The organism is Rhizobium sp. BR 315 (assembly GCF_050577975.1).
In the GTDB taxonomy this organism is placed as follows: Bacteria; Pseudomonadota; Alphaproteobacteria; order Rhizobiales; family Rhizobiaceae; genus Rhizobium; species Rhizobium miluonense.
The window spans coordinates 458,115-539,487 of record NZ_JARWKZ010000001.1 but is presented as its reverse complement, the minus strand read 5'-3'; the positions used below and the strand labels follow the sequence as shown (position 1 = coordinate 539,487).

Annotated in this window: 76 protein-coding genes and 3 pseudogenes (1 of these 79 running past the window's edge); 33 read left to right on the top strand and 46 right to left on the bottom strand. The window is 58.7% G+C overall.

All coding sequences use genetic code 11. From position 1 onward, the window contains the following. Positions 1-271: 271 nt before the first annotated feature. Both QD409_RS02560 and QD409_RS02555 read right to left on the bottom strand, forming a co-directional pair. The gene (locus QD409_RS02560; protein WP_430761861.1) at positions 272-640 is read right to left on the bottom strand and encodes a hypothetical protein; all 369 of its coding nucleotides are present in this window, start codon (positions 638-640) and stop codon (positions 272-274) included. Positions 641-688: 48 nt separating this feature from the next. Further along, entirely contained in the window at positions 689-1,036 is a 348-nt protein-coding gene (locus QD409_RS02555; RefSeq protein WP_430761860.1) for a hypothetical protein, read from the bottom strand. Positions 1,037-1,234: 198 nt separating this feature from the next. Between QD409_RS02555 and QD409_RS02550 the strand changes: the two genes are divergently transcribed. After that, entirely contained in the window at positions 1,235-1,465 is a 231-nt protein-coding gene (locus tag QD409_RS02550; protein WP_430761859.1) for a hypothetical protein, read from the top strand. A gap of 142 nt (positions 1,466-1,607) precedes the next feature. On the opposite strand, the gene QD409_RS02545 is transcribed toward QD409_RS02550, so the two are convergent. The 11 genes and pseudogenes from QD409_RS02545 to QD409_RS02495 form a co-directional block, all read right to left on the bottom strand. Further along, positions 1,608-2,360, bottom strand: a complete 753-nt coding sequence (locus tag QD409_RS02545; RefSeq protein WP_430761858.1) for a 2OG-Fe(II) oxygenase — start codon at positions 2,358-2,360, stop codon at positions 1,608-1,610. Continuing rightward, a complete protein-coding gene (locus QD409_RS02540; protein ID WP_430761857.1) occupies positions 2,357-2,923 on the bottom strand; it encodes a methylated-DNA--[protein]-cysteine S-methyltransferase in 567 nt (188 codons plus the stop codon). Before QD409_RS02540 ends, QD409_RS02545 begins: the two co-directional genes overlap by 4 nt. Before the next feature lie 179 nt (positions 2,924-3,102). Continuing rightward, positions 3,103-3,186 (bottom strand): annotated as a pseudogene (locus QD409_RS02535) (2OG-Fe(II) oxygenase); the annotation flags it as partial. Positions 3,187-3,333: 147 nt separating this feature from the next. Beyond that, on the bottom strand, positions 3,334-3,585 hold the full coding sequence (locus QD409_RS02530) for a hypothetical protein (RefSeq protein ID WP_430761856.1): 252 nt from the start codon (positions 3,583-3,585) through the stop codon (positions 3,334-3,336). Positions 3,586-3,725: 140 nt separating this feature from the next. Then, positions 3,726-4,376, bottom strand: a complete 651-nt coding sequence (alkB, locus tag QD409_RS02525) for a DNA oxidative demethylase AlkB (protein ID WP_430761855.1) — start codon at positions 4,374-4,376, stop codon at positions 3,726-3,728. After that, entirely contained in the window at positions 4,360-5,010 is a 651-nt protein-coding gene (locus tag QD409_RS02520; protein ID WP_430761854.1) for a hypothetical protein, read from the bottom strand. Before QD409_RS02520 ends, alkB begins: the two co-directional genes overlap by 17 nt. A 120-nt stretch (positions 5,011-5,130) precedes the next feature. Next, the gene (locus QD409_RS02515; RefSeq protein WP_430761853.1) at positions 5,131-5,772 is read right to left on the bottom strand and encodes a DNA-3-methyladenine glycosylase family protein; all 642 of its coding nucleotides are present in this window, start codon (positions 5,770-5,772) and stop codon (positions 5,131-5,133) included. A gap of 136 nt (positions 5,773-5,908) precedes the next feature. Beyond that, entirely contained in the window at positions 5,909-6,991 is a 1,083-nt protein-coding gene (ada, locus tag QD409_RS02510; protein ID WP_430761852.1) for a bifunctional DNA-binding transcriptional regulator/O6-methylguanine-DNA methyltransferase Ada, read from the bottom strand. 80 nt (positions 6,992-7,071) lie between these two features. Further along, positions 7,072-7,569, bottom strand: a complete 498-nt coding sequence (locus QD409_RS02505; RefSeq protein ID WP_430761851.1) for an adenylyltransferase/cytidyltransferase family protein — start codon at positions 7,567-7,569, stop codon at positions 7,072-7,074. Positions 7,570-7,780: 211 nt separating this feature from the next. After that, on the bottom strand, positions 7,781-8,230 hold the full coding sequence (locus QD409_RS02500; protein WP_430761850.1) for an ester cyclase: 450 nt from the start codon (positions 8,228-8,230) through the stop codon (positions 7,781-7,783). Between the two features lie 275 nt (positions 8,231-8,505). After that, positions 8,506-8,742 (bottom strand): annotated as a pseudogene (locus QD409_RS02495) (DUF6428 family protein); the annotation flags it as partial. A 42-nt stretch (positions 8,743-8,784) separates the two neighbouring features. On the opposite strand from QD409_RS02495, the gene QD409_RS02490 reads away from it, so the two are divergent. The 6 genes from QD409_RS02490 (at position 8,785) to QD409_RS02465 (ending at position 14,804) form a co-directional block, all read left to right on the top strand. Next, complete coding sequence (locus QD409_RS02490; RefSeq protein WP_430761849.1) at positions 8,785-9,141, top strand: ArsR/SmtB family transcription factor; 357 nt, start codon at positions 8,785-8,787, stop codon at positions 9,139-9,141. Beyond that, complete coding sequence (locus QD409_RS02485) at positions 9,138-9,668, top strand: arsenate reductase ArsC (RefSeq protein ID WP_430761848.1); 531 nt, start codon at positions 9,138-9,140, stop codon at positions 9,666-9,668. Before QD409_RS02490 ends, QD409_RS02485 begins: the two co-directional genes overlap by 4 nt. A gap of 2 nt (positions 9,669-9,670) precedes the next feature. Then, a complete protein-coding gene (arsB, locus tag QD409_RS02480) occupies positions 9,671-10,744 on the top strand; it encodes an ACR3 family arsenite efflux transporter (RefSeq protein ID WP_430761847.1) in 1,074 nt (357 codons plus the stop codon). A 2-nt stretch (positions 10,745-10,746) separates the two neighbouring features. After that, positions 10,747-11,169, top strand: coding sequence for an arsenate reductase (glutaredoxin) (arsC, locus tag QD409_RS02475; protein ID WP_430761846.1), 423 nt, complete (start codon positions 10,747-10,749; stop codon positions 11,167-11,169). Beyond that, positions 11,144-11,869 carry an arsenical resistance protein ArsH gene (gene arsH / locus QD409_RS02470; protein ID WP_430761845.1) on the top strand — a complete coding sequence of 242 codons (726 nt, stop codon included), beginning with the start codon at positions 11,144-11,146 and terminating at the stop codon, positions 11,867-11,869. The genes arsC and arsH overlap by 26 nt, the downstream gene beginning before the upstream one ends. Positions 11,870-12,560: 691 nt before the next feature. Beyond that, on the top strand, positions 12,561-14,804 hold the full coding sequence (locus QD409_RS02465; RefSeq protein ID WP_430761844.1) for a hypothetical protein: 2,244 nt from the start codon (positions 12,561-12,563) through the stop codon (positions 14,802-14,804). 308 nt (positions 14,805-15,112) lie between these two features. Here the strand turns inward: QD409_RS02465 and QD409_RS02460 are convergent, their stop codons facing one another. Then, entirely contained in the window at positions 15,113-15,880 is a 768-nt protein-coding gene (locus tag QD409_RS02460; RefSeq protein WP_430761880.1) for a LuxR C-terminal-related transcriptional regulator, read from the bottom strand. A gap of 684 nt (positions 15,881-16,564) precedes the next feature. Between QD409_RS02460 and QD409_RS02455 the strand changes: the two genes are divergently transcribed. The 13 genes from QD409_RS02455 (at position 16,565) to QD409_RS02395 (ending at position 32,743) form a co-directional block, all read left to right on the top strand. Next, the gene (locus tag QD409_RS02455) at positions 16,565-17,998 is read left to right on the top strand and encodes a DUF5939 domain-containing protein (RefSeq protein WP_430761843.1); all 1,434 of its coding nucleotides are present in this window, start codon (positions 16,565-16,567) and stop codon (positions 17,996-17,998) included. Between the two features lie 399 nt (positions 17,999-18,397). Then, positions 18,398-19,360 carry a TIM barrel protein gene (locus tag QD409_RS02450; protein WP_430761842.1) on the top strand — a complete coding sequence of 321 codons (963 nt, stop codon included), beginning with the start codon at positions 18,398-18,400 and terminating at the stop codon, positions 19,358-19,360. A 1-nt stretch (position 19,361) separates the two neighbouring features. Continuing rightward, positions 19,362-20,420: a sugar phosphate isomerase/epimerase family protein gene (locus QD409_RS02445; protein WP_430761841.1), complete on the top strand. Its 1,059-nt coding sequence runs from the start codon at positions 19,362-19,364 to the stop codon at positions 20,418-20,420. Positions 20,421-20,593: 173 nt separating this feature from the next. Further along, entirely contained in the window at positions 20,594-21,418 is an 825-nt protein-coding gene (locus QD409_RS02440; RefSeq protein ID WP_430761840.1) for an MBL fold metallo-hydrolase, read from the top strand. A gap of 39 nt (positions 21,419-21,457) precedes the next feature. Beyond that, complete coding sequence (locus QD409_RS02435) at positions 21,458-23,113, top strand: alpha-keto acid decarboxylase family protein (RefSeq protein ID WP_430761839.1); 1,656 nt, start codon at positions 21,458-21,460, stop codon at positions 23,111-23,113. Positions 23,114-23,222: 109 nt separating this feature from the next. Further along, complete coding sequence (locus tag QD409_RS02430; RefSeq protein ID WP_430761838.1) at positions 23,223-25,691, top strand: glycoside hydrolase family 15 protein; 2,469 nt, start codon at positions 23,223-23,225, stop codon at positions 25,689-25,691. 16 nt (positions 25,692-25,707) lie between these two features. Beyond that, positions 25,708-27,609 carry a GMC family oxidoreductase gene (locus QD409_RS02425; RefSeq protein ID WP_430761837.1) on the top strand — a complete coding sequence of 634 codons (1,902 nt, stop codon included), beginning with the start codon at positions 25,708-25,710 and terminating at the stop codon, positions 27,607-27,609. A gap of 26 nt (positions 27,610-27,635) precedes the next feature. Beyond that, the gene (locus QD409_RS02420; protein ID WP_430761836.1) at positions 27,636-28,976 is read left to right on the top strand and encodes a ferritin-like domain-containing protein; all 1,341 of its coding nucleotides are present in this window, start codon (positions 27,636-27,638) and stop codon (positions 28,974-28,976) included. Next, a complete protein-coding gene (locus tag QD409_RS02415; protein ID WP_430761835.1) occupies positions 28,969-29,436 on the top strand; it encodes a hypothetical protein in 468 nt (155 codons plus the stop codon). Before QD409_RS02420 ends, QD409_RS02415 begins: the two co-directional genes overlap by 8 nt. A gap of 339 nt (positions 29,437-29,775) precedes the next feature. Next, on the top strand, positions 29,776-30,006 hold the full coding sequence (locus QD409_RS02410; protein ID WP_430761834.1) for a DUF2934 domain-containing protein: 231 nt from the start codon (positions 29,776-29,778) through the stop codon (positions 30,004-30,006). 672 nt (positions 30,007-30,678) lie between these two features. Next, positions 30,679-31,680, top strand: a complete 1,002-nt coding sequence (gene nuoH / locus QD409_RS02405; protein ID WP_430761833.1) for an NADH-quinone oxidoreductase subunit NuoH — start codon at positions 30,679-30,681, stop codon at positions 31,678-31,680. A gap of 10 nt (positions 31,681-31,690) precedes the next feature. Then, positions 31,691-32,257, top strand: coding sequence for an NADH-quinone oxidoreductase subunit I (locus QD409_RS02400; RefSeq protein ID WP_430761832.1), 567 nt, complete (start codon positions 31,691-31,693; stop codon positions 32,255-32,257). Positions 32,258-32,302: 45 nt separating this feature from the next. Then, on the top strand, positions 32,303-32,743 hold the full coding sequence (locus QD409_RS02395; RefSeq protein ID WP_430761831.1) for a CBS domain-containing protein: 441 nt from the start codon (positions 32,303-32,305) through the stop codon (positions 32,741-32,743). A 118-nt stretch (positions 32,744-32,861) separates the two neighbouring features. Here QD409_RS02395 and nuoG read toward each other — a convergent pair whose 3' ends face one another. The 15 genes and pseudogenes from nuoG to QD409_RS02320 form a co-directional block, all read right to left on the bottom strand. Next, positions 32,862-35,468: an NADH-quinone oxidoreductase subunit NuoG gene (nuoG, locus tag QD409_RS02390; RefSeq protein WP_430761830.1), complete on the bottom strand. Its 2,607-nt coding sequence runs from the start codon at positions 35,466-35,468 to the stop codon at positions 32,862-32,864. A gap of 32 nt (positions 35,469-35,500) precedes the next feature. After that, positions 35,501-36,766 carry an NADH-quinone oxidoreductase subunit NuoF gene (gene nuoF / locus QD409_RS02385; protein ID WP_430761879.1) on the bottom strand — a complete coding sequence of 422 codons (1,266 nt, stop codon included), beginning with the start codon at positions 36,764-36,766 and terminating at the stop codon, positions 35,501-35,503. Positions 36,767-36,770: 4 nt separating this feature from the next. Next, on the bottom strand, positions 36,771-37,283 hold the full coding sequence (gene nuoE / locus QD409_RS02380) for an NADH-quinone oxidoreductase subunit NuoE (RefSeq protein WP_430761829.1): 513 nt from the start codon (positions 37,281-37,283) through the stop codon (positions 36,771-36,773). 16 nt (positions 37,284-37,299) lie between these two features. Then, the gene (nuoD, locus tag QD409_RS02375; protein WP_092843839.1) at positions 37,300-38,514 is read right to left on the bottom strand and encodes an NADH dehydrogenase (quinone) subunit D; all 1,215 of its coding nucleotides are present in this window, start codon (positions 38,512-38,514) and stop codon (positions 37,300-37,302) included. A gap of 29 nt (positions 38,515-38,543) precedes the next feature. Further along, positions 38,544-39,080, bottom strand: coding sequence for an NADH-quinone oxidoreductase subunit C (locus QD409_RS02370; protein WP_430761828.1), 537 nt, complete (start codon positions 39,078-39,080; stop codon positions 38,544-38,546). After that, a complete protein-coding gene (locus QD409_RS02365) occupies positions 39,077-39,580 on the bottom strand; it encodes a NuoB/complex I 20 kDa subunit family protein (protein ID WP_133707465.1) in 504 nt (167 codons plus the stop codon). Before QD409_RS02365 ends, QD409_RS02370 begins: the two co-directional genes overlap by 4 nt. Next, on the bottom strand, positions 39,568-39,933 hold the full coding sequence (locus QD409_RS02360) for an NADH-quinone oxidoreductase subunit A (RefSeq protein ID WP_092843845.1): 366 nt from the start codon (positions 39,931-39,933) through the stop codon (positions 39,568-39,570). Before QD409_RS02360 ends, QD409_RS02365 begins: the two co-directional genes overlap by 13 nt. Before the next feature lie 154 nt (positions 39,934-40,087). Further along, positions 40,088-41,527, bottom strand: coding sequence for an NADH-quinone oxidoreductase subunit N (locus QD409_RS02355; protein ID WP_430761827.1), 1,440 nt, complete (start codon positions 41,525-41,527; stop codon positions 40,088-40,090). Beyond that, positions 41,524-42,999 carry an NADH-quinone oxidoreductase subunit M gene (locus QD409_RS02350; RefSeq protein WP_430761826.1) on the bottom strand — a complete coding sequence of 492 codons (1,476 nt, stop codon included), beginning with the start codon at positions 42,997-42,999 and terminating at the stop codon, positions 41,524-41,526. Before QD409_RS02350 ends, QD409_RS02355 begins: the two co-directional genes overlap by 4 nt. Before the next feature lie 9 nt (positions 43,000-43,008). Continuing rightward, positions 43,009-44,784 carry a Na(+)/H(+) antiporter subunit D gene (locus QD409_RS02345; protein ID WP_430761825.1) on the bottom strand — a complete coding sequence of 592 codons (1,776 nt, stop codon included), beginning with the start codon at positions 44,782-44,784 and terminating at the stop codon, positions 43,009-43,011. Continuing rightward, complete coding sequence (locus QD409_RS02340; RefSeq protein ID WP_430761824.1) at positions 44,777-45,031, bottom strand: hypothetical protein; 255 nt, start codon at positions 45,029-45,031, stop codon at positions 44,777-44,779. The genes QD409_RS02345 and QD409_RS02340 overlap by 8 nt, the downstream gene beginning before the upstream one ends. After that, positions 45,028-46,491, bottom strand: a complete 1,464-nt coding sequence (locus tag QD409_RS02335) for a monovalent cation/H+ antiporter subunit D family protein (RefSeq protein WP_430761823.1) — start codon at positions 46,489-46,491, stop codon at positions 45,028-45,030. The genes QD409_RS02340 and QD409_RS02335 overlap by 4 nt, the downstream gene beginning before the upstream one ends. 4 nt (positions 46,492-46,495) lie before the next feature. Then, a complete protein-coding gene (gene nuoK, locus QD409_RS02330) occupies positions 46,496-46,798 on the bottom strand; it encodes an NADH-quinone oxidoreductase subunit NuoK (protein ID WP_092843857.1) in 303 nt (100 codons plus the stop codon). Beyond that, on the bottom strand, positions 46,798-47,298 hold the full coding sequence (locus QD409_RS02325; protein ID WP_092843859.1) for an NADH-quinone oxidoreductase subunit J: 501 nt from the start codon (positions 47,296-47,298) through the stop codon (positions 46,798-46,800). The genes nuoK and QD409_RS02325 overlap by 1 nt, the downstream gene beginning before the upstream one ends. A gap of 262 nt (positions 47,299-47,560) precedes the next feature. Then, positions 47,561-47,888 (bottom strand): annotated as a pseudogene (locus QD409_RS02320) (IS6 family transposase); the annotation flags it as partial. A gap of 494 nt (positions 47,889-48,382) precedes the next feature. Between QD409_RS02320 and QD409_RS02315 the strand changes: the two are divergent. The 3 genes from QD409_RS02315 (at position 48,383) to QD409_RS02305 (ending at position 53,011) form a co-directional block, all read left to right on the top strand. Then, entirely contained in the window at positions 48,383-50,689 is a 2,307-nt protein-coding gene (locus tag QD409_RS02315) for a methyl-accepting chemotaxis protein (protein WP_430761822.1), read from the top strand. 361 nt (positions 50,690-51,050) lie between these two features. Further along, on the top strand, positions 51,051-51,938 hold the full coding sequence (locus tag QD409_RS02310) for an alpha/beta hydrolase (protein WP_430761821.1): 888 nt from the start codon (positions 51,051-51,053) through the stop codon (positions 51,936-51,938). Between the two features lie 125 nt (positions 51,939-52,063). Then, on the top strand, positions 52,064-53,011 hold the full coding sequence (locus QD409_RS02305) for a sigma-70 family RNA polymerase sigma factor (protein WP_430761820.1): 948 nt from the start codon (positions 52,064-52,066) through the stop codon (positions 53,009-53,011). 577 nt (positions 53,012-53,588) lie between these two features. Here the strand turns inward: QD409_RS02305 and QD409_RS02300 are convergent. From QD409_RS02300 to QD409_RS02285, 4 genes are all read right to left on the bottom strand, one after another. Beyond that, a complete protein-coding gene (locus tag QD409_RS02300) occupies positions 53,589-53,798 on the bottom strand; it encodes a hypothetical protein (RefSeq protein WP_092843867.1) in 210 nt (69 codons plus the stop codon). Positions 53,799-53,843: 45 nt separating this feature from the next. Next, positions 53,844-54,086 carry a 30S ribosomal protein S21 gene (gene rpsU / locus QD409_RS02295; RefSeq protein WP_075852593.1) on the bottom strand — a complete coding sequence of 81 codons (243 nt, stop codon included), beginning with the start codon at positions 54,084-54,086 and terminating at the stop codon, positions 53,844-53,846. Between the two features lie 28 nt (positions 54,087-54,114). Further along, on the bottom strand, positions 54,115-54,402 hold the full coding sequence (locus QD409_RS02290) for a cold-shock protein (protein WP_092843869.1): 288 nt from the start codon (positions 54,400-54,402) through the stop codon (positions 54,115-54,117). 110 nt (positions 54,403-54,512) lie between these two features. Then, positions 54,513-54,722, bottom strand: coding sequence for a cold-shock protein (locus QD409_RS02285; RefSeq protein ID WP_075852595.1), 210 nt, complete (start codon positions 54,720-54,722; stop codon positions 54,513-54,515). Positions 54,723-54,960: 238 nt separating this feature from the next. Between QD409_RS02285 and QD409_RS02280 the strand changes: the two genes are divergently transcribed. Further along, complete coding sequence (locus QD409_RS02280) at positions 54,961-56,172, top strand: class I SAM-dependent methyltransferase (RefSeq protein ID WP_430761819.1); 1,212 nt, start codon at positions 54,961-54,963, stop codon at positions 56,170-56,172. A 528-nt stretch (positions 56,173-56,700) separates the two neighbouring features. Here QD409_RS02280 and QD409_RS02275 read toward each other — a convergent pair. From QD409_RS02275 to urtA, 9 genes are all read right to left on the bottom strand, one after another. Then, complete coding sequence (locus QD409_RS02275; RefSeq protein ID WP_430761818.1) at positions 56,701-57,600, bottom strand: shikimate dehydrogenase; 900 nt, start codon at positions 57,598-57,600, stop codon at positions 56,701-56,703. A gap of 110 nt (positions 57,601-57,710) precedes the next feature. Beyond that, positions 57,711-58,382: a TetR/AcrR family transcriptional regulator gene (locus tag QD409_RS02270; protein WP_430761817.1), complete on the bottom strand. Its 672-nt coding sequence runs from the start codon at positions 58,380-58,382 to the stop codon at positions 57,711-57,713. A gap of 83 nt (positions 58,383-58,465) precedes the next feature. Further along, positions 58,466-60,352, bottom strand: a complete 1,887-nt coding sequence (locus tag QD409_RS02265; RefSeq protein ID WP_430761816.1) for a bifunctional sugar phosphate isomerase/epimerase/4-hydroxyphenylpyruvate dioxygenase family protein — start codon at positions 60,350-60,352, stop codon at positions 58,466-58,468. A 108-nt stretch (positions 60,353-60,460) separates the two neighbouring features. Further along, positions 60,461-61,804, bottom strand: a complete 1,344-nt coding sequence (locus QD409_RS02260; protein ID WP_430761815.1) for an MFS transporter — start codon at positions 61,802-61,804, stop codon at positions 60,461-60,463. Between the two features lie 532 nt (positions 61,805-62,336). Further along, positions 62,337-63,032: an urea ABC transporter ATP-binding subunit UrtE gene (gene urtE / locus QD409_RS02255; protein WP_430761814.1), complete on the bottom strand. Its 696-nt coding sequence runs from the start codon at positions 63,030-63,032 to the stop codon at positions 62,337-62,339. Between the two features lies 1 nt (position 63,033). After that, positions 63,034-63,789 carry an urea ABC transporter ATP-binding protein UrtD gene (gene urtD, locus QD409_RS02250; protein WP_430761813.1) on the bottom strand — a complete coding sequence of 252 codons (756 nt, stop codon included), beginning with the start codon at positions 63,787-63,789 and terminating at the stop codon, positions 63,034-63,036. A 4-nt stretch (positions 63,790-63,793) separates the two neighbouring features. Then, the gene (gene urtC / locus QD409_RS02245) at positions 63,794-64,954 is read right to left on the bottom strand and encodes an urea ABC transporter permease subunit UrtC (protein ID WP_430761812.1); all 1,161 of its coding nucleotides are present in this window, start codon (positions 64,952-64,954) and stop codon (positions 63,794-63,796) included. Beyond that, complete coding sequence (gene urtB / locus QD409_RS02240) at positions 64,951-66,576, bottom strand: urea ABC transporter permease subunit UrtB (protein WP_430761811.1); 1,626 nt, start codon at positions 66,574-66,576, stop codon at positions 64,951-64,953. Before urtB ends, urtC begins: the two co-directional genes overlap by 4 nt. Before the next feature lie 70 nt (positions 66,577-66,646). Further along, entirely contained in the window at positions 66,647-67,936 is a 1,290-nt protein-coding gene (urtA, locus tag QD409_RS02235; protein ID WP_092843886.1) for an urea ABC transporter substrate-binding protein, read from the bottom strand. Between the two features lie 230 nt (positions 67,937-68,166). Between urtA and QD409_RS02230 the strand changes: the two genes are divergently transcribed. Further along, positions 68,167-71,556 carry a hybrid sensor histidine kinase/response regulator gene (locus tag QD409_RS02230; protein WP_430761810.1) on the top strand — a complete coding sequence of 1,130 codons (3,390 nt, stop codon included), beginning with the start codon at positions 68,167-68,169 and terminating at the stop codon, positions 71,554-71,556. After that, positions 71,549-72,472 (top strand): response regulator transcription factor, encoded by a 924-nt coding sequence (locus QD409_RS02225; protein WP_092843890.1) that lies wholly within the window; start codon positions 71,549-71,551, stop codon positions 72,470-72,472. The genes QD409_RS02230 and QD409_RS02225 overlap by 8 nt, the downstream gene beginning before the upstream one ends. A gap of 299 nt (positions 72,473-72,771) precedes the next feature. Here the strand turns inward: QD409_RS02225 and QD409_RS02220 are convergent, their stop codons facing one another. Then, positions 72,772-73,203, bottom strand: coding sequence for an ArsR/SmtB family transcription factor (locus QD409_RS02220; RefSeq protein WP_430761809.1), 432 nt, complete (start codon positions 73,201-73,203; stop codon positions 72,772-72,774). Continuing rightward, complete coding sequence (locus QD409_RS02215) at positions 73,200-73,847, bottom strand: peroxiredoxin (RefSeq protein WP_430761808.1); 648 nt, start codon at positions 73,845-73,847, stop codon at positions 73,200-73,202. The genes QD409_RS02220 and QD409_RS02215 overlap by 4 nt, the downstream gene beginning before the upstream one ends. Before the next feature lie 127 nt (positions 73,848-73,974). On the opposite strand from QD409_RS02215, the gene QD409_RS02210 reads away from it, so the two are divergent. The 5 genes from QD409_RS02210 to QD409_RS02190 all read left to right on the top strand — a co-directional run bounded on the left by QD409_RS02210 (position 73,975) and on the right by QD409_RS02190 (position 78,539). Next, positions 73,975-74,913: an MBL fold metallo-hydrolase gene (locus QD409_RS02210; protein ID WP_430761807.1), complete on the top strand. Its 939-nt coding sequence runs from the start codon at positions 73,975-73,977 to the stop codon at positions 74,911-74,913. Positions 74,914-74,918: 5 nt separating this feature from the next. Further along, positions 74,919-75,350: a YeeE/YedE family protein gene (locus QD409_RS02205; protein WP_430761806.1), complete on the top strand. Its 432-nt coding sequence runs from the start codon at positions 74,919-74,921 to the stop codon at positions 75,348-75,350. Then, positions 75,347-75,787, top strand: coding sequence for a DUF6691 family protein (locus tag QD409_RS02200; protein WP_430761805.1), 441 nt, complete (start codon positions 75,347-75,349; stop codon positions 75,785-75,787). The genes QD409_RS02205 and QD409_RS02200 overlap by 4 nt, the downstream gene beginning before the upstream one ends. 486 nt (positions 75,788-76,273) lie before the next feature. After that, on the top strand, positions 76,274-77,485 hold the full coding sequence (locus QD409_RS02195; protein ID WP_430761804.1) for a glycosyltransferase family 4 protein: 1,212 nt from the start codon (positions 76,274-76,276) through the stop codon (positions 77,483-77,485). 13 nt (positions 77,486-77,498) lie between these two features. Next, entirely contained in the window at positions 77,499-78,539 is a 1,041-nt protein-coding gene (locus tag QD409_RS02190; RefSeq protein WP_430761803.1) for an NAD-dependent epimerase/dehydratase family protein, read from the top strand. A 182-nt stretch (positions 78,540-78,721) separates the two neighbouring features. Here the strand turns inward: QD409_RS02190 and QD409_RS02185 are convergent, their stop codons facing one another. Together QD409_RS02185 and QD409_RS02180 are read right to left on the bottom strand one after the other, a co-directional pair. After that, a complete protein-coding gene (locus QD409_RS02185; RefSeq protein ID WP_430761802.1) occupies positions 78,722-79,192 on the bottom strand; it encodes a chromate resistance protein ChrB domain-containing protein in 471 nt (156 codons plus the stop codon). 14 nt (positions 79,193-79,206) lie between these two features. Then, a complete protein-coding gene (locus QD409_RS02180) occupies positions 79,207-80,169 on the bottom strand; it encodes a Fe-Mn family superoxide dismutase (protein ID WP_430761801.1) in 963 nt (320 codons plus the stop codon). A gap of 99 nt (positions 80,170-80,268) precedes the next feature. Between QD409_RS02180 and QD409_RS02175 the strand changes: the two genes are divergently transcribed. Then, the gene (locus QD409_RS02175; RefSeq protein WP_430761800.1) at positions 80,269-81,258 is read left to right on the top strand and encodes a chromate resistance protein ChrB domain-containing protein; all 990 of its coding nucleotides are present in this window, start codon (positions 80,269-80,271) and stop codon (positions 81,256-81,258) included. Between the two features lie 18 nt (positions 81,259-81,276). Beyond that, positions 81,277-81,373, top strand: the 5' end (the start) of a protein-coding gene (chrA, locus tag QD409_RS02170) for a chromate efflux transporter (RefSeq protein ID WP_430761799.1). The gene runs 1,319 nt beyond the window's last position; only the first 97 of its 1,416 coding nucleotides appear in the window; the start codon lies at positions 81,277-81,279; its stop codon lies beyond the right edge, outside the window.

Here is an 81,373-nt window from a genome sequence, read left to right as displayed (position 1 = left end):
ACAAATTTGCGCACTGCATCGGCACGGTTGGCGATTTCGCCGTAATAGCGAACCTCGCCTTTGCGGCCTGCTTCCGCCAGACCGATCGCGATTTTTTCCTTACTCACATCCAAACCAACGTAAAGTGCGATATCATCGACCACGGCTCGTCTCCTATGTTTGAGGCTCTGGCTCTGCAGCTAACCCTCGTTCTGAACATAATGCGAGACGAGCCACCCTGCCGGCCAAGGACATGGGGTCTCATTTGGTCTTTTCCGCGGTCGAAGCGCTTTCACGGTTTAAGCCGAAACACTTCCGTCAGAAAGGCACGAACGAAAGTACAAGCCTGACTATTCGCGCATTCATTGTAGGCAATCGCTGGGTCTTTTTCGACACACGCGTCGTCATATGTGAAAGGTTTTTGCGCATCTACTGAGATTAAGGAATCCAGGCTGGCTCTTACCCCCGGGGTTGGGTATTTCAACGATTTGTTTTCGTGGTGACAGCCAGCGAGTATCATCACATTGTCGGTGAGCTTCCTGGCAGAAAATGCGGTCACGTCGGAGGCCCAGCGAGCCGGCAGCTCCATGATGTGCGCCAAAGTCGAAAAATCACCGGCACCAAGCCTGCCATCATCGCCGCCACTGAGCTTCAGTGCCACACGGTCATTTTCCAATCCGGGAAATGCGCGCGTATGCGCCTTGGTGCTTCAACCCAGCATCTGCATCGATCCGAGTCCCAGAATATCGTTCAGCAGCGCAATCCCTATCCCTACCGCCACGATGACGACGCCGATCAGAAATAGCCGTCGCGAGCGGTCGTACTTTGCAGCTATTAAGGAATCGCGCGCAAGCAGGTCAGCGAGCACTTTCACCTGGATGGCGATACCGATGGTCAGTACTATCATCGGGATGATGTCGATGCGGCTCCAATCGTTGGGGTTCGAGAGCCAGCGGCCGATGAAGTTCAGCGAGAAACCGAGAATGATCCCCGCGGCGGTCAGCGAGCCGTTACGGAACGTCGCATCGATTTTCTCCTCTGGATCTGGCTCGGACATCACGTTTCTCCGGATGACATTTCTCCAAAGAAAGGCAGAAGTAACCGCGACAGGCAAGGCCTCTGCATTCTGGCTCTTTGCGAGACACAACAAAGAACCGTCCAGACGTGGTCGCGAAGGACGGTTTACCGACCACAATAAGGCGCATCCGATACCCAGAAGCAATTGCTCGCGATGACGCTTCCGCGGTTATTGAAGATGGTCATGCATCTCAAATTTGCGGATGCAACGTTGAGAAACGTCTACCACGTCGGCACCTACAGCGTTGAATGCGCCTCCGACAATAAGCATCTCCTTCTCACCTTAGCTTCAGGCAACGGCTTCGATATCGTCTTCGACTTTGATGCTCAGATAGTGCCTGCCCTCATACGTGACCTGGAAGCTGGCGCGACGCTTCTCAAGGCGCCGCGGACGACTTTCCCGAATTGACGATTGAGCGCAATCCCATGGGAAGCGTGACTTCTCTTGTGAGGTTCAGGGAGCACAAGAGAGGAAGAAGCCCCGGCGGATGATCCGTCGGGGCTTCTTGTTCATTGCGGTCGCTTAAGTCTTAGGCACCGATCCACGGCCATCAACGCGCGTCGTGAAAGATAATTCCGACTGTATGGCGCATACCCGATCGCACACGGCTTACACCGTGGCGGAGATTGACGCGATAATTTCCCTTCGTGCCCTGTACCGGACGATTATGCACCGCGAAGGCCACCGCGTCGCCCTGGCGAAGCGGTACGACTTCAACGCGGCTCTGCATGCGCGGCCGCTGTTCGGTCAGCGCGAATTCGCCACCCGTGAAGTCGCGCCCAGGCTCGGAAAGCAGGATCGCTACTTGAATCGGGAAGGCGATATCACCGTAGAGATCCTGGTGCAGACAATTGAAGTCGCCCGGGACGTATTGCAGCAGCAGAGGCGTCGGCCGGGTCTGCCCGGCATCATGACACCGCTGCAGGAAGGAAGCATGATCGCCAGGAAAGCGTTCATCGAGCCCCATGCGCTCGTTCCATTCATTGGCAACTGCCGCCAGACGTGGATAAAGCGCGGTACGAAGTCCGGCAAGCGGATCGGGGAGTGGATATTTGAAGTAGCGATACTCGCCTTTGCCGAAACCATGTCGGGCCATGATGATATGGCTGCGGAAGCGGGTCTCGTCCGTATAGAGACCAGCGATCGCCCGGCATTCGTCTGCAGTCAGCAATTTCGGCAGGATCGCGCAACCGAAACTGTCAAGGTCTGTGTTGAGGGCAGCCCAATCATAGGTGGCTACCCTGTCCTCCGCCGACACTGCCATGGAGGCGGGATCAATGATATTGGTGCGTGGCTGGTTCATACCGCCGCCTCCTTCCGAAGCAGTTCAAGTTTGCGCTCGAGGCCCCAGCGATAGCCGGCCATATCGCCATTGCTGCGCACGACACGATGACAAGGCACCGCCAGCGCGATGGGATTTGCGGCACAGGCGCGCGCAATTGCGCGGGGATGGGTAATCGGGCTGATCCAACGGCCGAACTCGGCGTAACTCACCGTCCTGCCGACAGAAATCGCCTTCAGCTTCTCCCATACCCGCCGCTGGAAAGGTGTGCCGCGCATATCCAATGTCAGATGAAGACCATCGGATGGATTCTTGATGTAGCGAAGTACTTTCGCCATATCATCGTTGACCAGGTTTTCATCCTCAATGATCGTCGATTGGGGAAAGCGGCTCGCGAGATCGGCTGACAGTTCACTGGCGCTGTCGCCGAGCAGGATCGAGCAGACACCCTTGCTGCTCCGTGCCACGAGCACCTTGCCCAGTTCACATTGTGCGACGGCATAGGATAAAATGTCGGCGGCTGCCGGGATTGGTATTGCCTGCGGTACAAACCGCATCGCGTTCTTGTTGATCATGAGATCCATGGTCGTAGCTCCTTGCTATGTCTTCATGATCAAACCTACATTTCCGACGGGAACCCCAAACTCCGATCCTTGCTATCAAATCGATAAATCATTCCTGGGACTAACGGGCGCCGGAGAAGCCGAGGCCCCGCTCCCCGACGCTCCTCTGATGGCGGGTCGGCCGAAGCAGTGCCGACATGCTATGTCGCGTCGTGAAAAATAATGCCGAGTGTGTGGCGATGTCCCGACTGCAGGCGGCTGACCCCGTGACGAATATATGCCCGTGCTCAGATCGACTAATCCGGTTCAGCTCCGCTGACACTGCGAATCCTGCCTTCAAAGTCGAGCGAACATCTGGTCGTTCGCTGCGGCGAAACTTCGTCACGCCCCTTGCCTATTGCCTCGCGCGGTAGGGGACGCTGTTCCATCAATCAGACAAGGCGCAGGATTGTTGTTTCAGCGAGAACAAACATCTCCCCGGAGTTAAAACGTACCTCGATCTCTCCATTTTCGAGGATGTCCCAGACCGCGAAGCCATCGGCGACCAACTGGCCCACATAGGATAGCACCAGCGCCTTATCCGGGTTGCCGGCGGTAAGCGCGACGACGGCGTCGATGCTCGCTTTCGTTTCCGGTAGCGCGCGCCGACTTTTCTTTGCGCCGATGTCGCCACGAAAAAGCATGATGTGGGCGTCCTTGTCGCCGCGGTCGTCTGGCAGGCCGGGAATTTGCCTGGCAACAGGCTTGATACGATCACAGTTGGCCGAAAGATCTGTCCGTCGTCACTCCGGTTATTGTCATCAAACCGAAAGAATTCCGGCCGTTATAGCGCACAGCGGAACGTCAGATTAATGCGCCTGCGCCCGACCGCCTCGTGCATGCCTTCCTTCAGTTCCGGCACGCCGTGATAACACAGCCTGGAGGGGCCGCCCCAGACGGCGACATCGCCGTGGCGTAGCGCGAACTTCTTCACCGGATCGTTGCGCTTGAGTCCGCCGAACTGGAAGGTCGCCGGCAAGCCCAGCGACACCGATACGATCGGGTTGGTGAAGTCACGCTCATTCTTGTCCTGATGAAGCGAGAGACGAGCTCCCGGCTCATAGCGATTGATGAGGCAGGCATCGGGGCGAAATCCGGGATAGCCCGCAAGGGATGCGGAACGGACCGCCAGCTCAAGAAAACATTCCGGCATCGCGGGCCAGGGACGCCCCGTCTCAGGGTCGCAGCGGTCGTAGCGATAACCGGTGCGATCCGTGACCCAGCCAGCCGTCCCGCAATTCGTCATGGCAACCGACATCGTGAAGCCGCCTGGCGTCACCATGTGTCGAAACGGCGCCTGCCCGGTGATCTCGTCAAGTGCAGCCAGAACATCCTTCTCAAACAGGAGAGCCGCACCGCGCAAAAGCACGGCTCCTTCCGCCATGCGTTCGAATGGAGGGTCAAGAGGGACAATGTTGTCAAACAGATCGGACATGGCGTTGCCCATAGGAGTTGGCTTGGATCACCGGGTGAAAGACCGGCACGTAGCCTGCGCGGAGCGCCATGACGGTGGAAGGCGGCGTCAGAAGCCAATCGGCGCCGTTGAGGATTTGTGGTGGCGCATATCCTTCGTTCGTCCAGCGATATGCGTAGCCTCCTCGCAGAGTGAATGCCCCACCACCCCGCGCCACCACCGTGCCGTCGGGCAGGTCGTCCAGCAACCGTGCCAAATGATGGAGGCGCTTGGCGCTGCGTTCGATGCGCTCGGCGTGCAGCACAGTGTCCATTCTCCGGGCAGATGGGGGTGTTTCGCTGTTACCCTTTGCCCAGCATGCCCGATAGCGCTCGGCAGCTTGACGCCTGCAAAGAAAGCAAGGTCGATGGCCGGCGGCCAACGCAACCGCCTCGTCGAGGAAGAACAGTTCGGTCCAACTCCGCGCCGCCATGACCTCGCGATGCTGTCCCTTGTAGCTGCAGTTGCAGACCAGCCACGTCTTCGAAGCCCAGCGTTTTCTAAGCAATGTCTTGGTCGACGGGTCATGTATGATGCCGCGATTGCCGGTGAACATGCCGCGCTGCGAGATCGCAACGATGTCGCCGAACGGAGTGACGCGGTTTTGCAGGTGCATGGCTTTCTTCCTATGCCGGATATCGTCCACGGCGCAATCAAAGGTTCACGACACCATGCAGCGCGCACAGGCCGGCCGCACTCCGACTCTTGCAATCAAATCCGCAAGCGCTCGGGCGGCCTATTTCAGCACGTTTCCGCGCTCACGCGGCATGCGCCAAAGATACCATGCGGCGACCGTGCGGTGCGGCGACCAGGCTTCGGAAATCTTGCGCAATTCCTTAGGCTTGGGTTGCTCGGCGAGCGATTTTAGGGCGCGATACCCCTCGCGCACCCCGAAATCGTCGACGGGCAGGACATCCATCCGCTCCAGCGAATACATCAGAAGCATCTCCACGGTCCAACGTCCGACCCCTTTGATGATAATCATCTGCTTGATGAGCGTCTCGTCGTCCATCACGACGGCGTCTTCACGACTGGGAACAATACCCGTCAGCGCGCCCTCGGCAATCGCCTTGATCGTCGCAATCTTGCTGGCGGAGAAACCGCAGGCCCGCATTGCGTCGAAGTCGGCGGCGATCAGTTCCTCCGGACGGGGGAAATCACGGTCTTCAAACAACGCTTTGAGACGCCCAATGATCGCGTCGCCGGCCTTGGCCGTCAGTTGCTGGTAGGCAATCGCCCGAACCAGCGCCTCGTACGGCTCGCGGGCAGCCTTGGGGTCATGTCGACACGGTCCCACAAGCTCGATGAGCCCGGCCCAGTCATCGTCAACTTTCGCAAGGAATGCCATCGAATTGTCATAGCGCGAGAACGAATTCATAGGGTGTGCAGACCTCCGCATGCATCAGCACTTGTTATTCGTCTGCGACTGAAGCGCACGTCATTCATTCCGGTTCTCGCATCATTGGAAATGGCAGCCGGCCAGGCGTTTGGGATAGGAGGCGCAGATCGCATGTTTATACCGTCTGGGACGCTTCACGCTCGAGGAGCGCGCGTTTTCGAGCCACGCCCCAGGCGTACCCCGAAAGTGCGCCGTCATTGCGCACCACCCGGTGGCAGGGTATCGCCACGGCGAGATTGTTGGCGGCGCAGGCACCCGCAACCGCTCGAACCGCATTCGGCGAGCCGATACGGCGCGCAATCTCCGCATAGGATACATGCTGGCCGACGGGAATTTCCTGCAGTGCCTGCCAGACACGCCGCTGAAAGGCCGTTCCCCTGACGTCGAGCGGTAAATCCAGACCGATATGAGGATTCTCGACAAATCCGACGACACGCGCGATCAATGCCTCATATTCCCGGTCGGCGCCGACAAGGTGCGCCTTCGGGAAGCGATCCTGCAAGTCGCGCACCAATTTATCGGGATCGTCACCGAGCAAGATCGAGGCGACGCCCTTTTTGCTGGAGGCAACCAGGATCGCGCCAAGCGACGTTTGTCCGACCGCAAATTTGATCTCCTCATTGGCGCCGCCGCCACGATATTGTGTCGGCGTCATGCCAAGGATACCTGTCGACTTCTCGTAGAAGCGGCCGCTCGAATTAAAGCCCGCGTCATAGATCGCCTCAGTAACGCTGTTGCCGATTTTGAGGCCCTCACGCACCTTTTTCGCCCGGTCAGCTGCCGCATAGTCCTTCGGTGTCAGACCCGTCGCCGACTTGAACAGACGATGAAAATAGCTGGGGCTGCGATGCACTGCTTCGGCCAGCTCCTCCAGGGAAGGCTCCTCCTCGCGTTCCTCGATCATGCGGCAGGCTCGGGCGACGAGCGCGGCATTTTCGCATTTGAGCGAAAGACCGTCGGGATTGCAGCGCTTGCACGGCCGGAAGCCGGTCGCACGCGCACTCTCCAGCGTATCGTGAAGTGCGACGTTCTTTGGGTTCGCAGCACGCGACGCGCAGGACGGGCGGCAATAAACGCCTGTTGTCGAAACGGAATACCAGAGCTGGCCGTCCGCCGTCCTGTCGCGCGCTACAATTCGCGCCCAGCGCGGATCGTCCGCCACAGAAAGGGCCCGGGAACGCGGAAAAATCTTGGTCATGCTGGTCGTTGCCGTCTTCTCGTATCGTTGCAGGGCGAATTTGGTCCCAAATTGTGCCCACTACACTGCGATCTTTGCTTTCAAAGCGGATTCCCGGCCACCCGATTCTTGCGGCCATGGTGCATGGCCGGCGCGAATTCAACCGGCGAACGAACAGCCATGGCATCGATGTTTTCCAAGGCTTTGCGCAAGGCGCTGCTCGATGTTGACAACGTATAGGGGAAGTAGACGACCTCCACGCCCAAGACAGCGAGGTCCTGTTCGAGTCTGGCACCCTTCTCGACGCCTTGCCAATCGTTTCCCTCGAACAGGACGTTGAACCTGAGGTCTCTCCAGATCTCGACCTTGTCGTTGGTCGTGGCCGCGTGCACAGCGTCGACGAAGCGAACGTTACGCACGATTTCAAGCCGTTCATGGAGCGGCACGACAGGCGAGACGCCTTTATGAGCGATCAGGACCTCGTCGGCCACGACGCCAGCAATCAGGTAGTCGCAATGCTCTCTCGCCCGACGCAATAGATTGAGATGGCCAATATGAAAAAGATCATAGGCGCCGGGGGCGTAGCCGATGCGTGTCATGGCTGGATGTCCTGTTCTCGCCAGTTTAATTGAATAGGCGAAACTAGCCTGGAGAACCCGCTGCAACGCTCCGATTCCTGTTCTTCAATCAACAATTCGGCCGGCGAAACTCGAGGGATTGCGGAAGTGAAAAGGCCCGCATGACAAGCGTGCGGGCCTCGATTTGCCTGAGAGGCGTGCGCCTTCCTTCAGCGGGGCGCCGTGGTCATACTCAGGCGGCCTTGACGAGACCGAGCTGCGTCATTGCGGTGAGACCATCGTCGAGGCCGATCTCTTCGACGATCTTGCCGTCTATGACCTTGAGGATAGTCGTGCCGGTAAAGCGCATCGTGCGGCCGGTTGCAGCCGGCAGGCCGCCAATCAGGAAATCGCCGAATGCGGGACCTGTATGTGTACCACCGCCTTCCCACTGACCAACCACATAGTCGCCTTCGGCGATCAGATCGGCAGTTCCCCAGAAGTTGAGGTTCGGGAACGCGGCCCTGAAGTCGGTCATGAACGCCCTGATATCGTCGCGGCCGCGGCGCGGCTCATGCAGGGAATACTTCAGCAACATGTCGGGTGCGGTGATCTCATCGATGACCGCAAGATTGACATCCTTGCCCCAGAACTCGGTGAACCAACGGCCGACGACGGCCTTGTTATCGTCTTCTTTGCTCATAGTAGCGGGTCCTTCCATCGATTTTGAGGGATCATCGAAAGCGCTCGATGATCTGACGAAAGGGATATGCGACTGCGCAAAGTGCCAAACTCCGATTCTTACCTTCAAACAGAATGTCCGCTTGGCCGGTACAGCCCGCATCTTCATTCTCTCGCAACGATTATCGCGGTCAGTGCGTCATTGCGGAAAGCAATTGGGCGCCCGTTTCCAGCCTTCGGCGCAGGTTTTCGCCGAGCTGAACGCGAACACGTTCTCGTACGTTTAGGACGTTGGACACCCTCCTCGATGTCCCAGAGCTGCACGAAAATCTCTGACCACGCTTCGGGATTCGCCCCGCAATCCAATGCCGAGAGCCGCCCGACCTTTACTTCGGTCACATGGTATCCGGCTTTCAAGGAGTGACCATCGTAGTGAAAGACCAGTGGCAAATCCTTGGCGTGGGCCAGCGTTTCGAGCAGGAGACCGAGGCTGATACCGGCGTTCCGAATTTTTGAGTTGTCGATGGCGTTCACCTGCGCTATTCCTATATTCAATAATTAAAGGACTATTGAAATATGAATCAGCGTCAAGCCCTGACCTCCTTCGCCGCTCTCTCGCAGGAAACCCGCCTGCAAATCATACGCCTGCTCGTCGTCGCCGGCCCCGAGGGCATGGCAGCCGGAGCCCTGGCCGAGAAGCTCGAGGTCTCGCCGTCGAACATCTCCTTTCACCTGAAGGAGCTCGAGCGTTCCGGATTGATCGGTGCCCAACGCCAGTCCCGCTCGATCATCTACACCGCCAACTACGAATCCCTGGGCGGCCTCATCCGCTTCCTGATGGAGGATTGCTGCTCCGGACATCCCGAAATCTGCGCACCTGCCGCAGTGGTCGCGACATGCTGCGAACCCCAAATGGAGGAGAAACTGCAATGAGCGCCGACCACGTCTACAACGTGCTGTTTCTGTGCACGGGCAATTCCGCCCGATCCATCCTGGCGGAATCCATTCTGGAAGCAGAAGGAAAGGGCCGCTTCCGCGCCTTCTCGGCCGGAAGCCAGCCCAAGGGAAAAGTCCATCCCTGGGCCCTGAAGACCCTCGAGGCTCTCGGATACCGCTCGTCGGGCTTCTCTTCCAAGAGCTGGGACGTGTTTGCCAAGCCGGATGCGCCCCAGATGGACTTCATCTTCACAGTCTGCGACAACGCCGCCGGTGAGGCCTGCCCGGTCTGGATCGGCCATCCCGCCACCGCTCATTGGGGGATCGAGGACCCTGCGGCTATAGAGGGTTCGGAGCTCGATCAGGGTCGCGCCTTTGCCCAGGCTGCCCGGTATCTCAAGAACCGCATTTCCCTGTTCGTGAACCTGCCGCTCGCCACGATCGACAAGCTGGCGCTGGAAACCAAGCTGCACGAAATCGGCCGCATCGAGGGTAGCACCCAAGGCAAGGGCGGAGTTGCCTGACGATGTCGGCCTTTGAACGTTATCTCACCGTCTGGGTGTTCCTCTGCATCGTTATCGGCGTGGCGCTCGGGCATCTGATGCCCGGCGTGTTTCATGCAATCGGCTCGGCGGAGATTGCCAAGGTCAATATCCCGGTCGCGGTCCTGATCTGGCTGATGATCATCCCGATGCTGATCAAGATTGATTTTGCGGCTCTGAGCCAAGTCGGTCGGCACTGGCGCGGGATTGGCGTGACCCTCTTTATCAACTGGGCGGTCAAGCCATTCTCGATGGCGCTGCTCGGTTGGCTGTTCATCGGCTATCTGTTTCGATCCTTGCTGCCGGCGGATCAGATCGACAGCTACATCGCCGGCCTGATCATCCTGGCTGCTGCCCCCTGCACCGCCATGGTCTTCGTCTGGTCGAACCTGACAAAGGGAGAGCCGCACTTCACCCTCAGCCAGGTGGCGCTCAACGACGCAATCATGGTCGTCGCCTTTGCACCGATCGTCGGCCTCCTCCTTGGACTTTCCGCGATCACCGTGCCTTGGGACACATTGGTCATATCGGTCGTCCTCTATATCGTTCTACCGGTCATCGCAGCGCAGCTTCTGCGACGCAGCCTGCTGGCTGGCGGATCGACCGCGCCACTCGACCGCCTCTTGAACGCCCTGCAGCCGCTGTCGCTTCTGGCTCTACTCGCAACGCTGATTCTGCTGTTCGGCTTCCAGGGTGAGCAGATTATCGCGCAGCCCGCCATCATTGGGCTCCTGGCCGTGCCGATCCTGATTCAGGTCTACTTCAACTCCGGGCTGGCCTATCTGCTGAACCGGGCAAGCGGCGAGGAACATTGCGTCGCCGGACCATCGGCCCTCATCGGCGCGTCGAACTTCTTCGAACTTGCCGTCGCCGCTGCCATCAGCCTGTTTGGCTTCAATTCCGGCGCGGCGCTCGCCACCGTCGTCGGCGTGCTTATCGAGGTGCCGGTGATGCTGTCAGTGGTCTGGATCGTCAATCGCAGCAGGGGCTGGTACGAGCGCGGTTCCGCCGTGCGATCCGTATCCGCCTCCAGACTTACAAAGCCAAGGGAAGTCTGATCATGGATGTCACGATCTATCATAACCCGGACTGCGGCACGTCGCGCAACACACTGGCGATGATCCGCAATGCGGGTATCGAACCGACGATCATCGAGTATCTCGAGACACCGCCGGCGCGCGAGCAACTGGTGAAGATGATTACCGACGCGGGGCTCACCGTGCGCGAAGCCATCCGCGAAAAGGGCGCGCCCTATGCGGAACTTGGTCTCGACAATCCCGGACTGTCCGATGACCAACTGCTCGACGCGATGCTCAAGGAGCCGATCCTGATCAATCGTCCCTTCGTCATCACGCCGCTCGGCACGCGCCTGTCCCGTCCATCGGAACTGGTGCTGGACATTCTGCCCGATACGCACAAGGGCGCCTTCACCAAGGAAGACGGCGAGAAGGTACTCGATGCGGAGGGCAAGCGCATTGTCTGATATGCCTGCTGCATCGCTGGAGCACCTGCAACTCCCTGATCAAGCTGCGTTGCGGCCGCCCTTCTCGACCCACAAGCCGCGCATCCTCATCCTCTACGGCTCTCTGAGGGCGATCTCCTATAGTCGGCTTCTGGCGCAAGAGGCCGCGCGGCTGCTTGAACACCTCGGCTGCGAAGTGCGAATCTTCAATCCGGAGGGCCTGCCGCTGCCCGACGGCGCGCCCGCGACGCATCCCAAAGTGCACGATCTGCAGAAGCTGTCGGAATGGTCGGAAGGGCAGGTCTGGGTCAGCCCGGAACGCCATGGTGCGATGACAGGCGTCATGAAGGCGCAGATCGACTGGATTCCACTGTCAGTCGGCTCGGTACGCCCAACGCAGGGCAAGACACTGGCTCTGATGCAGGTCTCGGGAGGATCGCAGTCGTTCAACGCGGTTGGCCAGATGCGCATTCTCGGCCGCTGGATGCGGATGATCACCATCCCGAACCAGTCGTCGGTCGCCAGGGCCTTCCAGGAGTTCGACACGGACGGGCGCATGAAACCCTCGTCTTATTATGACCGTGTCGTCGATGTCTGCGAGGAGCTGGTGAAGTTCACGATTCTCACGCGCGACACGTCTGACTACCTCACCGATCGCTATAGCGAGCGAAAGGAAGAAGCCGAAAAACTCGAGCAGCGCGTGAGTCTCAAATCCATATGACCGCGGCCAGCACCGAACGTCCACCTGTCGCGCGCGAGCTAGCGCGAGCACCGATCCGGTAGCCTGCGTCGATGCATGTTCGTTGTGGAGGCAGAGGCCAACTGCCGCGGGCCAGAGTATCCTTTCCGCTTTGCCTGCGGCGGGCGAGATTGTGCTTGTCATCTAAGGCGCAGATGGTCGGTCATGGTGATCACTTCGAACCAAGGCTTGAGCGCCACCGCAGTTGCCGGAACTGACGGGTAGGACGCCGAGCAATTTGGCTTGGCAACGCCCCGGCTCGCCCACTGCGACGAGCCTTGCACACTCCGAGACTATGCGACCGCCCAACATTCGAGCCGATCCTCGCCAAGGGCCTCTCCGACACCGCGCGCAGACCATCACGAAAGCGGTTCATGTTCTTGAGCGAAACGGGATAAGAGGCAGATCGATAAAGATTGGGTTGATAAGGCATGGGTCGCAGAAGAAGGGGCTTAACGTTGAAAGGTATTGGAGGGTTTTTCCACAACGATGACTTGAGAAACAATTCTGCCTCTGGTCGTCACCCAAAGTCGAGTTAAGCCCCAAAATAGTCCTTGACCGCTTTGAAGTGCGTGAGCTAACAGCTTCATAAGTAACGGCACGATTATGTAATTGAGAATATTGCTAATATTCTACTTTCCTTCAGCTACTGATGACAAAATGAGGAGAGAAAATGGTACTCTTTGGTTCGGTTCATCTTGGGATTGCATTTAAGACACATGCAAGGCTGCTTTCCCGCCGTAATCGAAGTGCCATTCTTCTTGTTTCGGTCGCGCTCGCTGGGACCTTTGTAGGGCATTCGGCGTTTGCAGGCGATGTGACGGCCTCCTCTCCGACCTTCCTCGGCACGTTGAGCGGCGGCGGTCCATCCGACGCTTTCTACATCAGCGCAGACGGCTCTGTTGTAGCGGGGGATGCAATCAACGCTAGTGGATATGAGCGTGCATTCCGCTGGACAAGCGCCACAGGTACCATGGCTGACCTTGGCACGCTCGGCGGCAACAACTCTTATACCCGCAGCCTAAGCGTCGATGGCTCCGTTGTCGTGGGCGAATCGACCACAAGTGGCAACCAACTTCGCGCCTTCCGCTGGACAAGCGCCACGGGCATGGTTGACCTCGGCACCCTCGGCGGCGCCCTTTCTTTTGCTCACGCCGTAAGCGCCGACGGCTCCGTAGTCGTGGGGCAAGCAAGCACAAGCGGCATTGGCAATGGTCACGCCTTCCGCTGGACCAGCGCCACGGGCATGACTGACCTCGGCACGCTCGGCGGCGGCGACTCTGTTGGCAACGCCGTAAGCGCCGATGGCTCCGTCGTCGTCGGCCAAGCGACCACAAGCAGCAACTATAATCACGCCTTCCGCTGGACAAGCGCAACAGGCACCATGGCCGACCTCGGCACGTTAGGCGGCAACTTCTCTTACGCCTACGCCGTCAATGCCGACGGCTCTGTCGTCGTGGGGCAGGCTGACACAAACAGCAGCGGCAATGGTCACGCGTTCCGTTGGACCAGCTCTACGAATATGCAGGATCTCGGCGTATTATCTGGCGGGACATTGTCCAGCGCTTATCTCGTCACTGCCGACGGCTCCATCGTGGTGGGTGGCTCCAATACAGTCGTCAATGGCGTGAGCGGTAGTCATGCATTCCGCTGGACCAGCGCCACGAACATGGTCGATCTCGGCACGCTCGGCGGCACCCTTTCCGCCGCCAATGCCATGAACTCCACTGGGGCCGTCGTCGTGGGCTTATCTACCACCAGCGGCAATTCCTGGCACGCCTTCCGCTGGACGAGTGCGACGGGCATGGCGGATCTCAACACCCTGCTGGCGAATGCCGGTGTCAACATGACCGGCATTACCTTGAGAGAGGCCAACGGCATATCCGCCAACGGACAGTACATTGTTGGCGGCGGAACGAACCCGACAAGCAACGGCAACATTCAGGCCTATATCGTGCGCTACGTCGATGCGACGGTTGCGCCTCCGACCAGCGGCGGCACGTCGGACCCAATCGCGGGCCTGACGACGCTGACATCGCTGCAATCCTCCGCCAATGAGCTTGGCAAGGAGCGCCAGACCGCCATGGGGCAGATGCATGGCTTCGCCGACCAGATGCTGCAGGAAGGCACCGCCTTTGGCACGCCGAGCAGCGTTTCGGCTTTCGGCTCGGTCGGCTCTGCTTCCGCCGGCCTATCCGGACATGCCGATCTCGAGCCGTTCGAAGTCATGGCCGGTCTCGGCTATGCATCCGAAGACTATCCCGGCGCCTCGATGGAAGGGGCTTTCATCGCCGCCGCCAAACTGCGCTATACGCATATGTTCGATGCGAGATATGGCATGTTCGGTGAAGTCGGCGGCTTCTATTCGCCCGACAGCGACTACCACTTCTCCCGGACCTATGCGAACGGCGCCGGCACGGCAATGGGAAGCGGCAAGGCCTCCGGTGAGCAGGCCTACGGCTTTGCCCGCATTGGTACGCTGATCAAGCTGACACCGGATGATCAGTTCGCACCGTCGTTCGAACTCGGTCGTCAGACTTTGCATACGAGCTCCTACAATGAAGTCCTGTCGTCGGTGAACCCGTTCGATGCAAGCATGCCGGCGTCCTCCGCGACGATGGACCTGTTCAAGCTGCGCGGCCAGTGGGTCCATGACTTCACGTCGAAGATCGAGGGATCGGTCTGGGGCGCATGGGCGCATGGCTTCAATTACCACGACGGATCGCAATTGAATGTCGGCGGCCTGGGAAGCCTGTCGCCGCAAACCTCCGGCAGTCTCGACTGGGCGGAATATGGTGTTCGCGTAGACTACAAGCTCACGGAGAAGATGAAGGTTGCTGCCTTCGTCAACGGCGTGGCCGGCGGGGATGTCGCCTCGCGCGCCCATGTCGGCCTCGATGTCGCCGTGCGGTTCTGAGGCGCTGCAACGGGCGATCAATCTCCAAGCTTCGGGCAGCAAGGATGCAAAAAACAGTAAAAATTGAGAAATTAAGTTGGGGGCAGCCCCGCGCCGCTCCTAACCCCGCGTTGGCGCGAAATTACCCCAACTAATTTCTGATGCCTTGCCAAATGGTTGTCACGGATATCAACTGAGTGAACATCGAGAGCCGATTCACATTCAGGCCGCTTGCCTGCCCCGGTGTCGGGGTAAGTAATGGCAAAGCATAGTAAAGTGGCTTTTCTCAGTATCGTTCACGCGAGCAGCGGCTACGCGGGAAAGAGTTGTTATCCGACGAGCTCTCGGATTTTGTAGGCGACCTCGGTACGGTTCGTCGCGTTCAGCTTCTTCATGATGTTGCGAATGTGCACTTTGACGGTGCTCTCGCAAAGATCCATCTCATAGGCGATGATCTTGTTTGCCTTGCCTCGCCGCAGCGCTTCGGCGACCACAACTTCTCGTGGTGTAAACAGGCCATCGAGGCAACGGTTTCTGCTGGCCATGGGAGTGATTGCCTCCTTGGCAGCCAGCAGGCTGCTTGCCGGCACAAAGACGCCGCCTGCGCGCGCAAGCGCTACAGCTTCCGCGGCAACCTTTATTCCGACGCTCGTCGGGATGTAGCCGCGYGCGCCGCATTCCAACGCATGCAGGAGTTGTGCAAGTTCATCACCATCGGCACCAACGATTACAGGGCTTGTCTGGAAGCGTTCGACCAAGGCRCAGATCTTGGCACTGACATCGGCGTCAGAAACCTTGCGTCCSCCGATCATGAWGAGAACGGCRGAYGGCAATACTTCCATATTGCGCATTTGCCATTCATCCAGCGAGCCAACCGTAACAATGTTCAGGGCGTTGTCGCATGCGGTCAAACTCTTCGATAGGCATTCGCGATCCAGCGCGCGGGAATCGATGAGCAGAATATAATCTTCCCACTCATCGATGCTGGTCTCGCCGGCCATGATGTCCGGCTTCAATGTGTCGGGTGTCCGAACTGAAGTGATGCGTGTGTCCGGTCCTCGTGCAAATATCTCACTCTTGAACGACTGTCCAATCATGGCCGCTACCTCTAATTTTAAATTTATCCCTCGTATTTTTTGCAACTACTTCAGTATTTTATCGGTCCAAAGAACATTTGACCCGCTTAAGTCGAAGTTTTCTATGGTTTTGCATGTCAGTTCCCGCTTTTTGAATTTATTTTATCGCACTGATTGCTCATTTTTCTCTTCGTCACATTAACATATGTTAACATTAAATTAAAATATTAAATAAAATTGCGCCCTTATTCTCCATTTACAATAGAGCCTTGGTATTTCTCAAATGATAGTTGTATCGAAGCGAGTGCGCGACGCGCACGGTCGAGGAAGGCAACAATACCGTTGCGCAACAACTGAAGACCCGCTTCATGCATGTCGCTAATCCAAATCGTCATACTGAAGGCTTGTTTGAAAACTTAGACGGATCACTCAGAATAGCGATCGTCAATCTCTTCAGTCAGTTGAAAAAGGAACTCGGACTACCGATCATCTACATCCCACGTTTGGATTTGTACCGGCAAAGCTTGTCCATGTCAGCGGCTACCAAGCAGACGGACATCGATCGAAGATAATTCGCAAATGTTTCACGCACGGTCTGCTCATGAGTTCATAAGATCTCGAAGGGCTCGCCCCAAGCGCGTGAATTGTGTATTTAGCTTTAGCGGAACGCCGAAGATGATCGAGGTCTTATCGCGGTGTAATGGGATGATCGACGAAAAAAAACTTGAAGAACGCCTGGTTGTGGTCGAAACGGCCAAATCCTGGAGTCCGCGCGTCCTGTCGCGGCTGGAGATGCTGCTGCGTTCGGGCACGGACGAGGCACTTTATCGCGTCAATCCGATTGAGTTCGCAAAAGAGAAATCAATTTCTGAGGCTGAAGGGATCGATCTTTTCCTCCATGCATGCGTGGCTGGACTGTTCGATATGGACTGGATGCTCGTTTGTCCGATGTGCTCCGACGTTGTCGAGAGCTTCCGGAGCCTGCGCAAACTGCATACGCATTTCCACTGCCACCTCTGTCAAAGCGATTACGACGCTGCGCTGGACGACTACATCACAGTGACATTTACGGTTTCGCCCGCCGTGCGCAGCATCCGCTTCCATAAGCCGGACGCGCTTTCGGCTTGGGACTACGTCTTTCATTACAAATTGACATCGGGCGGGATCATGCCCGATGGGGTGCCGTGGAGCGATGCTGCCAAACAGCTTGTAAGAGTGCTCACTCGTATAGAGCCAGGTTCTACTGCCAATCTTGAGGTTGATGCCGTCGAAGGCGCACTTATGGGTCAGGATTTCGAAAGCGACGCCCAATTTTTTTTCCCGGTCGAAAGTGGGACGGGTGTAACCCTACCCCATGTGCCGGTCGTACTCGACCGCGGCAAATGCGTGGCCGCCGCAGCAAACATCGTGCCCGGTAAAGTCGTGTTCGAAGTTCGCAACGATGGAAAGCTGCCGGTTGTATTCGGCATCCTGCAGCTTCCGACGGCAACGTCTCAGCGCCAGAAGCTCCACTTCGGGCCATCCTTATCCGGCAAGCGTCTGCTGACAACGCAAACTTTTCGCGACGTCTTCCGCTCGGAAGTGATCGGCGCCACCGAGGGCATTGCGGTTCTCGACGTGACCCTTGTGTTCACCGATCTCAAGGGCTCCACGGCGCTCTACGAGCGGATCGGCGACCTCAACGCCTACATTCAGGTACAGCGGCACTTCCAGCATCTGCTCGATGCCACTGTGCGGCACAATGGTGCCGTAACCAAGACGATCGGTGACGCCGTGATGGCGGCGTTTCTGACTTCCGCCGATGCGGTGCAGGCGGCGCTTGATATGCGCGAGGCCGTGGACCAGCTAAATCGGGACCGCCTGCAACGTGATTTCATCCTAAAAATTGGCGTGCATCGAGGTGCCGCGATCGCCGTTACGCTTAACGAGCGGCTCGACTATTTTGGTCAGACGGTGAATATCGCAGCACGGGTGCAAAACCTTGCCGATGGCGACGAGATTTGCATCACGGAAGAAGTTTACCGCGCGCCGGCTGTGGCGGAAATTATTGCGCCGTACCCAGTGGCAAAAAGTGAGGCCGAACTCAAAGGCGTCAGCAAGGCCATGTCGGTCTATCATATAGCCCCGATGAAGCCTTAGTTTGTGAATCGGCATGGAGCCCGACGCGCTAACGAATGCGCATTCACAAAATAGACAGCCGATGGAAATGGCCATCCTTGTGCTGCTCGACCACCAGGGTGGCCGTGAGCGGATATAGCCTAGATTGAGCAGGCGGGATCTGAAAAATTGAATTTGCAATTTATACGCTCATTAATTGTAAAATACGCTATTTCTAAATTAGATCTTGCCATCATAAAAAAACTGTCGCAATCATTGGTTAAGGTCCAGAAATGGCGATAGCCATCCCATGCGCAGCTTAATATATCGATGATATGCCTGACAGGACCGCGGTCTTACCAGGGCCTTTAATACAATCCTACATCGCAAGAATTTGTTAAGCAGCTTGTATCGCAATAGATCACGAGAAGGCGCACACTCATGGATACCTTGCCGGTAAAGATGACGCTTGGAATTCAGCCAACTGGTTGGACAAACGACGATTTTCAAGAAATTGGCAATGACATTCCGTATCAAACCATCCTGGAGCAGACAAAAGAGGCAGGCTTCGACGGCGGCAGTACCGGGCACAATTACCCGACCCATGCTCCGTCACTATCGAAAGCCATGCAGCTATCCAACCTTAAGATCGCCGCGACATGGGATGGAACGACATTCACCACCGGTATCGAAATCGAAGAGGCATTTTCGGCATTCCAAGCTCAAGTAGCGTTTTTGAAGTCGGTTGGCGCGCAGGACGTCGTCGTCGCCGAGCTTGCCAATGCCGTCAATCAGGTCCGAACCAAATCTGTGTTGACGGACCGCCCCATTTTCAATGAACCACAGTGGTATCTGCTGACCAGCCTCCTGGATAGAGCGGGTAAGTATGCCCATGAACAAGGCATGCAACTAAGCTATCACCCGCATGTGGGAACGGGAGTTATGACGATCAAGGAAACCATCCGGCTGATGGAATCAACCAATCCCATCTATGTGGGGCTTTGCTTGGATACAGGTCATCTGCACTATGGCGGCGCAGTCAACTACAAGGACTATGGGGACGCTCAAGACTATCGGAGGGCCAGCCAGAGCGAAATCGAGGATTTAACCGAGAGATATGCGAGCCGTATCAAACACGTTCACCTGAAGAACGTGCGCCGGAATGTCCTTCCGCTTGCCGTGGACAACAAGTTTAGTTTTTACCAGGCGATCATGCAGGGCATCTTTACTGTCCCAGGCGATCCGGACGGGGATTTGGACCTACGTCCCATTCTCAGGATCCTAAAGGGTGCAGGTTATAATCGGTGGATGATCATCGAAGCAGAGCAGGATCCGACAAAGGCTAATCCGCTTCAGTGCGCAAAAACAGCGCGAGCCTTTCTGCGCGAAGAGCTGGGGTGGTAAAATGACCGTGGCATCCAATCGAGAGATCTATTTCAGCTTCTTTATGTTCACGGCCGATTTGCGACCGGACGACACCGATTATACGCAGGTTCTCGTCAAGCATCTCAAGGCCCTTACCGAAATGGGCTACAGAGGCTTTGACCTGCATATCGCCGCCGGGCCTGCGGGCATCAACCATGAGCTTGAGGTCGACAGCTATGTCCGCCTGAAGAAGGCGTTCGATAAGGCCGGTTTGGAGGGCGCGAAGTTCACAACCAATGTTGGGACCACGCGAACCTTCGATCCGACGTCACCTTACGAAGAGCAGCGCAAGCAGGCTCTCTCCTACCTCAAGTCGCGTGTCGACATCACATCGGCGCTAGGTGGAGGGGATTCGATCATGTCCGGGCCGTTCCTCTATCCCTACGGGGTCTTTCCGCTTACCGACGCTGGTGAGCCGATCTGGAGTGATGCCCTTCAGGATTGGATGACGCCGCGATATCTGGCTGCGCGCTCCGTCTTTCAGGACCTGACTGAGTACGCCTCCAGAAAAGGCGTGAAGCTCGCCATCGAGCCGGTCAAGAGTTGGGAAACTCCTCCACCGAATATGGTTTCGGAGGCGCTGGATTTCCTCGAAACTCTTGAGGCGCCACTGTGTGGAGTAACGATCGATACCGCTCAAGTTCTGATGGAAAGCCAGGGTCCTCAAATTTTCAAAGAAAATGTAGCCCGGGCAGTGCGGCAGAACCGGCTATATTATGTCCATGTCTCCGCGCCCGACCGCGGCGCGATAAAGGACAGCTGGATCCCCTGGGATATTATGTTGGGCGAGATTGAGCCGGTTTACCGCGGACCTTACCTGGTCGAAGTATTTAACGCGATTCCACCCTTCGACAGCTCGATGAGGATGGCGCGTCGGCGCTTCTGGCGGCCGGGCGAAGACAAGCCTGAACCGGACCGCGACAGTGCCTATGAGGTTGCCAGCGCTGCACTGGCGACGCTGGAAGAGCAGCTCGCTTCTTCTACCCGTTTTCGATCTCATCCGTCGCATCGACCTGCCACATACGCTGGCGATAGTTGATGGGCACGGAATACTGCATCCTCCCAGAACGACTCATCTGGGATAGCGCGTGAAAAGGCGACGGTCTCGTCCGTAACCTTTGGGATAATTCTACGGCCGAGCGAGTGGGTTCGAACCCACACCAACATGAACGATAAAGCGCCCCAAGTGTCCATTGAATCATGGAGATTCCTATGGTGACTCAACTATCGGCTCCCATAATAATCGCAAAACGGATGGGTGACGTCCGTATCCACACTTTCATTTCGTCTTTTGCGCATGATAATATTGCGAATGCTACTCATATTATTGAAAGTAAAAACAAGCTCGTTCTTGTCGACGGGCAATTTCTGGTTCCCTATGCAAAGCAATTCAGAGCCTATGCGGACAGTCTCGGGAAACCGATAGACAGAGTGTATCTTTCGCACAGGCACCCCGATCATTGGTTTGGATTGGCAGCCGCATTCAGCGATGTTGCCATATATGCACTGCCCGAAACGATTGGCTTTCTTAGGTCGCATGGCGAGGATTCGCTAAACGACCACTGGAAAATGGGAGATCTCGCCCCAAAGAATATAATTATACCAGAGAAGAGCGTTTCACCTGGAGAGGAAATTATAGACGGCGTAAAATATGCCTTCAAAAAGATAACAGATACAGAAATAGATTTCCTTCTTGCCATTGGACTTCCAGACATGCGAATTTATATTGTGCAAGATTTAATTTATAGCGGAACACATCTTTATCTAACGAAATATATGAATAATTGGATTCGAATCCTAGAAGACATGCTGGTCTCGGATTACGAATTTTTCATGCCAGGCCACGGTTTTCCGGCTGATAAAAGCGAGGTGGCCAGAAATATCGAATACCTCTCCGCAGGCATGCAGGCAGTCGGCGATGGATTAGCAAACGACGCCTTTAAAGATTTCATGCTCCAAAGATACCCCGAACGTAAGTGTCCGGGAATATTCGACATATACGTGCCTCGGCTGTTCGACGGCGCGAGCGAGTTTTAATGCCCTTGTCACTTGCAGTTAACAACGGAACTTCAAGCCATGGTCAGCAAATATACCGTAGGACAATATCTGGTCGACAGGCTTCTTGAGCTCGATCTGGGGCATCTGTTCTCTATCGCGGGTGACTATTCGATAGACTGGGTGAACAACTATGTCGAACCAAGTCACATCCAGGTCATAGAAGAAGTCAACGAACTCAATGCAGGCTATGCCGCGGACGGATATGCCAGGCTGAAAGGAATTGGTGCACTCTGTGTCACCTATTCGGCCGGCGCATTGTCTGCGGTGAATGCCATTGCAGGCGCCTATGTAGAGAAAGTGCCGGTCGTCCTGATCAATGGGACACCGAGCATACAAAAAACGCTTACATTCGAGCAGACCGGTTTCAGCTCTCACCACTTCATCAGCGGGCGAGAAACCGATCTTCAGGTTTTCGAATATATAACGACCGCAGCCGTCAGAATTGACAGCCCCGACCTTGCCCCGATGCTCATAGACTATGCATTAACGCAGTGCATAACGGAAATGCGCCCGGTTTATATCGAGCTTCTTGAGGATATAGTCGACCTGGAATGTGACCGTCCGGCAAAGGCTCTAAAGGCGGCTCGGATTTTCTCAAACTCGGAAAGTTTGCGTCAGTCGATCAATCAAATCAACGAAAGATTGGAAAACGCTGCCAAACCCCTCATCTGGATCGGCGTGGAGATTGACCGATTTGGCCTGCGCGAAAAAGCGGAAGACCTGCTTCGGCAACTAAAAATCCCATATGTTACGGAGCTATTGAGCAAAGCTGTCTTGTCCGAAGATGATGCGCTGTTTGCCGGCGTATTTGACGGCCGATCGTCGGCAGCGTCCGTCCAGGAACTGGTGACGGGTTCCGATTTCATATTGGCTTTGGGCGTTTGGCTGACGGACATCAACGCGCTGGGCTGGCCTACCGATTTCGAGCATACCGCATTTGCTTCGCTGGATACCGTTAAATATGGCACATATTTCAGCGCACAGGTTTCTTTGGCGGACTTGATAGACGGTCTGCTCGAGAAAGGGGCTACGCGCGAGACGCGATATTTTTCGCGCAGCCCAGTTCAAGAAGCGCCTGAGGTAAATTTGACAGACGAAATTTCATACCAGGGCTTCTACGAGTTTATTCCCGAATTTATAGGAAAGGATACCATCGTCGGCAGCGATGCGAGCATGAACTATTTCGGAAGCCTGTTGCTTAAAGTTCCGACCCCCAGAAGTTTTATCTCGCAATCATCCTACTCGGCCATAGGCTATATCGGCCCGGCTGCAACGGGAGTCTGCCTGGCGAAGGAAAGCCATCAGCGGGTCATGGTCTTTGCGGGCGACGGCGGATTTCAGATGACCGCCCAATGCCTCTCGACGCAAACCCGCTTCGAACTCAACCCGATAATTTTCGTGATCGACAATGGCATCTACGGTGTGGAGCAATGGCTCGCCGATACCGCGGCTTTCCGTAAGGAGAAGCCGTTTTACAAATCATGCCTCCTGCACCGGTGGAATTACAGCAAGCTGGCAGACGTCTTCGGTTGCCAGGGGTGGAAAGTTCACATCTATGGCGAGCTGAAGGATGCCGTGCTGGGTGCATTATCGAACTCGAACAGTCCATCGATTATTCAGGTTGTCGTGCCCAGCACGTCGATCCCTGACAATGCGACCTGGAAAAAATCATAGCAAGAGATTGCGCAACGGCTTCGAAACGGCCGGCGCTGCCCAATGCCTATTCTTCCGTCACCTAGAATGGCCCACGAATTTGTGGCCGTAAACCGAACGCGAGAAAACCATGGCAACTCTGCTTACCGACAATCCCGCCCCCGGCGGTCCCGGAGCCACCGCCATGTGGACCCGAGCCGACAAAGACGCCGTCGGAACCGCCTATTCTTCAGCTAGCCAAATCTGGTTTACCGTTGTTGGCGGCATCGTCACCGAAATCTACTTTCCCGACGTTGACACGCCTCAGATCCGCGACTTTCAGTTGATGTTCACTGACGGCGTCAGTTTTTTCCACGATGCCCAACGGGACTTCACCCACACCTGCGAGCCCATCGATGCGCGTGCGCCGGCCTATCGGCTGACCAGCACCGCCATAGGGCAGCCGTACACCGTGATTCAGGATATTATAGCGTCTGCGGACTCGTCTTGTCTTCTCGTCCGCACCCGGTTGGTGAGCGACCACCCGGACCTGCTCAGCCGGCTTAAGGTCTATGCACTGCTGGCACCGCACCTCCAAGGCCAGGGCGAGGATAACTCTGGCTATGTTGCCGTCACGACCGACGGCAAGAAGCTCGTTGCCCGGCACGCCGATTACTGGCTCGCACTCAATGCGAATTGCGGCCTCGGTCACACCAGCTGCGGCTTCGTCGGTGTCAACGACGGCTGGACGGATATCATCGGCAACCGGCGCCTGCCGATCTGGGGCTACAACTGCGCTCAGAACGGAAACATTGCCCTGACCGCGGAGATCACGCGGGGTACCAACACGGAATTCGTGCTTGGGCTCGGCTTCTGCCAGAACCGCGAAGGCATGTCTTCGCAGCCGAATCCGGCCATGGTCCTGGTCCGCGAAGCATTGAGCTATCCCTTCGATCAGGAGTCGCCCCGCGGCCAGCTGCAGACCTATATCAACGATTGGGTCGAAGCGCGCTCTGCGGCTCCCGGGTTTCAGCCTGTCCTGAAAACGACCGGCGATAATGATCGCCTGTTCAATATGAGCCATAATATTCTCATCGCTCACGAAGATAAGAATTCGCTCGGCGCGCTGGTTGCTTCCCTCAGCATCCCTTGGGGCTACAGCAATCAAGACGGCAATTCCGGCTATCACCTCGTCTGGCCGCGCGACATGTGCCAAAGCGCCACCGCGCTGCTCGCTGCAGGTGAGAAAGATCTGCCGCTGCGCGCGTTGATGTTCCTCGCCACGAACCAATCACCCGACGGCGGATTCCACCAGAACTTCTACATCAACGGCGTTCCCTATTGGGACGGCACGCAGCTCGATGAGATCTCCTACCCGATTATCCTAGCCTATCACCTGAGCCAGGAGGGCGCTCTTCAGAACTACAATCCAAAGCGCATGGTACTGGCCGCCGCGGGAGCCCTGATCGCCAACGGGCCAATGACGCAGGAAGAACGTTGGGAAGAGAACGAAGGCTATTCACCCTCCACCTTGGCCTCCAACATTGCCGGCCTCATCTGCGCCGCCGATCTCGCGGAACATAGCTGGGGTGATCCCGCAACCGCCCAGTTTCTGCGAGAACACGCCGACTTCCTCGAATCCCACTTGGAAACTTGGTGTGTCACCACTGAGGGCAGTCTCGTCGCCGGGATCACGGAATATTATATCCGCATTCTCCCTACACAGGTGAAATCGGTCGGCAACAACCGCAACCCTTCGCTGCCGGAGGACCCCAACGCGGCCACCGTTTATCTCAAGAACATCCCTCAGGGAGGGGCGTTTCCCGCCCGAGACGTCGTCGATGGTGGCTTCCAGGAGCTCGTCCGCCTCGGCATCCGTTCCGCTGACGACCCCATCATCAAGAATACGATCAACGTCATCGATGCCGTCCTCAAGGATGATCTGCCGAACGGCCCCTGCTACCGCCGCTACAACCACGATGGCTACGGACAAGGTGACCAGGGTCAGGCCTTTGGTCCGCAAGGCGTCGGTCGGCCTTGGCCCTTGCTCACGGGAGAACGCGCCCATTATGAAGTCGCCGCCGGACGGGATGCGAAGCCTTATATTCGCTATCTGGAGGCGTTTGCCGGCACACGCGGCTTGCTCGCGGAACAGCTTTGGAATGCCCCCGACCTGCTCAATATTTATCCTCCGCTCATAAAGGGCGGCCCGACCGGATCCGCCATGCCTCTGGCTTGGGCCCATGCCGAGTATATCAAACTTGTCCGCTCTGTCTCCGACGGCCGGGTCTACGACCGACTCGATATCGTCGCCGACCGCTATCAAAAACCGCACCCCAAGAGTTTGCTCGAGGTGTGGAATTTCGATCGCCAATTCCTGTCGATGAAGGCCGGCAAGACGGTCCGAATTCCCATGACGACACCGTTCCGTCTCCGTTGGACCGATGATGGCTGGAACAGCTGGCAGGATATCACCACCACGGACACCGCCGTCGGCATCCACTATGTCGACCTGCCTACGCAAGTTGCTCAGGCAGGCTCATCGCTCACCTTCACCTTCTTCTGGCTCTCCAGCCAAACCTGGCAGGGGAGCAACTTCTCAATCGATCTTCACCCCTGAAACACGCGGCGAGCCCATGTCCAAGCACATGTCAGATGCAGAACATCACAGTGCGCCCCTGGCGCCCACCATTGCCGCGGAAGAAGCCGCTGCAAAGAGTTACGATGCCGTCATCGTCGGCGCCGGCATTTCCGGCGCCATCCTGGCGCACGAGCTCACAAGCAAGGGATATCGCGTCCTTATCCTGGAGGCAGGGCTCGGGCGCGATCTTTCGCAGGACGGCTATCAACGGTACCTGAAAACGTTCTATTCCAACCCAAACAAGGACAATAACGCACCCTTTCCGCGCAATCCCAATGCCGAAATGCCCCGTGGTCCCGACCTGCGGAAGCTCGCTCCCGGAGAAACAAATACCGAAGCCTATTGGGTGCAATCCGGCCCTTATGTCAGCGATTCGGTTTACACGCGCGTGCTCGGCGGTACCACAGTCCACTGGGAGGCCAAGGCCATTCGCATGCTGCGGGAGGACTTCAGGCTGAAAAGCAATTTTGGCCAAGGCCTCGACTGGCCGATCGGCCTCGACGATTTGATGCCCTTCTACGACAAGGCGGAGTTCGTCCTCGGTGTCTCTGGTGATGCCGCGGCCCAGAGAAAGGTTGGTGTGGAGTATAGCAGCGACGACTACGTCTACCCGATGGTCGAGCTGCAAGCGAGCTATCTGGATCAGATCGTCGCCAATGGCCTCAAGGGCATGCAGGCGCAGATCGACGGCGAAAAGATCAACATCGATTGGATTACCTTTCCTCAGGCGAAAAATGCCGATCCCAATCCCGGCTACGCCAAATGGAACGGCGGCCGCCCTTATCAACCGGTGGGCGCCATCAGCATGCACCAGAACCAGGAAGGGGAACGGTGTCAGGGCAACACCAACTGCGTGCCGCTCTGTCCCGTCCAGGCGCGATTTGATGCGCGCAAGGTCCTGATCAAGGCAATCAAGACCGGGCGGGCCGAGCTCGTCAACCAGGCTGTGGCGAGCCGCGTCTTCATTCATCCGGAAACGGGAGCGGTGACGGAGATCGAAGTCAAGCGCTACGAGGATCGCAAATCCGCCAATTACAAGAGCTATCGAGTACGGGGCAAGATCTTCATCCTTGCAGCGAATGCCGTCGAGAATGCTCGGCTTATGCTCGCCTCCGCGGTTCAGAACGGACAAGCCGTCAACGATCTTATGGGCCGCCATCTCATGGACCATCCATACCTGCTGTGCTGGGGTCTCCTCCCGGTCGACGCCGGTGTCGGGCGCGGCCCCTCCTGCACCTCCGGACTTTGCAATTTCCGCGGCGGCAATTTTCGCCGGAAATTCGCTTCCTTCGCCGCCGATATCCACAATGATGGCTGGGGTTGGGCGACCGGTTCCCCCGGCGCCGATCTCACGGAGTTCGTCGACGCTCGGAACCTTCACGGCCGGGCTCTCCGCAAAGAGCTTACCGAGCGCCTTTCCCGGCAGCTATTGCTCGCCTACATGATCGAAATGCCGGCCGATCCAGAAAGCCGTGTCACGGTCGACGAGCAATACATCGATCGATTGGGCAACATGCGGCCCGTCGTTAGTTTCAAGCTCTCGGACTATAGCATGGCTACCGCCGAGTTCGCGCGTGGGCTTTCGAAGGAGATCTTCCAGAAACTGGGCGCGCAAGATTACACCCAGTACAATAGTTCGGATTACGGCTACGTCACCTACAACGGCAATGGTTACGCCATCCGGGGCGGCAACCATCTCTCGGGCACGCACGTCATGGGCACCTCGAGCAGCAACTCTGTCGTCGATGTCGATCAAAAGTCTTGGGATCACCGAAACCTCTACATCATCGGCCCGGGTAGCATGCCTTCGATCGGATCTTCCAATACCACTCTCACGACGGCGGCGCTGTGTCTCAAAACGTCTGAAGCGGCCCTCAAACACCTGACATATCTGTGATCAATCAATGGGAGCGTAGCGCCATCATGCAAACGCCAAGCACTGTAATCGAGAATGTCGAGCAGCTGAAAGAATACCTTCAGGTCGCCATTCAGCTCGAGCATGCCACGATTCCGCCCTATCTCACCGCCGCCTATAGCGCGAAGATCGAGGTCAACAAGCCTTCCATCGACATCATCAGTGCGGTCGCCAAGGAGGAGATGCTCCATTTGACCCTTGCGGCCAACCTGTTGAACGCCATCGGCGGTCAGCCCAATCTCATCTCGGCCGATTTCGTCCCGCATTACCCCGCGCATCTGCCCACCGGTCAGGACGACTTCGATGTCAGCATCGAAAAACTCTCCGATCACGCCCTTCAAACATTTCTCGCGATCGAACGGCCGACCTCGCTAAAACCCGAACAGGCGGATGCTGTCCAGTACATCGAAAAAACCATTCCTGTTTCAGGCCAGCACATCGATAAATCCATGCTCGAGAACGAAAATCCATTGGTCCCGATCACCGAGGCGGGGGACGGAAACTATGAGTTTCACTACAAGATCGCGGTCGTCCCGCATCATCAGCTGACCGCGCACCGTAGAGAGATCTCGGAGGCAGGCAACTCGCTCGTGCCTCGTGTGTCGACAACGAGCTCGCCGGAACACCATCTTGAACTTCATTATTGGAGCATCGGTGAGTTCTACAAGGCCATTCACCTCGGCTTCGTCGAGCTAGCTCACAAGATGGAAATGAAAGCCCTCTTCGCCGGCGATCCGAAGAGGCAGGTCGATCCTAAATACTACTATTCGGCCGGCGGTGAATTGACGGCCATTACCGACCTCAAGAGCGCTCTCATGGCCATCGACTTCATTGCCGACCAGGGTGAAGGCAGCAATCAGCGCGTCTATGACGCGGAGGGCGAACTTGCCCATTATTACCGGTTCGATCAAATCCTGAAAAAACGGTACTACCGGGATCCGAGTCGGGATGGCGCTCGCGATAGCGCCGGGGATCCTCAAGGCGGGAGGTTTCCAGTCGACATGGAAGCGGTTTTTCCGATCAAGGCCAATGCAAAGATCAGCGACTACGACGGCTATCCGGAGCTGAAGGAAAACGCTCTTCTCTTCAACGGCCAATACAAACGTTTCCTCGGACACCTGAACACAGCCTTCAATGGTCAACCGGAACTCTTGGGCGGTGCGTTTACCGCGGAGATGTTCCGCATCAAGGTCGCCATGGAACGGCTCATTCACTACCCGATTCCCGGTACCGGCGAAAATGCGGCGCCCACCTTCGAGATGGACCAATTCAAAGACCCACCGGCTGTATTGCCGTCGTCGTCCACACCCGCTCCAGCCACTCCTGCTACAAGCGTGTCCCATGTCTGATCATTTTGAGAATTTCCTCCGTCTCTCGGTGCGGCTCTGCGGAATATCGAGCTATGATCTGATGGGAACCGGTTACGCCAGGCGTTACTTCGAAACGATCGAGCGCATCATCGGCCATGATCTGCTTCATCGGCTGCTGGAGACATTCAGCGCCCTGCCCTCTGCCTCGACCGATAAGGCATTGAAGGCGGCCATCCTCAATCATCCGGAATTCGGTCCGATAGCCCGCAATATCATCAAGCTTTGGTACACCGCGACCTGGTTTCAGCTACCACCCACATGGCGGGAGAATTTTGGCGCGCTGCATGAGGACCGGACCTTTGTTCCTTACCCCTATGCCTACGCCGAATCTCTGCTCGGACCTGCCGTCGGCGCCCACCCGGCCGGCGCTAAGCCGACAGGCCATCAATCTTGGACACTCCCTCCGGTGTTTCTGCCAATTCCACCCGAGTGCGAGTAACCCCATCGACGTTGCCATGTTTGGATGACGTCCGTTCGGTAATGCGATTTTGGCCATGCTTACACTTCGTGGGCCGGATGCTGTCATGTCGCCCGGTCTTTTTATACGGCATGTCACGAACACTGGCCCTGATATTGCCTGCTTGATTGCTTGGCCTGCTGCCGGCTTTTCGATGTGCTTGCCCCGACAAATTCCGGGCTTTTCTTCATGTGAGCAAGGCTTGCCAATCTGTTTGTGAAGTTCGGGACACAACCTGTAATCCGTCGGCACCATTATTATGCCGCACCGAGAACATTCATCCTTACCCGCAGTTCGAAACGTCCACGAAGGAGGAGAAAAATGACGGATGAACGGTTCGAATGGATCAGCAAGCGAGCCTATGCCATTTGGGAGGCAGCCGGGCGACCATTGGGACACAGCCAGCATCATTGGGAACAGGCGGTCAGCGAGCGTGAGATCATGGAACGAACGCGAGCGTCGGTCGATGGCGAGGAGATACTTGTAAGGCTTCGACAGAAGACTGCAATGAACCAGCCTGAGCACAATGCACCCTATAGCGCCAGAGGCTAGCGCCCAACGGCCGTCGCTTCGAATAAATCTCGTTCACAGGCAATTCTTGCCGTGCATAATCCTGTTCGCATACTTGAGCACAATCGTTGATCATGCCGCCTCTTAAGGCGATCTCCCAATTCTGCGTTACATCGCGGCTCGACCCGGCCGACGTGCCGTTTTGCATTTAATCAGGGTCTTCCTCAATTTGCCGTTTGCACTGCCGATATGTGCAACGCCAGCGGCTTAGCCGGAGCTTCACCGTCACGGCATGACCTTGGATCGGCAGGTTTCGAAAACTGCAGTACGACCAGCCGTGCCGATTTCTGCTCCGGCATCGGCAATCAGGGCATATGCCGGACGTTGGCCCGCGAGCAAACACAACCCATTTGCCTTCATCGCTAAATGCGATGCTCTGCACTGTGACACCCAGACCGGGCGACCATTTCGATTTCGTTCGTATTCCGGCCCATAGCCGCGTCATCGCCAATGGCCCGTTAACCACACAAAGTGTGGAAGACCCTGGTTAACTGCCAAACCACATAATGGCCAGCGTCAGCATAATTGTAATGGCATTGTCTGGGGGGCATCGCCGTTGTGCCCTGTAGCCTGACGCGTGCGCAAAGTGCTATAATGCATAGCCGGAGCCAAAGTCCGGTCGCGTTTCAACCCGTGAATATGTAGCCGCGGATCATGGAACTCATCGTCGCCCTTGGCTTGATCGTCTTCAAGGTTGCGTTTCTGATTGCGATCCTCCTGCTGCTGCCCTTGCCGCTAACCTGGCTGGAACGAAAGATCGCCGGGCACATGCAGCAGCGGATGGGGCCGATGCGCGTGGGGTGGCACGGGCTGCTGCAGCCGATGGCAGACGGAATCAAGCTCTTAACCAAAGAGGACCACATCCCGGCCGAGGCCGACCGCTTCCTGTTCAAACTGGCGCCAATCCTGGCGCTCGTCCCGCCCTTTGTGGTGTTCGTCACAATCCCCTTTGGCGAAACTGTCTCGGTCCTCGGCGCAGAGATCACGCTTTACGTCTCCAACATGAATGTGGCGCTCCTTTTCGTCTTCGCGGTGATCGGGATCGAGGTCTATGGCGTCATCTTCGGTGGCTGGGCCGCCAACAGCAAATACGCTGTCCTGGGTAGCCTCAGGACCTGCGCGCAGATGATCAGCTACGAAATCCCGATGGGGTTCGCAGTCATCGGCGTGGTCATGTTGGCGCAATCCATGAGCCTGCTCGACATCGTGAGGGCACAAGCCAATCTCTGGAACGTCGTCTACCAACCGGTCGGCTTCTTCGTGTTCTTCGTCGCCGGACTGGCCGAGGCGCAGCGCATTCCCTTCGACCTGGCTGAAGCGGAAGGCGATCTGGGAGCCGGGTTCCATACCGAATACAGCGGTATCCGCTTTGCGTTTTTCATGATCAGCGAATATGCCATCGTGTTGCTGATATCGGTCCTAGTGGTGATCCTGTTCTTCGGCGGCTGGAACGGCGTGCTGGTCCCCTTGCCACCGCTCCTCTGGTTTCTGCTCAAGGTCGCATTCTTCGTCTATTTGTTTATCTGGTTCCGCTTCACTTTCCCCCGCTACCGCTACGACCAACTGATGGCGATCGGATGGAAAGTCTTGCTTCCTCTTTCGATGGCGAACATAATTATAACCGGTGTACTTTTGGGGGCCGTAGCGGCTCCCTAGCGAGGCGGCGATGTCGCGCGCGCAGGACAGAGTTGGAACATGGATTGGCTGGGCGTTCTTCGCCGATTTGGCGAACGCTTTGGTTCTGACTTTCGGCTACATGTTCTCCAGATCCGTGACCATGCAGTATCCGGACAAGGAAAAATGGTTGCCCTATTCGCGCTATCGCGGGCATCACTTCCTTACGCGTGATGAAGAGGGCGAGATCAAGTGCGTGGCCTGCGAACTCTGCGCGCGGATCTGTCCCTGCGACTGCATCGAAGTCGTCCCCTACGAGGACGAGAAGGGTAACCGGCACCCGGCCAAATTCGAGATCGACACGGCCCGGTGCCTGTTCTGCGGACTGTGCGAGGACGCTTGCCCGGCGGACGCAATAGCGCTTGGGCAGCAATATGAATTCTCGAGTTTTTCTTCGCGCGATTTGGTGATCGGGCGCGACGACCTGCTCGGCAAGCCAGGCAAGGCGGCAACCGGCGGCGGCGTAGTCGCTGCTTGCCTGAACACTGAAAAGGCCGTTCTGGTCGAGACCAGCGAGTCGCAGGGGTACAATTGGTGGCGGAATATTCGGCGAACGTAAACGCGCGCAATCCGTCAAGCCGAAGCGCGCAGACAGGAGGCTCAGATGCTTGTCGGCGAAATCATGAAGAACAAGGGTGTCGGTGTCATCGCGGTTACTCCCGATCAAACGATGGTGGAAGTCTTGAAGTTGTTTCGCGACAACAATATCGGCTTCGTCGTCGTCAGCCGATCGAGTGGCAAACACGTGGGTACGCTGTCGGAGCGAGATTGCTGCAATGCGGTGGCGGAATACGGGGCCGAGGCGACGATGATGCGAGCCGCGGATATCATGAACCGCAACGTGGCGACCTGTTCGGTCCGGGATGTGCTGCCCGTCGCTATGGGGATCATGACCCAGCGGCGTACGCGTCATGTGCTGGTCATGGATGGGAACGACGTCGTCGGCGTGGTCAGCATCGGCGATGTGGTAAAACACAGGCTCGACGAAGCGCAGCGCACGGAGCAGGATCTGCAGGATTACATCTGCGGGAACAGGTATCACTAAAGCGCATCGCGATCTTTCAGATTCGCTTCTTGCGCTTTAGGCCTTTGATTTTGCGCATGTCGTTGTCGCAAAACCGCTGCACACTTTTGCGCGACATGCGTTAGTCTAATAGGACGGGTCAGGGCAAGCGACCGGCCATGTCTTGGTCGTGATCCTCAGGGCTCGACGCAGAGCCGGTGGGGCGGGCGGCGGCCGTGGCTGGATGAACCTCCACTGGACACGGGTATTCGCCCCGCCGCATCAATCCGTTGAGACGCAGGGCTCTGTAGTTTTCGGGAACAAACACAACGCCCATGGGAAAACGTTTGTTGACTTTGAGCTTCGCAGTCAATTCGCCCTGAGCGGATCGCACGACCACCTGATCGCGGTCCGAGAGGCCAAGTTGCGCGGCATCCTGTACGCTCATCTCCACGTAGGGATCATCCGCGACCGTATTCAGGATCTCCGAGCGTTCGGAAAGATATCCGTTGTGGAACAAGCAGTCGCCGGTAACCAGCATGAGTCGGTCAACTGCTTTCGGGACAGATGGCGGCGCGAAGAGCTCGCCACCCGGGGGCGTCGGGACCGCTTTGGTGAATGCACCGTCGGCGGCAAGCGCTTCCGGCGTCAACTCATGGTAGGCGGGAACCAGCCGGACAATCTCGTCGAAAATCTCGCCTTGCGTGGACGGTTGCAGCGCTTGGTTGCGGAGCGCCGCGACGAAGTCGAAGATCGCCAAATTGCCTTGCGCCTCGAACGCCGGTTCGCGGAATTTGCGGACCTTCTGGGTTCGGCCTTCGTTGTTGGTGAAGGTGCCGGATTCCTCGCCGTAACCTGCCGTTGGCAGGACGACCTCCGCCAGGCCCGCTGTATCCGTGAGGAAGGCGTCCTGAACAATCAGGAGATCGGCGGCGCCAAGTGCCTGTGTCACGAAATCCCTGTCGGGATAGGCAATCAGGGGGTCGGCTCCGGCGATGTAGAATGCGCCCATCCGCCCACTGACGCAGAGCTCCAGCATGGCGTCGAGACCCGCGCCGGGTTCCGATGGGATTTCGGCGCCCCAGTTCCGTGCAAGAGTTATGCGCACCGCATCATCGCGGACCGCCCGCAGCCCTGGCAGAGCCGCCGGCAGAACCCCCATGTCCCAGGCACCCATCTGGTTGGCTCGGTCGAAGAGGAACTGCATTGCAGGGCCCTTGCCGAGCAGGCGGAGAACCAGCAGCAGGTTGTTGAGCTGCTGCAGCGTCGCGTGCGCTTCCGGTGATCTCAGGAGGCTGATGCTGACAAGCACGGTGACGCTGCGACCTTCCTTGAGTGCCGTGGCCAGACGATCCGGCCCATCACTGCCGTTGCTCGCCGCCGGCCTTGCGATTGTCGCGCCGAACTGCGCTAAAGCATCGCCCGGCAAGGTCGCGCCGGCGGCCGCCACGAGCCCGGCTACCACTGCCGCAAGGCAAGCCGCCTCTCCGCCCGGGGGAACGCGAACGACCGTCCGGGCATCTGCGTCCAGACGGGATGGCCGTGCCGAGAGCATGAGCAATCTAGTCTGCCGCCGTCGTGCGCCGTCCCGCAATAGGTATTCGGTGACCGGGTTCTCCTCTGTGACGTTGCCGCCAACGATGAGGACGCAGTCGTTGCCGATCACCTCGTCGAGCGGCGCGCGGCTGTAGAAGCTTGCCACCAACGGACCGAGTATATCAAAGGGCGTGGACCAGCGTGTCGAGCAGTCGATGTTGTTGGTCCGGAACACCGTCCGCATCAGCTTCTGGAACTGATAAAGCACCTCGTTGGGCAGGCGCGGCGAGGCCAGCCCGCCGGCAACCTTGCTCTCGACAGCCGACAGCCGCCGGCGCAGATAGTCCCCCGCTTCGTCCCAGGACACCGGAACCAGGGCGCCGTCACGACGGATCATCGGCCGCCTGATCCGGTCCCGGCTCACGATGAAATCGAGGCCGAAGCGTCCCCGCACGCAAAGCGTTTCGTGGTTGACCCCTTCGTCCCATTTCGAGCGCACCCGCATGAACTCACCCTTGCGCGTGCCCACCGTCAGCTGGCAACCGGTGCCACAATGCGGGCAGACCGTGTCGGTCTCGACCAGGTCCCAGGGCCGCGCCTTGTAGCGGTAGGGGAAGCTCATCAGCGCACCGACCGGGCAGACCTCAACGCAATTGCCGCATTGGTCGCAACTCGCGAGACTGCCCTCGAAGCCGGTGACGGCGGTATCCATGCCCTTTTCGACGGTACCCAGGGCAACCGCGCCGACGACCTCCTCACACATCCGGACGCAGCGCTGGCACTGGATGCAGCGGTTAACGTTCATGATGATGACCGGGCTGAGACGGATATCCTCGGAGTGGAACACACGTTTGTCATCGCGAAACCGGCTTTCGCGGGGCCCGTAGGCCATCACCATGTTCTGAAGCTCGCATTCGCCGCCCTTGTCGCAGATCGGGCAATCGAGCGGGTGATTGGCGAGCAGCATGTCGAGCATGGAAGAGCGCGTTTCCTCGATCAGCGGCGTGTTGGTCCGCACCACCATACCGTCGATGACCGCAGTGGCGCAGGACGGCTGCAGCCGCCGCTGCCCTTCGATCTCCACCAGACACATACGGCAGGAGGCCAGCGCCGGCAGGCGCTTCAGATAGCAGAAAGTGGGGATGTCAATGCCCAAACGCTGGGCGACCTGCAGCACTGTCGAGCCAGCCTCAACTTCCAACGTCTGTCCATCGATCGTAACGCTAACCATACGTCCTCGCAGTCCTATCCCAGCGCACTCCCTTAGTGAAACGGGCACCTCCGCTCCTCGATATGGGCGACGAACTCCTCGCGGAAATGCGCGAGTGCAGCCCGCAATCCCATCGCTGCGCCGTCCCCCAAGGCACAAAACGTATTGCCGAAAATGCCTTTGCAGAGCATCTCCAACTGCTCCAGATCGCCGGGTGCGCCGTCTCCGGCCTCAATGCGGCGCAGGACCTTCACGACCCAGTTCAATCCTTCCCGGCATGGCGTGCACTTGCCACAGGATTCATGGTGGAAGAACTCGATGATCCGGGTGGCGACCTTGACCATGCAGGTTGAGTCGTCGATCACGACCACGCCAGCCGAACCGAGCATCGAGCCGACGGCAGCCAGCGAGTCGAAATCCATTCCCACCCCCAGCCCATGCTCCGGAATTACTGGCGCTGAGACGCCGCCCGGGATCACTGCCTTGATTCTGCGTCCCGGCAGCGCGCCCCCTGCGTGGGTCTCGACCAGTTCGCGCAGCGGTATCCCCATCGGCAACTCGTAGAGGCCGGGTTTGCGCACCTGCCCGCTGACGCAGTAGAGCTTCGGGCCGGGGCTCTTATCCGGGCCGATGCCGCGAAACCAATCCGGCCCCCGCATAACGATATGCGGCACGCAAGCGAGCGTCTCGACATTGTTGATCACGGTAGGGCTGGCGTAGAGCCCGGCCACCGCCGGAAAGGGCGGCTTCAACCGCGGCTGCGCCCGCTTGCCTTCGAGCGACTCGAGCATTGCAGTCTCCTCGCCGCAGATATAGGCGCCAGCGCCGCAGTGGATGTGGACGGTGAAATTGAAATCCGAGCCCAGAATGCTCGTTCCCAGATAACCTTTTTCGTGAGCCTCTGCGATCGCCTGCTCCAGATGACGGATCGCCGTCACATATTCTCCGCGGATGTAGACATAGGCGGTTTCGGCCCCGATCGCGTAGGCGCTAACCGCCAGCCCCTCTATGAGTTGATGCGGGTCGCGCTCCATGATGATCCGGTCCTTGAAGGTGCCCGGCTCGCCTTCATCGGCGTTGCAGCACAGATATCTCGGCTTGTCGCCCCGCTTCGGCACGAAACTCCATTTCATGCCCGTAGGGAATCCGGCACCGCCGCGACCGCGTAGGTTGGATCGTTTGACAAGGTCGACGACCTCGTCGGGCGTGCACTCGCGCAACACCTTCGCCAGCGCCTGGTAGCCGCCGCCGGTCTCATAGGTCGACAGCAAGTGACTGCCCGACATGCCGACATTCTTGAGAAGAACTGGCTCGAACATGGCGTTACTCTCCCGGCGGTCGCGGAGCGGCGTGCTCAACGCTCGCTACTCGTCCCGCCTTTGCCCGGAGGCCGTCCAAGAGTGTGTTTATCCGCGCGACATCAAGGTCGCCGTAGTAGTCGTCGCCGACTTGCATCACCGGCGCCATCTCGCAGGCGCCGAGGCACTCGACAGTCGAAAGCGTGAACAGCCCGTCCGGGGTGGTGTCGCCCTTCTTGATCCCCAGCGCCGCTTGCAGATGCTTCAGCAGGTCCTCGGATCCACACAACATGCAGGAAACATTGTCACAGAGCTGCAGGTGGAACTTGCCCACCGGCTCGGTATGAAAGAGCGTGTAAAAGGTCGCCAGCTCGTAGACCCAGATCCGCTGGACTCCGAGAATGTCGGCAACCTCCTGCAGCACCGGACCAGGCAGATGGCCATGCTCCTTCTGCGCGATCAGAAGCGCGGGCATGATCGCGGAGCGCTGGTCGGGATACCGCGCCGCCACCTCTTCGATCTTTTCGCGCATGGTCATCGCGTCCAAATCCCTGCTACTTGTCCACCTCCGCCATCACGGGGTCGAGGCTGCCGAGCACGGCGATCATGTCCGCCAGGTAGCGGGCGTTGGTGACCCCGAAGAGTGCCTGAAGGTTGACGAACGACGGTGCCCGCACCTTCATGCGGAACGGTTTTGGCGACCCGTCGCTGATGATGTAGAAGCCAAGCTCGCCCTTCGGCGCCTCGATCGCCGAATAGACCTCGCCCTTCGGCACCTTGAAGCCATAGGCTGACAGGTCGAAATGCTGGATCAGCGCCTCCATCGAGCAGTGCACCCGACGCTTGTCCAGCGGGAAGGCGATTGTCGGCATGTCGATCTGGAACGGCCCCTCGGGCATCTGGTCGATGCATTGTTCGATAATCCGGAGGCTTTCGCGCATCTCGTCGACCCGACACCGCCAGCGTGCATAGCAATCTCCCTCTTTGCGGGTGATGACGTTGAAATCGAGCCGATCATAAATTTCGTAGGGTTCGTCGCGGCGGATGTCCCAGTCGACGCCCGAGGCGCGCAGGTTCGGGCCGCTCAGACCGAGATCGATAGCGTCCTCGGCCGAGATCACACCGACCCCTTTCGTGCGCTTGAGGAACACCCGGTTGTTCTCGAGCAAGAGTTCATAGTCGCGAATCCGGTTCGGGAAGATGTCGCAGAACTCCCTGATCTTGGGCAGGAAACCATCAGGCAGATCCTCGCGCACCCCGCCAACCCTGCAGAAGGACGTGTGCATGCGCGCACCGCTGATCATTTCCAACAGATCCATGATCATTTCACGCTCGCGCATGACGTAGAGCAACGCGGTCATGGCGCCGAGGTCCATCGGCAACGCGCCGGTGATCAGGAGATGGCCGGAGATCCGCGCCAGCTCGGCCATCATCACGCGGATATACTGCGCCCGCAACGGTGCTTCTATGCCGAGGAGTTTCTCCACCGCCAGCGCAAAGGCCAGGTTGTTCGAAGGCGGGCAGAGATAGTCGAGACGATCCGTCAGCGGGAAAATCTGCGTATAGGTGAAGCTCTCTGCCAGTTTTTCGGTGCCGCGGTGGAGGTAGCCGATATGCGGGTCCACGCGCTCGACATACTCGCCGTCCAGTTCGAGGACGAGCCGAAGAACCCCATGAGTGCTGGGGTGCTGCGGGCCGAGGTTGAGAAGCACTTCCCTGGTATTGAGCGCTTCGCCTTCTGGCCTGCTGAGCTCGGTGACTTCGGTCATCTCAACTTTCCGGCGTAGAACGGCCTCCCTTACGGAATGTCCCTGGTGGCGAGGTCGGGTTGTGTTGGCGGCGGACCTTCCGCACCAAAGGGATTCAACTGATCCTTGTAGCCACGCAGGGGGAAATCCTTGCGTTGGGGAAAGCCCTCGAAGCCCTCCCACATGTAGATCCGGCGCAGATCGGGATGCCCCTCGAACCTGATGCCATACATGTCCCAGGCCTCGCGCTCATGCCAGTTGGCCGTGCGCCAAACTCCCGTGACCGAGGGAACCTGCGGGGGATCGCCGAGCCGGCACTTGATGCGAACCCGCCACCTGTTGGGCAGCGAATAGAGGTGGTAAACCGCCTCGAACCGCGGCGTTTCGGGATAATGATCAACCCCGCAGATGTCCGAAAGGAAATTGAACCGCAGCGCGGGATGTTCTTTCAGAAACCGGCAGAACGCGACGATCTCCGCAGGTGGAACGGCAAAGGCATGAATGCCGTGTGCGGCGCCGAGATCCTCGATTGCTCCCCCGAAACGCTCCATGATCAGAGCGCGATTGAGAGGCAGCTCCACACTCATGACGTTGCAACCCGATCGAGAGGCGTCCCGGCCAGCGCGCGGGACCTCTTGATCTTCTCTTGAAGCAGGAGGAAGCCGTGCATCAGCGCCTCGGGCCGGGGCGGACAGCCGGGCACATGCACGTCGACGGGCACGAAGGTTTCCGACCCCTGCACCACGGCGTAGGTGTTGTAGACCCCGCCCGAAATAGCGCAGGTGCCCATTGCGATCACCCAGCGCGGTTCCGGCATCTGGTCATAAAGCCGCCGCACGACGGGCGCGAATTTCCGGGTCACGGTGCCGGCGATGATCATCACATCGGACTGTCGCGGCGAAGGGCGAAACACCACGCCGAACCGGTCGAGATCATAGCGGGCGCACCCCGCCGAGATCATCTCGATGGCACAGCAGGCAATTCCGAAGGTCTCGGGCCACAGCGCCGATCTCCGGCTCCAGCCGATAATGCTATCGGCCGTAGTGAACAGCACGCTATCGCGGATCGCGTTATTTACGCCTCCCATTCCAGCGCTCCCTTCAGCCAGGCGTAGGCAAAGCCCACGAGAAGCAGCAACATAAAGACGAACATCTCGACATAGCCGACCAGCCCGATTTCTTTCAGGACGACAGCCCAGGGAAAGAGGAACATTGCCTCGACATCGAAGACGACCAGCAAGATGGCGAGAATAAAAAACGGCACCCTGAAGCGACCCGCGGCGGCCTCGCCCGCCGCGTCCATGCCGCATTCATAAGGCATGTTCTTCGCGGCATAAGGATTAGACGGTCGCAGCAGCGAGGAGACGAAAAGCGTCGCCCCCGCCACCAGAACAACTCCAGCGACCATGAAAAGAACCGGCAAGAATTCCATTGCAGTCATATCGCACTGCACCGGTCACCCAACTGGGGGCTTTCCTCGGACGGCACCGACCTCGTTTGGGGCCGGTAGCGCGGTCGCCCCGGCAAGCGCTTGGGCAATCCTTTCTTGAAGTGTCAGTTTATTCCGTCGGGCGGATCATTGCAAATCCAATCGATCAGCCGCCAAATACCGAATGTTGGGCAAGCCTCAGAAACCACGACGGAAATAGGCCGATACCGATGGTGCCGGCGGCGGTAAAGGCGAGCGCGGCGCGCACTAAGGGCGTCAGCGCCGGGGCAAAGGCCCTCCCTGGCTCACGCATATAGATCACCATGACGATGCGGATGTAAAAGTAGGCAGCAACGACGCTCAGCAGCACTGCGATCACCGCCAGCACGACGAAACCTCGATCGACGAGCGCGACCAGCACGTAGAACTTGGCGAAGAACCCGGCCGTCGGCGGAATGCCGGCCAGCGAGAACAGAAAGAGCAGCATCAGAAGGGCAAGCCCGGGATGCGACTTGGCCAAACCCGCATAGTCTTCTATGGCCTCGCCCGAAAAATCGGCATTCCGCATCATGATGACGGTACCGAAAATTCCGAGATTCATGAAAGAATAGATCAGCAAGTAGAGCATCACGCTGGCGATGCCGTCCGGGCCGCCGGCCACCACGCCGAAAATGGCGAACCCGGCATGGGCTATGCTGGAATAGGCCAGGAGGCGTTTGATGTTATCCTGTACCAGCGCCACGAAACTGCCGAGCGCCATCGTCGCCACGGCAATGACTGCAACGATGATCCAAACGTCCGAGGCTGCGACCAGAGGGTTGAGGAACACCCGCAGGATTACCGCGAACCCCGCCGCCTTGGGACCTACCGACATGAAAGCGGTGATCGTCGTCGGTGCGCCCTCATAAACGTCTGGCACCCACATATGGAACGGCACCGCACCGACTTTGAAAACCAGCCCCGCGACAATGAAAACCACCGCCAGCAGCAATCCGGGATCGAGTGGATCGCCGGTCACCGCCGCAGCCATCCCGTCCAGTTGCGTCGTACCGGTGAGTCCATAGACCAGAGAAACGCCGTAAAGGAAAATCCCCGTCGAGACCGAGCCGAGGATCACATATTTCAGCGCCGCTTCATTCGACCGACGCTGCTGGCGCAGGAAGCCAGTCAGCACATAGGTGCAGAGCACCATCAGTTCGAGACCCACATAGATCGACAGGAGATCGGTCGCCGACGCCATGATCATCATTCCTGAAAGCGCAAAGAGCAGCAGAACATAGTATTCGCTGCTCCCGATCCCTTCGATATCGGCATATTTTCGTGAAAGGAAGAATGTCAGAATGGTGGCTAGGTAGAACACGAACTTGAAGAAGACGGCAAAGCGGTCGGCGATGAACATACCGGCATAGGCAGGCCGCACCTCGCTTGCCAGCATCAGCGTACCGAGAGCAGCAATCAGCACGACCGCGACGGATGCCCAGACAAGGAAATATTCCTGTTCCCTGCGCACAAACTGTCCGAGAATCAGCAGAATGCAGGCCCCAGAGACCACCACGATCTCGGGCCCACTCGCGAGGATCGACTGGACAAGCGCGGCGGCGGTCATTGGCCGCTCCCCCTACCATGCACCTGCGCCAGCAGATGCTGCACCGAAACATCGATGATGCTGAGAAAGGGTTTCGGATAGAGCCCGACCCAAAGCACGAAGACGGCTAGCGGCAAGATCGCAATCATTTCGCGGGCATTCACGTCGCGTACCTTGACCCGGACGCCGACGCTGGGCGGACCGAGTGCGACTTTCCCATACATGCCAAGCAGATAGGCGGCACCCAGCAATGCACCCGAAACGGCGGCTGTACCGGCCGCCAGGTTGGCCGCAAACCCGCCCGACAGCACCAGCAACTCGCCCACGAATGAATTCGTTCCCGGCAGCGCCATCGACGACAGGGTGAACAACGCAAGGAACGCGGTATAGACCGGCGCCAACTTCATCAGCCCGCCATACTCCGCGATGCTGCGAGTATGCGTCCGCTCGTAGATCAGGCCGACGAAGAGGAACAACGCGCCCGTCGTTACGCCATGATTGAACATTTGCAGGATGCCGCCTTCGAGCCCGCGGAGGTTCAGCGCAAAAATTCCGAGCGTCACGAAGCCCATGTGGCTGATACTGGAATAGGCCACCAGCTTCTTCAGGTCGTCCTGCGCCAGCGCAAGCAACCCGCCATAGACGATCGCAACCGCCGAAAGCACGAGCATCAGCGGCGAATAATGCACCGAGGCCGCCGGCAGCATCGGCAGGGAGAACCGCAGGAATCCGTAGGCGCCCATCTTCAGGAGCACACCGGCGAGAATGATGCTGCCCGCCGTCGGCGCCTGCACATGGGCGTCCGGCAGCCAGGTGTGGACCGGGACCATCGGCACTTTGACCGCGAAGGCGATCAGGAAGGCAAAGAACAGCCAGGACTGGACCTGGAACGGCAAATCCTGCGCCGTCAGGGCGATAATGTCGAAGGTCTTGCCGCCATGGAAATAAAGCACGATGACACCGATCAGGAACAGGAGGCTGCCCGCCAGCGTGTAGAGGAAGAACTTGAATGCGGCATAGACCCGTCCGTCGCCGCCCCAGATGCCGATGATCAGGTACATCGGGATCAGCATCGCCTCCCAGAAGACGTAGAACAAGAACAGGTCGAGCGCGCAGAACACCCCCAGCATCAGCGCCTGCATGACCAGCAGACTGACCATGAACTCCTTTACCTTGCGGTCGATCGCGACCCACGAGGCGAGCACGCAGATCCAGCTCAACAGCGCCGTCAGGAACACGAAGAGTGCGCTGATCCCGTCGATGCCAAGCGCATAAGCGATGCCGAGAGCGGGCACCCAGGGGCGCGTCTCGGTGAATTGCATCGCGTGGGTTGTGGTATCAAAGCTGACGAGCATGACGATGCAGAAAGCGAGGTCGAGGACGGTGACGCAGAGCGCCGTCCACCGCACTGTGTGGTCGCCGCGCAGAAACATCAGAACCGCCGCCCCGGCGGCAGGCGTGAATACGATGAAGCTCAGGAGCGGGAACCCCATGCCACCCCCCTACCGCCATGCCACTGCGAAGACAACGATGGCTGCGGTCACACCGACGATCATGGCGAGCGCGTAATGGGTGACGACGCCGGTCTGGAGCCGCCGTAGCCTCGCACCGCCACGCAGGATCGAGCGGGCAACGCCATTCACGACGGCGTCGACGCCGGTGAGGTCGATCCGCAGTCCCGCCCGCGCCGCGCCATGCAGGAAGGGCAGCGCCACGGTCTCGGACACGTCGCTCACCGCCTTTTCGTAGCGCGCCAGCGGTTTTTCGGCGAGCCACATAAAATATCGCGCGCCCTTGCGATAGAACCAGTCGGTGTCGATGCTGATCGTGTTCTCGGGGTCGAGCGCCTTGAGGAACAGCACGAATCCCAGGGCGGTGAACATCAGCAGACCGAGGCTCTCCGTGACATGGAGGCCTGTATAGGGTTCGAAGTCGACCGGATAGGGCAGAAGCGCATAGAGCGGCTGGGGGAACACTCCGATCGCAATGCAGAGCACTGCCGCCATGGCCATCGCAACCAGCATGTTGCGCGGCGGCTCCCGCGCCTCCAGTTTCCGATCCGTGCCGAAAAACATGTAATACGGGAGCTTGAGTCCTGTGTGCAGGAACGTCCCAGACGACGCCATCGTCAGCGCCAGCACCACCAGCGCCCGATGATCCGCTCCAGCAGCTGATATCACCATCGATTTGGTGACAAAGCCCGAGAAGAACGGAAATGCCGAGATCGCGAAAGCGCCGACCATGTAAAGTGCCACGGTCAGCGGCATGGTCTTGTAGAGCCCGCCAAGCTCGGTGAGCTTGCGCCGCCCGGTGACGTGGATCACCGCCCCGGCCCCCATGAAGAGCAACGCCTTGTAGAGGATATGCGCGAAGGCATGGCTGGTGGCTCCGTTCACCGCCATCTCGGTGCCGATGCCGATGCCCGCCACCATGTAGCCCACCTGGCTGACGATGTGATAGGCCAGGAGGCGCCGGCAGTCGTTCTCCAGCACCGCATAGATAACACCGTAAAGCGCCATCGCCGTGCCGAGCCAAACCAGAAGCTCGGTGCCCGGAAACGCCCGCGCCAGGACGTAGACGGCGGTCTTGGTGGTGAAGGCGCTCATGAACACCGCGCCGGTGACGGTCGCCTCCGGATAGGCATCGGTCAGCCAGGCGTTGAGCGGCGGCACCGCCGCGTTGAGGACGAATCCGGCAAGGATCAGATAGGCGCCCACGCCCATCCCGCCTTCGATCGAGCCTCGCGCCATCGGGCCAAAGAGCAGCGAACCGGTGGCGATCCCGTGGAGAATGATGCCCCCGAGCAGAACGACACCGCCGGTGATATGGACCATGAGATAGCGGAATCCTGCCCGGATCGCCGGTCCGCCGCGCTGCGCGAAGACCAGGTACGCAGAAGCGAATGCCATGGCTTCCCAGAACATGTAGAGGGTCAGGTAGTCGCCGGCGAATACCACGCCGAGTGCGCCGCCGACATAGACGAAGGCTGCCACGTGCTGGCCAGCGTCCGTCAAGTGCAGCGCATAGACCATGCCGATCAGCGCCATGATGGTGAAAACGGCGGCAAAGACGATGCTCAGCTTGTCGACCTTCGCGATCAGGATTTCCTGCCCGATGAACCGCGCTTCGCCATAGCTGCCCGGCTGCATCGTGAGCACGGCGAGGATCGCCAGGGCCGGGATCAGCAGCAGATAGGCCTTGCGGATCGACCCGCTGAGGAAAGGGATCGGCAGAGCGCCCAGAATGAAGAGCAGGGCTGGATGGATGAAGTCAGTCATAATAATCCTCGCGCCGCATCAGCCCGACCCGATGGCCGAGAAACTTGGAAACGAAGATGAGCAGTATGCAGGAGCCGAAGCCGTAGACGGCGGACCAGCCAGGCAGGCGGTCCCACAGGTATTCAGCGTGTTCACGAAAGACCAGAAAGTCAGCCGCGACGATCACAACGAGCACCAGATAGAACAGTCGGCGCCGGCGCCTCGCATAGTCTTCGTCACCAAAGAAATCGATGACACGCCTGATCATCTGACCACTCCGTCCGCCAGGGTGAGGAAATAGCCGGGGAAGATGCCCATCAGCACCGACAGGATGGCGGTCGCGACGAGCGGGATCGTGACCATCGGAATTTCACGGACCGTCGGAGGGCTTTCCTGCGCCTCCGTCCCGAAAAAGGCGGCATAGCTGACCGGCAGGAAATAGGCGGCGTTCAGGATCGAGCTCGCCAGGAGCACGACAAGGAAGGCGATCTGCCCCGCCTCCACGGAGCCCAACGTCAGATACCACTTGCTGACGAAACCCGCGGTCGGCGGCACCCCGATCATGCTCAGCGAGGCGACGAAAAAGGCACCCATCGTCCAGGGCAGCCTGCGGCCGATACCGGCCATGTCGCTGATGTTTCGCTTGCCGGACGCGCAATAGATCGACCCGGCGCAGAAAAAGAGTGTGATCTTGGAGAATGCGTGCGCAGCGATGTGGATAATGCCACCGACCATCGCGACCGGCGACAGCAGAACCGCGCCCAGCACGATATAGGAGAGCTGGCTGACTGTCGAATAGGCGAGCCTCGCCTTCAGGTCATCCCGCGTCAGGGCATAGACCGATGCCATCAGGATTGTGAATGACACCAGATAGGCCGTAGCGATGCCGAGACCCAGCTCCCCGACCAACTTGACGCCGAAGACATGGAAGACAACCCGCAGCAAGCAAAACACGCCCATCTTGACCACTGCCACTGCATGCAAGAGCGCGCTGACCGGCGTCGGCGCCACCATCGCGGCAGGCAGCCAAGCGTGTATCGGCATCACCGCCGCCTTGGCGAAGCCGAAGAGATAGCAGAAATAGACGACCGTCAGCAGCCCCGTCGAGGCATTAACGCCCGCCAAAAGCCCCCCCTGTCTAAAATCGAGCGATCCTGCGATGGAATAGGTCAGTGCCAGCGCAGCGAGCAGCACGCTTTTCGAGGCGCCCATCAAATAGACGAGGTACTTGCGGGCGCCTATCCATCCCTCTTCGTCCTCGTGGTGGTAGACGAGCGGATAGGTAACGAGACTTAGCGCTTCGTAGAATATGACCAACGTGAACAGATTGGCGGCGAAGGCGCCCCCAACGGCGGCCGCGAGGCTGGTGGCGAAGCAGGCAAAGAACCGGGTCTGCGCATGCTCGTTCAGGTGCCGCATGTAGCCGATGGAATAGATCGCCGCCACGATCCACAGCAGCGACGAGACGGTGGCGAAAACCATGCCGAGCGCATCAGCCCGGAAAGCAAAGTCAATCCCCGGCAGGATCTCGAACAGGCGCAAATCGACGGTCCCGCCCGAAAGCACCGTGGGTGCCATCGACGCGACAATGGCGAACAGGACGATTGCGGCCAATGGCGAGACGGCATCGCGGAGTTTCTCGCGGTTGTTAAGAAGCAGAATTGCTAGGGCCGCCAGGCCTGGGACGGCGACGGCTAGTAGTGGCCGGATCGATATCACCGGGTCCAAGCCGCTATCCTTTCATCATGGTCACGTCGTCGACCTTGAGGGTGGATTTATTCCTCACAAGGGCGACCAAGATGCCGAGGGCGACGGCAACCTCCGCCGCGGTGATTGCAATGACGAAGATCGCGAAAATCTGCCCGCGGAAATTGTTGTAGTAATGCCCGAAAGCGATGAAATTGATGTTGACCGAGTTGAGTAGCAGCTCCAGCGACATCAGCACAACCAGAATGTTGCGCCTGAGCAGTACGCCCGCCGCTCCGATTACGAACAGGGCCACGCCGAGCAAAATATACCACCAGAGCGGGACCATCACCCCGGCTCCTTCCGCGCCAGCACGATGGCGCCGACCAGGGCGGCCAGCAGGATCACGGAGGCAGCTTCAAACGGCAGAAGATAGTCGGCAAAAAGTGTCGTGCTGAGCTGCCTAATCTCATCGCCGCCAGGCGTAGCGACGGTCGCTGTGGCCGAAAAGCGGCCGCTCCAGAGCACCAGCGCAAGCATCTCGGCCCCAAGCAGAACGAGCAGCACGAGGGCCGGCAGGTTGCCGCCCGGCAAGAACCGCTGCAACACCGCTTCGCGCACATCGATCATCATGATCACGAATAGGAACAGGACCATGATCGCGCCGACATAGACGAAGATCTGGATGACCGCGAGGAACGGAGCCTCAAGCAAGACGAAGATTGCGGAGATCTGCAGGAAACAAGCCATCAGCGCCAATGCGCTGTGAACCGGATTCCGCGCCAGGACCATAGTCAGTGCCGCGATCACGGACACCGTTGCGAACAGAAGAAAGAACCCCTGATCCATCGACGCAACCCTCCCCCGCGAGCTGCCGCTCGGCGCGAGACGGCCGGATTTGAGGTAGCTCCGCACTTCAGGTGCATTTACAAATTGTGCGCCAGTATTGTCTTTTTCACAAGATTATTGTCGTTGGCGGCGCGAAACTAGGCCGGCCCGGATGTGACGAAAGCCGCGCGCGAACTGCGCTCTTTCGACTGTGCTTCTGTAACGGGCCTTTGCTCGTCAAGTCCCTCAGCACCAAAATCTCGTCACCAGGTCATGCTTCTATCCGTGTTGGCGACAGATAGAAATCAATCGTATTCCCGAATTTGTCGACGGCCCTATAGAGGTATGGCCATTGACCGCGGAGCTTCACACAGGTTTCATCGATGCACAGCTCGTCGATTGTGGACGGCGCCAGTGCCAGCGCAGCCGTTTTTCGATCTCAGGCGGCACTCCTGGACCCTGCGGTCGATCGTGCAATGATCGACCGGTGCGCCTCGTTCACCCATCATCTGTTCAAGATCGCGGTAGCTGACACCATAACGGCAATACCAACGGACCGGCCAAAGGATAATCTCACCCTCAAAATGACGCCACTTGAAATCCGACGTCACCAGCGCCGGCAATCAAATGACGTTTTCGCCAATCAGCCCGATTTTTTTGCAACGGAGCCAGGTAGTGCCCTACTGAGGGTCTTGAACGGAATCGAACCGCCGCCTGGATATCGGTGATGGGATAAGGTCTTATTCTGGAACAGAAATCAGTGATTATCTACCAGCTGAAAGATCAACATCAATTGTGCCCTGTCAACGGCGCTAAATGGACTGTGGGCAAAGTGACAATCCGCACCAATTAAGCCGGAAAATGTGTGTTCTCGATAGTATTATTGCAACGACCGTAAGCAGCGCAACGTGGCGAGAGTGAAAGCCCACTATATCAGTAGGGCTGTTTACGGCTATTTAAGCTCCATGGCTGACTTTTGATCCGCAAGATGCGCATGTGAGTTCCCTTCCAGAGAAGGCAGGGCTCCTGTGTTTTGTTTATAGGTCAGCCGGCTGGACGCCCCGCGCCCCGCCGATATGGGACGTTCCGGAAGGCAACATCGTTCATGATTCAGAGATTTCAATCCCTGTCCTTCAAGGTCATCGCCACCTTCATTCTACTGACCGCACTGTCGATCGCGGTCATCAACGTTCTCGCCTATTTTGCGAGCAACCGCATTTCCAGCGAACAGGCGCTCAAGGCAACGGAGAGTGTCCTGATCTTCCGAGGCGACATGCTGCGGGATCAACTGGACCAACTGGAAAACCAAGCAAACTCGATTGCGCGTATCGAAGCGATACAGATGTCGATAACAAAGCTGAAAAGCGGCTGGAACTCCATCGGGAAGACCGGCGATGCCCGCGCCGAATTGAAGAAGGTGTTCATCACCAACAATCCGAACCCGGCCGACCAGCGCGAGAAGCTGATGAAGCCAGAGGCACCAAGCGGCTTTTATTATTCCAACCATGAGGCGACACAGAGCGAGGTCGCGCGTGACCTTGAAAGCACCGCCTTCAGCGACCTGTTGATTGCAGATCTCGACGGCAACGTCCTCTACTCGTATAAGAAGAATGACGATTTCGCCGAGAACCTGAAGGCCGATGTGTGGAAGTCGACCGGCGCCGGGCTCGCATTCGCAAAGGCTATCGAAAACACCGCCAAAGCGACTGACAATTCCGCGCCGACAGGCTTCTCCGGTCTTCGCATCGATACGAGAAACGGCAAGTCGGCGATCTTCTATGCTGTGCCAATCGTCAGGCTTGGCGCCGCGAAAGGCATCATCCTCTTCAAGGTGCGCGACGATATCATCAGCAGCATCCTCACCAAGGGCATCGTGGCCGGCAGCACAGCGCAGGCCGCTATCATCTCGGAAGATGGCTCGGCTATCGGCGTGAACGCGGACGGTCAGCTCGTGACGCTCGATGCCACGCCTTTCACATTCGCGAAGGACGCGCTTTCGGCAAAAACCATGACGGTCAGCGACTTCGATCGCGCCGATGGTTTGGCGCGGGCCTATGTCCGCGGTATCGACTACCAAAATTCCCGCTTCCTTATTGTGGAAAGCGTGCGTCTTAGCGAACTAAATGCCGGCTCTCTCGAAATCGCAACCTTGTTGACGATGATCGCGTTCGGCGTTCTCGCCGTCATGGCCGCGGCGACCTGGGTCATCACCAAACCGCTGTTCTCGCCGCTTGCCCGCCTTGCCCGCGTCACCCGCGATGTTGCCGATGGCAATCTTGACGTCGAGATCGGCAGCCAGAATCGCGACGACGAGATCGGCACGATGGCGAAAGCACTGGCACGATTCAAACAATCGCTCATCGAAAGCCGCGAGCTGGAAGCTGCCAGCAATGACATGCGTATGCATGCCGAGCGGGATCGCCAAAAGCATATGGCCGAGCGTGAAGCTGAGGCACAGACACTGCAGGAGGTCGTTCAATTGATCGACGATGGTCTGCGCCATCTGGCCAGTGGCAACCTTGCCTATCAGATAGAGACCCGTTTCCCGACCGAACTCGAAGGCCTTCGCATAAATTTCAACGACGCATTGACGGCCCTCAGCGAAACGATGACGGCGATCGGAGGAAACTCCATGGCGATGCGTGCAGGCTCAGAAGAAATGCGCACCGGTGCCGACGAGCTAGCCGAACGCACCGAACGGCAGGCTGCCTCGATCTCCGAGACGGCAAGCGCGATCGATGCGATCACCCAATCGGTTCGCATTCAGATCGAGCGCGCTGAGCAGGCCGAACGTATTGCCCGCGACGCCAAGCGGGAAACCGTGGGGTCCAGCCAGATCATGCGGGAGACGATTGCCGCGATGGAGGCGATCCAGGCTTCGTCGCGCCAGATCAACTCTATCATCGCCGTGATCGACTCGATTGCCTTCCAGACGAACCTTCTGGCGCTCAACGCCGGCGTCGAGGCGGCGCGCGCCGGTGAAGCCGGCAAGGGATTTGCCGTCGTTGCGATGGAAGTTCGCGAACTGGCGCAGCGTTCGTCCGGCGCTGCAAAGGAGATCACGAGCTTGCTGCAAAAGTCCACACATGAGGTTGAAACGGGCGTATCGCTCGTCGAGCGTGCCGGCGCCGCGCTGACCGGTATCGGCAGCCACGTCGAGGCAATCAACGGCCAGATCAGCGAGATAATGGAAACAACCAGCGAGGAAGCTGACACGCTGCGTCAAATCAATGTGGCCGTTTCCGAACTGGATGCGATGACGCAGCAAAATGCCGCCATGGTCGAGGAGACGACCGCAGCGATCCACCGGCTTGCCGCGGAAGCTGCCGAAATGGACCTTCAATTGGCGAACTTCACCCTGACACAGGAGCATCGGGGTGCCGAAGTACACGTCTTGAGACGTCGGGCGTAGGTGTGCTTTGAGGAAGAGCTCATAGACCGGATAGGGCCACTTGGCTTGGTCCAGGTTGCTTGCAGCGGCGCGAAGATTAGCCGCTGCTCGGTCGTCATTGCCGGCCCCGCGGCAATCACCGCAAACGCAACGCTACCGACGAGCGCGGCCTTACCGAAGCGAGGTGCAGAGCTGCTCCATGGCACGTTCATGTCAAGTCGCTGCTCGCCACCGCCATCGGCCCGCGTATCCTTTTTCATCTCGGTCTCGTCTTGAGGATAACGTGCTGCCCAGATTGGTGGCCGGCAATCCGAGGCAGAAGGAGACCCATGAAATGGCAAGTAAGCAAAGCGAAGCGAACAAAAGGCATTACGAGACTCTTATGGCCCATGCACAGAACGGCGAACAACTGTCGCCTAAGGAGGCCGCCGCCTGGAACGACGCCGAATGGACCAAGCTGACGGCGGAACCGGGTGGCGTGGACTTTCTGGAGGTGGAGGTTGCCGACAGGCCGGCGCTTTGGATCGTCCCGAAAGGTGCTACGCATGACCGTGTCATCTTCTATATTCACGGCGGCGGATTTGTAGGCGGCTCAATCTACACCCACCGCAAGATGATCGCCCATCTTGCCAAGGCGACCGGCTGCCGAGCCCTCGCCATCAGCTACGACTATGTTCACCAGGGGCGGCACTATCCCGCCCAGCGCAATCAGGCCGTTGATGCCTTTCGCTGGCTGCTGGATCAGGGCATCGAGCCTCGACATATCGCAGGCGCCGGGGATTCAGCCGGCGTCACAATCCTTTTTGGCGCACTTCTGGTGTCCCGCGATCGGGGGTTACCACTTCCAGCTGCGATCATCAGCATCTCCGGCTGGTACGACCTGGCAGCAAGCGGTGCGAGCTACCAGTCGAACAGCCAGAAGGATCTCTTCTTCCAGAAGGGAACGGTCGAGTGGCTGGCCGGCATGGTGCTCGCCGGGGTAGACCCACGCGACCCCTATGCGAGCCCGCTCTACGCAGATGTCGCCGGCTTCCCGCCGATCTTCCTGCAGGCCGGCGGCAATGAAACACTGCTCGACGACAGCCGCATCTTTGCCGAACGCGCCAGGACTGCCGGCGTCGATGTAAGGATCGATGTGTTTCCGCAGATGCTTCATTCCTTCCAGATGATGGCCGGCCGCGCACCGGAAGCGGACGATGCGATCGGCAGGTTCGCCGCGTGGGTAAGGCCGAAGCTCGGGCTGCCCGGGACGGAAAGCAACGCCTCATGATTGTCGTGAGGCAAAAGGCCGACGAACCGGATTTCCTTTGCTTCGTCGGCTCAGGTACGATGAAGGCGGCTAGGGAGCTTGCGACAAGGGTCGCAGCTCCGTGTGCGATTTTGGATGGATAAAACATGAAGTTTCAGCCGCGCGTCAAACCCACCGGTCTCTTCGATGTCCAATATGCCGCTTTTCTTAAGACGGTCTCGCATCTGCGCGCCCGGCTTCATCGCTATTGCACACGCATGGTCGGCTCGGCCATGGATGGCGAGGATATCATGCAGGAAGCCCTGTTCGAGGCCTATCGCAAGGTCGATCAGCTGGAGGATCCGCGAGCTTTGCAGGGGTGGTTGTTCCGCATTGCGCATAATCGGTGCATCGACTTTCTGCGCAATCGCAAAGCGCGGGAGCGGGCCGAGGCGAGCTATGTGGAGGAGAAGATCATCCTGCCGGTCGAGCCGACCGGGTTCGGCGCTGGCCGGGCGATCGAGCGCCTTGTCATCCATCTGCCGCCGAAAGAACGGGCCTGCGTGCTGCTCAAGGATGTATTCGACTATTCGCTGGAGGAGATTGCCGAACTGGTCGATTCGACTGTCGGCGGCGTCAAATCGGCGCTCAATCGCGGCCGAACGAAGCTCGCTTTCTTGCCTGCACAACCCTCCGCACCTGTCGCGGTTGTCGCGCCCGATCCCCAGCTGTCGCAGTTGCTCGACCGCTATGTCAATCTGTTCAATCAACGCGACTGGGACGGCGTTCGCGCGCTCGCAAGCGCCGACGCAAGACTGCGCGTGTCCGATTGCTTCAATGGCCTGCTGGTCGATTCGCCCTATTTCCTTGAGTTCGACCGGGCGCAGACGCCCTGGCGAATCGACATCGGCGAGGTCGAAGGCGAGACCGTGCTGATCGTTCTATTCGAGAAGCACGATGGCTGGATGCCGACCTATCCCGTGCGCGTGCATTTGCGGGATGGTGTGATCGACGCCATTACCGATTACTATGCCTGCCCATGGTTGTTGCCGGCAGCGGACAACGCTCGCGTCAATGGCCGCCCGATTTTCGATAAGGTGGAGAGAGGCTCATAATGGGCCTCCGCCAGATCGGTTGCCTTAAACGGATTAGAACCTCCGGCCGTTCCGTCGCCAACTACCTGAAATCCTGCGTCTTCACCTTGATCGCGTCGAGATGCAGATAGAGATCAACGATAGACGAGCACTGATATGCCACCCTCGAGATCGAGACGGCAGCCGATGATCAACCGGACGCCGGTAGAGCACGCGAAGACTTATTTTGCCTTCCTCAGGCTCGTGTCGCGGCTCGGAGCCCCTGTTGGCAGACTTGCGAGGGTGTTCCAGCTCTCTCTTGTCGCGATGAAGTGCGGGCCATGCTGTTGTCTGCCGGCTACGGCGGATCGAGCAATGAAGGCCACCGTCGGACGGAGATGCCCACGGTAACGTGCCACAAGCAGTCATTCATTTGAGGACTGGCATATTCGGCCATCTTGCCAGAATAGTGCCTGCGGTTACCCTGAACAGAGGAACGCATAAATCCCCTTGCGGTCGGACTCCGTGGGGACATGGCATGAGGTGAGCGGACCTCGGGCCGCGTTGTCCGCTCACAAAGGGTACGATCGAAGGGGGCGCGGCCGCACTCGGGCAATCGCTATCCCTTCTTGCTCTTCCTTTTTGCCTTCGGCGCTGGCGCTGGCTCCGTCTCCTGCGCCAAACGGAGCGCGCGAAGCCTGTCCGTTTTTTTCTGCCGAGCAGACGCCTCATCGGCCAGAATATCCCTGGCAATCGATGTCGTCTGCTCGGACTTGGCCAGTGCCGACAGCTTTTCAGGCTTGAACAGATTGTCTTTCGTCTTTGTCATGCTTCCTCCATTTCAGCAGGCGCGTTTTCCAAAAGACGGCGGACGTTAGCGAGCTCGCGCTATGACTTTCTTCTTGGGTGCAGGCAGCAGGCCTTCACGCTGAGCCTGCTTACGGGCAAGCTTCCGGGCGCGGCGGATCGCCTCGCCCTTTTCGCGGGCGCGCTTTTCGGACGGCTTTTCATAGGCGCTGCGGGCCTTCATTTCCCGGAACACGCCTTCCCGCTGCAATTTCTTTTTGAGGACGCGGAGCGCTTGATCGACGTTGTTATCTCTGACCAGAACCTGCAAAGTGTCTCCTTCTCAGCTCGCGCTGCGTTTATTTCTTGGTACGGATTGCATTCGAGTTGATCCAACTCGATTTCGATGCTTCCGGTACGTCGGGTTGGGATGGCAAAAGCGAGGATGGTGACGCTTCAACGTCGATATCATCCTGACGGATGCTCCGCTCGTAACTCTCGTTTTGGAAGCGGACGCGGTAGTGAACAACGCCCTGCGAGACCGGCAGGACAGACACAATGCCGCCGGCGCCAGTGGGTTGGGCATTTCCAAAAATTCCAGGCTTCAGGACGATGCTGTCGCCCGGCCGGTAACGACCATGTGCCATGTCGTTCTCCGCTTGAAATGAAAAACAAAAGGCCGGGACGTATCCCGACCTTCCTCGGTCATGGCTTCAGCGCACCAGTACATCCGTGGTCGCGCGTAACCGTGACAAACTTATGCGGCCCGAAGATTATCAGCCGAACTCTTGCCAGATCTACGATCCTGCACGATGTCGTAAGTGATCTTCTGACCATCGTTGAGCGAACGCATACCGGCACGCTCCACCGCTGAGATATGGACGAAAACGTCCGTGCTGCCATCGTCAGGCTGAATGAAGCCGAAGCCCTTGGTGGAGTTGAACCATTTCACAGTACCAGTGTTCATAACGATTTCCTTTCAAAGCAATCGTTGTTTGTTCCGCGATACCTTGCGGAGTTAGATCGATTATTTGAGAGGAAATCCGATAGAGCCCTGCGGCTCTTGAGCGTCATCACAAGCAATGGTCGATAACGGTCACTATAGGTTCTATTCGGAATTTTGGCAACAGTGGCGGTCAGAATGACAGTTCCCTGCGCTCGGCGACGCTTTCGGACAAGGGACGATCACGGATAGGAAGATCGACGTGTCAAAGGATCCGTGCCTTCGCGCTTCCGATATCGACACCAGTGCGCTGGGCGCATGTGCGTCGAAGGGCGTAAAACTACTCGATGATCTTGATACGGCGGTGTCGGCTCCCATGACGCTTCCGGGCGATCTGAACGGACAAGGGATAGAGAAAGCGGTTGCAGCCTGCCGCCAAGTGCACAACACGAGCGGCAGCGAGACTTTTTGCAAGGGCGAGTCTTCCAGACAGTCGCGCACGCTATATGCCGATAGCGACCAGAGTTTGCAGCGCAGCGAGACGACGTGGCGGACCGGGAGCGGAATTCAGCATCGACTCTCCCGAATTCGCCCGTTTCCAAATGCTCGCGAAAGAGATATTTTGGGGGATGTCAGGCTGCTCATCAAACCGTGGAGAGGCGCCATGTCATCGACCGTTGATCCATTCGCAGATCTAAAGACTCGCCAGCGCGAAATGTGGGCGTCGTTTGCGCCGACCGCTACTTTCACCACGCCGGTTGCGGCTCATCTCGTCGAGTTCGCGGAAATCAAACACGGCGAGACCGTGCTCGACGTCGGAACCGGCACAGGTGTCGTTGCGATTACGGCAGCGCGGGCGGGCGCTTTGGCGACGGGACTCGACCTGACGCCAGCTCTGCTCGACGTCGCGCGCGAGAATGCGCGGATAGCTAAGTTAGCTAACACGCAATGGCTTGAAGGGGACGCCGAAAGTCTTCCATTCCCTGATGGCCACTTTGATGTCGTTGTTAGCCAGTTCGGTCACATATTTGCGCCCCGACCTGAAGTGGCCGTCGCGGAAATGCGCCGTGTTTTGAAGCCAGGCGGTCGCATAGCATTTGCGACTTGGCCGCCGGAGCATTTCGTCGGCCGCCTGTTCAGTTTCGTTGCTAAGAACTCGCCGCCACCGCCACCAGGCGCCGCACCACCGCCACAATGGGGCAGCCCGGACATCGTTGCCGAGCGCCTCGGTGACAAGTTTGAGGCACCGTTTTTTTCCCGCGGTGTCATGCAGTTTCCGGCTCTCAGCCTGTCGCATTATCGAGAATTTATGGAGCGCTCGGTAGGCCCAATGCAGAAATTGATCGAGGCCTCCGCCAACGAGCCGGAGCGGCTTGCTGCCTTGCGCGCTGGGTTCGAAACGCTCGCGGCGCCCTACTACTTCGGCAACATGATCCGCCAGGAGTATCTGCTAACTCGAGCCAAGGCACGCTGAACGGTTGGAGCGAAGCAGCAAGATCGTTCCGCCCTCTAACCTATCGCCCGCCATCCCTTGCGCTGTCGCATAAGGGACGCCAACCTTGAATAAGCTCCTGTCGGCACTTATTCGCTCAAGATCAATGGAGAGCCAGTCGAAGGCAGCATAGGCCGCGATGCGTTCGAGTCCATGGCCACCCCACTTTTGCGGCGCTGCGGACACCATTGGAGCGCGCAATTGCGGATGCACGCGTTCCGGTTTCCGAGCTGGACGCTATCATTCTCGTTGGTGGTGCCCGCGTATGCCGATGGTGCATTCGCTTGTGGCTCGCCTATTTAGGCGGCTGCCTCTCGTCAATATCGACCTCGACAAGACGATCGCACTTGAAAACGCGATCCAACCCATCAATTCCCGGGACTAAACAGCTAGCGGTGCTTTGGAGGTAGAGGTGATTAGCGCTGGTATGCCCTTCAGAGCCGCAATCGGTCTGACACTGCCCACGAGCCGCGGCTCGTGAATTCAAGCCCTTCAGTCACCAGCCACCATCTAGGAGCGCAGCGAGTTGAAGTGCTGCATCATGCGCTCGGCCGTCGGATGGATGCCCGTGAACAACTCGAAAGCCTTCACCGCCTGGAATACCGCCATGCCGCCGCCATCGAGAACGCGGCATCCTCTTGCATTTGCAAGCTTCACCAACTCGGTTTCGATTGGAAAATAGACGATTTCCGCGACCCAGAGGCGATCCGATAGGAGTTCCGCGTCGAGCGGCAGCCCTGGATGAGCCACCATGCCGGTCGGCGTTGCGTGAACCAAACCGTCAGCGACGTCCATAGCCGCAGCAAGATCATGACCAACGGAGAAGTAGCAAGTGCCATGTGCCGGCTGAAGTTGATCCACGAGCGCCTTTGCCCGCGCAGGATCCAGATCGAATATCTCTATGGAATTCGCGCCCATCTGGGCCACGGCATGTGCAACCGCAACGCCGGCGCCGCCCGCCCCCAATTGCACGACGTGCCTGAGCGAAGCGCCACTCAGCCCGCGCCTAAAACTTTCGGCAAACCCCCACCAATCGGTATTATGGCCGATCCTTCGCCTTCCCTGAAAGACGATCGTGTTGATGGATCGCAGCGTCTGGGCATCGGGCGACAGCTCATCCACCAGCGCAACTGCCGCCTGCTTGCAAGGGTGGGTAATGTTGAGGCCGGCAAAGCCCTGCGCCTCGGCCTCATTGACAAGGGCCGGGAGATCCGAGACCGAGAGGCCACGAAGGTCCAGGTCAATGAGATCGTAGCGATAGGATAGCCCGCAATGCTCGCCTTCGCGCATGTGCATGGCCGGCGTCAGCGAGCGGCCTATGCCCGCACCGATCAATCCGACGTGAAGCTGGCGCGGAACAATGGCAGTTTGAGTATTCAATGTTTCCTCCCGAGCAGCAAATAAAGCCATGTCGCAGGCTTGCCTTCAAAATGTACGAACTAGTCCGTAAAGTCAAGATTGGGCACGGTTTCGCGCTGCGATAAAAATCGCTGGCCTCAATCAAAGGGCTTAGCTCACCATCAGATCATGTCGGAGGATGGATTCTTCAGAAATGCAAGAATGGCATCGATTATCAAAGACTTATGTCTCTTCTTCAACGCCTCCGAGGAAAGGTCGCGCTCAAAGATCGCCCCAAAGGTATGGCGATTTGAAACGCGAAAGAAGCATTGCGCGCTGATCATCATGTGCAAATCGACTGGATCCACCCGGCGCACGAAACTGCCATCGGCGTAACCCCGTTCGAGGATTTGCGTGACGATATCGATAACTGCGATGTTCATCTGCGACAGCACGACGGAACGCTTCATATGTTCGGCACGATGGATGTTCTCAATGCTGACCAAACGTACGAAATCCGGATTTTGATCGTCATGATCGAAGGTGCTGGCGATCAATTGGGCCATTGCCTGAATGGGCGGCATATTTTCGAGATCAAGCTCGCTCTCAAGGGTGCGGATCTTCGTATAGGCTTGCTCAAGAACGGCGAGATAGAGACCTTCCTTACTGCCGAAATAGTAATAAATCATGCGCTTGGACGTCTTGGTGCGCTCGGCGATCTCATCCACGCGCGCACCGGAAAATCCTGCTGCGACGAATTCTTCGGTTGCGATCTTGAGAATATTTTCTTTGGTCGCGTCTGGATCGTTCTTTCGCGTAAGGCGCTCGATCTTGGCCACTTGCGCTTTGGTCATGCCTTGCTCGTCTTCCTGGGTCTGTCCTTGCCCATCATTGAAGATCAAAGCTTTAACACAGGCTTCACGCCAATGGGGAGAGCCTAAAGTTTCGGCAGACCAATCGGTCGCAGATGCCGCCTTAGCGCAGCTATGCGAAATATGGCATTCGCCGCGCCATATCCGCGATAGCCGCTGCGTTGGACGATTTCGAAGAAGAAACCTTCGCCATAGGTTGGGCTATAGAGTTGGAAATATTCCCCATGGTCGTCGCGATCATAGAGGATATTGTGGGCCTTCAGACGATCCGTGAAAGCCGGATCCAGGCCGAACCTTGCCTCCAGATCGTCGTAGTAGTTGGGCGAGATCGTCAAGGTGGCAAAACCATTGGCCGACAAGGCAGCAGCCGTTGCGAAGATATCATCGGTCGCGAAGGCAAGATGTTGAATACCCGAGCCGAAGGTCTCAGCGATGAAGTGGCCAGCCAAGGTATTGCGATTTTCCGCGCCGTTCAGCGTGATGCGCAACCTGCCCGAGGCATTTTCGACGACCTGACTGCGAACGACGCCGGCCGGATCGATAATGTCGACCATCGGCGTCTTATGCGCATCAAGGATCGCCGTGTAGAAAAGCAACCAAGTCAGCAATTCTTCGTATTTCATGGTCTGTGCAACGTGATCGATACCGGTCAGGCCAACCGGCTGAAGATCGGCATCGTCGTTGACCGGATCGAATTCGATCTCCCATATGCGTGCGAGCGCGCTCCTGCGGTCGAGGAAATATAGGATGCCGCCGCCAACACCCCTTACGGCCGGCATTTCGATCTCGCCCGGATTCAATGGCTGCTCAAAACGTTCGGCGCCAAGGGCCACGGCCCGCGCAATCACGGACTCGGCATCATCCACCCACAATCCCATCGCATAGGCCGACTGCCCATGCAAAGCATAGGAGGCACCGGCAAAACCATCCGGATCGGTATTGACAACAAGATTGATGTCACCTTGCCGGAAGACATCGACACGCTTGGTCTTATGGCATCCAACATGACGAAAGCCCAACGCACCCAGCCGATCGGAGAGAACGGATGTCTCGGCTTCGTCGACGGTAAATTCGACAAAGGCAATGCCGTCCACGGCAGCGCGCGCCGGCATGGGCGGCAAGGTAAGACTATTATTCTTCGCGCGACGAACCTGGTCGCCGAGATAGATGAGTGAACGTCGGCCATCGACGGCGATGGCGGTCGGCGAACCGCCGCGAAACTGGTCGTTGAAGATCTCCAGAGAGAGATAGCCGTCATAGCCGGTCGCCGCCACGGCATTCATGAAATCGAGCACAGGAAGGTCGCCCTCGCCCGGCATATTGCGGAAATGACGGCTCCAATAGAGAAGGTCCATGTCAATCAACGGCGCATCGGCAAGCTGAATGATAAAGATCTTCTCCTTCGGAATCGACCGGATCGAATTGACATCGATCTTGCGCGACAGCGTGTGAAAGCTATCGAGGATAAGGCCGATATTCGGATGATCGGCGCGCCGGACGATTTCCCAGGCATCGCGGTGATCGTGAATATGCCGTCCCCAGGCAAGCGCCTCATATCCGACACGCAGGCCGCGCTTGGCCGCTCTTTCACCGAGTTCGAAGAAATCGGCCGCTGCGCGATCGATACCACCCAGCGCCGCCGAAGACACATTCGAACATACCAGCACGAGATCGGTGCCCATCTCCTGCATCAGGTCGAACTTGCGTTCGGCGCGATCGAAGGTTCGGCTGCGCAATGGTTCGGGCATGCCTTCAAAGTCCCGGAACGGTTGAAAGAGCGTGATCTCCAGCCCATGATCCCTGACCATCTGGCCAACCTGACGCGGCGATTCGTCGAAGGCGAGGAAATCATTTTCGAAAATTTCAACGCCGTCGAAACCCGCCTTGGCGATAGCCTGAAGCTTTTCCTTGAGGTCACCACTGATCGAAACGGTCGCGATCGAGGTTTTCATCGTATCAACTCATCCTTTCGGCGACTTCCGACAATTTCGTCCGCGATCGCGTGACGCGCGTGCCATTTTAAAAGGGTGCCGGCGCAATGCGCTGGCACTGATCCATGCTCAGATCGCGCGATCGGCGTGTCGTCCACCGGCCGCCAAACTACGCCCATCCCGACCAAGCTGATCGATTGGGGTCTTGTAGGTCTCAGTCGCAGTGGCGGCGGAGACGGCAGCGATCAAGGCCGTGATCGAGGTGAACGCGGCAACCGGTATCCATCCCATCGGTCCGGACCCCATCAAGGCGGCGCTGATCGTCGGTGCGAAACCGCCCAGAGCAAAGCCGATCTGGGTGCCGACTGCCATGCCGGACAAGCGTACGCGCGTATTGAACATTTCTGCATAGAGTGCCGGCCAGACACCATTGGAAGCGCTGTAGACCACGCCCGAAAGCAGAATGCCGAGGACGAAGACAAGCGCGATATTGTTGTGGCTGATTGCCCAGATATACGGCCAGATCAGAACAGCACAACCAATGGCGCCGGAGATGAAGACGGGCTTGCGGCCGATGCGGTCGGCCAGGATCGCCCATGCCGGGATTGCGCCGAGCGCCACGACATTGGCGAGCACGAGCACGGTCAGCATCACGGAACGGTCGATGTGCATGGTGTTGACAGCGTAGGACAGGGTGAAGACGCTAAAGATCGTGCTGACGACGGAAATCAATGCGGCAAAGATGATGCGCAGTACATCCGCCCAATAATTCGTGATCAGGGAGACCAGCGGCAGTTTGGCAACCTCGCCCTTCTTTGTTTCCTCGAGGAAGGCGGGCGTTTCGGCCAGCGTACGGCGAACCCAGAATCCGACGATGACCACCACGAAGCTCAGAAAGAAGGGAATGCGCCAGCCCCACGACATCAGGGCAGCTTCGTCGAGCTTCCCCAGCGGTATGAAGACCAGGGTTGCAAGGATCAATCCGGCCTGCGTTCCGCTCAGTGTGAAGCTGGTGAAAAAGGCGCGCCGATTTTCAGGCGCGTGCTCAAGCGTCATCGAACTGGCGCCAGCCTGCTCGCCGGCAGCGGAGATGCCTTGCAGCAATCGCGCCAGAACCAGAAGTATCGGCGCAAGAATGCCGGCCTGACCATAGGTCGGCAGGCAGCCGATGATGAAGGTCGAAAACCCCATGAGCAGAAGCGTGAAAGTCAGCACCTTCTTGCGACCGAACTTGTCGCCGACATGCCCGAGGATCACTGCACCCAACGGACGCATGATGTAGGCAACGCCGAATGTGGCAAACGAGGCAATCGCCGCCGTCTGCGGGTCTTCCGCAGAAAAGAATATCTTCGGGAAGATCAGCGCCGCTGCCGTTCCGTAGACAAAGAAATCATAATATTCGACTGCGCTTCCAAGCCAGCTCGCCAGAGCGGCGCGCTTGGGTGTTTTATGTTCCACTGGTGTTTTCATCATTGTTCCTCCCCGGAGCATTTCGGTTTCGAAGAAATGCCGCACCCTCAAGCGCGCCAGCTTCCGCCCGCGCCCTCCCGCATGACATCCAAGATGTGTCTTGGCGGCCATCGGCGCTGCCTGTCGCAGCGCTCGTCACTCCTCGAGAGAAATAATGTACGAACTAGTTCGTTTTGTAAAGTGTCACCATTTCGCGACAGTTCGAAACATGATCGCGGGCGCGATAGATCACGACGATCCTCGCGATACAGCCATGGGTTCCCGGCCAGGATAGTGATTCTGGGAGACGTTGCTCAGCAGATAGGCGAGCTCTCATTCAATCAGGTAGCAACCGACGCCACTATCTCACCTTTGCAGAGGAGGTCGCCGAGCCCGAACCCGTTTGATAGCGAAGTAGGAAAGCGTGTCGAAGCGCATCGCCACTGACAAACCTCGCTCTTGGAAACGTTGCTATCGAAACAGCATCCTGAGCCGGGGTTACCTTGCCGAAGCCGGCCCTTTCGACCTGCCTTTACATCGCCACTATATTACCCGCTCAGACGGTCAGATGCTTGCGGGCCTCCGGCGTATCCAGCGTCTCGGCCAGCCCCTCATGCACGATCTCGCCGCGATCCATGATGTAGACATAATCGGCAAGCTCGCGGCAGAAATCGAGATATTGCTCGACCAGCAGGATCGCCATGCCGGTGGAATCCCTGAGATAGCGGATCGCCCGGCCGATGTCCTTGATGATCGAGGGCTGGATGCCCTCGGTCGGTTCGTCCAGCACCAGGATCTTCGGCCGCGTCACCATGGCCCGTCCGATCGCCAATTGCTGCTGCTGGCCGCCCGAGAGATCACCACCGCGGCGTGACAGCATGGATTTCAGCACGGGAAACAGACTGTAGATATCATCGGGAATGCTGCGGTCGCGGCGCGAGAGCGGCGCATAGCCGGTCTCGAGATTTTCCTTCACGCTCAACAATGGAAAGATCTCACGGCCCTGCGGCACGTAACCGATACCCTGCTTGGCGCGGGCAAAGGGCGCCATGCCATTCAGCGTCACGCCGTTGAAGGCGACTGTTCCCGCCGACAGCGCATGCTGGCCGGTGACGGCACGCAAGAGCGAGCTCTTGCCGACGCCGTTGCGTCCGAGCACACAGGTGATCCTGCCCATCTCGGCCTTGATCGAGATGCCGCGCAGCGCCTGGGCGGCGCCATAATGCAGATTTGCGTTTTCGACTGTCAGCATCTCATCGCCCCAGATAATTCTCGATCACCTTCGGATCGCTGCTGACGAAATCGATCGAGCCCTCCGCCAGCACCGAGCCTTCGGCCAGGCATGTCACCTTGACCCCAAGATCGCGGATGAAGCCCATGTCATGCTCGACGACGACAACGGAACGCGTCTTGGCGATCTCCTTCAGCAGCACCGCCGTCTCAGCCGTCTCAGCATCCGTCATGCCGGCAACGGGTTCGTCGACCAGCAGCAGCTTCGGCTCCTGCGCGAGCAGCATGCCGATCTCCAGCCATTGCTTCTGGCCGTGGGAAAGATTGGCCGCCAGCTCGTCGCGGCGATGCGCCAGGCGCACCGTCTCGAGGATTTCGTCAATGCGGTCGCGATCGGCAGGTGTCAGGCGATAGAAGAGCGTCGCGAAGACGCCGCGGTTGCGGTTGAGCGCCAGTTCGAGATTGTCCCAGACTGTATGGCTTTCGAAGACGGTCGGCTTCTGGAATTTGCGGCCGATGCCGAGCTGGGCAATATCGGCTTCGTCCCTCTTGGTGAGGTCGATCTGGCCATTGAAGAACACCTCGCCCTCGTCGGGCCGCGTCTTGCCGGTGATGATATCCATCATCGTCGTCTTGCCAGCGCCGTTCGGGCCGATGATGGCGCGAAGCTCTCCCGGTTCAATGACCATGGACAGTGAATTCAAGGCCTTGAAACCATCGAAGGAGACGGAGACATTGTTGAGATAGAGCATACTGTTGGGCTTGATATCCGGGATCATGATCTCACTCCGCCGCCTGTACGGGCTTGCTGGCTTCGTTTTCTGCGGCCTTGGGCGGCGGACTGGCCGGCTTAGGTTTTCTAGCCATATAAGGGCCGATCGTTCCGACAATGCCCTTCGGCAGGAATAGCGTCACCGCGACGAACAGGCCGCCGAGCGCAAACAGCCAGAAGCTGGGAAACAGGCCGGTGAAAACAGTCTTGCCGCCATTGACGAGTATCGCGCCGATGATTGGGCCGATCAACGTTGCCCGACCGCCGACTGCCGTCCAGATGACCACCTCGATGGAGTTGGCCGGAGCGAACTCGCCGGGGTTGATGATGCCAATCTGCGGCACGTAGAGCGCGCCGGCAATGCCCGCCATCATGGCCGACACCACGAAGACGAAGAGCTTCACATGCTCGACGCGATAACCGAGGAAGCGCGTACGGCTTTCCGCATCGCGCACGCCGACCAGCACCTTGCCGAATTTCGACCGCACGATGGCCGAGGACAGCATCAAGGCCAATGCCAGGAATAATGCTGTGATGGCGAAGAGCGCGGCGCGAGTGCCATTGGCCTGGATGTTGAAGCCGAGAATATCCTTGAAGTCGGTCAGGCCGTTGTTGCCGCCGAAGCCCATATCGTTGCGGAAGAAGGCAAGCAGCAGCGCATAGGTCATCGCCTGAGTGATGATCGACAGGTAGACGCCGTTGACGCGTGAGCGGAAGGCGAACCAGCCGAAGATGAAGGCAAGCAAACCGGGTGCGACGAGCACCATGAGCGTGGCGAACCAGAAGTTATCGAAGCCATACCAGAACCAAGGCAGTTCCTTCCAGTTCAGGAACACCATGAAATCAGGCAGGAGCGGATTGCCGTAGGTGCCGCGCGAACCGATCTGCCGCATCAGATACATGCCCATCGCATAGCCACCGAGCGCGAAGAAGGCGCCATGGCCGAGCGAGAGAATGCCGCAATAGCCCCAGACGAGATCAAGCGCCAAGGCGAGCAGCGCGTAGGTCAGATACTTGCCGAACAGCGACATCAGATAGGTCGGCACATGCAGCGCACTGGTTTCGGGCAGGGCCAGGTTCGACAGTGGCACGAGTACAGCGACGGCGAGCAGGATCGCAATGGCAACGCTGATGCGGCGGTCGAGCGAGCGCAGGATGAAGGCGGCGATCATGCTTCCACAGCCCTTCCCTTGAGCGCGAAGAGACCGCGCGGACGCTTCTGAATGAAGAGGATGATGAGAACGAGCACCAGGATCTTGCCGAGCACCGCTCCTGCATAGGGTTCGAGGAACTTGTTGAGGATACCGAGCGAGAAGGCGCCGACCAGCGTCCCCCACAGATTGCCGACGCCGCCGAACACCACGACCATGAAACTGTCGATGATGTAGCTCTGGCCGAGGTTCGGCGAGACGTTGTCGATCTGCGAGAGCGCGACACCCGCCATGCCGGCAATGCCCGACCCAAGAGCGAAAGTGAAGGCATCGACCCAGGGCGTGCGGATGCCCATCGAGGAGGCCATGCGCCTGTTCTGCGTCACCGCCCGCATCTGGAGGCCGAAGGCCGAGCGCTTCAGGAGAAGCAGCAGCGCCACGAACACGCCGAGCGCGAAAACGATGATCCAGAGACGGTTCCAGGTGACGGAGAGGTAGCCGAGATCGAAGGAACCGGACATCCACGAGGGATTGCCGACTTCCTGGTTCGTCGGCCCGAAGATCGATCGCACCGCCTGCTGCAGGATCAGCGAAATGCCCCAGGTGGCAAGCAGCGTCTCCAGCGGCCGGCCATAGAGAAAACGGATGACGCCGCGCTCGATGACGAGGCCGACCGCACCGGTTACGAGGAAGGCGACCGGCAATGCGATCGCCAGCGACCAGTCGAAAAGCTCCGGATAGGAGCTGCGGATGACGCTCTGGACCATGAAAGTGGAATAGGCGCCGAGCATCACCATCTCGCCATGCGCCATGTTGATGATGCCCATGACCCCGAAGGTAATGGCAAGCCCGATGGCGGCCAGAAGCAGCACGGAGCCGAGCGACAGGCCGTACCAGACATTCTGCACCGCATCCCAGAACTTCAATTGTTCCTGAATGCCGGCAATGGCGGCTGCAACATCCGGCTTGAGACTATCGTCGACGGAAACCGAGGAGAGGATACCGATGGCGTCGCGGCCACCTTCGACCTTGATCGTCTCGATCGCAGCCTTCTTGTCTTCCACCGGGCGGTCGGAGCCAAGTATTGCAACAGCCCTTGCCCGTTCGAGCACGCCACGAATTTCTGCATCCTTCTCGCTCTGCAGCGCGGTCTCGACCGCCTCCAGCGAATCCGCGCTCGGCGCCTTCAGAATGGATTGCGCCGCCTCCAGGCGCGTGGCGCGATCCGGGCTCATCAGCGTCAACCCGCCGAGAGCCGCGCGAACCGCACGTCGCAGATTATTGTTGATCTTGATCTTGCCGAGACTGTCCTTGGCTTCCTGTCCGGCAGCCTGACCGGTCACCGGGTCCACCAAGGCCATCATGTCGCCAGAGGACTTGGCGATGAATACCTGGCTGTCAGATTTTCTCACATAGAGATCGCCGTCGGAAAAAGCCTGCAATGCCGGAACGACCTTCGGGTCGCCCGTCTTCGCAAGGTTTTGCACGATCTCGCCGGCCTTCTGGAAGTTGGCCTGGCCGAGCGAATTGATCAGGCCGTGGGCATCCTCCTGGGCGCGCAGGCTCGTGGCCGTCAGCGCCAATGCCAGGCAGAAGCCGGCAACCAGCGCCAAGGCCATGCGGTAAACGAATTTGTCGAACATTGTTGTCCCCTCAGGCTGCCGCGGGCAGAAAAGCCTGCCCGCGGCGGTCTTGTGTCAGGTCCGCCGAAATTCAGGAGCCTTTGCCGCCGCACTTGCCGGTGGTGACATTGAAGTTGCCGCAGTTCATCGGCATGCGCCAATCCGAGATCAGATCCTTGCTGTCAGGCAGGTAGTTGGACCATTCCTTGCCGACCACCGCAGGGGTCTGCGAAACGACGTCAAATTGGCCGTTTTCCTGCACTTCGCCGATCAGAACGGGCTTGGTGATGTAGTGGTTCGGCATCATGGTAGCGGTGCCGCCGGTGAGGTTCGGTACGGAAACGCCGACGAGCGCGTCGATGACCTTGTCCGGATCGGTTGTACCGGCCTTCTCTACGGCCTTCACCCACATGTTGAAGCCGATATAGGCGGCTTCCATTGGGTCGTTGGTCACGCGCTTGTCATTCTTGGTATAGGCGTGCCACTCCTTGATGAAGGCGGCATTGGCAGGTGTGTCGACGGACTGGAAGTAGTTCCAGGCGGCCAGATGTCCCACAAGCGGCTTGGTGTCGACGCCGGCCAGTTCCTCTTCGCCGACCGAGAAGGCGACGACCGGGATATCCTCGGCCTTGACGCCCTGATTGCCCAGTTCCTTGTAGAAGGGAACGTTAGCGTCGCCGTTGATGGTCGAGACGACAGCCGCCTTCTTCCCGGCTGCGCCGAAAGCCTTGATCTTCGAGACTTCCGTCTGCCAGTCGGAAAAGCCGAATGGCGTGTAGTTGATGATGATGTCTTCGTCCTTGACGCCCTTGGACTTCAGATAGGCTTCGAGAATCTTGTTGGTCGTGCGCGGATAGACATAGTCGGTGCCTTCGAGCACCCAGCGCTGCACGCCTTCGTTCTTCATCAGATAGTCAACGGCGGGGATTGCCTGCTGGTTCGGGGCTGCGCCCGTATAGAAGACGTTGCGCTCGGACTCTTCGCCTTCGAACTGGACGGGATAAAACAGGATCGAATCCAGCTCCTTGAAAACGGGCAGCACGGACTTGCGCGAAACAGAGGTCCAGCAGCCGAACACGGCGGAGACCTTGTCCTTCTGGATCAGTTCGCGGGCCTTTTCGGCAAAGAGCGGCCAGTTGGAAGCCGGGTCAACGACAACGGGCTCAAGTTTCTTGCCGAGAACGCCGCCCTTCTTGTTCTGCTCGTCGATGAGCATCAGCATTGCGTCCTTCAGCGTCGTTTCCGAGATCGCCATGGTGCCGGAAAGCGAATGCAGAACACCGACCTTGATGGTGTCATCGGCTGCGAAAGCGCCGTGGAATGCGGTCGTGGACATGATGGCGCCAAGCAGCGCGCCGGAGACGAGAGTCTTGAATTTCATCCGTAGTTCCCCTCTTTTTATCTGCCGCAACGGCCGGTAAACGAAGATTAACCGTTGCCTTCCGCGACTATCCGGCAGCCCTTGGGGAAACCACATACGTAATATGACGTAGGCGCCGGGGCGAAATGTGCAGCTTTGGGCACCTTCATGCCCTTAAGCGCCGTATCGATCCATGTTACGACATCGCTGGACTGCCGGAATTATTGTGGCAGGACGGTTGAAGGGTAAGCATGGCTGCGCGGCAACGCATCATTCCGGTAAGACGCGAGTATAACCGCTGGGTCGCGAACCAGACGCTGGAAGACTACGCCCTGCGTTTCACCGCCAAGAGCGCACGCCAATTCTCCTCGCAACGCATCTCGCAAACCGCGATCGGCGCAATTTCCTTCCTGGCGCTGGAGGCGATCGGTGGCGCAATCACGCTCTCCTATGGAACAACCAACGCCTTCTACGCCATCATCGTCGCCAGCCTCGTCATGCTGGCAATCGGCCTGCCGATCAGCCGCTATGCCATCCGCCATGGCGTCGACATCGACCTTCTGACGCGCGGCGCGAGCTTCGGCTACATCGGCTCGACCATCACCTCGCTGATCTATGCCAGCTTTACCTTCATGCTGTTTGCGATCGAGGCGTCGATCATGTCCGGGGCCCTGGAACTGACACTCGGCATACCCGTTTGGATCGGCTATATCCTCAGCGCCGTCATGGTGATCCCGCTTGTCACCCACGGCGTCCGCCTCATCAGCCGGTTTCAGCTACTGACGCAGCCATTCTGGATCGTTCTCAACGTCCTGCCGTTCGTCTTCATCGCCTTTGCCGACTGGGGGAAGTTCGATCTCTGGCGCGCCTTTGCCGGCATTCATCACGCAGCCGGCGCGCCGGGCGGCGCCGCACCTTTCGATCTGGTGGAATTCGGTGCCGCTTCCGCCGTCATCCTCGCACTGATGTCCCAGATCGGCGAACAGGCCGACTTCCTGCGCTTCCTGCCGCCGGAAGGCCACCGCAAATGGCGCCATCGCCTGGCCGTCTTCCTTGCCGGGCCGGGATGGGTCATCATCGGCGCGCCGAAGCTGCTGGCCGGCTCCTTCCTCGTCGTTCTGACGCTAACCTCCGGCGTGCCGGTCGATCGCGCCGCCGATCCCGCACAGATGTATCTCACGGCCTTCGGCTACATGATCCCCTGGCACAATGCAGCGCTGTTGTTGATGGCTTCCTTCGTGATGATCTCGCAGCTGAAGATCAACGTCATGAACGCCTATGCCGGCTCGCTTGCCTGGTCGAACTTCTTTTCGCGGCTGACGCACAGCCATCCCGGCCGCGTCATCTGGCTCGTCTTCAACGTCGCCATCGCGCTGCTGCTGATGGAGCTCGGCATCTACCGGCTGCTGGAGGAGACGCTTGGCATCTTCTCGATCATCGCCATGGCCTGGCTCTGCACCATCTCCACCGACCTCTTCATCAACAAACCGCTGGGGCTGGCGCCGCCCGGCATCGAGTTCAAGCGCGCGCATCTCTACGATATCAATCCGGTCGGCCTCGGTGCCATGGCGCTTTCGGCAAGCATCGCCCTCATCGCGCATTTCGGCGCTTTCGGCTCGATCGCAGCATCGCTTGCGCCCTATATCACCCTGATCGTCGCACTCATCGCTTCGCCTGCCATCGCCCTGGCAACCAAAGGCAAATACTATCTTGCCCGCAAGCCGCGGCAGAGCTGGAAGAACCTCAGCACCATCACCTGCTCGATCTGCGAGCATCCGTTCGAGCCGGAGGACATGGCCTGGTGCCCGGCCTATGCCGCGCCGATCTGCTCGCTCTGCTGCTCGCTCGACAGCCGCTGCCACGACATGTGCAAGCCGAAAGCTCGGCTCAATACGCAAATCGCTACGGTCGCAAAGACGCTGCTGCCGGAAAGCATCGTCGCGAGGCTCGCCACCCGCCTCGGTCGCTACGGCATTGCCGTTGCCCTGGCAGTGACCGCCATGGGTGCGATCCTGGCGATGATCGCCCATCAGGTCGGCGCCGGCTCGCCCGAGACTGCTTCCGTGGTCAACCGCACCATCCTGATCGTCTTCTTTGTCTTTGCCGTCATCGCCGGCGTGGCCTGCTGGTTCTATGTGCTCGCCCATGACAGCCGCGTTGTCGCCGAGGAAGAATCCTCGCGCCAGAACACGTTGCTGCTGAAGGAAATTGCCGCCCACAAGAAGACGGACGCCGCCCTGCAGAGCGCCAAGGAAGTGGCCGAGGCGGCAAACCGCGCCAAGAGCCGCTATGTCGTCGGCCTAAGCCACGAATTGCGCACGCCGCTCAATGCCGTGCTCGGCTATGCCCAGATCCTGGAGCGCGACGAGACCATTCCGGCGCCGCGCCAATCCTCGCTGAAGGTCATTCGCCGCAGCGCCGAGCATTTGTCCGGCCTGATCGACGGGCTGCTGGACATATCGAAGATCGAGGCTGGCCGTCTGCAGGTCTATTCCAACGAGATCAACATTCACGACTTCCTCGACCAGATCATCGACATGTTCAATCCGCAGGCGCAAGCGAAAGGGCTGGCCTTCATCCACGAACGCGCCGCCGCCTTGCCCGACTATGTCCGCACCGACGAGAAACGGCTGCGGCAGATCCTCGTCAACCTGCTTTCCAATGCCATCAAATTCACCGATGCCGGCAGCGTCCGCTTCGAGATCGGCTATCGTAATCAGGTCGCCACCTTCACCGTTTCTGACACGGGCCGGGGCATTGCCGAGAAGGATCTTACCCGCATCTACGAGCCCTTCCAACGTGGCGAGGCAGACAGCGTAAGACCCATGCCCGGCCTCGGCCTTGGCCTGACCATCACGCGGCTCCTCACGAACACGCTCGGCGGCGAGATTTCCGTCACCAGTGAGAAGGACAAGGGCTCGACCTTCAGGGTGCGCCTGATGCTGTCGGCAGTGCTTCGCCCGATGAAGCCGCCGCCTCAAGAACAGCGGGTTGTCGGTTATGAAGGCCCTCGTCGCACCGTCGTCGTCGTCGACGACAATGAGGATCATCGCGAGCTGATGCGCGAGGTTCTGTCACCACTCGATTTCATCGTGCTGACCGCCGCCGGCGGCCCCGACTGCCTGACGCTGATCGAAGGCATCAAGCCGGATCTCTTCCTGGTCGATATCTCCATGCCCGGCATGAACGGCTGGCAGCTCGTGTCGCGGCTAAGAGAAAGCGGCCAGAAGGCGCCGATCCTGATGCTGTCGGCCAATATCGGCGACGCCGCTGCAGCGACCGACAGCGACGACAGCCATAACGATGCCATCACCAAGCCGGTCGATATCCGCCAGCTTCGCGACAAGCTTGCGCTGCATCTCGGGATGAAATGGATCTATGCCGACGCCTCCGTCATCGTGGCGCCGAAGCCGCCGCCACCATTGAAGAGCCCGGGTATAGAGCATGTCCACGAACTGATGCGGCTCGGCGAAATCGGTTACATCAGGGGCATCGAGGCCAAGCTTGCGGATCTCGCCAAGCTTGATCAGAACAAACCCTTCACCGACGCTTTGCGTACCCATGTCCAGACCTTCGATCTCGATGGCTTTATGAATGCGCTGCGCATCTTCGACACCGAAAAGGCAGATCAGATTGGCTGAGCCCACCCTTCCCCGCGACATAGTCTTGCTGGTGGACGATTCGCCCGAGGCGCTCGGCTTCCTGACTGATGCGCTCGAGCAATCCGGCTTCTCCGTGCTGATCGCCACGTCGGGAGCGGCCGCGCTGAACATCGTCGAGCGCATCACGCCCGATCTCATCCTGCTCGATGCCGTCATGCCGTCGATGGATGGTTTCGAAACCTGCCGCCGGTTAAAAGCCAATGCGGGCATCGCCCAGATTCCCGTCGTCTTCATGACCGGGCTGACAGAAACCGAGCATGTGGTGCATGCGCTGGAGTCCGGCGGCGTCGACTACCTCACCAAGCCGATCAATGTCGATGAACTGCGCGCCCGCATTCGCGTTCACCTGCGCAATGCCCGCTCCGCCCAGAGCGCGCGAGTGGCGCTCGACGCCGCGGGTCGTCATCTCCTGGCGGTCAAGGGCAATGGCGCGATCCATTGGTCGACGCCGCAGGCAACGCGCCTCATCAACGCCGCCACCGGCAGCGACGACGGCCTGGACCTTGCCTCGAAGCACATCGCGGCCTTCATGTTGGAACGCGAGCGGCTCGGCCCGGCGCGCGACAACATCGTCTCCATCAGCAATGGCGGTCAAGCCGCCCTGCAATTCGCCTTCCTCGGCACCATCGGCCCCGACGAATATCTGTTTCGCCTGACGGCCACCAATCAACGCGCCGACGACGAAATCCTTCGCCAGCATTTCTCGCTGACGCAGCGCGAATCCGAAGTGCTGCTATGGCTCGCGAAGGGCAAGTCGAACCGCGACATCGGCGAAATCCTCGGTCTTTCCGCTCGCACGGTGAACAAGCATCTGGAACAGATCTACGTGAAGCTTGGCGTGGAGAACCGGGCATCGGCAGCCGTGAGGGCCGCACATGTCCTGCATGAAGCTTAGGGGGGAAGTCATGGCCGGGGGCGCTCGTTCGCTGGTTCATACCGATTTTCTTTGAACCACTATGGGATCGTCAGGGTTCGACTCATCCAGTAAGCGCTCCGACGAAGCCCGCGTTCGCGTCCTTGATAGGATGGGAACCGGCGTCCCCAATTTATCATCACAGACAAATGCAATTATCATGATAGGATTTTGAGTGCAGATCGAGACTCATCTGCTCAGGCTCCATCTGCGAGCGGGACCGATCCTCGCTGACGCGGCCGGGATGCGGGGCCCTATGGAGATCGCATCCTGAATGACCGTCAATCGATCTTTTCCAGTCGTGCCCAATGCGCCATCTCGCCCGGAAAGCCCGCGTCGGCGTTACGGCTTGACGGCGCGAATGCCGGCCTGGCGGCAATTGCTTGTGCTGCGACAGCCGGAACGGCACCGCAAAACATCTGCATCAGCATCTGCATGACGACAGCGACGCGATCGTCGGCGATCGAATAGTAGATCTGCCGGGATTCGCGGCGGGTTTGGACGACGCCCGCCTGACGCAGCTCGCCCAGTTGCTGCGATAGCCCCGGTTGCTTCAGCCCCAGATTATCCTGAATCTCGCCGACAGAGCGCTCCTTTTGCGCAATATGGCAAAGCAGTATCAAGCGGCTCGGCGTGCCGAAGAGGCGCATGAAGTCGGCAGCTTCCACGGCCTTGTCCTGCATCGCTTCAAGGGAAAGGGATGTGTCGATCACGCGCGGCGCTCCCGATAATACCAGGATTGGCCCTCGACCAGCTGCTCGGTCTCATCCAGCGAGATTGCCGCCGGTTCGATCAGCGCGTCACCGGGGCGCCATCCCTCCGGCGTCAAGGCACATTCCCGTTCCGACGTCTGCAGCGCCTCCACCAAACGCAGCAACTCCTCGACTGAACGGCCGACATTCATCGGATACCAGACGATAGCGCGGATGATGCCTTCCGGATCAATTGCGTAGGTCGTGCGGACAGTGCCGCTATTTTCGGAAGACGCGTCCAGCATACCGTATGCCTTGGCTATCATCATCGCCGAATCTTCAATCAGTGGAAACGTCACCTTGATGCCGAAGCTGCGCTCGATGTCTCGCAACCACGCGAGATGAGAATAGAGGCTGTCGACCGACAGCCCCAACAGATCGCAATTCAGCTTGGCAAACTTATCCCGAGCCCGCGTGAAGGCGATGAACTCACTGGTGCAGACCGAGGTGAAGTCTGCCGGATGGGAAAAGAACAGAAGCCAGCGCCCCCGATAGCTCGACAGGGAAACTTCGCCAGCCGTCGAGCGCGCGGTAAAGCCCGGAGCTTTATCGTTCAGTCGCAGCCCCGCCGGCACTCCGCCAAGGTTCGAATTCGTTGCATCCATTTCCCGTCCTTTCCGTCGAATAGCTCAGCATGAGCCGTAACGGAGACTTAGTTTCAAGACCATTGAAAATACATAATTGCACATTTACTGTAAATATGTATTTTAAAGACCATGACAGGAGGAAACCATGGCCGACCCCATCCTTGATCCACATCTCTCTCAGGCTTCCGAGATCGTTCGCGGCGCGCTCGGGAATCCGGCGCAATGCGCGGCCGTTCGGTCGTTTTTCGACCCAACGACCTTTACCATCAGCCATGTGGTACGCGATCCCGCCTCAAACGCCTGCGCTATCGTCGACAGCGTGCTCGATTATGACCCCGCCTCTGGTCGAACGAAGAGTGCATCAGCTCGCGAGCTCATTAATTACGTAAAATCGGAAAGTCTTGAAGTGCAGTGGCTGCTTGAGACCCATGCACATGCGGATCACCTGTCCGCAGCGCCGCTACTCCAGGCGGAACTCGGCGGCCAGCTTGCGATCGGCCGAGACATTATTCGCGTGCAGGAAGTGTTCAGTAAGATCTTCAACGCTGGAACCGAGTTCCAGCGGGACGGCAGCCAGTTCGATCAGCTTTTCCAGGACGGTGATCGCTTCAAGATTGGCAATCTGGATGCCGCTGTCCTTCATGTTCCTGGTCACACGCCGGCCTGTCTGGCCTATGTCGTCGGCGATGCCGTATTTCCCGGCGATACGATGTTTATGCCGGACTATGGCACGGCGCGTTGCGATTTTCCGGGCGGTGACGCTCGTGCCCTCTATCGCTCCATCAAGCGGCTGACCCAACTTCCCGATGCGGCACGGATGTTTATGTGTCACGACTACAAGGCGCCGGGCCGGGACGATTATGCCTGGGAGACGACCGTAGCTGCGCAGCGCACCGGCAATATCCATGTCCACGAAGGCGTAACCGAGGATGCATTCGTCAAGATGCGCAATGATCGCGACGCGACGCTGGCAATGCCGAAGCTCATCCTGCCCTCCGTGCAGGTCAACATGCGCGGCGGCAAGCTGCCGCCGGTCGAGGACAACGGCGTCCATTACCTGAAAATTCCAGTCAACGCCTTGTAGCCGCCATGTCTGAACTCAGTTTTATCTGGCCACTTTCCGGTGGCCTTCTCATCGGTCTCTCGGCTGCTCTCTTTCTACTGCTGAACGGCCGCATCGCCGGCATATCCGGCTTGACCGCCTCAGCTTTCGGATGGACAGGCGTCGGCATCAGCCTACTAGGTATCGGCTTTCTCGGCGGGATACTCGCAGGAGCCGCGATCGCGTTCGCCTACATCCGGCATGTCGACCTGACGATCACAGCCTCGCCGGTCCTTCTGATTATTGCCGGCCTGCTCGTGGGTTTTGGCACACGGCTTGGCTCCGGCTGCACCAGTGGTCACGGTGTCTGCGGTCTGGCCCGGTTGTCACAGCGTTCGATTGTTGCAACAATGACATTCATGGCCGTTGCAGCGGCCACAGTCTATGTTACGCGGCATCTGATCGGGGGACTGTCATGAGCGGTCGTATCCTTGTTTCGATCGTCTGCGGCATCCTGTTCGGCGTTGGGCTTGTCGTCTCCGACATGGTCAACCCGGCGCGCGTTCTGGCTTTCCTTGACGTTGCAGGCGCCTGGGATCCTTCGCTTGCCTTCGTCATGGGCGGCGCTCTCATCCCGTCGTCTATCGCTTACGCAATCAAGCGCCACCGCGCGCGACCGACATTCGACACTCAATTTCATGTGCCGACGAGCCGCAGGATCGACAGATCGCTCGTCTCCGGTGCGGTGCTGTTCGGCCTCGGATGGGGATTGGTGGGGTTATGCCCTGGTCCTGCAATTGCATCCCTTGTCACAGGTCGCTGGGAGGCGGTTCTCTTCGCCGCAGCCATGCTCGTGGGCATGTTCGCCTATCGCACCGTGTCGTCTCGGCAAAACGTGCCGCTTCGGGTTCGCTAAAGGAGGAAAGCTCTATGAATATCCGTGGGATCAACGACAGCATCAGCGTCTCGCCGCAGATCAAGCTCCAAGGCAGGCCGATGGCGTAACAGACGGCGCCGATATCACGACGAAGAAAGCGGGCGAAACGAGCCCGGAATTAATGGCATCATCGATCCACCACCCGTCGAGTTTCATCGAAGCTCGGCTCCACAATACACCGCGAAACCGCATGACGAAGCTGTGCAAAGCAGCGAAGGCTTTTGACCCCTGCTCGCGGGCATCGACTTTCCCCGCCTGATTGATAGTCAGCTCACCGCGTCGGAGCGCGAAACACGATGCACCGCAACCTTTACATGCATGCCATGCAACCAGCCGCTTTAATGCGAAAGAATGAATTGAATTCTCACCCGAACAGGCCTCTGAATATCGGCTAGGGGGCATGATGTAAAAGGCGAATCCCTTTCGTCCGGTCCTACAAACCAATGCTGGCGGGCTACCGGTTCGATGCGGCTTATTCTTGTCAACGATGTCTCGGTCATTCGTGGCGGTGCGACAAAAGTGGCGTTGCAATGCATTGATGCGAGCAGACAGGCGGGAATGAACTGCACCATCCTGGTCGGCGATGACGGCGAGGGACTTAAGCCGCGCTTTACGGGCATCCGCACGGTTGCGCTTGGCGAACGGCCTCTTCGCGATGGTCCCACCTTCGCCGACATCTTCGAGAAGAATTATAACAAGCGTGCCTACGAGGCGCTGGACGGTCTGTTGAAGGAAACGGACGAGGAGACCGTGGTGCATGTGCACGGCTGGTCGCAGATTCTGTCGCCGTCGATTTTCTATGCACTCGCCAAACACAGGGCCAAGGTCATCATCACGGCGCATGATTTCTTTCTTACCTGTCCGAACGGCGGGTTGATCAACTTCCAGAGTGGAACGGTCTGCGATGTCCGTCCGCTGTCGGCTGCATGTCTGACGACCAATTGTGACAAGCGAAACTATCTCCACAAGCTCTGGCGCTTCCGCCGCACTCTGACCCAACGTGGCGTCGGCGAGGAGTTCTGGAGCCGCGTCGGTATCGTGCTGGCACATGAGAGCATGGAGGCCCATCTGCATTCAGGCCCGCTGCAACATTTTCTGACTCTGCGCACACCGACCGAGCCGTTAACGCCGGTGCCCGTGGAGGCTTGGCGCAATCACCGCACGGTCTTCTTGGGGCGCATGTGCTGGGAAAAGGGCGTCCACACTCTCGCCGACGCGTTAAATAAGACCGGGCGAACGGCGACGCTGATCGGCCGCGGACCGCTGCTCGACGAAATGCAGCGGGCCTTGCCGCATTGTTGGGTGCCGGGCTGGCTGGCCGACGAAGAGGTGACGGCGCTGGCGGGAGAGGCCCGCGTCTTTGTCATGCCCTCCCGCATGCCCGAACCCTACGGGCTGGTGGCCGCCGAAGCGCTGATGTCCGGCATTCCCGTCATCGTCAGCAGCAACGCGTTGATTGCTGCCGAGATCGAGCAGAACGGCGCGGGATTGGTCTTTAGAAGCGGCGATGCCGGTTCGCTGGCGGAGCGGCTGGCGAGCACGGATGACGACGGATTGATGCGCAAACTTTGCGAAGGCGCGCTCGCGCTTGGTCAGCGGATTGCACCCAGCAAGGCGGAATGGGGCCGGCGCATGGTCGATATCTATCGAGGCAGGAGCGGATTCTTCGCTCATTGATGGGGGCAGTCACATGGCGCGGGCATTGGTAACGGGAGGCTGTGGTTTTGTCGGGCGACATCTGATCAGGCGGCTTTTGGCCGAGGGGTTGGACGTCGTCTGTGTCGATCAACTGGTGCAAGGAACCGGGGCCCGGCACCCCGATCTCTGGCAGCGCTTTCCCCGATCGGGCTTTACGTTTTTCGAGGAAGACTGCCGAGCCTTTTTTGCCCGTCGCCAGGAGCATTTCGACTATGTTTTCCATCTCGCCGCATTGGTCGGAGGCCGCGTGACGCTGGAGGCGCGTACGCTCGACGTCGCCGAGGATCTGGCGGTGGACGCGGAATTGTGGAAATGGGCAGCACGCGCCAAACCCGGCTGTGTCGTGTTCTTCAGCTCCAGCGCAGCTTATCCTGTGTCGCTGCAAACCGTCGCCAACCATCGGCTGCTTTCGGAAGATATGATTTCTTTCGAGGCAGCCATCGGCGTGCCCGATCTTAGCTACGGCTGGGCGAAACTGACAGGCGAATATTTGATGAAGCTCTATGTCGAGCGTTACGGCAATCGGGCGGTCGCCTATCGGCCGTTCAGTGGCTATGGCGAGGATCAGGATCTTGCCTATCCGTTCCCGGCGATCTGTCGTCGTCTGCTTGAAGAAAGAGGCGCTGCGGAAGTCTCCGTCTGGGGTTCCGGCCGGCAATGCCGGGACTTCATCCATGTTGATGATTGCATCGATTTCATTTGGCGAACCAAAGAGCTATTGCCGGATGGCGCGAGCCTCAATCTTTCAACCGGCAGGGCTACGTCCTTTATGGAATTGGCGGGAACCATTGCCCGGCAGATCGGCTGGAATCCTGTCGTGAACGGCCTCTGCGATCGCCCTGAAGGCGTCTTCTATCGCTGCGGCAATACCGATCTGCAGCGCTCCTACGGACTCGCACCACGCATCAGCCTGGAGGAGGGAATTGCACGGATGCTCGATCACCTAAGCAAGGAGCAGGAGCAGTACGCAATCGCTATCTCAACACGTCGCACCCCTGAGCCTTCTCTGAACCACAAACGGCGAAGCTCGTAGCGGATCATTTGATGCTCATTCTCGATTTTCCACACGGCATGTTCAACCGAGCGCCTTGCCAACCACCGTCAGTCTGGGTCGGCATGCGCCGACGTAATAAAGATCGACAGCGGGATTGCGCCGATGGCTGGTACTGTTCGGATCGTCTTGCACCTTCTTGACCGCCCCAATTTGGGTCGAGATCAAGCTGCGGTCGGCTTTGCAGCGGGCGGCCAGCTATGCGTCTCCGCCTTGCGCCGCGAGGCCCAGGCATAGAGCGCGTCATAGATCACGAAGCCATGCCTTAGCACCTCGTGATCGTCTGGCGTCAGGTCCCGCAGCCCCATGGAGATCGCGAGCAGTCCTGCCGATTGCGGCGTGAGGTCATGCCGGTCGGTATCGGCTCCACGAACAATTGCGGCGATCGTCGCGATTGCCGGATCGCTGCCGAGACCGTGTTTCGCGACGAAGGCATCGAAGCTGCATCCCTCGCCCACATGGGTGTATTCGACGTCAGGCACGTCGTACGGAATGGCTCCGGTCTCCTGCGCCACCCTGATCACCTGGTCGGGCGGCACGAACAGGAACTCAGGTTCCTTATCGATGAACCGCGCGATCAACCAGGGGCAAGCGATGCGGTCGATGACCGGGCGTTCGCGAGTAATCCATTTCATGGACTTGTCCTCCTTTAATGGTTTTCAGCAGTTGCGAATGGAACCGTCGGACCGCCGATCGCATGCCAGGCGGCAATTCCGCCGGAGAGCCCCTGCGCGTCCAGGCCTCGGCGGCGCAGCTCGGCAACCGCATCGCCGCTGACCTGGAAACCATAGACGCAGTAGACGACTATCGGCTTGTCCTTGGGCAGTTCGTCGGCCCAGTCGGTGATCGTCTCCGGAGGCAGGACAATCGCGCCCGGCAGCATATCGCTCCGCTTCGGCAGATCCTCGGCGAGACAGACATCAAGCACGACGATGTCTTCCCGCCCCTGAAGGCGCGTCAGCAGATCCTCCGGAGCGACATCCTGAGCGCGCACCGTCGTCTCCACCGGGGTGACATCGGCCAGTCGTTCGGTCGTCCGCCTGAAGCGGCCGGCGACGCGTTCCCAGTGGATGTTCCGCATGAAGGCGTCGACATAGGCGCCCGCCTTGGCCCCGAAATCGAGATGGTAGGCGTGCTCGTACATGTCGAGCGCCAGGATGGGGATGCTGTCGGCTAGGCAATTGGTGTGATCCTGCCCCCATTGGATCATCAAGCGACGATGGCGTTCCGACCAGACCAGCAAGGTCCAGCCTGACCCGCCCGCCTGCGCCTTTGCGCAAGCCGAGAATTTGGAGCGCCACCCGGCGACGCTGCCGAAATCGCGTTCCAGCGCCGTGGCCAGATCTCCGGCCGCATCCCCCGATCCGCCGAGACCGTCGAAGTAGATCTCATGGAGAATGGCGGAGTTCGCCGCGACAAGCTCCTCCCGCTTCAGGCCATTGATGTCGAAGACCGGGGCGGCGCTCCAATCGAGCTCGTCGAGCCGTCGTTCGATCGCATTCAGGCGGCGGACAGCGCCTCCGTAGTTGTTCTCGTAGTGGCTCGCAAGCAGTCGCTCGGAAAGACCATCGAGCCGCGGCGGTTTGAAAGGGAGTGGTATGATCCGGTGCATGGCGCCCTCGCTGTGGTAAGCAGGATTGCCCTAACGCTACGCCTGAATCAAAAATGATACAAGTGTTGCATTTTTAAGTTTTGATGATACGGTTTGCATATGAAAACTGATACAGTACCCGCCGAGCGCCGCTGGTTGCTTTTGATTTATCAACTGCCAAGCAAGCCGGCCTACTTCCGGGTGAAGGTCTGGCGACGCCTGCAGCGCATCGGCGCAGTCGCCGTCAAAAGCACGGTCTACGCACTGCCGGCGAACGTCGAGACACAGGAGGATTTCGAATGGTTGCTGAAGGAGATCGTCGAAGGAGGCGGTGAGGCCATGGTGTGTGAGGCGCGTCTGATCGACGGTCTATCAGATTCCCAGACGCACGCATTGTTCGATGCGGCCCGCGACGAGGACTACGAGGCGATCGCCGCCGAGACGCGGGCGCTTTCTGCGCGACGGGAGGCTGCTGACACAGCCACTGACGAAACCGCAGAGATCCGCTCGCAGACCAATCGTCTGCGCAAGCGCCTCGCCGAGATCGCAGCGATCGATTTCTTCGGAGCGACGGGCCGCCTTTCGGCAGAGAGCTTGATTGCGGAACTCGAGCAAGCGCTCGCAAAGGACAAGGACATGGTCGAAGAACAACCCAAAACGCCATCGCTTGCACCAGCCGATCTGAAGGGGCGCATCTGGGTCACGCGCAAGGGCGTGCATGTCGACCGGATCGCCTGCAGTTGGCTCGTCCGTCGCTTCATCGATCCGGATGCCACGATCCGCTTTGCATCCGGCAAGGGATACGTCCCCAATCCGGGTGAAATTCGCTTCGACATGTTCGAGGGCGAGATCACCCACGAAGGCGATCGCTGCAGCCTTGAGGTCCTTCTCGCCATGGCAGGCATCGCCGATCCCGCGCTGCAGGCGATCGCCGAGATCGTCCACGACATCGATCTGAAGGATGCAAAATTCGGGCGCGAAGAGACGCCCGGCATCGCCAGCCTGATCGCCGGCATCTGCGCCGCCAACCCGCAGGACGAACAACGCATCCTCCATGGCGGACCGGTCTTCGACAACCTTTACCAGTATTTCCGCGCAAGGCGCGGCTGACACAAGGGGGCACCCGCCATGAGCAAGATTGAAAGCCTCCAAGCCACCCCGCCCCCGCACGCTGGCGAGCCGCCTCACGGTATTTCATTTGGCGACGCCGTCCGGGTCTGGGCGC

What these genes read in the sequence shown, in the direction of transcription:
- QD409_RS02465 (WP_430761844.1), top strand. Translation starts at nt 12,561, where the DNA reads ATGGTACTCTTTGGTTCGGTTCATCTTGGGATTGCATTTAAGACACAT.
- QD409_RS02350 (WP_430761826.1), bottom strand. Translation starts at nt 42,999, where the DNA reads ATGGGGTTCCCGCTCCTGAGCTTCATCGTATTCACGCCTGCCGCCGGG.
- QD409_RS02340 (WP_430761824.1), bottom strand. Translation starts at nt 45,031, where the DNA reads ATGATCAGGCGTGTCATCGATTTCTTTGGTGACGAAGACTATGCGAGG.
- QD409_RS02485 (WP_430761848.1), top strand. Translation starts at nt 9,138, where the DNA reads ATGAGCGCCGACCACGTCTACAACGTGCTGTTTCTGTGCACGGGCAAT.
- QD409_RS02275 (WP_430761818.1), bottom strand. Translation starts at nt 57,600, where the DNA reads ATGGCTTTATTTGCTGCTCGGGAGGAAACATTGAATACTCAAACTGCC.
- urtA (WP_092843886.1), bottom strand. Translation starts at nt 67,936, where the DNA reads ATGAAATTCAAGACTCTCGTCTCCGGCGCGCTGCTTGGCGCCATCATG.
- nuoF (WP_430761879.1), bottom strand. Translation starts at nt 36,766, where the DNA reads ATGTTCGAGCCAGTTCTTCTCAAGAATGTCGGCATGTCGGGCAGTCAC.
- QD409_RS02290 (WP_092843869.1), bottom strand. Translation starts at nt 54,402, where the DNA reads ATGGCACATGGTCGTTACCGGCCGGGCGACAGCATCGTCCTGAAGCCT.
- QD409_RS02455 (WP_430761843.1), top strand. Translation starts at nt 16,565, where the DNA reads ATGATCGACGAAAAAAAACTTGAAGAACGCCTGGTTGTGGTCGAAACG.
- nuoD (WP_092843839.1), bottom strand. Translation starts at nt 38,514, where the DNA reads ATGACCGAAGTCACCGAGCTCAGCAGGCCAGAAGGCGAAGCGCTCAAT.
- QD409_RS02325 (WP_092843859.1), bottom strand. Translation starts at nt 47,298, where the DNA reads ATGGATCAGGGGTTCTTTCTTCTGTTCGCAACGGTGTCCGTGATCGCG.
- QD409_RS02195 (WP_430761804.1), top strand. Translation starts at nt 76,274, where the DNA reads ATGCGGCTTATTCTTGTCAACGATGTCTCGGTCATTCGTGGCGGTGCG.
- alkB (WP_430761855.1), bottom strand. Translation starts at nt 4,376, where the DNA reads ATGTCCGATCTGTTTGACAACATTGTCCCTCTTGACCCTCCATTCGAA.
- QD409_RS02175 (WP_430761800.1), top strand. Translation starts at nt 80,269, where the DNA reads ATGAAAACTGATACAGTACCCGCCGAGCGCCGCTGGTTGCTTTTGATT.
- QD409_RS02180 (WP_430761801.1), bottom strand. Translation starts at nt 80,169, where the DNA reads ATGCACCGGATCATACCACTCCCTTTCAAACCGCCGCGGCTCGATGGT.
- QD409_RS02355 (WP_430761827.1), bottom strand. Translation starts at nt 41,527, where the DNA reads ATGACCGCCGCCGCGCTTGTCCAGTCGATCCTCGCGAGTGGGCCCGAG.
- QD409_RS02300 (WP_092843867.1), bottom strand. Translation starts at nt 53,798, where the DNA reads ATGACAAAGACGAAAGACAATCTGTTCAAGCCTGAAAAGCTGTCGGCA.
- QD409_RS02445 (WP_430761841.1), top strand. Translation starts at nt 19,362, where the DNA reads ATGACCGTGGCATCCAATCGAGAGATCTATTTCAGCTTCTTTATGTTC.
- QD409_RS02505 (WP_430761851.1), bottom strand. Translation starts at nt 7,569, where the DNA reads ATGACACGCATCGGCTACGCCCCCGGCGCCTATGATCTTTTTCATATT.
- QD409_RS02435 (WP_430761839.1), top strand. Translation starts at nt 21,458, where the DNA reads ATGGTCAGCAAATATACCGTAGGACAATATCTGGTCGACAGGCTTCTT.
- ada (WP_430761852.1), bottom strand. Translation starts at nt 6,991, where the DNA reads ATGACCAAGATTTTTCCGCGTTCCCGGGCCCTTTCTGTGGCGGACGAT.
- QD409_RS02200 (WP_430761805.1), top strand. Translation starts at nt 75,347, where the DNA reads ATGAGCGGTCGTATCCTTGTTTCGATCGTCTGCGGCATCCTGTTCGGC.
- QD409_RS02310 (WP_430761821.1), top strand. Translation starts at nt 51,051, where the DNA reads ATGGCCCATGCACAGAACGGCGAACAACTGTCGCCTAAGGAGGCCGCC.
- QD409_RS02545 (WP_430761858.1), bottom strand. Translation starts at nt 2,360, where the DNA reads ATGAACCAGCCACGCACCAATATCATTGATCCCGCCTCCATGGCAGTG.
- urtC (WP_430761812.1), bottom strand. Translation starts at nt 64,954, where the DNA reads ATGATCGCCGCCTTCATCCTGCGCTCGCTCGACCGCCGCATCAGCGTT.
- QD409_RS02365 (WP_133707465.1), bottom strand. Translation starts at nt 39,580, where the DNA reads ATGGGAGGCGTAAATAACGCGATCCGCGATAGCGTGCTGTTCACTACG.
- QD409_RS02210 (WP_430761807.1), top strand. Translation starts at nt 73,975, where the DNA reads ATGGCCGACCCCATCCTTGATCCACATCTCTCTCAGGCTTCCGAGATC.
- QD409_RS02345 (WP_430761825.1), bottom strand. Translation starts at nt 44,784, where the DNA reads ATGACTGACTTCATCCATCCAGCCCTGCTCTTCATTCTGGGCGCTCTG.
- QD409_RS02285 (WP_075852595.1), bottom strand. Translation starts at nt 54,722, where the DNA reads ATGAACACTGGTACTGTGAAATGGTTCAACTCCACCAAGGGCTTCGGC.
- urtD (WP_430761813.1), bottom strand. Translation starts at nt 63,789, where the DNA reads ATGATCCCGGATATCAAGCCCAACAGTATGCTCTATCTCAACAATGTC.
- QD409_RS02540 (WP_430761857.1), bottom strand. Translation starts at nt 2,923, where the DNA reads ATGGATCTCATGATCAACAAGAACGCGATGCGGTTTGTACCGCAGGCA.
- QD409_RS02315 (WP_430761822.1), top strand. Translation starts at nt 48,383, where the DNA reads ATGATTCAGAGATTTCAATCCCTGTCCTTCAAGGTCATCGCCACCTTC.
- QD409_RS02420 (WP_430761836.1), top strand. Translation starts at nt 27,636, where the DNA reads ATGCAAACGCCAAGCACTGTAATCGAGAATGTCGAGCAGCTGAAAGAA.
- QD409_RS02490 (WP_430761849.1), top strand. Translation starts at nt 8,785, where the DNA reads ATGAATCAGCGTCAAGCCCTGACCTCCTTCGCCGCTCTCTCGCAGGAA.
- QD409_RS02400 (WP_430761832.1), top strand. Translation starts at nt 31,691, where the DNA reads ATGTCGCGCGCGCAGGACAGAGTTGGAACATGGATTGGCTGGGCGTTC.
- urtE (WP_430761814.1), bottom strand. Translation starts at nt 63,032, where the DNA reads ATGCTGACAGTCGAAAACGCAAATCTGCATTATGGCGCCGCCCAGGCG.
- QD409_RS02440 (WP_430761840.1), top strand. Translation starts at nt 20,594, where the DNA reads ATGGTGACTCAACTATCGGCTCCCATAATAATCGCAAAACGGATGGGT.
- QD409_RS02555 (WP_430761860.1), bottom strand. Translation starts at nt 1,036, where the DNA reads ATGTCCGAGCCAGATCCAGAGGAGAAAATCGATGCGACGTTCCGTAAC.
- QD409_RS02450 (WP_430761842.1), top strand. Translation starts at nt 18,398, where the DNA reads ATGGATACCTTGCCGGTAAAGATGACGCTTGGAATTCAGCCAACTGGT.
- QD409_RS02415 (WP_430761835.1), top strand. Translation starts at nt 28,969, where the DNA reads ATGTCTGATCATTTTGAGAATTTCCTCCGTCTCTCGGTGCGGCTCTGC.
- QD409_RS02265 (WP_430761816.1), bottom strand. Translation starts at nt 60,352, where the DNA reads ATGAAAACCTCGATCGCGACCGTTTCGATCAGTGGTGACCTCAAGGAA.
- QD409_RS02230 (WP_430761810.1), top strand. Translation starts at nt 68,167, where the DNA reads ATGGCTGCGCGGCAACGCATCATTCCGGTAAGACGCGAGTATAACCGC.
- urtB (WP_430761811.1), bottom strand. Translation starts at nt 66,576, where the DNA reads ATGTTCGACAAATTCGTTTACCGCATGGCCTTGGCGCTGGTTGCCGGC.
- nuoG (WP_430761830.1), bottom strand. Translation starts at nt 35,468, where the DNA reads ATGGTTAGCGTTACGATCGATGGACAGACGTTGGAAGTTGAGGCTGGC.
- QD409_RS02190 (WP_430761803.1), top strand. Translation starts at nt 77,499, where the DNA reads ATGGCGCGGGCATTGGTAACGGGAGGCTGTGGTTTTGTCGGGCGACAT.
- QD409_RS02305 (WP_430761820.1), top strand. Translation starts at nt 52,064, where the DNA reads ATGAAGTTTCAGCCGCGCGTCAAACCCACCGGTCTCTTCGATGTCCAA.
- arsB (WP_430761847.1), top strand. Translation starts at nt 9,671, where the DNA reads ATGTCGGCCTTTGAACGTTATCTCACCGTCTGGGTGTTCCTCTGCATC.
- nuoH (WP_430761833.1), top strand. Translation starts at nt 30,679, where the DNA reads ATGGAACTCATCGTCGCCCTTGGCTTGATCGTCTTCAAGGTTGCGTTT.
- QD409_RS02360 (WP_092843845.1), bottom strand. Translation starts at nt 39,933, where the DNA reads ATGACTGCAATGGAATTCTTGCCGGTTCTTTTCATGGTCGCTGGAGTT.
- nuoE (WP_430761829.1), bottom strand. Translation starts at nt 37,283, where the DNA reads ATGACCATGCGCGAAAAGATCGAAGAGGTGGCGGCGCGGTATCCCGAC.
- QD409_RS02430 (WP_430761838.1), top strand. Translation starts at nt 23,223, where the DNA reads ATGGCAACTCTGCTTACCGACAATCCCGCCCCCGGCGGTCCCGGAGCC.
- QD409_RS02185 (WP_430761802.1), bottom strand. Translation starts at nt 79,192, where the DNA reads ATGAAATGGATTACTCGCGAACGCCCGGTCATCGACCGCATCGCTTGC.
- QD409_RS02395 (WP_430761831.1), top strand. Translation starts at nt 32,303, where the DNA reads ATGCTTGTCGGCGAAATCATGAAGAACAAGGGTGTCGGTGTCATCGCG.
- QD409_RS02260 (WP_430761815.1), bottom strand. Translation starts at nt 61,804, where the DNA reads ATGATGAAAACACCAGTGGAACATAAAACACCCAAGCGCGCCGCTCTG.
- QD409_RS02215 (WP_430761808.1), bottom strand. Translation starts at nt 73,847, where the DNA reads ATGGATGCAACGAATTCGAACCTTGGCGGAGTGCCGGCGGGGCTGCGA.
- QD409_RS02530 (WP_430761856.1), bottom strand. Translation starts at nt 3,585, where the DNA reads ATGCTTTTTCGTGGCGACATCGGCGCAAAGAAAAGTCGGCGCGCGCTA.
- arsC (WP_430761846.1), top strand. Translation starts at nt 10,747, where the DNA reads ATGGATGTCACGATCTATCATAACCCGGACTGCGGCACGTCGCGCAAC.
- nuoK (WP_092843857.1), bottom strand. Translation starts at nt 46,798, where the DNA reads ATGGTCCCGCTCTGGTGGTATATTTTGCTCGGCGTGGCCCTGTTCGTA.
- QD409_RS02410 (WP_430761834.1), top strand. Translation starts at nt 29,776, where the DNA reads ATGACGGATGAACGGTTCGAATGGATCAGCAAGCGAGCCTATGCCATT.
- QD409_RS02520 (WP_430761854.1), bottom strand. Translation starts at nt 5,010, where the DNA reads ATGCACCTGCAAAACCGCGTCACTCCGTTCGGCGACATCGTTGCGATC.
- QD409_RS02515 (WP_430761853.1), bottom strand. Translation starts at nt 5,772, where the DNA reads ATGAATTCGTTCTCGCGCTATGACAATTCGATGGCATTCCTTGCGAAA.
- QD409_RS02500 (WP_430761850.1), bottom strand. Translation starts at nt 8,230, where the DNA reads ATGAGCAAAGAAGACGATAACAAGGCCGTCGTCGGCCGTTGGTTCACC.
- QD409_RS02370 (WP_430761828.1), bottom strand. Translation starts at nt 39,080, where the DNA reads ATGAGTGTGGAGCTGCCTCTCAATCGCGCTCTGATCATGGAGCGTTTC.
- QD409_RS02205 (WP_430761806.1), top strand. Translation starts at nt 74,919, where the DNA reads ATGTCTGAACTCAGTTTTATCTGGCCACTTTCCGGTGGCCTTCTCATC.
- arsH (WP_430761845.1), top strand. Translation starts at nt 11,144, where the DNA reads ATGCGGAGGGCAAGCGCATTGTCTGATATGCCTGCTGCATCGCTGGAG.
- QD409_RS02550 (WP_430761859.1), top strand. Translation starts at nt 1,235, where the DNA reads ATGGTCATGCATCTCAAATTTGCGGATGCAACGTTGAGAAACGTCTAC.
- QD409_RS02270 (WP_430761817.1), bottom strand. Translation starts at nt 58,382, where the DNA reads ATGACCAAAGCGCAAGTGGCCAAGATCGAGCGCCTTACGCGAAAGAAC.
- QD409_RS02425 (WP_430761837.1), top strand. Translation starts at nt 25,708, where the DNA reads ATGTCCAAGCACATGTCAGATGCAGAACATCACAGTGCGCCCCTGGCG.